This is a genomic window from Cupriavidus sp. 10L43_2, assembly GCF_056395265.1.
This window is the reverse complement of sequence record NZ_JBFTJE010000004.1, coordinates 1-111,970: the sequence shown is the minus strand read 5'-3', so window position 1 is coordinate 111,970 and position 111,970 is coordinate 1. Positions and strand designations below refer to the sequence as shown.

The window sequence follows — 111,970 nt, the reverse complement described above, 5'->3', positions numbered from 1 at the left end:
TTGCGCGGATGGGCGGAGCCGAGCTTGACGGGGCTGCGGCCCGTGCCGAAGTATTCGCTGGTTTGCAGTGCACCAATCGCCAGCGTGCAGCCGAACATCGGTACATCCAGATGCGCGCCGCGCCCGCGCGCCCTGGCCTGGAGCAGCGCGCTGGCGATCGTGAAGGCGCCGTACAGGCCCGAGGCGAAATCGGAGACCGGCACGCCGCATTTGACTGGGGCATCGGAATCGCCTGTGACGCTCATCACGCCTGCAGCCGCCTGGATCGTCAGGTCGAAGCCGCCCTCGGCGGCGCGCGGGCCTGACTGGCCGAAGGCGGAGATCGAGCAGTAGACGAGTTCGGGGCGCAGCGCACTCAGTCGCGCGTAGCCCAGCCCGAGCCGATCCATCACGCCCGGCCGGTTGTTCTCGATGATCACGTCGGCTTTGGCGCACAGGGCGAGCGCGACGTCGAGATCGGCGGGAAGCTTGAGGTCCAGGACCACGGAGCGCTTGTTTCGGTTCAGCGATGCGAAGTTCTCGCTGAAGCCGGCGCTAATCGGCGGCCAGGTGCGCAGCGTGTCGCCGCCGGGCGGCTCGATCTTGATCACATCGGCGCCCATATCGGCCAGCAACATGGCGCAAAATGGGCCGGCGGCCACGGAGCAGAACTCCAGCACGCGGATGCCGCGCAGCGGCAGGTCTTCGGTTAGGACGTCGGTCATGGATGGGTGTCGTGGGTCGTCATGGCTGGGGTGCATGACGTCAGGACCGAGTCTAGAACCGTTCCTCATTCCGGCACGGGTGTTCTACACTTTGGAACAGTTGCCCGGGCTCCACCGGGCGTCAGATGCTCGGTGCCATGAACAACACGCTGATTAAGGGTCTTCACCTACTCGACATCATGGCGCGCCACGGCAAGCCGATTGGTGTGAGCGAGCTCGCCCAGATGGCGAGCATGCCCAAGAGCGGCGCGCATCGGCTGCTGCAGGCGCTGGTGGACGAGCACTATGTGGTGCGGGTGCCGCCGTCGAGCTACACGGTGTCGATCAAGCTATGGGAGTTGGGGTCGGCGGCGCTGTGGAGTTTCGACCTGCGCCGTCACGCGGACGCGCTGATGGAAGCGCTGATGCAATCCACCGGGGAGTCGGTCCACCTGTCCGTGCTGGACGGCCGCGAGGTCGTCTACGTGCACAAGGTGGAATGTCCGAACCCGATTCGCGCCTACAGCCAGATTGGTGGCCGCTCGCAGGCGCATTGCGTGGCCACGGGGAAGGCCATGTTGGCGTTCAGAAATCCGCAGTGGCTGGCCGAGATCGCCGATGACCTCAGCGCCGCCACACCCCGCACGATCACGGAGCCCGAGGCCTTTCTGCATGAGATGCAGCAGGTCCGCCGCATGGGGTACGCCATCAATCGGGGCGAATGGCGCCCGGGCGTGAACGGACTGGCCGCGCCCATTTTCGATGGAACAGGCGCGGTCATCGCGGCGGTTGGTATTTCCGGGCCGGACACACGGCTGCGGCCCACGCGTTTGCGCGATTTGGCCGCAGCCGTGTGCGAGGCAGCCGAGCAACTATCGACAGGGCTCGGCGAATTCGGCCCGCATGCCTCGCTGCTGCGCGTGACCAACCACTGGGGTGGGCTGCGCTAGGGCCTGGACATACCTGCATCCTCAGGCGCCATCGTAGAACGCATTGCGGGGGCGATCAATGCGCGGGATTGCCGGCACGGCGGCCATCGTTGCCACCGGCTTCTGCACCGGCGTGGGCGAGGCAGTGGTCGTGCCGGATACGCGTGCCTCGGCGGCCTCGAGCTTGGCGGGATACGTGCTGCCGACGCGGAACGGGTCATAGCCGGCCTTCTCCACCTTCAGAAGATCTTGCCGGACTTCGGCGCGCGTCTCCGGCTGGATGGCCGGCGTGCCTTGCTGCGCAGCCACCTTGGCTTCCGCTGCCTGGATATCGACGGGATAGTTGGCGTCGTTGCCGAACGGGTTGTAGCCGGCCTTCTCTACACGGATGAGGTCGGCGCGCACTTCCGCGCGGGTCACAGGGCCCGGGGTGCTTTGTGCAAAGGCCAGTGCGGGCAACGCGACAAGGGCCAGGCTGGTGAGTCTTACGAGTGTTTTCATGATGTGCTCCTTGCGAACTAACGGGTGGATCCGGATGAATCCACGACGCATCTCAGCGTCTGGCGTCAGCATGCGCGCGTCCGGCCGGCGCGATTTTCGGGTTCGCATGGATTTCTTGCGGGATCACGATGCAGGAAACTGGTGGGCAGTTGCCGCGCAGCGCAATCCACTTCGGGCGTGCGGATGCCTCGGCAAGCGCGCCATAAAGCGCTTTCAAGGGGGAATCATGACGGATTGCGATCAGGTGTTTGCTGGCTCGATCCCGAAGTTCTACGACACGTTCATGGTCCCGTTGATCTTCGAAGCCTATGCCGTCGATCTGGCCGCGCTGGTGGCAGCCGCCTCGCCCGGCGCGGTGCTGGAGACGGCGGCCGGCAGTGGCGTGGTCACGCGGGCGCTTGCGCCCAGGCTGAGCGCTGGCGCGCGCTACGTGGTGACCGATCTCAACCAGCCCATGCTCGACTATGCCTCCAGCCGGCAGGGGCCCGACAGCCGTATCGAATGGAAGCAGGCGGACGCGCTCCATCTGCCGTTCGAGGCCGCGTCGTTCGACGTTGTGTGCTGCCAGTTTGGTGCGATGTTCTTTCCCGACCGGGTCGCCGGCTATGCCGAGGCACGTCGCATGTTGCGGCCGGGCGGTCGCTTCATCTTCAATGTCTGGGACCGCATCGAAGAGAACGTCTTTGCCAGCGACGTCACCGACGCCGTAGCCACGGTGTTCCCGCACGATCCACCGAGATTCCTCGCGCGCACGCCGCACGGCTATCACGATGTGGCGCTGATCCGCGACGAGTTGAACCGCGCAGGGTTCGCCCGCGTCCAGATCGAGACACGCGAGAAGACAAGTCGCGCGAACTCGGCACGCGACGTCGCCACCGCCTATTGCCTGGGCACGCCGCTACGGAACGAGATCGAGGCGCGCGACGCCAGCTTGCTGCAACACGCGACGGACCGGGCGACGGAGACGATTGCCAGCCGCCATGGCGACGGCCCGGTGGGCGGGAAAATCCAGGCGTATGTGATCGTGGCGGCAGGGTAGCTGTCGCCTGCCACATCACCAGCGAAGCAGGCGTGGCCCCAGCAGCGCGCCAATCGCGGTTGGCACCAGCATGCCAAGCACGTACCACACCGCCCAGAAGGCGACGCCCATCTCTGGGCAATGCAGGCAGTAGGCGAGCGTTGCCACCGCACCGGACAACAAACCGCCGACGGCGCCGGACAGGGCCAACCGTGTCGGGGCCAGGCCGCGCAACGCCCAGAATACGGCGATGAACACCGGCACCGACAGCAGCGTGATGTTGAGCGGGCAGACCCGCCACGTCTGCCCCAGGATGGCGGCCGCCCGTTCTCCGGCGGGTGTCTGTGCGACCGCAGTGATCGCGCCCAGCCAGACGGCGCCAAACGGCACGGCGATGCCCAGCCAGCGGAAACCCGTGGTCATTCCGGGCCGTGCCAGCCGGGCTGTCATCCACAGCGCACCCAGCAGCAGCGAGAGCGGCAGCGCTACCTTCGCCCAGAACAGCGGCGTGGCGGCGACGTCGGCCAGATCCGCGCGGACGTGCAGCATCGTGGCCACCAGCAAGGTCGCCAGCGCCGTGCCCACCGCCACGGCGATACCAAAACGGCGGCTGAGCGCGTGCCGGTCCACCGGCGCGGCGCCCGTGGCAAGCATGGAAATCAGGTCGTCCGTTTTCATTTCGTTCCTCGAATCTTCGCCGCGAGCGCCTTCAGCCCGCGATGCACGCCCACCTTTACCGCCGATTCGGACAGGCCGGTCATCCGCGCGGTTTCGCTGACAGACAGTCCCTCCAGCTTGACGTGCACGATCGGCAGGCGTTGCCGGTCGGGCAGCTGGTCGAGCAGGAGGTTCAGATCCCGCCTGGCCTGGGCCGATTCCAGGTCCGGCGTCGCAAGGATGTCCTCCGCGGCATCCAGCGGCATGCTCAGCGCGTCGTGCCGCGCATGGGCGCGAAAGTGGTCCGCAAGCTTGTAGCGGGCGATGGCGTGCACCCAGGCCGTCAGCGGCTGGTCCGGCAGGTAGGTGTGCCGGGCGTTATGCACCGCCAGCAGGACTTCCTGCGTCAGATCCTCGACATCGCCGGCCTGCTGCTGGAGCCGGTGGCGGAAATAGCCGCGCAATAGCGCGGCCAGCTCGGTCAGGAACCGCGCGTAGGCCGCCTGATCCCCTGCCAGCCCGTCCGCAAAAAGTTCGCGCAGGCGCGCCTCCCGCCGCTGCAGCGCTTCCTGTCCTGTAGTTCGCTCCATCGATCGCGTTGGTTACACCGGCCACGTTAGTTTGCGCGAATTCTACGCCGCGCCGGCGGCGATGTGGTGAGCAGCGCACCGTCATTGGGGAGGAAATTTTTTTGCGATGGCTGTAACCGGATGCGCCGCCGGGGCGAATTTCCTTTCAGACGCACACATGCCGTGTGGATCTACCGCCAGCCGTCCCGGCGTGGCGCGAAGTTTCTGATGCCGGGATGCTCCCGGTCCATGTCCAAACTATGAGGTGTGAAGATGAAGAAGATCGCAATCGCCGTGGTTTCCGCCGCCTTCCTGATGAGCGGCACGGCGGCATTCGCCCAGGCCAGCGGGTCGATGGCCAAGGATTCGATGTCGAAGGACAGCATGTCGAAGGACGGCATGCATAAGGACGGCATGCACAAGGACGCCATGTCGAAGGACAGCATGGGCAAGGATGCGATGTCGAAGGACAGCATGTCCAAGGATGGCATGCACAAGGACAAGATGAGCAAGTCGAAGTCGGGGGACAAGATGGGCAAGAATGGCGATGCCATGTCCGGCGGCATGAGCAAGTGATGCCGGGCAAGTGAGCGCGCCCCTGCGCCGCAGGCGGGATGACCGTCCCGCGCGGCGCATGGGTTCTGGAGGCCGAAATGGAAACCACACATGACGCGATGCCGCGCCGCGCTGCGCCACGTGCAATCCAGCCCGTCTGGGTGCGGATATCGCACTGGCTCAATGCCCTGGCAGCGGTGGTGATGATGCTGTCGGGCTGGCGCATCTACAACGCTTCACCAGTCTTCGCCAGCTTCAGCTTTCCGGCCGACATCACCCTCGGCGGCTGGCTGGGTGGCGCGCTGCAATGGCATTTTGCGGCCATGTGGCTGCTGTTCTTCAACGGCCTGTTCTATCTGGCGATGAATGTGATCACAGGCCGGCTCGCCAGGAAGTTCTTTCCACTGGCGCCGCGTGCCGTGCTCCACGATCTGGCCGCCGCGCTGCGCGGCCACCTCTCGCATGCGGATCTCAGTCAGTACAACGCCGTGCAGAAGCTCGCGTACCTGTTCGTGATGGCGGTGCTTGTCGTGCTGGTGCTGTCCGGCATCGCGATCTGGAAGCCCGTGCAGTTCCCGCTGCTGCGCGAGTTGATGGGCGGCTATGACTTCGCCCGCGTGGTGCATTTCTGTGCCATGGCGCTGCTTGCCGCCTTCATCGTCGTGCATCTGGTGATGGTGGCGCTGGTGCCGCGCAGCCTGCTGACGATGATTCGCGGGCGCTGACGTCACGAAACTGGAGTAGAGCCGTGAACCCCAAACCTCCCCGGCGCCTGGCCGTCGATCGCCAGTCGCTGATCATCGACGTACGTCGAGAACTCGACGCGCCCGCGCGGCGCCTGTTCGGCAAGCGCATCCTCACGCTCGGCGGCCTTGCCATGCTCACGGGATGCAGTCTGCGCGACGAGGCGTCGGTCGAAACCTTCCTGGGTCGCATCTCGCGCATGAACGACAAGGTGCAGGCATGGCTGTTCGATCCGAACCGGCTCGCCCCCACCTACACCGCCGCGCAGATCACGCGCCCGTTTCCCTTCAATGCGTTCTACGGCATCGACGAAGTGACCGTGGTGAACGGCGATGACTTCCGGCTCAAGGTTGGGGGGCTGGTGCAGGACAAGCGAAGCTGGACGCTGGATGCCCTCTACGCCTTGCCGCAGGCGGAGCAGATCACCCGGCATATCTGCGTGGAAGGCTGGAGCGCCATCGGGCGCTGGGGCGGCACGCCGTTCGCCGGCTTTCTCCAGCGGATCGGCGCCGATACCACGGCGAAGTACGTGGGATTCAGGTGCGCCGACGACTACTACGAAAGCATCGACATGGCCACCGCGCTACATCCGCAGACCTTGTTGACCTTTACGTACGATGGCGAGCGCCTCCCGCCCAAGTACGGCTTCCCCATGAAACTCCGGATGCCGACCAAGCTGGGCTACAAGAACCCCAAGCACATCATGGAGCTGTTCGTGACGAACACCTACCCGGGTGGCTACTGGGTGGATCAGGGCTACAACTGGTTCGGCGGATCCTGAACGCCGGCTGTCACGGTTCGCCAGCCTGCGTGGGCACCGTGAACTGGATGACGGCGCCGTGCGGCGCGTTCTCGCTGGCCCACAACCGGCCGCCGTGCGCCTCGATGATCGAACGGCAGATGGACAACCCCATGCCTAGCCCCGTGGACTTGGTGGTGTAGAAGGGCGCGAAGATGCTGTCGGGGTTCAGGGAGCCGAAGCCGGGGCCAGAATCCCGCACGGTAACGAGGACGCAGCCATCGGCCGTACAGCGCGTGGCGATCAGCACGTGCCGTTCGCCATCGACACCAAGCATGGCCTCGATCGCGTTGACGATCAGGTTGAGCAGCACCTGCTGCAGCGCCACGCGCTCGCCCTCGATGAGGGGCAAGTCATGTGCGAGCTGCGTCTCCACCCGGGCGCGGCTCTTCCGGGCTTCGCCGCCGGTGAGTTCCACCACCTCGCGGATGGCCGCGTTGATGTCGACCAGTTCCTTGCCGCGCGGCGCCTTCCTGATCAGTTGCCGAATCCGGCCGAGCACGTCCGCCGCGCGATTGGCATCCTTGACGATGCGTGTCAGCGCGAAGCCGACCTCGTCAAGATCGGGGCGCGGCAGGTTCAACCACCGCGTCGCGGCCTGGGCGTTGGTCACGGTCGCGGCAATCGGCTGATTCACTTCATGGGCGATGGAGGCCGCAAGCTGCCCCATGGTGGCCACGCGGTTGGCGTGCGCCAGTTCCGTCTGCACCTCGCCATAGCGGCGTTCGCCCTCGCGCACCCTGTCTTCCGCCTGCTTCTGCTCGGTCAGGTCGAGCACAAAGGCGACACCATCCCGCCCGCCCGGTTCGAAGGTCGCCAGGCCCACGATGACTGGTATCCGGCTGCCATCCTTGCGGAGGTATTCCGTCTCCAGCGGCGCGACGCGCCCCGTCTGGATCAACGCCGCTGCGGCGCGATCGGTGTCCTGTTGCCTGTCCGGCGGCGTCAGGTCCCGCCAGCCGATGTGGCCCGAGACAAGATCCGCGCGCGCGTATCCCACCATGCGAAGAAACGCGTCGTTGGCTTCGAGGATGCCCCCATCGGCGCGCCAGACGGCAATGCCGATGATATTGGCCTCCACCAGCCGCCGGATCTTGGCCTCGCGCTCCGCCACATCACGGTACAGGCGCGCATTCTCCAGCGAAATCGCGGCCTGGGAGGCCACCAGCCGCAGCACGGCGATGCGGGACGGGCTGAATACCCGCGCCGCCAGATTGTTCTCGAGGTAGAGCGCGCCGGTGAGCTTCGCCTGGGTCATCAGTGGCACGCACAGGATCGAGCGGGCGCGATGCTGATGGATGTACGGGTCGGCGGCATAGAGCGGCTCGGCGACGGCATCGTCCAGAAAGAGAGGCTCCCGCGTGCGCATCACATGGTTGAGCACGGATGCTGGCAACATCGCCGCGCTGACCGGCACGTTGTGCGGATGCAGGCGGGTCGCGTCGCTCGTGGCTTCCGCCGCCATCCGCTGCTCGCCGCCTTCCGACAGGATCAACAGCCCGCGCTCGGCGCCGGCCTGCTCCAGGGCCGTGCGCAGGATCATGTCGATCAGCTTTTCCAGGACGATCTCGCCCGAGGCGGCCTGCGTCACCTTGATCACGGTGGCGAGGTCCAGTTGCTCGACTGACGTGGCCATCGTATTCGTGGCGCCGGGCGTGGAAGCCTCCGACCGCAGGTACGGATGCTGCGCCTCGAGATGCCGGGCCTTCCCATCTGCCCCCCAGCGCAGGTAGCTGTAGCGGGCGTCCCGCAGATACGACCGGGCGATCTTCTGAAAGCCACGCGCCGCGTAGAAGCGGGAGGCGAGTTCGTTCGCCAGCGCTTCGATGTTGACGAAGCCGTCATCCCGTGCCGCGTGGATCGCCTGCTCGTAGCGCAGTTCCGCGTCGATCTCGCGGCCCTCGATGCGGGCGATCTCGGCGCCCACCAGGGCGGCGTGGCTGGCGAAGTTCTGGGGGCAGAGATCGGCCCAGACTTGCAGTTCCCGGTGATGGTCGGCCAGGATGTCCAGATGCGACTGCTGGTCGCCGGCCGGGAGCGCATCGCAGAGGCCCGCCCGGGCCAGCGCGCCATAGAAGTAGTACTCGGCTTCCTCGAGGAACGAGTACGAGGACCAGAGCAGCGCCTTGGCATGGGCGGCGGCATCCATGGCTGCCGCAAGGTCGCCGGCAAAATACCGCGCCTGCAGTTTCCGGATCCAGTACCAGCAGGCGAATACCGGCGACGCGAGCGAAAGGCCCGGTTCGACGAGGCTTTCGCTGAACTGTTCGCCATCCAGATAGCCGAACGTCGGGGTGATGCCGCGCAGCATGCGGATCAGCGCCAGCTGGTTCTCGCTGAAGCCGATGGCAATCCCGAACCGCACCTGCCGGGCATACGCCACGCCACGTTCCGCTTCGTCCTGTAGTGCGGGCAGCGGCTCCCCGGCGAACAGCAGGTTCGATACCAGGTTGTTGCGCGTGAACGCGCCGGACGGCACATCGCCGACCCGGTGTGCCGCATCGAAAGCACGCTGAAGCTGCTCGCCACACGTGCGCACCGGCTGCGACCAGCGTGCGACAAACACCGAGAACGACAGGTAGGTGCGCGGCTCGTAGCGCTTGAGGCCGCGCCGTTCGACCAGTTGGCAGCCGAGTTCCCCGAACTGGAATCCCGCCTGGTAGTCCCCGAAAATCCGCCCGGCGACCCGTGCGACATTGGTATAGGCCACGCAAGAGGCATCGGTGTTGCCGTGTTCGAGGCTGAGACTGATCGCCTTGCAGATCGTCAGCCAGGCCAGGTTCCCGTCCTTCCTCGCCGTGTGCAAGGCGGGCGAGGACAGCTTGGCCAGCGCCTGGATCGTGGCGAGGGCGACCGGGTCCTCCATCGGCGGGAGATCGATCAGGGTCTCGATCGGCCGGTCCCCGAGCAGGGACCAGATGCGGTCGTATTCGTGGCGTAGCACGCTCTCGTCCGGCTGGGGTGACCACTCGATGCCCACCAGGCGGAGAAGGGCGAGGCAATCCGAGACCGCGCGGTCGCCCTGGCCGAGAATCAGGTACAGATCCATCTGCCAGCAAGCGATGCCCAGACGCTCGACCACGTCCACGGCGCGCTCGGCCAGCGTCATGAAGCGCGCTTCGGCGGCGGCCAGTTGCCCGGTCAGGAATTCGCACTGGGCCCGGTTCGACTCCAGCGCAAACATCAAGTCATAGTGGTCTTGCCAGCCGTTTTCCGGCAACAGGCCGGCGCCGGCGCCGAGATACGTCAGCGCGGAGGCATAGGCGGTGGACGCCTTGGCGCGCTGGCCCGCCAGCAGGTTGAATTCGGCCAACTGCTCGCGCTCGGCCGCGTCCGTGATCAGCGCAGTGCCGCGATTGAGCTGGCCCACGATTTCGAAGATCGCCTCGTCGCGTTGCGCCGGCAGGGTCCGGGCGGCCAGCAGGCGGCCGATCCGCAAGTGCGCCTCGGCGCGCGAGGCCTCGGGGATCAGCGTGTAGGCGGCTTCGTGCACGCGGTCGTGCACGAACGCATAGGTGGTCTCTTGCCGGATGACCAGCTCCTGACGAATCGCCTCCCACAGCGTCGTGTGGACCAGCGCCTCGGGCATGCCCAGCACCGCTGCAAGCGTCGTGATCTCGGCGACGTTGCCGAGGCAGGAGAGCTGCTGCAACGCCTGCCGCGTCGGCAGCGGCAGCTTGGCCAGCTTGCCGACCAACAGATCGACGACGTTATCGGTGTAGCCCTTGGCGTGGATGCGCGCCGGATCCCAGCGCCATTGCCGCGTGGCATGGTCCGGGGTGAGCAGGTCTTCTTCGACCAGCGCGTGCAGGAACCGGATCACGAAGAACGGATTGCCGGCGGTCTTGTCGTGCACCAGTTGCGCCAGGGGCTCGATCCGTGCCGGCTCGCCATGCAGCGCCTCCGCGAGCAACTGCCGGATATGCGCGCTGGCGAGCGGCGCCAACTGGATGTCATCGACCCGCGCCCCCGCATTGCGGATGGCCTGCAGCTTGCCAGTAAGCGGATGGGCGGCGCCGACCTCGTTGTCGCGGTACGCACCCACCAGCAGCAGGTGGCGCATGTCCGCGTGGGTCAGCAGGTCTTCCATCAGGTCCAGCGTGGCTGCGTCCAGCCACTGCAGATCGTCAAGAAACAATGCGAGCGGATGTTCCGGGCGGGCGAATGCCCCGATGAAGGCGCGGAATACCAGCAGGAAGCGGCGTTGCGCCTGCTGCGGCTCAAGCTCGGGCACCGGAGGCGGCTCGCCGATGATGAGCTTCAACTCGGGAATCAGGTCCGTCATCAGCCCCGCGTTGGGCCCCAGCGCTTCCAGCAGGGCGCTGCGCCAACGCTCCAGCTCCGCGTCGGACTTGCCGAGCAGCATCCGCACCAGACCCTGGAAGGCCTGCACCAGCGTGGAATACGGGATGTCGCGCTTGTACTGGTCGAACTTGCCAGACGCGAACAACCCGCGCGGCGGCACCAGCACCCGGTGCAATTCGCTGACCACCGAGGACTTGCCGATGCCGGAATAACCCGACACCAGCACCAGTTCCGGCGTGCCGGTCTCGACCACCCGGGTGAAGGCGTCGACCAGGGTGCTGACTTCGCACTCGCGTCCGTAGAGCTTCTCGGGAATCAGCAGGCGGTCGTGCGTGCCGTGCGCGTCGAGCGGGAAGTCCTCGATGCGGCGCTGGCGCTCCCAGTCTTCCAGGCATTGGCGAAGGTCATGCTCAAGCCCGACAGCGGTCTCGTAGCGCTCCTCGGCCATCTTGGCGAGCAGCTTCATGACGATGCGTGAAATCGTCGCCGGCACGGTTTCCTGCCGCGCGCGCGGCGACACTGGCATCTTGGCAATGTGGCAGTGCACCCACTCCATCGGATCCGTGGCCGTGAACGGCAGCGCGCCGGTCAGCATCTGGTAGAGCGTGACGCCGAATGCGTAGAGGTCGCTGCGGGAATCGATCGACCGGTTCATCCGCCCGGTCTGCTCGGGCGCCATGTAGGCCAGCGTGCCGGCGATGGTTTCGGGCGGTTTGGGCGCCTGACGTTCGCGCGGCAGGCGCGAGGCCAGGCCGAAGCCGGTAAGCCGTGCTTGCCCGTCGGCGCAGTTCACGACGATGTGGGTCGGCTTGAGATCCTTGTGGAGTAGCCCGCGCTGGTGGAGCCCGCAGAGCGCGGTGGCGATGCTCACCGCGTGGCGCAGGAACGCCCCGATCTCCATCGGCGCGCCCAGCAGGCGGGAGAGCGGCTCGCCGCCCGGGTCCTCGAGCATCAGCGCAGTCCGGCCGGCCTCTCGCACCAGTTCCAGCGGCCGAATCGCCCAGGCGCTGTCCAGTTCGTCCTTCAGGCGGTATTCGTGGGCCAGGCGGTCCAGACTGGCCGGCAACGGCTGTTCCGCAGCGGGCCGCGCCAGCAGAAAATCGCCGGCGGCCTCGTCCGGGCGCCGTCCCCGGTAGAAGACACGCTCGCCGTCGTCCCACAAGATCTGCAGTCCGTTATGCATTACCCCGAAGCATCCTGTAGGCCTTCCCTGCGGACGCAGGTATCGAGTGAAGATACGCCGACGCCGCTACGGCGCCATTGGGGAATAGTATGAAAATGTGATGATATCGTAATATTTGGCGGATTCCTATAATCATCAGGCTCATCACGCCCAGCCCGGCCGAAGCGCCGGTCTGCGGCATTCTCGTTCTCTCCATGGAGCAACATGATGAAGATCCTGATGGTCCTGACCTCGCACGACCAGCTCGGCAATACCGGCCGCAAGACGGGTTTCTGGCTCGAAGAGCTGGCTGCGCCGTATTACGCCTTCAAGGATGCGGGCGCTGAAATCGTCCTGGCCTCGCCCAAGGGTGGCCAGCCGCCGCTGGACCCCAAGAGCAACGAGCCGGATTTCCAGACGGAACTCACGCATCGATTCGAAGCCGACGCGGCGGCCAAGGCGCAGCTTGCCGCCACCGTGCGGCTGGATTCGGTTTCGCAGGCGGACTTCGACACGGTGTTCTATCCAGGCGGCCATGGTCCGTTGTGGGATCTGGCGGAAGACAAGCACTCGATCGCGCTGATTCAGTCGTTCGTTGCCGCCGGCAAGCCCGTGGCACTGGTCTGCCATGCGCCGGGCGTGCTGCGGCACGTGGTCACGCCGGACGGCAAGCCGCTGGTGCAGGGCAGGAAAGTCACCGGCTTCACCAACACCGAAGAAGCCGCCGTGGAACTGACGAAGGTGGTGCCGTTCCTGGTGGAAGACGAGCTGAAGGCCAAGGGCGGCCTCTATTCCAAAGGGGATGACTGGGCGCCCTACGTGGTGGAGGATGGCCTGCTGATCACGGGCCAGAACCCGGCATCCTCGGCGTCAGCGGCGGCGGCCTTGTTGAAGCGGCTGGCGTGAGTTGACGCCTGCCGCCAGGGCGCGCCGATGACGTTATCGGGCGCTCAGCCGTCGATGCGGCGCGCCCACGCGAGTTCCACGAACACCGCGCACAGCGCTTCCATGCCCGCCTGGTCCGCTTCGTCGAAGCGGGCTTCGCGGGGGCTGTCGACGTCCCACACGCCAATCAGCGTGCCATCGGGCGCGACCAGCGGCATCACGATTTCCGAGCGCGAGGCCGCATCGCAGGCAATGTGGCCGGGGAAGGCGTGGACATCGCGTACCAGCTGCGTGGCGCGCGTCTGCGCGGCCGTGCCGCAGACCCCGCGCCCGATGGCGATGCGCACGCAGGCCGGCTTGCCCTGGAAGGGGCCCACCACCAGCTCGGCGCCATCGTAGAAATAGAAACCGGCCCAGTTCAGGTCGGCCAGCGAGTGGTAGACCAGTGCCGAGAAATTCGCGGCATTGGCGATCAGGTCGCGCTCATCGGCCAGGAGACCGCGCGCCATGTCCACCAGCGTGGCGTACTGGTCGGACTTGGGGGCGGCGGAGAGATCGTCGGAAAGCTGGAACATCGTGAGGAGGCCGGAGATATTGCGGAAGGGCCGATGATATACCGGCCGCCGGCCGCCTACATTCGACCGACTTCAGGCCCCCGGGGCCGGCGCCCCACGCAATGCCAGATTCAACTGGTCCACCATCTCGGCCCAGTCGGCGTCTTCCATGTACTCGTCGCGCAGCAGTGCCGCCTGCGCGGGCGTCCAGAAAGGCGCCTCCCAGATTTCGACGTCCTCGGCGAGCGGGGAATGCGTGGTGATGAAGGCGCGGATGTCGGCCTCTTCGGCGGGCAGGCCGAGTTGTGCGAACAGATCGGAGAAATGGTGGAAGGACAGGTCCATCGCGTGCTCCTGAAGGTTGGCCGGCAGTGTGATGGCCGATTCTCGCTCGCGGAGCGGGGGCCTGCAATCCTCCATCCGCCTACGCGCGCTTTGTGATGCGGCGGTCTCCCGGTGCTGTTCCGGTTAGCGTAAGGATTGGCCCGGTACCTTAATTGATGCCTGCCGCCCGGCGCCGTATTGTGGGATCACAACCAGATCAGCGGCGCGCCGGCGGAATTCTTCCGGTGACGACCCCCACCACCCGGAGACAACTCGTGACCGCCAGCCCCCGCCAACGTTTGCCTTAGCGGCGAATCCTCCCGGCAGTTCTGCCGATGCCATTCCCATGCCTTCCCTACCAAGCGGGGTGCGCCGATGCGTGCCTGCCGCGATGGAGCCGCTATGTCGCAACATTTGATTGCCATCTCAGTCCTGGGACTGATGTTCGTCGTCGCCACGGTCCTGCCGGTCAATATGGGGGCGCTCGCCTTCGTCGGCGCGTTCCTGGTCGGTACCTGGGTGGCCGCCATGCCGGCCAAGGCCATCCTGGCCGGCTTTCCGGCTGACCTGTTCCTGACGCTGGTCGGCATCACCTACCTGTTCGCCGTGGCGCAGAACAACGGCACCATCGACTGGCTGGTGCGGCTGGCAGTACGCGCCGTGGGCGGCCGGATCGCGGCAATTCCGTGGATCATGTTCCTGATCGCGGCGTTGCTGACCTCGGTCGGCGCGGTCAGCCCGGCAGCGGTAGCGATCATCGCGCCGATTGCGCTGGGCTTTGCCGCGCGCTACGGCATCAACCCGCTGCTGATGGGGCTGATGGTGATCCATGGTGCGCAGGGCGGTGGCTTCTCGCCGATCAGCATCTATGGCGGCATCACCAACAAGATCGTGCAGAAGGCCGGGCTGCCGCTGAGCGAGATGGCGACGGCTTTCGCCAGCCTCGGCGTCAATCTCGCCGTGGCGGCGGGGTTGTTCGTGGCGTTCGGCGGGCTGCGCCTGATGCGCCAATCGGCAACATCGGCTGCGGCAGCGCCGCAACCGGCCGGCGACGCGCTGGCCATGCCGCATCCCTTCGGCGCCTACACGGTGGCGGCACAGGGCGCACAGATCTATGGCGATGCCGAGGCCGAGGCGGGCATGGAGGAGCAGAAGACCATGACGCGCGACCGGGGATCGATGCTGGAGGGGGGCAACGATGCCGCCAGCAGCACGGAGACGCCGGCCGGCCTCTACCAGTACCTGACCGTGGCCGGCCTCGTGGCGCTGGCCGTGCTGACGCTCTATTTCAAGCTCGATATCGGCTTCGTCTCGCTGACCATCGCGCTGGCGCTCACGCTGATCGCCCCGGACCTGCAGAAGCGGGCGCTGGGCCAGGTGTCCTGGCCGGAGATCATGCTGATCGTCGGCGTGAGCACCTATGTGGGCGTGATGGACAAGATGGGCACGATCGATTTCGTCGGCCACAGCGTGGCGCACCTGACCTCCCCGCTGATGGCCGCGCTGCTGCTGTGCTTCGTGGGCGCCGTGGTGTCCGCGTTCGCATCGTCCACCGCCGTGCTGGGGTCGCTGATCCCGCTCGCGGTGCCGTTCCTGCAGCAGGGTTCCGACGTGAGCGCGATCGGCTTTATCGCCGCGATGGCCGTGTCATCGACCATCGTCGATGTTAGCCCGTTCTCGACCAACGGCGCGCTGGTGCTGGCCAATGCCCAGGGCGTGGATCGGCAGGCTTTCTTCCGCAAGCTGATGGTCTACGGCGCGCTGGTCACGATCATCGCGCCAGTGGTGCTGTGGTTTGCCTTCGTCGTGCTCTGAGGTTGTAGACAGGTCTGTCTTCTATAATGGTCGGCATCCGCACCTGACTTCCGCACCGCCATGGCCACTCCCTCCGCCCGCGACCGCATTCTCGATACCGCCGCGCGGCTGTTCTACCGCGACGGCTATCGCGCCACCGGCATCGACAAGATCATCGCCGAGTCCGGCGTGGCGAAAATGTCGCTATATCGTCACTTTGCATCGAAGAACGAGCTGATCTCGGCCTTCCTGGCCCGCCGGCATGACAACTGGATGGCGTGGTTCGAGGCCGCCGTGCGTCGCCGGCTCGCGGAACGGCCGAACCTCGATGTGCTGGCCGATGCCCTCGCCGAGTGGTTCCAGTCGGACGACTACCGGGGCTGCGCCTTCATCAACGTGGTGGCCGAGGCCGGCGGCGGCGCAGGGGATGACCCCCGGCTGGCCGGGCACGCGGTGGAACACAAGAAATCGCTCGCCGAATTTGTCGCGAACGTGGCCCGCGAACTGAAGCTGAGCGACCCCGACGCGGTGGCCGAGGAAGCCATGGTCTGCATCGAAGGGATGATCGTGCGCTACCAGATGGTGCCGGACGTGGCATCGATCGACGCCGGCCGCCGCCTGCTGGCCCGGCTGCACGCGGCCGGGTAGGCAGCTACCCCCGTCCCACGCCGGTCATTCCCCGCTCTGCCGCATCACCCAGTCCACCGCCCGCAGCAGGTACGGCGACGTATCGCCGGCACGGTAGCTCATGATCACGGGCGAGACGAAGCCGGCCGCATCCACGGGCACGTAGCGCACATCGTCCCGATGCAGCCGCTGCACCGAGGCCGGCACCAGCGTGATGCCGATGCCCGCCGCCACCAGCCCCAGCGCCGTCTGCAACTCGTTGGCTTCCTGCACGACACGGGGCTGGAGCCCCTGCGCGCGGAACAGCGACAGCACGTGGTCCGCATAGCTGGGGCGGGGCCGGGCAGGGTAGAGGATCAGCGGATGGCGGGCCAGGGCGTCCGCCGTCAGTGGGGCGGCCGGCACGGCTGCGCTGGCGGGCAGGGCGGCCACGAGGGCCTCCGCCCGGACCACGCGCTGCGCGATGGCCGGATCGTTGAGCGCGAGCCGGCCGAAGCCGAGGTCGATGCGGCCGGACTTGAGCGCCTCCAGTTGCTGCACCGTGATCATCTCGGTCAGGCCCACTTCGATCTGGCTGGCGTCGTCGCGCAGCACGCGGATCAGTTCGGGCAGCACCCCGTAGAGTACCGAGGGCACGAAGCCGATGCCGAACCAGCGCTTCTCATTGCGGCCGATGCGCCGCGTGCCTTCCAGCGTCTCTTCCAGCCGCTGGGTCAGCTGGAGCGACTGTTCGAGCAGGAAGCGGCCGGCCTCGGTCAGCTTCAGGCCCCGCCCGACGCGATCGAACAGCGCCACGCCCACTTCCTCCTCGAACTGGCGGATCTGGCGCGACAGCGGCGGCTGGGCCATATGCAGCAGGGATGCCGCCCGCGTCACATTGAGTTCCTGGGCAACGGTCTGGAAATAACGCAGGTGCCGGAGTTCCATGGCGCCTCCTTGGTCGGGTCGATGCATACCCACAGGGTATCGATCGAGACATCATCGGTCTTGGACGCCCTTAAAGTCAAGGCGTATGCTCGATTGCAACTGATACCAAGCATCGAGAAAGTATGACTACGACGATTACCGGCATCGAGGCCATCCTGGTCGATCTCCCGACCATCCGGGCCCACCAACTGGCCATGGCGACCATGCAGCAGCAGACGCTGGTGATCGTGCGGCTGCGTTGTAGCGACGGCGTGGAGGGCATCGGCGAGGCCACCACCATTGGCGGGCTGTCCTATGGCGATGAAAGCCCCGAAGGTATCAAGCTGACCATCGACACCTACCTTGGCCCGGCGCTGATCGGCCAGGACGCCACCAATGTCCACGGCGCGATGGCGCGGCTGAACAAGGTGGCGCGCGGCAACCGTTTCGCCAAGAGCGCGCTGGAAACCGCGCTGCTCGATGGGCAGGGCAAGCGCCTGAATGTGCCGCTGGCCACGCTGCTCGGCGGCGCCGTGCGCGACACGCTGCCGGTGCTCTGGACCCTGGCCAGTGGCGACACCGCCCGGGACATCGAGGAAGCCGAGCGCCTGCTGGCCGAGCGCCGCCACAACACCTTCAAGCTCAAGATCGGCCGCCGCGCGGTGCGTGACGACGTGGCGCACGTCTCCGCCATCAAGCGCGCGCTGGGCGACCGTGCCCGCGTGACCGTCGACGTGAACCAGGCGTGGAACGAGGCCGACGCGGCCACCGGCATCGCCATGCTGGAGGCGGCCGGCATCGACCTGATCGAGCAACCCACGCCGCGCGAGCACCGCACGGCGCTGGCGCGGCTGGCGGCGCGCTTCGTGGTGCCGATCATGGCCGACGAGGCCGTGACCGGCCCGGAAGACGCGATGGAGTTGGCCCGCCTGGGTGCCGCCGATGTGTTCGCGCTCAAGATCGCCAAGTCCGGCGGCATCTTCGGCATGCTGCGCACGGCGGCCGTGGGCGACGCGGCTGGCATCGCGCTCTATGGCGGCACGATGCTGGAAGGCAGCGTCGGCACCATCGCCGCTGCGCATGGCTTCTGCACGCTGCCGCAGCTCGCCTGGGGCACCGAGCTGTTCGGCCCGCTGCTGCTCAAGGACGACATCGTGGCCGAGCGCCCTACCTACCGCGACTTCGCGCTGCACCTGCCCACCGGCCCCGGCCTGGGGCTGGCGCTGGACGAAGACAAGCTCGCGCACTATCGTCGCCCGGCCGCCTGAGCGGCGACCGCCGCCCCGCATCATCGACATATAAAAGAAGGAATGGAGACTATGAAATCCCTGAACCGGTCATTGCTGTCGGCGCTCTTCGCCGCTGCCGCACTGGTGGCGGGCACCGCCCACGCCGCCTATCCCGACCATCCCATCCGCTGGATCGTGCCGTTCCCGGCCGGCGGCGCGATGGACAACATCGCCCGCACGCTGGGCGAGGACATGTCCAGGACGCTCGGCCAGGCCGTGGTGGTGGAGAACCGCCCCGGCGCGGGCGGCAACATCGGCGCGGAACTGGTGGCGCGTGCCCCGGCCGATGGCTACACGCTGCTGATCGTGGCCAATGGCATGGCGGTCAATCCGGCGCTGTACGGCAAGCTCGGCTACGACCCGGTCAAGGATTTCGCGCCGGTCTCGCTGCTGGCCGTGGTGCCAAACGTGCTGGTCGCCAACAAGGCGAAGACGCCGGCCAAGACCGTGGCGGAGGTGATCGCCAGCGCCAAGGCGCGGCCGGGCAAGTACACCTACGCGTCGGCCGGCAACGGTACGTCGATCCATCTGGCGGGGGAGTTGTTCACGTCGATGGCACAGGTGGATCTGCTCCACATCCCCTACAAGGGGTCGGGCCCGGCCATGACCGACCTGCTTGGCGGGCAGGTGGACTATATGTTCGACAGCATCACCTCGGCCAAGCCCCAGATCGATAGCGGCAAGCTGACGCCCATCGCCGTCACCACCGCCAAGCGTTCCTCGGCGCTGCCCAACGTGCCGACGCTGGCCGAGGCGGGGCTGCCGGGCTACGAGCTGTCGCCGTGGTTCGCCGCCTTCGTGCCGGCCAAGACGCCGCAGCCGGTCATCGACGCGCTGAACAAGGCCATGCTGGAGGCGCTGAAGAAGCCCGCCGTGCAGCAGCGGCTGGCGGGCATCGGCGCGGAGCCCATCGGCAGCACGCCGGCGGCGCTGCGTGACCATCTGGCGAAGGAAACCACCAAGTGGGGCGCCCTGATCAAGGAAAGGGGCATTCGCGCCGATTGAGGATTGCGGACGGGGGCGAGCCCCCGTCAGGGAACGATGGTGAGGAACAGGTAGGCGGCGAAGATCACAAGGTGCACCACGCCCTGCAGGATCGTGGTGCGGCCCGAGCCGAGCGTCAGCGACGCGACGATCACCGTCAGGAACAGCAGCACCATCTCCTTGGCGCCCAGCCCCAGTTCGAGCGGGCGGCCAAGGGCGATGAAGACCACCGCCACCGTGGGAATGGTCAGGCCGATACTGGCCAGCGCCGAGCCCAGCGCCAGGTTCATGCTGGTCTGGAGGCGGTCCAGCCGCGCGGCGCGCAGCGCGGCGAGCCCCTCGGGCAACAGCACCAGCGCCGCGATCACCACGCCCACCACGGCGGGCGGCAGGCCCGCGGCGGCCACTGCCGCTTCCACGGACGGCGACAGCATCTTCGCCAGCGCCACCACGGCCACGAGGCACACCACCAGCAGCACGCCACTCGCGGCGGCCACGCGCCCCGGCGGCGGCGGTGCGTGCTCGTTCTCGTCGCTGCTCTCCACCAGGAAGTAGTCGCGATGTCGCACCGTCTGCACGAACACGAAGCAGCCGTACAGCACGAGCGACATCAGCCCCGAGAACGCCAGTTGCGACGAGGTCAACATCGGCCCCGGCGTGGAGCTGGTGAAATTGGGCAGCACCATGGTCAGCACCAGCAGCGCTACGAGCACGGCCATGGCCGCCTTGGCGCCGGGCGCCTGGAATTCCTGCTCCCGGTGGTGCAGGCCACCCACGAACAGGCACACGCCGACGATGCCGTTGCAGATGATCATCACGGCGGCGAACACGGTATCCCGGGCCAGCCCGGCTTTCTCGGGCCCGGCCGACAGCATCACCGAGACGATCAGCGCCACCTCGATCACGGTCACCGCAATCGCCAGCACCAGCGTGCCGAACGGCTCGCCCACCTTGTGGGCCACCACTTCGGCGTGGTGCACCGCGGAAAATACCGCGCCCGCCAGCGCGGCGGCCATGATCGCAACAAGCCAGCCCTGGCCCGGCAGCATCAGCCCGACGCCGAACGCGGCCCAGGCGGCCAGCGGCGACCAGACGGTCCATGCGGGCAGTTTGTTCGAAGTAGCCATCCTTGTTCCTTTTTCTTCTGCTGCCGCACGACGGGCGACTGACGGGGCATTGTGCAGCAGAAGGCCGCCCGGCGATAGGTTTCAGGCGGGGCGGGGAAGTTCCGGAGGGCGGCGGATTCAGTCCGGCATGAGCGGCCGGGTGGGCGGCTCCGCACGCGCGAGGCGGTCGGCATCGGCATCGCGCAGGCCGGGATGATGGCGCGAGATCCAGCGCGCGGCGACGATGAGGGCGATGAGGAAAGCGAGAACGTACCCGACGAAAGAGACGGCGTTATGCATGGTCTGACCCCTATATAGGAACGGCTCTGGTGGCCGGTGCAGGTCAGTATGGGCAACAAGCGCAGCGCCCGACACCCTCTGTCGGAGGGGCGTTCCGGTCACCCAATTGGGGGCTGCGCCGCGCGTGGGCGCCTGAGTCAGAACAGCGAGCCGGACTCGGGCGCGGGCAGCGCAGGCTCGGCATCGGGGGCGGCATCGGGGGTGGCATCTGGGGCGGCCTTGCTTGCCGCCGGCGGCATCGGCGCGGGCGCCCCGGCCATGCGTTCGGACGGATAGAGCCGCAGGAAGGTCCGGGCGACCTCCGGGTCGCGGCAGCGCAGCCAGTCATCCCATTCAGTCTCCGGCACGATCACCACCGAGCGCTTCTCGGTGCCGGGCCGGTGCATGCGCGACAGCAGCGGGTGGGCATCGGCATTGACGGTGAGCATGGTGAAAGACAGCGTGTCGTCCGGCCACGCGCGCCAGAGGCCGGCGATGCCGAACCCCGGCGCGTCTGGCAGCCAGAGCTTCCAGCGCACGGGTTTGCCGGGCCGCTGCGGCGTGCCGGTCTCGGGGTAGGCGTATTCGTAGAACGCGCTGGCCGGTATCAGGGCCAGCTGGCCGGCCTTCCAGAACCGGGCGAAGGACTTGAGCGTGCCCACGGTCTCCGCGCGCGCATTCGCGGTGGGGAAGTAGCGGGTGCCGGGCGGGATCTTCCCCTTCGGCACCATGCTGAACGAGGCCAGCGCGCAGGTGCGCCTGGCATCGGAGCCGGTGACAATGGGCGCGAGGGTGTCTGGCCACGCCTCGTCCGCCCACAACCGGGCCGGCGGCTCGATGCCGAAGATGTCGCGCAGGACTTGCCGCTGGATGGGGGCGTAATTGACGCACATCGATCGCTCCAGGGAGGGGATAGGCGTGCGGACATCCTAGCAGCCGCCGCCGTGCTACGCACTCCGCTTCGGGAGCTTCCCCGCAATGCCCATGATGGCTGCCACGCCGTCGTCTCCCATCATGGCCCTGGCGGCCGCCTGCGCCTGTGCCCACGCGGGTGCGGCCGCTTTCAGCATCGATTTGCCGGCGCGGGTCACGGAGAGCGGCCGCGATCGGCCATCGGCGGCCTCCGCCGCGTCTTCCGCGATCCATCCTGCTGCGAGCAGCGGCTGCAGGTTGCGGGTCAGCGTGGAACGGTCATGATGATTGCGCCGCCCGAGATCGGCGCGGCTGATCGGGCCGAGTTCATGCACGAGCACCAGCAGCGTGAACTGCGTGGCGTTGATGCCGAACGGGCGCAACGCCTGATCGTAGGCAGCGGTCAGGACACGCGAGATCTGCCGGGCACGGGTCATCACGCAGTGCTGGAAAATCTCGGCGCCCGGGTTGCTGGCCACAGAACGCTTGTCGGTACGCATGTCTCACGGGAAGGGGGAGCGATGAAGTACCGCCAGCGTACCGCACTCAGTGCCGATGTGCTGGCGGCGCGGCCGCGGTGCCCGGCGACCGGGTATCGGGGACGGTCACGCTCACCACTTCCGTCGCCAGGATCTTGTGCGTGGGATCTGCCAGTTCCATCCGCACCTTGTGCGGCCCCGGCGGCAGCCCCACCACGATGATGGGATCCTCGCTCGTGTGCGCCCAGGTGGCCGGGCCATCGTCAACGGTCACATGCAGATGGCCGACGCGCGGCGAAACCTGGGTGGCAGCCTTGCCGAACACCGGGATCACGCGGAAGTTCTCGGTACGGAACTGGACGATCACCACGCCCCGCGCGAGCGGCTCCGGCAATGCCGGGTAAGCCACAACCCTGGGCGCCGGCTCCGCGTCGAGCGGCAGGACGGCCGGTGGACGGCTCGTGTCCGGAGAGGTTTGTGCGGCGGCCGTCATCTGCACTGTCGCGAGCGCGGCGGCGGCGAATACATAGGTAAGTGCTCTCATGTCTGACTCCTGAAGTTGGGAAACAACCCGAGGGCGCCGATGATGCCTTGACGGAATAGTAGGTGCGCGGCCATTTTGTACGCGCATGTATCTGCGCGGCGCCGCCATACACGGCGATACCGTTTGACCGTCTCGGGACCACAGACTGGATACATCGCCTCACTCTAATGCTGCATATGCAACAGATTGCGCGGCTTGGCCGGTGCAGGAGGAAACGAGATGAAAGCGAAATCAGCAATCCGTCGGTCGGCACGGTCGGTGGCCACTGCAGTCAGTGTCTCCGCGGCGCTTATGGCCGGCACAGGCGCCGCTATCGCAGCGGCCAGCGAGCCCGTTGCGGAAGTGAGTTATGTGGATGTCGATCCCGAACTGCGTTTGCGGCGGATGGTGGTCGGGCCGGCGGCACCGCGAGGCACGGTGCTGTTCCTGCACGGTTTTCCCGAAACCATGCTCGCCTGGAAAGAGATTGCCAGGACGCTTGGGGAGGAATACGAAGTCCACGCGTTCGACTGGCCGGGCTATGGCGATTCTTCACGTCCGCCTGCCGAGCGTTTCGCCTACGCGCCGCGTGACTACGCCACGGTACTGACGCGCTACATCGACACGGCAGGCATCGACAGCAGCCGCCTGGTGATCTACGCCACCGACATCGCAGCCTTGCCGGCGTTGCTGGCGGCCATCGACCGGCCCAGCATCGCCCGGACCATCATCGTCGGCGACTTCGCACCGTTCAACCGCCCGCAATACATGCAGGAACGCCTGCAGGCGCTCAAGGAGCCCGCATCGGCCGAAGCCGTGCGGAGCGCCTTCAATGCCTCGCGCGACGAGATTCTGCAGAACGCGTTCACGCGTGGATTGCCGGAGGGGGCGCGCTATGCGTTGGATGCGGATTATCGTGCCGATCTTGCACGTGGCTGGCAGAACGGGGCGCTGACGTCGGCCGACGCGTTCGCGCACTACTACGCGCACTTCACGCGGGATCAGAATGCGTTCGAGGCGCGGCTGCCGGGCCTGAAGGCCCCGGTACGCGTGGTGTGGGGCGAGCAGGACATCTATATCAACAAGGAAATGGGCGTCGAGTTCGCGCGCAGGACCGGAGCGCCATTGCGGCTGCTGCCCGCCACGGGCCATTACCCGCACCTGCAGCGTCCGCACGAGACGATCGAAGAGGTCCGCGCGGCGTTTCGTTGAGGGTCCCCAGCGTGGCCCGTGTCGCCACCACGGGCCGCCGCCTCTCCTACGTGGCGAACACGCCGTTGACGGCTCCTGTCGCCGTTACACCGCGCCCTCCGGCCCGCGCCGGAAGCTGATTGCCAGCCGGTTGAAGGCGTTCATGAGGCCGATCGCGATGGTCAGGTCGGCCAGTTCTTTTTCCTCGAAGACGGCGGCGGCAGCCTCGAAGGCGTCGTCGGGCACATGGGTGTCGGCGACACGGGTCACCGATTCGGCCCAGGCCAGTGCGGCCTTTTCGCGGTCGGAGAACAGGCTGCCGGCCTCGTGCCAGACCTGGACCAGCGCGAGCTTCTGCACGTCCACGCCCCTGCGCGTGAGATCCCGTGTGTGCATGTCCAGACAGTAGGCGCAGCCGTTGATCTGGCTGATGCGCAGGTAGGTCAGCTCCACGAGCGCGGGGTCGAGCCCGGACTGCGTGATGTAGCCGTAGACACTGCCAAGCGCCTTGACGCCGGCCGGGGAAGTTTTGGTGTAGTCGATACGCATGTTCCGTCCTGCTTGTTGGGTGTTCAGGTTGGAGCCGATCAGAACCAAACTGCCTCATGATCGACTTCATTTCATTACTACGACTGATATAGTCGGAGATGAAGATAGCCGATCCGCGGTCGTACCGCAAGCGGTGGATGGGTTGGCGTAAACCCCGCCCCCAAAATTTCTTGCGCGGCTTAACTGCGACTAATACAATCGTAGTTAAGCCGCATCGAGAAAGGCGGGCTGGAGATCGCCGCGGCGTCGCCGCTGGTCAAGGCAGCACAGGAGCAGTAGAGATGTCCCAACGCATTCTTGTCATTGGCGCCGGTTTTGCCGGCATGTGGAGCGCCCTCGCTTCGGCTCGTCTACTCGACGAGGCCGCGCGTACCGATGTGGAAATCGTGCTGATCGCGCCGGAGCCGGCGCTGCACGTGCGTCCGCGGCTCTACGAGCAGAACCCGCTGAAGATGAAGGCGCCGCTGCTGGAGATCTTCGCCGCTACCGGCGTGCGGTTCGTACAGGGCTTCGTCGAGCGCATCGACGTGGCGGCCCGTGAAGTGGAGGTGAGGGGCGTGGGCGCCGAACCATCGCGCCAGACGCTTGGCTATGACCGCCTGGTGCTGGCGGCCGGCAGTCGGCTGTTCCGGCCGGCGATCAATGGGCTCGAAGCGCATGCCTTCAACGTCGATCAGGTGGCCGATGCCGCCCGGCTGGAAGTGCATCTGCACGGTCTGGCCGGCCGCCCAGACAGCGTGGCGCGCAATACCGTGGTGATCGCCGGCGCTGGCTTCACCGGCATCGAGACGGCGGCCGAAATGCCGGCGCGGCTGCGCGAAGTGCTCGGTGCCGATGCCGCAGTGCGCGTCATCATGGTAGAGCGCAATGGCGAGATCGGTCCGGACCTGGGCCAGGGGCCGCGCCCGGTGATCACCGAGGCGCTGACCGAACTCGGCGTGACGTGGAAGCTGGGCTCCGGTGTCGCGTCGGTGGACGCGGAAGGCGTCACGCTGGAAAGCGGCGAGCGCATCGACGCCCAGACCGTGATCTGGACCGCAGGCGCCCGCGCGAGCGCGCTGACCGACCAGATTCCCGCGCAGCGCGACAACTTCGGCCGGTTGCACGTCGATCGAAACCTGAAGGTCGATGGCGTGGCGCACGTCTATGCCACAGGCGATGTGGCCCGTGCGGCGACCGATGACGAGGGCAACGTCACGATGATGTCGTGCCAGCACGCGATGAACCTCGGGCGGTCGGCGGGGCACAACGTGGCAGCCGACCTGCTGGGCCAGCCGCCGATCCCGTACAGCCAGCCGAAGTACGTGACCTGTCTGGACCTGGGTCCGTGGGGCGCGGTCTACACCGAGGGCTGGGACCGCCAGGTGAAGCTGTCCGGCGCCGAGGCCAAGGCGCTGAAGACCAGGATCAACACGGAATGGATCTATCCGCCGAGCGCGAACCGGGCCGAGGCACTGGCGTCGGCTGACCCGCGCCGCATCGTCGTGGCCTGATCGGGCTGGGGGAATGAAGAAGGGCGATCCGCCGGGATCGCCCTTTTTTTATCTTGCGCTGCGCCGGTTGGCCGCGCGGTCTGTCAGCCACTCCACTACCTGCCCGCCGTAGGCGGCGGGCACTTTCTCCACGGTGCGTTCGGCAATGTCGGCCAGCGTGTGATTTTTCAACTCGGCGCGCATCGCCTTCTCGGCAGACTGCATCACGGCGTGGATCGTGCACACGCCGCGCGTCGCCCATGCCGGCGGGCAGCCCTCGAATACGGCACTGCGCTCGCGGATCTCCCGGCACTCGAACAGCGGCTTGTCGCCGTCGATGGCGACGATGACGTCGTAGACCGAGATGCGCGAAGGCGGGCGGGCGAGCCGAAAGCCGCCCTTGATGCCTTCGGTGGCCACCACGAGTTCGGCCTTCGCGAGCTTGGTGAACAGCTTGGCCAGGAACTCGGTGGGGATGCCCTGCAGCTCGGCCAGGTCGCGCACGCTGGCCTCTTCCACGGCCATGTTGGAACGGGACAGATAGAGCAGGCAGTGCAGCCCGTACTCGACACCCGTGCTGATATGCGACATGTTTAACTAAGACTCAATAAATCGTAGTTGCAAGGCTACACCAGCGTGGGCGCGGCAGCAAGGCTCTCCAGAGACCTTGAAAAACTGAAGCGGTTGTTCGAATACTGTTGTACTAGCTGCAAATACCCACACTGCCCCGTCCGGCATCGCAAGCCTGCCACTTGCAAATGTCTGGACAATTTCGCCAGATGACAATCCTGCAATGTTCCTCGTGAACTTGCGCCGCTCGCGTTCAAGGAGAACGGGAAATGGACGACTCTTGTCAGCAGAATGGTGGCCGTGCCCGCACCGGCGGCGTGCAACCCGCCGCGTCGCAGGGCAGCGCTGGCCACGCGGTGAGCTTCAAGGTCAACGGCACGCTCCAGTCGCTTACGGTGGCGCCCAACGCCATACTGCTGGACGTCTTGCGCGATCAACTGCACCTCACTGGCACCAAAAAGGGGTGCGACCATGGCCAGTGCGGGGCGTGCACGCTGCACGTGAACGGTGTGGCGATCAATGCCTGCCTGTCGCTCGCGGTGATGCATGACGGCGACGAGATCACCACCATCGAAGGGCTCTCCCAGGGCGGCACGCTGCACCCGGTGCAGCAGGCTTTCTGGGATCACGACGCCTACCAGTGCGGCTACTGCACCGCCGGCCAGATGATGAGCGCCGTGGGCGTGCTCGGCGACAAGCGCATCCCGGCCGACGACGCGGCCGTGCGCGAGGCGATGAGCGGCAACATCTGCCGCTGCGGCGCCTACCGGAACATCGTCGCGGCCGTCCAGGACGCACGCGGCAAAATGAAGAGAGGCTAGCCATGCGTACCTTCGAGTATGCCCGCGCGGCGGACGTCGAGCAGGCCATCGTGCTGCACGCGCGCGCGCCTGAGACCGCCTATCTGGCCGGTGGCACCACCCTGCTGGACCTCATGAAGCTGGACGTGATGCACCCGCCGCGCGTGGTGGACATCCACAAACTCGGCCTCAACCAGGTCGAGGTGGCTGAGGACGGCCGGGTGCGGATCGGCGCGATGGTCAGCAACACCGAGCTGGCGCGCCATCCGCACATCATCAAGCATCACCCGGCGCTGTCGCAGGCGCTGCTGTCCGGCGCCAGCACGCAGCTGCGCAACAAGGCCACCACGGCCGGCAATGTGATGCAGCGGGTGCGTTGCGGGTACTTTCGCGATGGCGTGTCGCCCTGCAACAAGCGCGAGCCGGGCTCGGGCTGCCCCGCCATCGACGGGCTGAACCGCAACGTGCACGCGGTGCTGGGCGGCAGCAACCAGTGCATCGCCGCGCATCCGTCCGATATGTGCGTGGCGATGGTCGCCATCGGCGCCACCATCCACGTGCAGGGGCCCAAGGGCCGGCGTGACATCCCGTTCGCGGACTTCCACCTGCTGCCCGGTGAAACGCCGTGGAAGGAGCACGCGCTGGAGGCCGACGAGATGATCACGCACATCACGCTCGATGCGCCGCTGCCGAACAGCCGCTCGGCCTACCTGAAGCTGCGCGACCGGGGCTCCTACCAGTTCGCGCTGGCGTCGAGTGCGGTGGTGGTGGTGCTGGATGGTCGCACCGTGCGGGACGTGCGCATCGCGCTCGGTGGCGTCACCACCAAGCCGTGGCGGGCCGCCAATGCCGAGGCGGTGCTGCGCGGCAAGGCGGTGACGGACGCGCTGATCCGCGAGACCGCCGCCGCTGCCATGGCGGGCGCGCAGTCCTATGGCCAGAACGGCTTCAAGCTGCTGCTCGGCCAGCAGGCGGTGTCGCGCAACCTGACGCGGCTCGTTGCCTGACCGGCTGCCCCGATCCATCCCCGATCCAGCGGACCTTCACTCGACAACGGGAGTCCAGCGTGAACAAGAATGCCATCGGCGCGTGGCCGCGCCGTATCGACGGTCGACTCAAGGTCACCGGCGCCGCGCTCTACACGGCGGACCGCAACCTGCCCGGCATGCTGCATGCCTATGGCGTATTCAGCACGATTGCGAGCGGGCGCGTCACGGGCATCGACACCGCCGCCGCGCGGCGCGTGCCGGGCGTGGTCGACATCCTGCACCATGACAATTTCCTGCGGCTCTACCGCGCGCCGAAGGCGCCGATCTCGCCGGCCACGATCCTGACCGCCGGCATCACGGACGAGCACCGCCTGCCGTTCGAGGACGCGAAGGTGCACTACGCCGGCCAGTTCGTCGCGCTGGTCGTGGCGGACACCTACGAGCATGCGCGAGAGGCGGCCCAGCTTGTGAAGGTGACGTATGCCCCGGCCAAGGCACTCGCCAATCTGGAGCAGGGCATGGCGGCTGGCAAGCTGCAGGACGGCGGGCGCGGCCACTCGCGCGGCGAGCCGGCCAGGGACTTCGACGCCGCGCCGGTCCGTGTCGATGCCGTGTACCACACGCCGGTGGAGACCCACAATCCAATGGAGATGCACGCCACGGTGGCGTGGTGGGAGGGCGGCGACCTGCATCTCTACGAGGCCTCGCAAGGCGTGCTGGTTCATCGCAACACGTTGGCCCTGATCTTCGGACTCACGCCGGAGAGCGTGAGCGTGGACGCGCCGTTCATCGGCTCGGGCTTTGGCGCCAAGCTGTTCCTGTGGCCGCACTCCGTGGCCGCCTGCGCGGCGGCCAAGATGACCGGGCGCCCGGTGAAGCTGGTGGTGCCACGCGCGCAGATGTTCACGACCACGGGGCAGCGGCCGGAGACGAAACAGCACCTCCGGCTGTCGGCGGGCGCCGACGGCAAGATCACGTCGATCCGGCATGAGTCGATCAACACCACGTCCTTTATCGAGCAGTACGTGGAGAACTGCGGCGGCATGACGTCGAGCCTGTACACCTGCCCGAGCGTGCTGGTCACGCACCACACCATCGACGTGCACCGGGGCGCGCCCACCTCCATGCGCGCGCCCGGCGCCGCGCCGGGCCTGTTCGCGCTCGAATCCGCCATCGACGAACTGGCGCTGGCGTGCCAGAAGGACCCGGTGCAGTTCCGCCTCGATAACATCTCCACGCGCGACGAAAGCACCAACCTGCCGTGGTCCAGCAACCACCTGCGCGAGGCCATCGAGCAGGGCGCCCGCAAGTTTGGCTGGGCCAGGCGCGACCCGCGCATCGGTGCGATGCGTGTGGGCGACGAGATTGCCGGCTACGGCGTGGCCGTCTGCAACTGGGACGCCTGGCGCACCCCAGCCGAAGCGCGGGTGCAGTTGCGCAGCGACGGCACGGCCGCGGTGATCTGCTCGATCCAGGACATCGGCACCGGTACCTACACGATTGCGGCGCAGACGGTGAGCGAGCTGACCGGCCTGCCGTTCGAGAAGATCGAGGTGAAGCTGGGCGATTCCTCGTTCCCGGCGGCACCGGTCTCGGGCGGATCGTGGGCCACGGCCAGCGTCCTGCCGGCCATCGCAGAGGCCACGCGCAACGCCATCGACCAGTTGCGCACGTTTGCCACGCAGGAGGGCGCGCCGTTCGCCGGGGCGAAGCCCGAGTCGCTTCGCTTCGAGAATGGCTGCCTGACCGATGGAACGCGCACCGTGGACTACGCCACCGTGCTGACCGCGCAGCGCTTTGCTAGCGCCGATGGTCATGCGCGCACGGACGGCACGCCCACGGACAGGATGTCGTTCATGTCGTTCGGCGCGCATTTCGTGGAGGTGCGCTGGGACCCCGGCATCTCGCACCTGCGCGTGGCGCGCGTGGTCAGCGCCATCGACGTGGGCCGCGTCATCAACCCACTGACGGCGCGCAATCAGGTGGAAGGCGCCATCGTCATGGGCGTGGGCATGGCGCTGTTCGAGGCCACCGAGTACGACGAGCGCAACGGCATCCCGGGCAACAACAACTACGCCGAGTACGTGATGCCGGTGCATGCGGACCAGCCGGACATCGACGTCATCCTGCTCGACTACCCCGACCTGGCCTTCAACGAGTTCGGCGCGCGCGGCATCGGGGAGATCGGCATTACCGGCTTTGCGGCGGCGGTGGCCAACGCGGTCTACCACGCCACGGGCAAGCGCATCCGTGACCTGCCCATCACCATGGAGAAGCTGATGGACGCGCCCGGCCGGGTCGCCGCCTAGCCGATGGCCTATATATATAGCGGTGGATGGCCGAGCGCGGGAGGGGGTGATGGTCGACAATCCGGTTCCGGAGGATGACGCCGGGGTGCGCGAGCACCCGCGCTACGCGCAGATGTTCCCCGTGCTGACCGAGGAGGACATCCAGCGCGTGCGCCGCTTCGGGCGCCTGTCGCACTTCGCTGTTGGCGAATGCCTACCGCGCCGGCAGCCTGTGCCCGGGGATGTTCCTGATCCTGTCCGGCAAGGTGCGCATCGTCGGGCGCGATGGGCTGGGCCACGAGCGCGTCCTCCACACCTACACCCAGCGCGGCGAGTTCACCTCGGACGTGACGCAGCTCTCGAACAAGCCAGCCGTGGTGGAGCCGGTGCTGCTGGTGGGCGGCGGCAATTCCGCCGGGCAGGCGGCGGTGTTCCTGGCCGCGCATGCCGAGCACGTGCACCTGTTTATCCGGGGCACCAGCCTTGAGCACAGCATGTCGCGCTACCTGACCGAGCGGATTGCGGTGCTGCCCAACGTGACCGTGCATACCCGTGTGGACCTGCGCGCGCTTGAAGGCGGGGCACGTCTCGAACGGGTGTATTACCGGGGCGCGGGCGGCGTAGAGGGCTGCATGACCACGCATCACCTGTTCGTCTTCATCGGCGCGGCGCCGAATACAGCGTGGCTGGCCACCTGCGGCGTGCAGCGCGACGAGAAGGGATTCGTGTTGACCGGGGCCGAAGTGCCCGATGCCGCGCCGCACGTGCCGTCCCTGCAAACCAGCCTGGAAGGCGTGTTCGCCATCGGCGACGTGCGTTCGGGATCGATCAAGCGGGTGGCTTCCGCCGTGGGCGAGGGCGCTGCCGTGGTCGCGCAGATCCACGCCGTGCTGGCCGGCATGCGCGGCACCTGCCAGCCCGGCACGCGCTGATCCGTTTCCCCCCCTGCGGCGCCGGCATCACTCCGCCAACGCGCCCCCATCGGAATGCCTACAATAGCTGGACGGACAGGCCGCGCGGGCTGATGCGCGGCACTGTCGCTGCCACGCGTGCTCGCAGGCAGGGGCGCGCGCCACTCATCTCCACGAAACATGGAGAAACATCATGCAGAGTAGCGAAGCGGTGCTGACGCAGGCGCGAGCCGCGTTGGCGCATGTGCCGTATCAGGGCCACCATCTCCATCCCACCATTCACTTGCGGCTTTCCGACGGCGCGCTAATCCTCGAGGGCGAGGTAGCAGACATCGTCGACAAGACGCGCGCCGCCGCGCACCTGCGGCGCGTGGACGGCGTGACCATGGTCATTGACCACCTGCGCATTGCCGATGGCGCCGCGCCGGTGGGCGACGGCGAACTGCGCGATGCCGTGTGCCAACGGCTGCTTACCGCGATCGATTTCCGCAACTGCAAGATTTGCGCGAAGGTGAAGGGCCAGGACGAGGCGCGCCGCGAGGCCGTGGGCGAGCGCAGCGGCTGGATCGAGGTGGCCGCCGCCAATGGCGTGGTCACGCTGTCCGGCAATGTGATCAGCCTTTCCCACATGCGGCTGGCCGGCGTGCTGGCGTGGTGGTCGCGCGGCTGCCGCTGCGTGGTGAACGAACTCGTGGTGGCGCCGGCCGAGGCCGATAGCGATGAGGAAATCACCGAGGCGCTGCAACTGGTGCTGGAAACCGATCCCTTCGTCGATGCGGGCCGCATCGCGGTGCGCACCGCGAAACGCGTGGTGACGCTCGACGGCTACGCCACGAGCGAGGGCGCGCGCAAGCAGGTCGAGCGGGATGCCTGGTATGTGTACGGCGTGGAGGACGTCGTCAACCGGATTTCGCTGAGCAGCTGAGTGCTTTGGGGGCATGCCGGTGGCGGGAACGGCGCGTGGATTGGCGGGATTGACCCTCCCCGGCCGCGCGCGCAGGCGATAGGATCGGCTTTTGTCGCCAACCGTCCACACAGGAATCCTCATGCCCCGTTCCGTTCGTCACCGCCGCGCAGCGCTGCCCGCAGCGCTCTCCCTCGCGTTGTCATTGGCCTGGAGCGGCGCCGCGCTGGCCGCCGGGCCGGACGCGGCCCTGCTGCAGGCGGCACAGGCCGCGCAGCCGGGCGTGGTGCAGTCCCTCAAGGAGATGGTGTCGATCGAGTCCGGCAGCCATGACGTCGAAGGGCTGAACCGCATGGCCGCCTACACCGAGAAGCGCCTCAAGGCGCTGGGTGCCAGCGTGGAGCGCGTGCCGGCGGCGCAGGGCCACGGCCCGATCGTCAAGGGCACGCTGGAAGGCACGGGCAAAGGCCGCATCATGCTGATCGCCCATATGGACACCGTCTACGCGCGCAACACGCTGGCCTCGCAGCCGATTCGCGAGGACGGCAACAAGCTCTACGGGCCGGGCATCGCCGATGACAAGGGCGGCATCGCGGTCATCCTGCACGCGCTGGAGATCATGAAGGCGCAGGGCTGGAAGGACTTCGCGCGGGTGACCGTGCTGTTCAATGCGGACGAGGAAATCGGCTCGCTCGGCTCGGGCGCCGCCATTGCCGCGCTGGGGGCGCAGCACGATGTGGTGCTGTCCTGCGAGCCCAATCCGGCCAAGGCCGTGGCCAAGACCGAATCCCTGCTGCTCGGCGCCGCTGGCACGGCCTCCGCGACGATGGCTGTTCAGGGCCGCGCCTCGCACGCCGGCGCCGCGCCGGAGCTGGGCCGCAATGCCTTGATGGAACTGGCCTACCAACTGCAGCAGACGCGCGATGTGGCGAAGTCCGTGCCGGGCTCGCAACTGAACTGGACCAATGCCAAGGCTGGGGATGCCCGCAACCAGATTCCTGCTTCGGCCAGCGCCTTCGGCGATGTGCGGATCACGGCCAACGGTGCCGCCCAGAAGCTGCAGGCGGCGCTGCAGGAGAAGGTCAACGCCGGTCATCTGGTGCCCGATACGCAGACCACCATCACGATGGAAGAGGGCCGTCCGCCCTTCGTGGTCAATGCGCGTGGCCGGGAACTGGCGGCGCAGGCCCAGAAGATCTACGCGGAACTGGACGGCCGGCAGCTGGCCCTGTTTCCCGGCACGGGCGGCGCCACGGATGCCGGCTTCGCGGGCCAGTCGGGCAAGGCCGCCGTGGTGGAGAGCTTCGGCCTGTCCGGCTTTGGCTATCACGCGCGCGACGAGTACATCGAACTCGATTCCATCGTCCCGCGCCTCTACCTGATGACCCGCATGCTTCAGGAGAGCGGGCGCTGAGCGGATTGGGCGGATTGGGCAACCTGCTTGGCGATGGCGTCGGCAAGACGCGTGGCGTCGTTGTAGACGCTGTCGTGCTGCAGTTCGCTGACGCCGTGCGCCGCGCCGCCGGCGGCGGCTGACATGGCCACATGGCCGGCCACCGCGCCCACGCCGGCGGTCTCCGCCACGCCGGGCATGTGGCCGCTATCCGCGCTGGCGTGGAAGTCCTGCACCGCCACCGCCGGGCCATTGGCGGGCTGGTAGACCAGTTCGACCGACGCGCCCACATCGCTCTTGCCCGCGCCCAGGCCCACCACCATGCGGCGGCGCAGGTTGCCTTCGTCGATCTTGTCGAACTGGCCGGTAACGACCAACGCATTCGCGCCCGCCGGGACCGGGCCATCGAGGCGCACTGCGTTGAGCCCCTTGGCACGCAGCTGCTGCACGATTTCATCGCTCACCTGATCACGGGCCTCGCGCGCATCGTGCATGGCCTTGCCAGCCTGGCTGTCCGCGCCGGCCATCGACATGACCTTTTGCATCACGCGGCTGTCTACCTTGACCTGATCGGGGTTGGCGTTGAAGGTCTGCACGTAGATGATGTCCGCGTTGCCGGGGAGGGCGGCGGTGCCCTGCGTGATGGTAGTGGCGTTGGCGTAGCCGGCGGCCAGCAGCGCGGCGGCCGTCAGCGTGGCGAGGGTGAAGCGGCGGGCAATGAGGGAGAGTTGGGTGGTTTGCATGGCGAAATCCTGTATCGGTTGGGTTGGAGCGTGTCGGTGCATCGCTGGAACCCAGTATGGGAAAAACCGACCACAGATGCCATGCAGCAAGTATGTCGAGAAATGTCAGGCCGCTGGCCGCAGCGGCAGCGCCACTACGGCTTCGAGGCCGCCGCCGTCACGTGGGCGGAATTGCAGCGAGCCGCCGTGCAGCCGCGCGATGCGCTCCACAATCGCCAGCCCCAGCCCGGTGCCGCCCGAATGACCGCGCGCGTTGTCGCCGCGTGCGAACGGCGCCTTGAGCTGCTCCAACTGCTGCGCGCCGATGCCGTCGCCCCGGTCGCACACCGCCACATAGGCGGTCTCCGCATCGGCCCAGGTGCGCACGGCCAGTCCGGTGCGGCCGTAGACCACCGCGTTCTGCATCAGGTTCATCAGCAGCCGCATCAGGCTCACCGGGCGGTAGTCGAGCGGCGGCAGGTTGCCGATCGACAACTCGAAGCTGTGTCCCAGCCCCGCAAAATCGGACGACAACTGCTGCACCAGCGCGTTGAGGTCGCCCGGCTGGGGCGGCTCGCGCTCGCCGCTGCCGGCGTAGTCCATGAATTGCTGGAGGATGGTGTCGATCTGGTCGAGATAGCTTTCGGTGGAGGCAACGAAAGCGTCGTCCCTGCCGCGTGGCATGGCCATCGCCATGGCCAGGCGCAGCTTGGTCAGTGGCGTGCGGATGTCGTGCGAGATGCCTGCCAGCATCAGCGCGCGGGTGGCTTGCGCCTGGCGCAGGGCGTCGGTCATCTGGTTGAAAGCGGCGCTGACCTGCGCGATTTCCGTGGGGCCGTCCGTGGGGAGCGGCGCGGGCATCTCTCCAGCGCACACGTCGCCTGCGGCGCGGGCGAGGTCCTGCAGAGGCCGGTTCAGGTGGCGCTGGATCAGGTAGCCGGTCAGCGCGGCCAGCATCGCCAGCGCGGTCGAGAGCGCCAGCGCGGCCAGGATGCCGCCGGCGCGGGCATCGGCGGTCATCGGCAAGGAAATCCACGCCGGGGTGCTGGCCACGTGCACGCGGATCCACAGCCGTTCCTCGCCATCGGGGGCGTCGATCTGCCAGCGCACTGGCATGTCGGGCGGCAGGTCGCGGCGCAGGGCGTGCAGGAAGACATCGCGCTGGTAGGTGCGGAACAGTTGCAAGGGGCTGGCGGCGCCGTCCGGCGTGGGCTCCGGCACAGGGTCCGCCGCCTGGGCGTTGAGCCGCGTGGTGACCGCGTGCGCCTCGGCAGGCGGCAGCGCGGCCAGCACGCCATCGAGCGTCTTCACATAGTCCGCGAAAATAATGGCCGCGCGCTCGATACGCGGGCGCTGCACATAGTGGAGCAGTACCGAGAGGGAGCACGCCTGCGTGACGGCCACCAGCGCCACCAGCAGGGCGATATTGCGCGCCAGCAGCGACCGGGGCAGCCGCATCACGCCGCCACGCCGGCCACCAGCATGTAGCCCACACCCCACACCGTCTTGATGAAACGGGGCTTGGATGGGTCTTCCTCGATGATCTGGCGCAGGCGCAGCACCTGCACGTCGATGCTGCGGTCCAGCGCGTCATGGTCGCGCCCACGCGCGCGGGCCAGCAGGTTCTCCCGGCTTACGGGCCGGTTGGGCGAGGAGCCGAGCGCGTGCAGCAACAGCATCTGGGCCGAATGGACTTCCACGGGGCTGCCACGCAGCCGCAGCGTCTGCTGGCCGACATCGAACTCGAATTCGCCGAAGCGCAGCGTCTGCGCGGTGACGGTGGGATCGCCCGACGCGATCCGCTGCCGCCGCAGCAGCGCGCGGATCCGCGCGACCAGCTCGTCCGGCACGAACGGCTTGGCGAGGTAGTCGTCGGCGCCGGTCTCCAGCCCCAGCACGCGGTCCATGGGATCGCCCTTGGCGGTCAGCATCAGCACGGGCAGCGTGATGCCGTCCGCACGCAGCCGCCGGCAGATGGTCAGGCCATCCTCGGGCGCCATCATCAGGTCGAGTACGAGCAGGTCGTAGGGTTCGCGCTGGAGGTAGCGGTCGAGCTGCTTGCCATCGGCCACGGCGCGCACGCGGAAGCCCTGGCTGGTCAGGAAGCGCTGCAACATGTTGCGCAACTCGGCCTCGTCGTCCAGCACGAGGATGCGGTTGACTACCTCCATGGCATGTCTCCGTGACCATCCGTCATGCGGGAACGATACCCGAAGTCATGCGTAGTGTGCGGGCACCCAGACACGTCCGACCCAATGTCCCGGCACCCACACCGCCGGGTGGGGCGGCGGCGCCACATAGACGGCACGCGGCGCGACATATTCGCCCTGGGGCGTGACATAGACCGGCGGCAGCGGCGGGGCGACATAGACGGGGCGCGGCGCCGGGGCGACATAGACAACGTGCGGCGGCGGCATGACGACGACCGCCCCAGCGCCATACCAGCCGGCGAAGGCGGGCGTGGCGGCGGTGACGGTGGCAACGATGAGGGCGGCGGTAGCGGTAACGAAGCTGAGGCGTTTCATGATGAGTCCCTTCCTGGTGAGTTTCAGCCGACCGATGTGCGGCGGCAACGGGACGAAATATAGGAGGGGACGGGGCAGTCCGCGAGGCGCAAACCATGTCGCGGTGTTACACGGCGTGGCGCCGTTCCGGGCATGACATCCGGCGACATATTTCCCGCATGGCGCGGCTGGCGGGCGGCACCTACATTTGGCTCACCGCGACGCAACATCGTCCCGATCCCCAATCGACTACCCCATGAGGCACGCCATGCTGACCCCCACCGCCAACCCCGACCTATCCGTCCAGCGGATAGCCCTCTACGCCACGGCGTTCATCGTCGCCGTCTCGCTCGTCGAAGCCGTGGTGCTCTGGCGCAAGCGCCGGAATTCGAATGCCCCGTTCGACTGGCGGGAGGTCTGGCTGTCGCTGGCCGACCTGGCCGGCCGCAAGATATCGGTGCTGCTGCCGCTCTCGCTGGCCACGCCCGTGTTCGCCTTTGCCTGGGATCACCGCCTGTTCACGGTCACGCTCAACAGCGCGCTGATGGTGCTGCTGCTCTTCGTGGGGCAGGAGTTCTGCTACTACTGGTATCACCGCGCCTCGCACCGCGTGCGCTTCTTCTGGGCGACGCACGCGGTCCACCACTCGCCGAACCAGCTCACGCTGGCCTCGGCCTACCGGCTCGGCTGGACCGGCAAGCTTACCGGCACGGCCATCTTCTTCGCGCCGCTGGTCTGGCTGGGTGTGCGGCCGGAAGTGGTGCTGGCCACGCTGATGTTCAACCTGCTCTACCAGTTCTGGCTGCACAACACGTGGGTGCCGCGCCTGGGCTGGCTCGAATACGTGTTCAACACGCCGTCGGCGCATCGCGTGCACCATGCCTCGAATGTGGATTACCTCGATGCGAACTACGGCGGCGTGCTGATCGTGTTCGACCGCCTGTTCGGTACCTATGTGGCCGAGCGTGCCGAAGAGCCGTGCCGCTACGGGCTGGTCAAGCCGTCCCGCACGGTGAACCCGCTGATGAACCAGTTCGAACACTGGATTGGCCTGTTCCGCGACATGGCGGCAGCCCCCAGCCTCGGCGCGGCCCTCGGCTACCTGACGATGCCCCCGGGCTGGCAGCCCGACGGCAAGGGCGAGACCACCGAGAACCTGCGTGCGCAGTCTCAGGGTCAGGTCAGCGCCTAGGCTTCCACCATGCCCAGGAACTGCTGCAACTCCGGGGTCTTCGGACGGGCGAAGACCTCGTCCGGCGGCCCGATCTCGTGGACCTTGCCCTGGTGCATGAAGACCACGCGGTCGCACACTTCCCGGGCGAAGCGCATCTCGTGCGTGACCATCAGCAGCGTCATCCCATCGGCGGCCAGCCCGCGCATGACCTGGAGCACCTCGTTGACGAGTTCCGGGTCCAGCGCCGAGGTGATCTCGTCGCACAGCAGCGCAGCGGGCTGCATTGCCAGCGCCCGGGCAATCGCCACGCGCTGCTGCTGCCCGCCGGAGAGTTGATCGGGATGGGCGTCGAACTTGGCCGAGAGGCCCACGCGGGCCAGGTTCAGCTCCGCCAGCTCGCGCGCCCGGGCCTCCGGCACCCCCTTGACGATCATTGGCGACAACATCACGTTGCGCCCCGCGCTCAGGTGCGGAAACAGGTTGAACTGCTGGAAGATCATGCCCACCTTGAGCCGCAGCGCGCGCAGTTGCAGCTCGGTATCGGCCAGATGGGCGCCAGCCACGGTGATGGCGCCGGCGTCGATGGACTCCAGCCCGTTGATGCAGCGGAGCAGCGTGCTCTTGCCCGAGCCGCTCTTGCCGATGATGGCGATGACCTCGCCCGGCTCCACCGACAGCGACACCCCCTTCAGGACCTCGTTGCTGCCGAACGACTTGCGGACCTGGTCAATGGCGATGAGCGGCATGGAATTTCCTCTCCAGCAGTTTGCTGGCTTGCGAAAGGGGCCAGCACAGCGCGAAGTACATCAGCGCCACGGCGGCATAAACGGTGAATGGCTGGAAGCTCGCGTTGACGATCATCGTGCCGGCCTTGGACAGCTCGGTGAAACCGATGATCGACGCGAGCGCGGTGCCCTTGATGACCTGCACGCCAAAGCCGACGGTCGGCGCCACGGCAATGCGCATGGCCTGCGGCAGGATCACGTGGCGCATCTGCTGCACGTAGCTCATGGCCAGGCTGCCGGACGCCTCCCATTGGCCGCGCGGAATCGCCTCCACGCAGCCGCGCCAGATCTCGGCCAGGAAGGCGGCGGTCCAGAGCGTCAGCGCCACGCCGGCGGCGAGCCACGCGGGCACGTCCACGCCGAACAGCGCGAGGCCGAAGAAGGCGAGGAATAGCTGCATCAGCAGCGGCGTGCCCTGGAAGATCTCGATATAGGCCCAGGTGGCCCGGCGCAGGAAGGGCCGCTTGCTGGTGCGCATCAGCAGCACCAACAAGCCCACCACGCCGCCGCCGACAAAGGCCACCAGCGACAGCAGGACGGTCCAGCGCGCGGCCAGCAGCAGGTTGCGCACGATGTCCCACAGCGTGAAGTCGATCATCGCGCCCTCCGCGCAAACAGTTGCCGGCCCACGCCGCGCAGCAGCTGGCGCAGCAGCAGCGCCAGCAACAGGTAGATCACGGTGCTCACCAGATAGACCTCGAAGGCGCGGAAGTTGCGGCCCTGGATGAAGTTGGCGGCGTAGGTCAGGTCCTGGGCGGCAATCTGGGAGCAGACCGCCGAGCCGAGCATGACGATGACGATCTGGCTCGACAGCGCCGGCCAGATCTTCTGCAGCGCCGGGCGCAGCACCACATGGCGGAACACCTGCAGCGGCGACATCGCCAGGCTGGCGCCGGCCTCGAACTGGCCGCGTGGCGTGGCGGCCAGCCCGGCCCGGATGATCTCGGTGCCGTAGGCGCCCAGGTTGATCACCATCGCCAGCGAGGCGGCCACCATCTCGGGCAACTGCACGCCCAGGCTGGGCAGGCCGAAGAAGATGAAGAAGAGCTGGATCAGGAACGGCGTGTTCCGGATCATCTCCACATAGGCGCCGACGATGGCGCGCAGCCAAGCCGGCCCCTGCGTCCGGGCCCAGGCGCCGAAGATGGCCACCGCCACGCCCAGCACGCCGCCCGTGAGCGTGAGCTGGGCCGTGACGGCGATGCCCTTGAGCAGGACGTCGGTGTAGTCGAGCACCGACAGGAAATCGAACTGATAGGCCATGGACGGGACCGGTTGCAGCGGGAGGGGAAGCGGTTCAGATCAGAGCTGGGCCGGCAGCGGACGCAGCAGCCACTTGATCGACAGCGAGTTCAGCGCGCCGTCCTTCTTGGCTTCGGCCAGGATGGCGTTCACCTTGGCCTGGAGCGCGGGCTCGTCCTTGTTCATGCCGATAAAGCACGGCGAGTTCTTGATCAGGAACTTGGTCTCGGGCGCCTTGGGCGCATGCTTGGCGATCAGCGCGGCGGCGACCACGTTGCCGGTGGCAATCAGCTGCACCTGGCCGGACAGGAACGCGGAGATCGTCGCGTTGTTGTCCTCGTAGCGCTTGATGGTGGCGTTGGCCGGGGCGATCTTCGACAGCTCCAGGTCCTCCACCGCGCCGCGCGTGACGCCGACGGTCTTGCCGGCCAGGTCGGCGGCGCTCTTCACGGGCATGTCGGCCGGGCCGAACACGCCGTTGTAGAACGGGGCATAAGCTTCGGAGAAGTCCAGCACCTTCTCACGCTCGGGATTCTTGCCGAGGCTGGAGATGATCAGGTCCACCTTGCGGGTCTGGAGGTAGGGCACGCGGTTGGTGCTGGACACCGGCACCAGTTGCAGCTTCACGCCCATCCGCTTCGCCATCAGCGCGGCCACGTCGATGTCCAGGCCCTGCGGCGCCATGTCGGCGCCAATCGAGCCGAACGGCGGGAAGTCCTGCGGCACCGCCACGCGCAGCACGCCGGCCTTGGTGATGTCCGCGAGCGTGTCGGCCTGCGCCGGGCGGGGCAGGGCGGCCACGCAGACGCTGGCGAACACGCCCAGCAGCAGCGCGCGGCGCGCCTTGGAGAACAGCGGGGTCGATGGAGTCGGGGTCATCGGTCAGTCCTTTTGCAAAGCGGGTGGGTTGGAGCGGGAGGAAGCGGAGATCGGGGGCGCTGGCGCGCGGCCGGAAACCGGCGCCAGGGCATGGCGCAGGCCGGCCAGCGGGTCCGCCGGCACGGCGTCCAGGCTGGCGTGGACTTCGCCGAGGTGGTCGGTCATCAACCGGGCGGCGCGTTCGCCGTCGCCGGCGGCCAGCGCGTTGACGATTTCCTCGTGCTGCGCGCAGGAGCGGCCCGCGTCAGCGGCGGACTGCTGGCGGCTGGCGACGAGCGTGGTGCGCGCGGTCAGGTCGCGCAGGGTATCCACGAGCAGGCCGTGGCCCAGCGCGGCGCACAGGCAGACATGGAAGTCGCCGAGCAGGAAGCTGCGCTCGCCGGCGTCGTCGCCGTCCAGCGCCGCCTTTTCGCGGGCGATATGCACCTTCAGTGTGTGGATGGCCGGCGCGCTGGGCGGCTGGGCCGCGCTGATCTCGCGCAGCAGGCCGGTCTCGATGATGCGGCGGGCGGCAAACGCGGCGCGGATATCGTCGGCGCCGGGTTCGATCAGGTACCAGCCGCGCCGGGCGCTTACGGTCACCATGCCGCGCGCGGCCAGCCGCATCAGCGCCTCGCGCACCAGCGTGCGGCTGACGCCGAACAGCGCGGCCAGTTCCTGCTCGCCCAGGCGCGAGCCCGGCAGCAGCTTTTGCGCGAGCATGGCCTCGGTGATGCGCTGGGCAATGTCGGCGGAGGGTTTGTCTTGGAGTTCGCTCACGGGGACCACTATTGCAAGTGGTATGCCAGCCTTGTATGCAAGACTTGTGAGCAAAGTTGGGGCGCAAGGGGCCGGTCAGCCCCCATCGGCGCCGGCATCGGCCCCAACAGGGTGCATGACCGGCCGCGCGTGGTGCACGCAGCCGGTTGATCTTTGGGGGGAGCCCCGGGGCTTACGCCTTGAGCTTGCGTTCCGCCGGGGCCGGCAGGAACTGGCCGGTCCAGATATCCGCCACGGTCAGGCCGGGCTTCATCCCGAACGCGCCGACCGTCTCGTCGATGGTGGCCTGCAGCCGTGCCTGGGTGGCGGCGCCCCAACCGTCGCGCAGCGTATCGGGCGTGCGCATCGACCCGTCGACAATCAGCTTCAGCCGTTCGAATTCCAGCGTCTGGTCGGCCAGCGGCTCGCGCGCCTTGACGGCGGCGGCGCCGGCCTGCGGGTCGGCCATCGCCTCGATCCAGCCGCGCGTGGAGGCCTTGACGAAGGCCTTCATGGCGTCCGGGTGCTCGGCCATGCTCTTCGGGTTGGCCACCAACCCGTTGCCGTACGATTTCATGCCGTAGTCGGAGAAGCGGAACACGCTGAGCTTCTCCGGGCCCATGCCGCGCGCCTTGAGGTTGAGCAGGCCGGTGAAGTAGAAGTAGGCCACGGCGTCGAAGTCACCCTTGACGAAGCGGGTGTCGCCGATATCCGGCGTGGCGCTCTCCCATTTGATCGAGGACGGGTCGAAGCCCTGCGCCTTGGCGAACACCGGGAACAGCTTGCGCGAGGCGTTGAACGGCTGGCCGAGGATGGTTTTGGCCGCCAGATCGCCCGGCTTGCGGATCGGGCCGTCCTTGCGCACGATCACGGCGTTCGGGTTCAGGTCGTACTGGATGGCCACCGCCTTGAGCGCGGCGGCGGGGTTGGCGGCGTTGAATTCGAGCATAGCGGCCAGATCCGCCGAGGCGCAGTCGTAGGCGCCGCCCGCCACGAGGCTGATGGCCGAAGCCGAGCCGTTGCCGGTGTCGATCACCACGTCGAGCCCGGCGTCCTTGTAGTAGCCGCGCTGCTGGGCCAGCAGGAAGCCGGCGCCGGACGCCTCGACCTTCCAGCCGAGGTTGAACTTGAACTTCTGCAGGCTGCCGGCGGCGCGCACGAAGGCGGGGGCGGCGATCAGCGACGACACAGCGGTGGCGGCGGTGGCATGGAGAAAGGAACGGCGGCGCATGGAAAAGCTCTCCGGAAAATGGGTGTGGGAACACGCGGCGAGCAATTTCCGGGCGGCCCGACATGGCGAGGCGGGCCGCTGAACGCTTCTACTCTCCTGGCCACCGGTTCAGCAGGTTCCGTGCCACGGCCCAGGCGCCGGGCGGGCCGTGTGGCGCACCGCAATGTGTCATGCCATGCGCCATGGCGGCGCATTGGCGATGCATCGGCGCCCCGGCTGGGCGAACATCGGCGCGATGGCTTGCCGGCGGCGCCTTATCCGACTAAGGTTTCGGCCCATGACGAAGACGACTGACAAGACGCCACGGGTTGCCGTGGTGGGCGCCGGCATTGTGGGCTGCTGTATCGCGCTGGCGCTGCGCAAGCGCGGCGCCGACGTGACGCTGATCGACCGGGGCGCCCCCGCGCAGGGGTGCAGCTACGGCAATTCGGGCGCCATCAGCGTGAGTTCGGTGGCGCCGCTGGCCATGCCGGGCGTGCTGGCCTCGCTCCGCAAGATGCTGTTCGATCCGGAAAGTCCGCTCCATCTGCGGCTGGCCTACCTGCCCACGGCGGCGGCGTGGCTGACGCGCTTCGTCCTCTCGGCCGCGCCGGGGCGCGTGGCGGAGTCGGCGGCAGCGCTGGCCGCGCTCCACGCCAACGCCGGGGACCGCCACGAGGCGCTGGCGCGCGAAGTCGGCGTGCCCGAGCTGTTCATGCGGCGTGGCCATCTGCATCTTTATCCCGATGCTGCCGCGCTTGAGGCGGATGCGGCGGCGTGGCAGCTGCGCGAGCGCTTCGGCTTCCGCTTCGAACGGCTGGACCGCGCCGGCATCGAGGCGCTCGAGCCCGGCGTGGCGCCGCGCTACCAGGCGGGCGTCTTTCTGGCCGACCACGCCACCATCCGCAACCCGGCGCGCTACACGGAGGCGATTGCCGCGGCCTTCGTCGCGCGCGGCGGCCGGATCGTGCGCGACGAGATTCGCGGGATGCGCCGGCAGGACGGGGAATGGCTGCTGAGCGGTGCGGAAGGCCGCCACACGGCGGACCACGTGGTGGTGGCGGCGGGCGCCTGGTCGCGCCGGCTGCTGGACCCGCTGGGCGTGCGGCTACAGCTGGAGAGCCAGCGCGGCTATCACGTGCAGTTCACCAACCGGCACGGCGCGGTGTCGCGCACCGTGGTGCTGACCGATCGCAAGATCTTCGTCACGCCGATGGAGGGCGGGCTGCGCGTGGGCGGCACGGTGGAGATCGCCGGGCTGGCGGCGCGGCCCGATCCGAAGCGCGCGGCCATCCTCGAACGTATAGCGCGGGAGACATTCAAGGGGCTCGAAGACGCCCACGTCACCACCTGGATGGGCCACCGGCCCTGCATGCCGGACTCCGTGCCCGTGGTGGGACCGGCCGAGGGCCAGCCCGGCCTCTGGCTGGCGGTGGGCCACGGCCACCTGGGGCTGACCGACTCGGTCAACACGGCCGACCGGATCGCCGATGCGTTAATCCGTTAATCCGTTGGAGCATTAATACTTTGATACAGGGACGCCCTTGACCTCCGGCCGACCGGCATCCTAAAAATTAGACAGTTCCGTTCCTCTCGAAGGGTACCGTCGTGAAGATCTCGATACATCGTCGTGGTGTACGCGCTCTTTTCGTCGCGCACACACACCCGCTGGAAAACATCCCGCCCGCCATGCTCGCCTGGCTCGGTCCGCCCGAGCGGGTGGAGTCGTGCGATTTCGATCCCCACACGCCGCTGACCGGCCTTAGCGCCACCGAGGTCTGGAGTGCGCTGCAGCGTGACGGCTACTGCGCGGTGGACGAATGCCGCATCCTGGCCGAGGCGCGACACCGGCATCCGGTGTCGGCGCCCCGGCCGTGGGACTAGGGGCTCAGGCCCTCAGGCGGACAGGTCGGGCATCCGCCCGAGCAGCTTGTCGAGCGTGACCGGGTAGTCGCGCACGCGCACGCCGGTGGCGTTGAAGACCGCGTTGGCGATGGCGGCGCCCACGCCGCAGATGCCCAGCTCGCCCACGCCCTTGGCCTTCATCGGCGAGGACATCGGGTCGGTTTCGTCGAGGAACACCACCTCCTGCGGGCCGATGTCCGCATGCACGGGCACCTCGTAGCCGGCCAGGTCGTGGTTGATGAAGCAGCCCAGCCGCTTGTCCACCGCCAGCTCCTCCATCAGCGCCGCGCCCACGCCCATCGTCATCGCGCCGATCACCTGGCTGCGGGCCGACTTCGGGTTGAGGATGCGCCCTGCGGCGCAGACCGCCAGCATGCGGCGCACGCGGATCTCGCAGGTGTCCGCATCCACGCCGACTTCCACGAAATGGGCGCCGAAGGTGGATTGCTGGTAGCGGCGCGTGAGGTCGCCGAACTCGATGGTGTCTTCGGCCACGATGTCGCCGCGCGCGGCCACGGTGGCCAGCGGCACGGCGCGCCCGCCCGGGTTGTTGCCGCCGGCGCGGACCCGGCCGTTCTCGAACACCGCCGTGGCGGCATCAAGACCGGCCTGCGTGGCAATCGCCTCGCGCAGCTTCACGCACGCGGCGTAGACGCCGGCGGTGGAGCTGTTGCCGCCCCACTGGCCGCCCGAGCCGGACGAGACCGGGAAGGTCGAGTCGCCCAGCCGCACGATGACCTTGTCGATCGGCAGGCCCAGCATTTCGGCGGCGGTCTGGGCGATGATGGTGTAGCTGCCCGTGCCGATGTCGGTCATGTCGGTTTCCACGGTCACCATGCCGCGCTTGTCCAGCCGCACGCGCGCGCCGGACTTGGCCACCTGGTTGTTGCGGAACGCCGCCGCCACGCCCATGCCCACCAGCCACTGGCCGTCGCGCACCGCGCCGGGGCGCGTGGCGCGGCCCTTCCAGCCGAAGCGCTCGGCGCCGATGCGCAGGCAATCGACCAGACGCCGCTGCGAGAACGGGCGCTCGGGCTTCTCCGGGTCCACCTGGGTGTCATTGCGTACGCGGAATTCCACCGGATCGAGGCCGAGCTTGCCGGCCATCTCATCCATGGCGATCTCCAGCGCCATCATGCCGGGCGCCTCGCCGGGCGCGCGCATGGCGTTGCCTTCCGGCAGGTCCAGCGCGGACAGCCGCAGCGCGGTCATGCGATGGGCGCCGGCGTAGAGCAGGCGCGTCTGCTGCACCGCGTTCTCGGGCTTCACGCCGTCGATGTCGCCGGACCAGCTTTCATGGCCGATGGCGGTCAGCCGGCCGTCACGCCCGGCGCCGAGGCGGATGCGCTGGATCGTGGCCGGCCGGTGCGGCGTGTTGTTGAAGATCAGCGGGCGCGTCAGTGCCACCTTCACGGGCCGGTGTACCGCCCGCGCGCCGAGGGCGGCGAGCACGGCATCGGCGCGCACGAACAGCTTGCCGCCGAAGCCGCCGCCGATAAAGGGCGAGATCAGGCGCACGTTGTCCTTCGGCACGCCGAGCGTCTGGGCGAGGTCGCCCCGGCTCCAGTCGATCATCTGGTTGGAAGTCCACACCGTGAGCTGGTCGCCGGTCCAGCTCGCCATCGACGCATGGGGCTCCATCATCGCGTGGGCCTGGTCGGGGGTGGCGTAGGTGGCATCCAGCTGCACCGGGGCTGACGCGAAGGCGCCGGGGAAATCGCCCCGGGCCGATTCGGGCGTGCCGCTCTTGGGGCGCGTGGCCCCGTCGCGTGAGGCGGCGAGGTCGAAGCTGCCGCGCTCGCGTTCATAGCGCACGCGCACCAGCTGCGCGGCGGCGCGTGCCTGCTCGAAGGTCTCGGCCACGACCAGCGCGATGGCCTGGTGGTAGTGCTGTACCTCCGGGCCGCCCAGCAGCCGGGCGTTGTTGAAGCGGCCCTTGCCGAGCGTGCCGGCGTTGGCGGCGGTGACGATGGCCAGCACGCCCGGCGCGCGGTGCGCGGCGTCGGTGTCGATGCCGGCGATGCGGCCCTTGGCGATGCCGGCGCCCACCACGTAGCCATAGGCGGCGTTGCGGGCAACGTCGTGCCATTCATAGGCGTAGCGGGCGACGCCGGTGGTCTTGAGCGGGCCGTCGATGCGGTTGAGCGGCTGGCCGACCACCTTGAGCTGGTCGATCGGATTGGTGGTGGCGGGCGTGTCGAATTTCATCGGAGCGTCCTTGTTTCCGTTCGGTCAGCGCTTGGCCTGCAGCAGCACGGCGCCGAGCGTGCGCTCGGCCAGCGCCACCTTGAAGGTGTTCTCGGGCGTGGGCGTGGCGCCTTCCAGCAGGCGCTGGGTGACGGCGCGCGCGCCCCGCGGCAGGTCCGCCTCGGCGGCTTCCACGCGCCACGGCTTGTGCGCCACGCCGCCCAGCGCCACGCGGCCGGTGCCGTCGCGCTGGACGATGGCAGCCACCGAGACCAGCGCGAACGCGTACGAGGCCCGGTCACGCACCTTGCGGTAGGCGTGCACGCCGCCGAGCGGACGCGGCAACGTGACGGCCGTGATCAGCTCGCCGGGCAGCAGCGCGGTCTCGATATGCGGCGTGTTGCCAGGCAGGCGATGGAAATCGGCAATCGGGATGACGCGCGCGGCGCCATTCGGCTGGACGGTTTCCACGGAGGCGTCGAGCAGGCGCATGGCCACGGCCATATCGCTCGGATGGGTGGCGATGCACGCCTCGCTCACGCCGATCACCGCGTGCTGGCGCGTGACGCCGCCGATGGCCGAGCAGCCGCTGCCCGGCGTGCGCTTGTTGCACGGCAGGTTGGTGTCGTAGAAGTAGGGGCAGCGGGTGCGTTGCAGCAGGTTGCCGGCCGTGGTGGCCTTGTTGCGCAACTGGCCCGAGGCGCCGGCCAGCAGCGCGCGGGACAGTACGCCGTAGTCGCGCCGCACGCGGGTATCGGCGGCCAGGTCGGTATTGCGCACCAGCGCGCCCACGCGCAGGCCGCCCTCGGCGGTGGGCTCGATCTTGTCGAGCCGCAGGCCGTTCACGTCGATCAGGTGCGAGGGGGACTCGATGCCGAGCTTCATCAGGTCGAGCAGGTTGGTCCCGCCCGCGATAAAGCGGCTACCCGGCGTGCGCGCGGCGGCTGCGGCGGCCTCCGCCGGGGTCTTGGCGCGTTCGTAGCTGAAGGGATTCATGCCTGCCTCCCGGCCACTTCGGTCATGGCGTCGGCGATGTTGGCGTAGGCGCCGCAGCGGCAGATATTGCCGCTCATGCGCTCGCGGAACTCCACCACGGTCATCTGGGGCCGCGCGTTGAGGTCGGCGCTGACATGGCTGGGAATGCCCTGGCGGATCTCGTCGAGCACAGCCACGGCGGAGCAGATCTGCCCCGGCGTGCAATAGCCGCACTGGTAGCCGTCATGCTTGACGAAGGCGGCCTGCATCGGATGCAGGCTGTTGGGCGTGCCCAGGCCCTCGATGGTGGTGACCTTGCCCCCGTCGTGCATCACGGCCAGCGACAGGCAGGCGTTGATGCGCCGCCCATCGGCCATCACCGTGCAGGCGCCGCACTGGCCGTGGTCGCAACCCTTCTTGGTGCCGGTGAGGTGCAGGTGCTCGCGCAGGGCATCGAGCAGCGTGGTGCGGGTGTCCAGCTTGAGCGTGTGGCGGCGCCCATTGACGTCGAGCGTGACGCTGGCCACCACGGGCGGGCGGCTGGCGTTGGGGGAGGGCGAGGGGATGTTTACATTAGTGGGGCTGTCCTGCGCCTGGGCGGCTGGCACGGCCGCTGCGGTGGCCGATGCCGCGCCCGCCTTGAGCAGGTCACGCCGTGACATTCTGATGTCGCCGAAATCTTCCATGGGGGGCATCCTTGTTTTGTGGACTTTCGGGCAAGGCAAACCGGAATGATAGGAGGCGTGGCCCACAAAGGGTAGACGCAGGAATCTGCATACACTTGTTAGCTGTGCTCATGAATGCAGGCCATCGGCGCCCGTCACAGCTCCGGTGGCAGCAGGCAGACCATGCTGCCGCAGGCCGCCTCGATCCGTTGGCGGAGGTACCGGATCACGCCCGTGGCGCGTGCCGACAGGGGCCATTCGGCACGATGGATCCACCACAGCGTGTCCACCACCGGCGGACCGCATTCGGCCACCTTGACCGGGCGGGTGCGCTCCCACGCCTCGCGGGCGAAGCGTGGCACCACGGTGAAGCCGAGCCCCCGCGCCACCGGCTCGTGCAGCATGCCAATCTGGTTGCTAAAGCCGCGCCTAGGCAGGTGGAACGCCCCTGGGTTGCCGGGAAAGCGCCGACTCAGCAGCCGGTTGGCCATCGCCTGGCCTTCGGCATGGTCGATGAAGCCGATGCGCACGAGATCGTCCCAGCTATGGACTTCCTCGTCGGGCGGGATCACCAGTTCCAGCGGTTCCTCGATAAACGGCGTGGCCGTCAGGCGCGTGTCGTCCGGCTTGAGCGTGACGATGCCGAGTTCGTAGCGGTTGTGCAGCACCGCCTCCAGCACCTCGGTATCGGGCGCGAAGCGGTGCCGCACGGCCAGCCCGGGATGCTCCTGCTGGAGGTCCAGCAGCATCGGGTAGATAAATAGGCCGATGCTCCCTGGCGTGATCAGCGCCACCTCGCCCTGTGTGGCATCGGCGTCGGAGAGCCGCGAGGCCAGCCGCTCATGCGCCTGGTTCACCTCGGCGCAGTATTCGAGCAGCGCCGCGCCCGCCGGGGTCAGTTCCAGGGCGCGGGGGCGCCGGATCAGCAGTGATCCATACATCTCTTCGAGATGCCTTACGTGTTGACTGACGGCGGCCTGGGTCAGCCCGAGGCGGTCTGCCGTGCGCGTGAAGTTGCCCAGCTCGGCCAGGGTGGCGAAGGACTTCAGCCATTGCGGGTTCACCATCATCGATTCACCATAACAAACTCTTATTGCGATGATAATCGCCAGATAGTTTTCATTATAGCGTCGCCCGCCTACGATTGGCACCCTCGACAACACCCCCGGAGCCATCCGATGAGCGACGCCGCTTTGTTCACCCCCTTCACGCTGAAAGACGTCACGCTGCGCAACCGCATCGCCATTCCGCCGATGTGCCAGTACAGCGCCGTCGACGGTGTCACCAACGACTGGCATCTGGCGCATTACACCGGGCTGGCGCGTGGCGGTGCGGGCCTGGTGATCGTCGAGGCCACGGCCGTGTCGCCGGAAGGCCGCATCTCCCCGGGTTGCACCGGCCTGTGGAACGACGAGCAGATGGCCGGCATGGCGCGCATTGCCGCCGCGATCAAGGCCGGCGGTGCCGTGGCCGGCATCCAGATCGCCCACGCCGGCCGCAAGGCCAGCGCCAACCGGCCCTGGGAAGGCGACGACCATATCGCCGAAGACGATGCGCGCGGCTGGCCGACCATCGCCCCGTCTGCCGTGCCGTTCGGCGCCCACCTGCCCAAGGTGCCGAAGGCGATGACGCTCGACGACATCGCCCGCGTGCAGGCCGACTTCGTGGCCGCCGCCAAGCGCGCGCTGGAAGCTGGCTTCCAGTGGCTTGAGCTGCACTTCGCGCACGGCTACCTCGCCCAGAGCTTCTTCTCGCGCCACGCCAACCAGCGTACCGATGGCTATGGCGGCGACGTGGCCGGCCGTAGCCGCTTCCTGCTGGAAACGCTGGCCGCCGTGCGCGAAGTCTGGCCGAAGAACCTGCCGCTGACCGCGCGCTTTGGCGTGATCGAATATGACGGCGACGACGCCCGCACGCTCGACGAATCGATCCAGCTGACCCGTGCGATGCGCGAAGGCGGGCTCGACATGCTCAATGTCAGCGTCGGCTTCACCATCCCCGACGCGCAGATCCCGTGGGGCCCGGCCTTCCTGGCCCCGGTGGCCGAGCGCGTGCGCCGCGAGGCCGGCCTGCCGGTGGCGGCGTCGTGGGGCATCGACAATCCGGCCATTGCCAACCAGGCCGTTGCCGATGGCCAGATCGACCTCGTCATGGTGGGTCGCGCGCTGCTGTCCAACCCGCACTGGCCCTATCAGGCGGCCATGGCGCTGAACGTGGAACGCCCGTCGTGGGTGCTGCCGGCGCCGTATGCGCACTGGCTCGAGCGCTACCGGGTGCAGCAGTAAGGCGGATCCCGGCGGCGCGGCTTGAAGCGCCGCCGATCATCCCCATCTAGGCGCCTTTGCCGCCCTCAACCCGATCGACGCATGTACAAGAAAGGCTCCGTCCTAGAACTTCAGTTTTCCCCGCAACGCCTGAACGATGGCGCTGGTGATCCGTTCTGGATCGACTTCACGCTGGAGGAGACCCAGGCGCTGATGGCGCGGCTCCAGGGTCACATGGCCGATCTGGCGAGCGCCACGGCCGCGCCGCTGGTCTTCAGTCTCGATGACCCCGAAACCAGCCAGGACGCCCCCGCCAGCGCCGGGAAGCCAGCGGCCCCCGAAGCGGAATTCAAGCAATGGGTGTGCATCATCTGCGGCTGGGTCTACGACGAAGCGGCCGGCCTGCCCGAGGACGGCATCGCGCCCGGCACGCGCTGGGAAGACATTCCGGACGACTGGCGCTGCCCCGAGTGCGACGTGGGCAAGGAAGACTTCGCGATGGTGGAGTTCTGAGCGGTCCGAGCTGATTAGTACCTGAAATGAAAAACAGGGCGGGAGTGCATCCCCGCCCTGTTTTTTTTGGCTTTTCCCCTCAGGCGGTGGCGCCTACCACGGCACGCTGTACAGCAGTGTCGGCGCGGCCAGGATCGACACGGTTGCGGGCGTCAGCGGCGTCAGCGCACCGGTCACGCCGATAACGTACTGGCGGATTTCGAGGCTGCTGGCATTCGGCACATAAAGGAAGCGCCCGGTCGGGTCGATCGTCGGCGCGCCGGGAAGGGTGCCCGCGGCAACGGTGGGCTGGGGCATCGCCACCAGCGTGCCATCGGCGGCGATCGTGTACTGCGAGATCCTGCCGGATGCCGGGCTCGTGGCGTACAGGTAGCGGCCCGAAGGGTCGATGCTGAGGTGCTGTGGCTGCCCGTCGGTGGCAATGAGCACGGCCGGCAGGGGCGTCACATTGCCTGCACCGTCGACGCGATACTCCATGATTCGGTTATTGATGGGGTCCGCCACATACAGATAGCTGTTGGAAGGATGCATCGCCAGCGCTGACGGCGCCACAGCCAGGGCGAGATGGCTGCTGGAGGTCAGCGAGCCATCCGGGGCGATCGCAAAGACGTCGAACCCCGGTGTGGCGGACGAGCTGGCAATCAGGTACTGGCCATCGGGCGTAGCGACCATCCTATCGGGCCGGAAGGTCGTCCCAATCGGGGTCGTCGGGGTCGTCATGTTGCCGAGGACATCGAGAGTGGCGGTGCGGATGTTGAATACGTCACTTCCCACGAAGAGGAACCGTCCGAGGGGGTCGCGCAACAGGCTGGTGGGCGTGCCGCCGTAGGCCCAGTTCCCCGCGCTGCTGATCCACGTGCCGTCCGCGGCCACGTCGAACTTGTACGTCCATCCGCTCGTCGTCGAAAAGTACAGCGTTCTCAAGCTGTCGTCATAGGCCATGGCGATCGGATCCCCGCTGTAGCCATAGGCATTGCCGGAAATGACCAGCTGGCCGTCCGACATCACGCTGTAGACGTCCGTCCGCGTCGCGGAGGCGGCCGGCATGTAGAGGGTGCCAATCGGCTGCGAGGTGCAGATCACTGCGATATTCGTGACGTTGGCGGCGGCCACCGTGCCGGAGCTGTTCACCACGGTACAGGTCTGCCCGAGTGGCAGGGTGTTGATGGTGACATTGAAGGTGCCGCCCGTCGGAAGGGCGGTCGGCATGGTGAATCCGCCGTTCTCGGAAATCGTGAGGAAGTCCGTGCCGTTGTTGGCCAGGGTGACCTGGCTCGACAGACCCGCCACGGTGCCGCCCACACTGTATGTGGTCGTGGCGCAAACCACGTCCACCGAGGCAATGTCCGCGATGACCGCGCTGCCTTGGTGCCCATTCACGGTGCAGGTCTGGTCGGCCGGCTGGGCGGATACCGTTACGAGGTAGCTGCCGTTGTAGGGCACGGGTGTCGGAAAGCTGAACGTGCCATTCGCGCTCAGGGTCAGGGTATCCGCGCCATTGTTGTGCAGGACGACCGACTGCCCGCCAGCCAGTCCGCTGACCTTGCCACCGACGGTGAAGCGAGTGGTGGCACAGACCACGGCGATATTTGTGACCGCTGCGGTCACACCGGCCCCGGCGCCGCCTGCCACCGAGCAGACCTGTCCGGCCGGCTGCTGGGCGATGGTGACCGCGTAGCCGCCGTTGTGGGCCACGGGCGTGGCGAAGGTAAAGCTGCCGTCGGCGGTCAGCGTCAGCGCATCCTGCCCGTTGTTTTGAAGCACCAGTTGGCTGCCGGCGGCGAGGCCGGCGAGGGTGCCGCCAATGGCGTACGGGCCGGGGGTTGCCGGCACCGTGGGCGCCGTGGGCACTGCCGGTGCCTCGGTGGATTCGTCCGCCGCGCATCCGCCCAACAGCAGGGCGGTGAACAGCGCGAGGCATGGCAGAAAGGCGGCTTGTACGCGCAAAGGCCGCGCGGCGTGGCGCCAGCGCAGGAGATGGCTCATGATTGGACCCGTTTGTGATTATTGTTGATATGTCAAGCGGCAGAAACGTAGCAAGAAAACCGGCGTGAATCAATACGGCGCGATCCATCCCCGCTTCGTGTTGGACGCTGAAATGAAAAAACCCCTTGCACAGCGGTGCAAGGGGTTTGCGGACCGGTCTGGCAAGGCCTACGCCGCCAGTTGCTGCGGCGCCACGCCGAAGTGCGGATGCCGGGAGAACAGGTCGGCCGCCCAGTTCACGAAGACCCGCACTTTCGCCGACAGGTGGCGGTTCTGCGGGTACATCGCCGAAATCGGTAATTCCTCGGTCTGCCAGTCACCCATGACCTCGACCAGCCGGCCGCTCTGGACGTAGGGCTCCGCCATTGCCCGCGAAATCTGGGCGATGCCGTGGCCTTCCAGCGCGCAGCCGATGTAGACGTCGGCGTCGTTGGTGGAGATGGCCGAGGGCAGCAGGATCTCGCTGCTCTCGCCGCCGCGTGACAACGTCCACGGCATTTCGCGGCCGTGCCGGTTGGACAGATAGTTGATGGCCTTGTGCTGCGCCAGCTCGGTCAGGTCGGCGGGTGTGCCAAAACGCCGCAGGTAGATCGGCGAGGCAAAGAACGCCAGTTTGACCTGGCCCAGGCGCCGCGCCACCATCGCCTCATCCAGCGAGCCCACGCGCAGCACCAAGTCCACGCCTTCCTGGAGCAGATCGATCGGCTTGCCGTTGATGGTCAGCTCGAGCTTCAGTTCCGGGTAGGCGTTGTAGAAATCGTGCAGGTTGGGAATCAGCACCATCCGCGCGAGGCCGGCCGTGGTGTCCACGCACAAGGTGCCGCGTGGCGAGTTGTTATGGCGCGTGAGCGACTGCTCGGCTTCCTCCACGTCCGCCAGAATGCGCACGCAGCGTTCGTAATAGGCGGCGCCGTCCGTGGTCACGCTGATGCGCCGCGTGGTCCGGTGCAGCAGCTTGACGCCGAGATGGGTCTCCAGGTTCTGGATCAGGCGGGTGAGCGTGGCTTTTGGCAGGTCCAGGGACTCCGCCGCGCGCGCAAAGCTGCCGACATCCACCACCCGAGTGAATGCCTGCATAGAGACAAGACGATCCATGATGTTGCTTCCGAAAGGGGTGAGACCGGGGGCTACGTTCCGAAGGATGGTGTCTGGCGGGAGTGGGGTCGCGCATGTCAAGTGCGTGCCCTGGGTTTGCTGCCGGCGGTCCGCCAGTGGCGGCCGGAGCGGGGATGGGTGGAGGTCTGGGGGCTCGGTGGCGGGCGCGGTTCCCCAACCGTGCGTGCACCGAGGACCGGAGTGAATCACATTTCCGGTGTCCTTGCCAAGCGTGTGGTTTCACTTCTCGCAACACTCTGGCGATTATTCCACTCCAGAAACAGTGCGTTGGCAATCTCCAGCTTTATCCCAATCGGGTCAATCACCATAATTCGTTGCATCGCAACACAGTATCGACGGCCCGTGCAGGCGTCGTAACCACCATGTCAAAGACCGTGAATCCCATCACCCCCGCCGTGAAACCGGCTGCAGGCAAGGGAGAAGCGCGCGCTGAGCAATACATGGTGGCGAGCGGCGACCGCGAGATCAAGGTCTGCGTGGCCTATCCCGCCGGGTATGCACCGGCGGCGGGCAGCACCGAGTTGCTGCCGTGGCTGGTGTACCTGCACGCGGGCGGTTTTGTCGAAGGTGGCGTGGAAGCGGCACAGGCATTGGCGCGGGATCTGGCGAAGTCGGTCCCGGCCGTGGTGGTGACACCGGCGTATTCGCTGGCGCCCGACCATCCGTTTCCGGCCGCGCCGGAAGATGCGGTGAATACGGCGGTCTGGGTGCTCAAGCACGCCAAGAAGCTGAAGGTGGACAAGCTGCGCTTCGCGCTGGTCGGCGAGGAAGCCGGCGGCAATCTCGCGATTGCGCTGGCGCAGATGCTGCGTGACCGCGGCCTGCCGCAGCCCGCCGGGCAATGGCTGATCCGCCCCGTAACGGACCCGTGCCTCCAGCACGCGTCGATGTGCACGACCGGCCAGGTGCCGATGGAGATGCTGCGCCGCCTGGCCTGCAACTATCGTGATTACCTGCCCACGCCGGCCGCCAGCGTGCACCCGTATGCGGCACCGGCCATGGCATCGCGCCTGGTGGGGCTGCCGTCCACGCTGGTGCAGGTGGCCGAGAAAGATGCGTTGCGCGCCGAGGGCGAAGCCTTCGCGGCAAAACTCGTCAAGGCGGGCATTCCGGCCCGCACCCTGATCATGCCCGGCGCCTGTGGCGACGGGGTGGAAGAATCCCATGAGCAGTGCCAGGCATGGGTCAACGAAGGTGCGCGGTTCTTGCGCGAGTGTTTTGCGCAAACCGACGATACCTCATCACCGGCCGAACGCCGGCCCGGCGCTCAAGGAGCCTGAGCGACCGGAGCAAGTTAGCCAGCGCCCTTTGAGGCTGGCAGCGGTAGTGGCATAGCCCCGTCCATCCAGGCGGGGACGAACCCTTGTTTCCCATTTTTCCGGGCCTTCCAGCCCGGCGGGGGGCGTTCGGCCTTTTGCTTTTCCAGTTGAAGAAAACCCGACGAACACGGAGTGAAGAAAAATGAATCATCAGTCTCGACGCACGCTGATCGCCATTGCCATCGTGGCAATCCTGGGCGCCGGCGTGGCGACCTCGGTTCTGCGTCCCTGGCACGGCGGGGAAGCACAGGCCAACCCGGCACCGTCCGCCCCTGCGGTGGAAGTGGCGGCGGCTGTGGGGCAGACCATCACCGAATGGGATGAATTCTCGGGCCGCATCGAGGCCGTGGACCGCGTGGAGATTCGTCCGCGCGTCTCCGGCACCATCGACACGGTGCATTTCCGCGAAGGCTCCATCGTGAAGAAGGGCGATCCGCTGTTCACGATCGACCCGCGTCCCTATGCGGCCGAAGTGGCCCGTGCCGACGCCGCGCTGAACGCGGCCCAGGTGCGCGCCAGCCACGCGCAGAGCGAAAAGGTACGCGCCCAGCGCCTGCTGGATGACAACGCCATTTCGAAGCGCGAGTTCGACGAGCGCATCAACGCTGCCAGCGAGACCACCGCCGACGTGCGTGGCGCGCAGGCTGCGCTGGAAGTGGCGCGCCTGAACCTGAGCTACACGCGCATCGTTGCACCGGTTTCGGGCAAGGTGTCGCGTGCGGAAATCACGGTGGGCAACCTCGTGGCGGCGGGTGCGGCTTCGCCGCCGCTGACCACGGTGGTGTCGGTCTCGCCGGTGTACGCGAGCTTCGACGTGGACGAGCAGAGCTACCTGCGCTACACGGCGCCGGGCGCCGGCGGCGGCAAGAACGACCTGCCGGTGTTCGTCGGCCTGGCCAACGAGGACGACTACCCGCACAAGGGCAAGATCCACTCGGTGGACAACCGCCTCGATACGCGCAGCGGCACCATCCGCGTGCGCGCGGTGTTCGACAACGCCGACGGCCGCCTGCTGCCGGGCCTCTATGCCAAGGTCAAGCTCGGGGGCGGCACGCCGCACCCGGCGGTGCTGATCAATGACCGCGCCATCGGCACGGACCAGGGCAAGAAGTTCGTGCTGGTGGTGGACAAGGCCAACAAGCTGGTCTACCGCGAGGTGAACCTCGGGCCGTCGTTCGAAGGGCTGCGCGTGATCCGCAAGGGTCTGCAGCCGGGCGAGAACATCGTCGTGAATGGCCTGATGCGCGTGCGTCCGGGCGATACCGTGGCGCCGAAGCCGGTAGCCATGGCCTATCGCAGCGAACTCGAACCGCGTGGCACCACGCCGGACCGCAAGCAGGCTGCCGAGGACAAGGCGGGCCAGGCCGACAAGCCTGCCGAAGCCGCAGCGGCCAAGACCGTGAGCTGAGCACTACCCCGCAGTACGCACAGGTAGCTTAATTTTTTCTCCCTTGCAGCATATGGCGTCCGCTCCGGCGGACGGCCAGGGGGAGTGCTTTCGCCGAGACCAAGATGAATCTCTCGAAATTCTTTATCGATCGCCCGATCTTCGCGGGCGTGTTGTCGGTGCTGATCTTCCTGATCGGCGCCATCTCGATGTTCAAGTTACCGATCTCGGAGTATCCCGAGGTGGTGCCGCCGTCGGTGGTGGTGCGCGCGCAGTTCCCGGGCGCCAACCCGAAGGTGATCGCCGAAACGGTGGCCACGCCGCTGGAAGAGCAGATCAATGGCGTCGAGGACATGCTGTACATGAACTCGCAGGCCAACAGCGACGGCAACCTCACGCTGACGGTGACCTTCAAGCTGGGCACGGACCCGGACAAGGCCCAGCAGCTTGTGCAGAACCGCGTCTCGCAGGCCGAGCCGCGCCTGCCCGAGGACGTGCGCCGCCTGGGTATCACGACCGTCAAGAGCTCGCCCGACCTGACCATGGTGGTCCACCTGGTCTCGCCGAACGACCGCTACGACATGACGTACCTGCGCAACTACGCGCTGATCAACGTGAAGGACCGCCTTGCGCGGATCCAGGGCGTGGGTCAGGTGCAGATGTTCGGCGCGGGCGATTACTCGATGCGCGTGTGGCTGAACCCGGAGAAGATCGCCGAGCGCCATCTTGCCGCGTCAGACGTGGTCAAGGCCATCCGCGAGCAGAACGTGCAGGTGGCAGCCGGTGTGATCGGCCAGTCGCCGTCGCTGCCTGGCACTGACCTGCAACTGTCGGTGAACGCGCAGGGCCGTCTGCAGACCGTCGAGGAATTCGGCGACATCGTCGTCAAGACCTCGTCCGACGGCGTGGTGACCTACCTGAAGGACATCGCCCGCATCGAACTCGGTGCGTCGGAGTACGCGCTGCGCTCGCTGCTGGACAACAAGTCCGCCGTGGCGCTGCCGATCTTCCAGGCACCGGGCTCCAACGCCATCCAGATCTCGGATGACGTGCGCAAGACCATGGCCGAGCTCAAGGAGAACATGCCGGAAGGCGTGGACTACAGCATCGTCTATGACCCCACGCAGTTCGTGCGCCATAGTATCGAGGCCGTGGTTCACACCCTGTTCGAGGCCATCGCGCTGGTGGTGCTGGTGGTGATCCTGTTCCTGCAGACCTGGCGCGCGTCGATCATCCCGCTGCTGGCAGTGCCGGTGTCGATCGTCGGTACCTTCGGCCTGATGCATGCGTTCGGCTTCTCGATCAACGCGCTGTCGCTGTTCGGCCTCGTGCTCGCCATCGGTATCGTGGTGGACGATGCGATCGTGGTGGTGGAGAACGTCGAACGGAACATCGAGGAAGGACTCTCGCCGAAGGAGGCCACCTACAAGGCCATGCGCGAAGTGAGCGGCCCGATTATCGCCATCGCGCTGACGCTGATCGCCGTGTTCGTGCCGCTGGCCTTCATGACGGGCCTGACCGGCCAGTTCTACAAGCAGTTCGCGCTGACGATCTCGATCTCGACGATCATCTCGGCCTTCAACTCGCTGACGCTGTCGCCGGCGCTGTCGGCCTTGCTGCTGCGCGGCCATGATGCGCCGAAGGACTGGCTCACGCGTGGCATGGACAAGGTCTTCGGCGGCTTCTTCAAGCGCTTCAACCGGTTCTTCCACCGCAGCTCCGATAACTATGGCCGCGGCGTGACGGGTGTGATCCGTCGCAAGGGTGCGGTGTTCGGCGTCTATGCCGTGATGCTGGTGGCCACGTGGGGCGTGTTCCAGATGGTGCCGAAGGGCTTCGTGCCGGCGCAGGACAAGCAGTACCTGGTGAGCTTTGCCAAGCTGCCGGACGGCGCCACGCTGGACCGTACGGAAGACGTGATCCGCCGCATGTCGGATATCGCCCTCAAGCATCCGGGCGTGGAATCGGCCATTGCGTTCCCGGGCCTGTCGATCAACGGCTTCACCAACAGCCCGAGCGCCGGCATTGTGTTTGTCTCGCTCGATCCGTTCGATCAGCGCAAGAGCAAGGAGTTGTCCGGCGATGCCATCGCAGCGGATCTGAACAAGCAGTACGGTGCGATCCAGGACGCGTTCATCGCCGTGTTCCCGCCGCCGCCCGTGCAGGGCCTGGGCACCATCGGCGGTTTCAAGCTGATGATCGAGGATCGCGCCGCGCTGGGTTATGACGCGCTGTTCGATGCGACCAATGCGTTCATGGGCAAGGCACGCGCCACGCCGGAGCTGGCTGGCATCTTCAGCAACTACCAGGTGAACGTGCCGCAGCTCGACGTGCAGCTGGACCGTACCAAGGCCAAGCAGCTCGGCGTGCCGGTGACGGACGTGTTCGATACGCTGCAGACCTACCTTGGCTCGGCGTACGTGAACGACTTCAACAAGTTCGGCCGTACGTATCAGGTGAAGGTGCAGGCAGATGCGCAGTTCCGCGCCCATGCCGAGGACATCCTGCAACTGAAGACCCGCAACGTGAATGGCGACATGGTGCCGCTGTCCTCGCTGGTCCAGGTGAAGCAGGGCTTTGGCCCGGACAGCGTGGTGCGCTACAACGGCTTCACGGCCGCTGACATGAACGGCGGTCCGGCACCGGGCTTCTCGTCGGGTCAGGCGCAGGCTGCAGCCGAGCGCATCGCCGCCGAAACGCTGCCGAAGGGTATCAAGTTCGAATGGACCGAGCTGACCTATCAGGACATCCTGGCCGGCAACGCGGGTGTGTGGATCTTCCCGCTGTGCGTGCTGCTGGTGTTCCTGGTGCTGGCAGCCCAGTACGAGAGCCTGACGCTGCCGCTGGCCGTGATCCTGATCGTACCGATGAGCCTGCTGGCCGCCATGACCGGCGTGTGGCTGACGCGTGGTGACAACAATATCTTCACGCAGATCGGTTTCATCGTGCTGGTGGGGCTGTCCGCGAAGAACGCGATCCTGATCGTCGAATTCGCACGGGAACTGGAGCACCACGGCCGTACGGTGGTGCAGGCCGCGATCGAAGCGAGCCGCCTGCGTCTGCGCCCGATTCTGATGACGTCGTTCGCGTTCATCATGGGTGTGGTGCCGCTGGTGGTCTCGACCGGCGCCGGCTCGGAAATGCGTCATGCGATGGGCGTGGCGGTGTTCGCGGGCATGCTCGGCGTGACGTTCTTCGGCCTGTTCCTGACGCCGGTGTTCTACGTGGCGCTGCGCCTGTGGGCCACCCGTGGCCAGCGTAAGGCCGTGGCGAATGACGCCTCGGCTTCTCACGCGGTGGCATCGGCGGAATAAGCCAATCAGAGACATGAAAGCAAAAAGGGAACACATCATGATTGCGCAATTGACACGCACGCTGCCCCGCCTGGCCACACTGGCCGCCGCGCTGGTGCTGGCGGGCTGCTCGCTGGCGCCGACCTACAAGGTGCCCGAGACCGCCTCCGTGCCCGCGTTCAAGGAAGCGGAAGCGGCGCAGGCCGAAGGCGCGCAGTGGAAGACCGCTACGCCGGCCGAGGGCCAGCATCGCGGTGACTGGTGGAAGGTATTCGGCGATGCCGACCTGGACCGCCTGATCACGGCCGCCAACGGCAGCAACCAGGACCTCGCTGCCGCAGCCGCCCGGCTGAAGCAGGCGCGGGCCTTCATGGGCGCGACCGAGGCCGACCTCTATCCGCAACTGAGCGTCGGGCTCGATCCGACGCGTACGCAGGCGTCAGCCGCCTCGCAGGGCCTGCCTGACGGCACCCGTGTGTCGCCGCAGACCGTGTACAAGGCCCGTGCCTTCGCCAGCTACGAGCTGGACCTGTTCGGCCGCGTGGCCAGCAGTGTGAACGCCGCCCGGGCAGACACCCAGGCTGCCGAGGATCTGTATCGCTCGGTGCAACTCGCGCTGCAGGCTGACACCGCGCAGGCCTACTTCGCGCTGCGCACGCTGGATAGCGAACGCGAACTGCTGAACGCGACGATCAAGCTGCGCGAGGATGCGCTGTCGCTGCTGAAGAAGCGCTACGACGCCGGCGAGACTACCGACCTCGATCCGGCCCGTGCCGAAGCCGAACTGGGCACCGCGCGCGCGGACCTGGCCGGTATCGAGCGTCGCCGCGCCAATCAGGAGCATGCGCTGGCCGTGCTGACCGGCGTGCCGCCGGCGCAGTTCACGCTGGCTGCGCGGCCGTTCGACACGGCACCTGTGGCGGTGCCGGCCGGCCTGCCGTCGGAGCTGCTGGAGCGCCGTCCCGATATCGCCGCCGCCGAGCGGCAGATGGCGGCCGCCAACGCGCGGATCGGCGTGGCGAAGGCCGCGTTCTTCCCGCGTATCTCGCTGACCGCGCTGTTCGGCTTCGAATCGGCCGATCTGTCGAACCTGTTCAAGTGGTCGTCGCGTACGTGGATGCTGGGGCCGCTGATTGGCACGACCGTCGCGCAGACCGTGTTCGACGGTGGCCGCAACAGTTCGAATCTGGCCGGCGCCCGCGCCGCGCACGAGGAAACCGTGGCGTCGTACCGGCAGACCGTGCTGGTGGCCTTCCGCGAAGTGGAAGACAGCCTGGCCGACGTGCGCTGGCTGAGCCAGCAGGGTACGGCGCTGGACGGCGCGCTGGCCGGCGCCCGCCGCGCGCAGCGCATCTCGCGCAGCCGCTACGATGCCGGTGCGGTCGATTACCTGACCGTGATCGACGCGGACCGCACGGTGCTTCAGTCGCAGCGTGAGGCTAATCAGGTCGCGGGCCTGCGCGCAGCGGCGACGGTGTCGCTGGTGCGCAGCCTCGGCGGCGGCTGGGGTCCGCTGCCGGAGTCGGTGGCGGCCAACGGCACCGCGCAACCGGCGGCGCAACAAACCGCCCAGTAGCCTAGGCAGTAAGCGGCGTAACAAGTCGTAAGCCCCGGCAGGGGCACGCTGGCGCGAGGTATCCAGAGCACTACACTGGATGCATCGCGCCAGTTTCTTTTTGTAGCGGCGCCATGAAAGAGGAGGGCGCCATGCCATCGAGACTGCTTGTTGCCATGATGGCGGCCACCCAGTTGTCGCTGGGCATGCTGTGGCCCCAGTGGGCAGGCGCCCAGCCCTCGACCACGGGATCGATCGCGGTAGGCGGCTCGGCGCATGTGAAGGGGCCAGTCACGGTGCAGGGCACCCTGAGCGTGGACGGCAGCGTCTACGCAGAGGGTCCGATCACCGCCGCGTGGTTCTCCTCCCCGGGGCGCGGCTATCCGCCGCCGCCGGCGCGCGGCCTGCTCAAGGTGTTCCATGGGCCGTTGACGGTACATGGCACGATGGTGGTGCACGGCGACCTGCATGTCGATGGGCCGCTCACGGTCACCGGCCCGCTCGAGGCCGGCGGTGGCATCGACGCCGGCGGCCCGATGGTGGAGCGGCAGGCGCGCTAGGCCAGCCGGGCGGTCCGTCCCGCCGCGAATGCTGCACAATGGCGGCTTCGTCGACTCCCGCAACTCGCCATGGCAAAAGGGGCAGCAGCCAGCCCGCAACTGGGCCTCAAGAGCATTGCAATGTTCGAAGCCGCCAAGGGCGCGCTCGTCATCCTGGCCGGCATCGGCCTCGTGGCGCTGCTGCACCGCGACGCGCAGGCACTGGCGGAAGCCATCGTCAGCCGCTTCCATATCAACCCGGCGAGCCGGTATCCCACCATCTTCCTGTCGCTGCTTGCCCATCCCACGGATGGGCGGCTCTGGGCCATTGGCGGCTCGGCCGCGATGTACGCGCTGATGCGGTTCACCGAAGCCTATGGCCTCTGGCGTGGGCGCGCATGGGGCAACTGGCTCGGCGTGTGGTCCGGCGGCATCTATATTCCGGTGGAGGTTTACGAGGCGATCCGCCATCCCACATGGCTCCATGTGGGGCTGGCCGTGGCGAACGCGCTCGTGGTGGCCTACCTCGTGATGGGGCTGGCGCGGCACCGCGTGACGTGACGAGCGCGCGCCAAAATCTGCTAAGGTAGACAGCAAGCCGCTTCGCGGCGCATTGCTGACTGATCGGAAGACTCTGATCCCACCCGAACACGAGACCATCATGATTCACGAAATCGCCCAGATCACCATCAAGCCCGGCATGGAGTCGCAGTTCGAAGGCGCTGTGGCGCAGGCCAAGCCGCTGTTCCTGCGTGCGCGCGGCTGCCACGGCATGAACCTGCGACGCTCGATCGAGCAGCCGTCGCAATACGCGCTCGTGGTGGCCTGGGAAACCGTGGAAGACCACATGGTCCACTTCCGCGAGTCCGACGACTTCCAGACCTGGCGCAAGCTCGTGGGCGACTGCTTTGCCGCGCCGCCCCAGGTGCATCACGTCACCACCGTGCTCTGACCCGGAGGTTGCGCATGGCGACACCCCAGGAGCGCCCACGGCATTTCTCGATGCTACGCGACCTGCAGCTGGCCGATTTTTTTACACTGGCCAACGCGGCGTGCGGAATGGGATCGGTATTTTTTGCCATGTACTACGTGGCCGAGCCGATGCTGACCTATTTCTACATCGCCGCGGCGCTGGCGCCGGCAGCCTTCATCTTCGATGTGCTCGACGGCCGTATCGCGCGCTGGCGCCACGCCCATTCGGCGCTGGGCCGCGAACTCGATTCGCTGTCTGACATCATCTCGTTCGGGGTGGGCCCGGCCACGCTGGCCTTCGCCGCCGGCATGCGCGGCGGCTGGGACCTCGCCGCGCTGATCTACTTCGTCTGCTGCGGCGTCAGCCGGCTGGCACGCTTCAACGTGACCGCCGAAACGCTGGCCGAGGGCACCGGCAAGGTCAAGTACTTCGAAGGCACCCCGATCCCGACCAGCGTGGTCCTGACGGGCATCCTGGCCTGGTGCGCCGCCGCTGGCCGCATCGGCGATGCCCTGCCCGCCGGCGCCTGGCTGATCGGCCCCGGCACCTTCCACCCGATGGCGCTGCTGTTCGTCCTGAGCGGCTCGTTCATGATCAGCAAGACGCTGCGGATTCCGAAGTTTTAGGGCGTTTTCGTCCTGCCGCCGGATGGGCTATACTTAGCTAAGAAGATTAGCTAGGATAAAAAATGCCAACCATCAACATGCATGAGGCCAAGAGTCAGTTGTCCAGGCTGGTGGATGCGGTCGAGTCCGGCCTGGAGACCGAAGTCATCATTGCCCGCAATGGGAAGCCGGCCGCGAGGCTGGTGCCGATATCGGCTTCGGTGGATGTGTCCAGGCGCATCGGCGGCGGCAGGGCGTTGTTCGGGGCGGTGATGGACGACACGACGCTGGCCAAGTTCAACGAAGTGGACGAGGACGTTGCCGCGCTGTTCTATGGGGAGCGTGAATGAGGCTGCTGCTGGATACGCACATCGCCTTGTGGGCGGCCTTCGATGCCCCCCAATTGCCGCCAGCCGCCGCCGAGTTGATCGCCAATCCCATCAACGACATCTTTGTGTCCACGGCCAGCCTGTGGGAGATTGGGATCAAGTCGTCCATCGGCAAGCTCGAACTCACGGCTACGCAAGCCTCGACTGTGTTCGACATGTGTGGATACCGCTCCCTGGACCTGACCAAGCTGCATGCGCGCACGCTTGACGGACTCGCGCTGAATCCGAACCACAAGGATCCGTTCGACCGCATGCTGGTGGCACAGTCCCTGTCAGAAGGCATGACGCTGCTGACGGCGGATGCCAAGATGTCCGGCTACCATCCGGTGCTGGTCCGCATTGTGTGATCATCGCGATAAAAACAACCAGGAGATTCGGCGATGCAAGACAAGACGGTGCAAGGTATGTCCCGGGCCCGGCTGGAGCGGGTCGAGCAGTTCCTCGATACCAACTACGTATCCAGCGGCAAGCTGCCCGGCGCGCTGGTCCAGGTGTGGCGGCGCGGCGAAGTCGTGCTGAATTCCGTGCTGGGCGTGGCCGACCGCGAGCGGCAGACGCCGCTGGCCGAGGATTCGATCTTCCGCATCTACTCGATGACGAAGCCGATCACCTCGGTGGCGATCATGATGCTGGTGGAGGAGTGCAAGATCGCCCTCGATGATCCTGTCAGCAAGTACATCCCGTCCTGGGAGAACCTCGGCGTTTATGCGGGCGGCTATATGGATAGCTTCCAGACCCGGCCGGCCAAGCGCCAGATGCTGGTGGTGGACCTGCTGCGCCATACGTCCGGCCTGACCTACGGCTTCCAGCAGAACAGCAATGTCGATGCCGCCTACCGCAAGCTGAAGATTGCCGACCGGACCACCGAGGGCACGACGCTGGACGACATGGTCGAGCAGTTGTCGAAGCTGCCGCTGGAGTTCTCGCCCGGCGAGGCGTGGAACTACTCGGTTTCCACCGACGTGCTGGGCTATCTGGTCGGCAAGGTCAGTGGCATGCCGTTCGAGAGCTTCGTCAAGCAGCGCATCCTCGATCCACTGGGCATGGTGGACACCGCGTTCCACGTGCCGGAAGACAAGGTCTCGCGCTTCAGCGCCTGCTATGCCGTGGGCGTGCTTGGCTCCAAAGTGGTGTCCCAGGACCGTCCGACACTGCAGGACGACCCGCGCACCAGCCCGTACCTGAAGCCGCCCACGCTGGTTTCCGGCGGCGGCGGGCTCGTTTCCACGGCCGCCGACTACCTGCGCTTTTCGCGCATGCTGCTGCAAGGCGGTGAACTCGATGGGGTGCGCCTGCTCGGCCCCAAGACGCTGGCGCTGATGACCGCCAACCATCTGCCGGGCGGGCAGGACATCCCGCGCCTGTCGCGCTCGATGTTCAGCGAGGCCACCTACGATGGGGTGGGCTTCGGTCTCGGCTTCGCCACCACGGTCACGCCGGCGAGCACGCTGATGCCGGGCAGTGCGGGCGACTTCTTCTGGGGCGGCGCCGCCAGTACCTTCTTCTGGGTCGATCCCCAGGAAGACCTGATCGGCGTGTTCCTGACGCAACTGCTGCCGTCGTCCGCGTTCCCCGTGCGGCGCCAGTTGCGGACGCTGGTCTATAGCGCGATCACCGAGCCCGGCCCCGCAGCACGTGGCAGGGGCTAAGCCGCCCCCGCGCGCAACTCGGCCCGCACCGAGTGCGCGCGCCGGTGCGCCCCGGGCGGCAGGCCGGTGTGCTTGCGCACCACGGAGCGGAACGCTGACATATCCTGATAGCCGCACTGCTCGGCAATCGCCGTCAGGCTCAGCGTGGTCACCTCCAGCAGATGGCAGGCGCGTTCCGCGCGCAGCTTGTGCAGGAACTGCAGCGGCGACATCCCCACCGATTTCATGAAATGCCGCAGCAGCGTGCGCTCGCTGGTGGCGGCCACCGCTGCCAGCCGCGCCAGGTCGTAGGGATCGGCCAGATGCTGTTGCAGGTGCCGGCGGGCGCGTAGCACCACGCTTTCTCGGGGCGCGTCGCCAGCGCGGAGCCATATCTTCAGCGCCGCGCCGCGCTCGGGCTGGTCCAGCAGGGTATTGCCGACGGTGCGGGCCAGCGCGTCGCCGGCCATGCGCCCCACGGCCCGCTGCATCAGCACGTGGATCTGCTCCATCGCGCGCGCGCTGAGCAGGTTGCCGCTCTCCACGATGGCCTGATCGGCCGGCAGCCGCCGCGCCGGCTCCCCGGCGCGCATCCAGTTCCCGATCAGCCACGGCACGGCCAGCCGCCACGGCTTGGGCAGTGTCAGGCCGACCAGCAGCGCCACCGCCGTGAATGGCGCCACCAGCAGCGCGCCGTTGGTCGCCGCCGCCGCGATGGCCGCGCGCTCGGCATCGATCTTTGATAGCAGCAGTTCCAGCCCGGCGATATGGTCGAACAGCGGCGGGCCGATCACGACCATGCTGTCGCTGTCGGCCTGCGCGAGGGCGTCCAGCCCGACCACCTCGGCCCGCATGACCTCGGCGGCGGCGCGCCAGCGATCGGGCTCGGCTGCTGCGATCCGCCACTGGAAGGGCGTGGCGTGGCCGCGCCGCCGTGGCTGCATGGAGGCGAGCGTGTTCGCGATCATCAGCGTATCGGCCGCCACGGCCAGCGTGGAGACCGCCACGGCGGGATAGCAGATCAGATAGACGATGGTCATCGGAGCGGGGGCGGCGCCGCATGGCGGCATTGCCACCAATTCTGGCGAGATTCCCCCTACCTGTCATGCCCCGATTTACCCGACCATTGGCCACGCGGCACCCAGAACAATCACAAGAGACGGAGAGAGACAGATGAAGCATCGCATTGCGCGAGGCGCGATCGCGCTCGCCACGCTGGCCCTGGCAGCCACCGCGCTGACCGGCTGCGCCACCAGCGGGGGATATGGCAGCGAGCAGGGCCTGAGCGCGGAAATCCGGCGCACGTCGTACGGCATTCCGCACATCCGTGCCAACGACTACGCCGGCGTGGCGTTCGGCATGGCCTACGCCTATGCGCAGGAAAACGTCTGCCTGATGGCCGACCAGCTTGTTACGGTCAGCGGCGAGCGCTCGGCCGTGTTCGGCCCGGACCAGACCACCGAGGTCTCGTTCAAGCGCATGCGCAACACTGACGCAGACGCGTTCTTCCGCGCGATTCTGGACGACGACGCCCTGCAGGCCGGCATGGCCACGCAGTCGCCCGAGGCGCGCGAACTGCTGCGCGGCTACATCGCCGGCTACAACCGCTATCTGCGCGATACCCCGCCGGCGCAGCGCCCCGCCGCCTGCCGCAATGCCGCGTGGGTGCGGCCCATCACCGCGCTGGACATGGCGCGGCTGGCCGAGGAAAAGAGCATTCAGGCCAGCGCCGGCGCCCTCGCGGCCGGCATCCTGGCCGCTGCGCCGCCTGCCGCCGGCAAGGCTGCTGCGGCGCTGTCGGACAAGATCGATGTCGCGTCGATCGACGTCGACGCCGTCAACCGTGACCTCCAGCTGCTCGATCCGCCCATCGGCAGCAACGGCTGGGCCTTCGGCAAGGCCGCCACGGTCAACGGGCGCGGCCTGCTGCTCGGCAATCCGCACTTCCCGTGGACCACCACCAACCGCTTTTTCGAAGCCCACCTGACCGTCCCGGGCAAGCTGGACGTGATGGGCGCGTCCATCGCCTCGTTCCCCATCATCAGCATCGGCTTCAACAAGGACGTGGCGTGGACCCACACGGTGTCCACCGCGCGCCGTTTCACGCTGTTCGAACTGAAGCTGGCCGAGGGCGACCCGACGACCTACCTGATCGACGGCAAGCCGCACAAGATGACCACGAAGACGGTGCGCTACGACGTGCGCCAGCCTGACGGCACGCTGGCGGCGCGTACGCACACGATCTACCTGACCGAGTACGGCCCCGTGGTGGCGATGCCGGCTGCCGGCCTGCCGTGGACCGCCCAGCGCGCCTACACGCTGCGCGACGCCAACCGCAATAACATGCGCGCCATCGACACCTGGCTGGATATCGCCCGCGCCGGCAATGTGGGCGATGTGCGCCAGGCCATCGGCAACCTCGGCATCCCTTGGGTCAACACGATCGCCACGGACCGCCATGGCCGTGCGCTGTTCGCCGATGTCTCGGTCACGCCGAACGTCTCGACGGCGATGCTCGGCCAGTGTGCGCCGGCCGGCGAGGGCGCCGCGCTGGCGAAGAAGCTGCTCGTGGGCACCGGCATGGTGTTGCTGGACGGCTCACGCGCCGCGTGCAACTGGACCGTGGACGCCGCCTCGCCGGTGCCGGGCCTTGTGCCGCCATCGGCCATGCCGGTGCTGGAGCGCGACGACTTCGTGGCCAATAGCAACGACAGCTCCTGGCTGACCAACCCGGCGCAGAAGCTGGAGGGCTTCTCGCCGGTGCTCGGCCCGCAGGGCGTGCCACAGCGGCTGCGCACACGCGTGGGCCTGATGGAGATCGGCAAGCGGCTGTCGGGCGTGGATGGCCTGCCCGGCAATCGTTTCGATGTGCCGAGCCTGCAAGCCGTGCTGTTCCGTGACCGCAACCTGGCGGCCGAAATCGTACTGGACGACCTGTTGCGCGCCTGTGCCGGCAAGGCGGCGCAGGCCGATGCGGATCTGCGCGATGGGTGCGCGGCGCTGGGCCAGTGGGACCGCCGCAGCAACGTGGAGAGCCGCGCGGCGCCGCTGTTCCGCGAGTTCTGGATGCGCGCGCACACCATCCCCAACGTCTACGCCGTGGCGTTCAATGCGGCGGACCCGGTCAACACGCCGCGCGGCCTGCGCATGCAGGACGGCACGGTGGGCCCGGCGGTGTTCAAGGCGCTCAAGGACGCGGTCGGGGCCATGCGCACGGCTGGATTTGCGCTCGATGCGCCACTTGGGGACGTCCAGGCGGCGATTTCCCCGGCGGGCCGCATCGCGCTCCACGGCGGCGAGGAGTACGAGGGCGTGCTGAACAAGCTGACCAGCCAGCCGGTGTCGGCGCAGGGCCTGCACGTCTATTTCGGCACCAGCTATGTCCAGACGGTGGGGTTCGATGACCAAGGGCCGGTGGCGCAGGCGCTGCTCGTCTACGGCCAGTCGGTCGATCCCAACTCGCCGCACGCCTGGGACCAGATGCGGCAGTTCTCGGCCAAACGCTGGATTTCGCTGCCGTTCACGGAACAGGCGATTGCGGCGGACCCGCAACTCACCGTGGTGAAACTGAGTCAATAAGAGGGCTCTGCGTCACCCCGATTCCCAAAGACACCGCCCGGTTCCCCGCCGGGCGGTTTGTTTTTTGTGGCGACGCAGCATCCGACCTTGCGTTTTGTATCGATCGCTCTATAATCCGTTTCATATCGATCGATACAAAACGGAATCGTCATGGCAAGACCCCGGCAATTCGACGCAGCGGCTGCGCTGGCCGCCGCCCAGAACACCTTCCTGGACAAGGGCTACCAGGCCACGTCCACGCGCGAGCTGACGCAGGCCATGGGCCTGACCCAGCCCAGCCTCTACAACGCGTTTGGCGACAAGCGCTCGCTGTTCCTGCTGGCGCTGGACGACTACCTGAACAAGTCGCTGCGTGCCCGCATCGCGCGCGCGGAAGCGAACCATCCGCCGGCGGAGGCCATTTCGGCGTTCTTCGCCGAGAGCGTGGAGCGCGCACTGGCGGACCCGCAGCATCGCGGCTGCATGCTGATCAATGCTTCCCTGGATGCCTCGTCCGACGACCCCGCGCTGCGCGAGGTGGTAGCCGAGGAACTGGACGATCTCCGCGCGTTCTTCGAACGTTCCGTGCGCGCCGCGCAGACCGCCGGCACGCTGGATGCCGACTTCGTCCCCGAGGACGTGGCCGCCAACCTGCTGGCCGTGCAGGTGGGCCTGCGCGTGCTGTCGCGCGTGATGCCCGAGCGCCCGCTGCTCGAGGCGATGGTGCGGCAGGCGCTGTCCATGCTGGGTCTGCCGTCCACGTCCCCGCCATCGTGTTGATGCCGATCCGCTGATCCGCTGAGGGCCCCCGGCCCGCCTCGCATTCCCCCTGATCCATTCGCCAACGTGCTGCCGGCGCAGCGCGGGGGCGGCGTTCGTCCCCAAGGAGTTCCGTCATGTCTCAAGATGCCGCTACGGCACCAACACCCACCGCGATCCGGCCCTCCGCGGACGGGGCGCTCGATGCCCGGGCCCTCTATGCCGCGCTGGCCGGCCTCTGCGCGAGCCTCGTCGCCATCGGCCTCGCACGCTTTGCCTACACGCCGCTGATTCCCCCGCTGATCCACGCGCACTGGTTCACGGCCGCCGATACGGTCACGCTCAGCGCCGCCAATTTCGCGGGCTACTTCGCCGGCGCGCTGTTTGGCCGGCCGATCGCCGCGCGGCTGTCCAACCGCCATGCGCTGCGCTGGCTGATGGTGGCGGCCACGGCGGCGTTCTTTGCCTGCGCGTTCCCGCTCTCGGTGAGTTGGTTCTTCTTCTGGCGCTTCCTGTCCGGGCTGTCCGGCGGCGCCATCATGGTGCTCGTGGCGACGGCCATCCTGCCCCATATCGCCCCGGCGCGGCGCGGTTTCGTCAGCGGCATGATCTTTCTCGGCCTGGGGCTGGGCATCGCGGCATCCGGCACACTGGTGCCGGCGCTGCTGACGCTGGGCCTGCGCGAGACGTGGCTCGGCCTTGGCGCGCTGTCGCTGGTGCTGACGGCGCTGAGCTGGTTCGGCTGGCCGACCACCGATGCGCCGGCCGGCACGCCGGCCTCGCCCGCCGGGCACCCCGAAATTGGTGCAGCGCTCCGCGCCGAGCGGCCCACGCTGCGGCTGCTGAGCCTGCAATACGCGGCCAATGCGCTGGGGCTGGTGCCGGCGATGGTGTTGCTGGTGGACTACGTGGCGCGCGGGCTGGGGCAGGGCGCCAACGTGGGCGCCGGCTACTGGGTGCTCTACGGCGTGGCAGCCATCGCCGGGCCGCTGGTCTCCGGCTTCATGGGTGACCGCATGGGCTTCCGCAATGCCTACCGGCTGGCGCTGGCGCTCCAGGCCCTGGCTGTGGCGGCGCTGGCGCTGTGGGACGGCCCCGTGGCGATCGTGGCGGCCACCATCGTGCTCGGCGCGTTCACGCCCGGCGTGGTGCCGTTGATGCTCGGCCGCGTGCACGACGCGCTGCCGCACGACCCCAGCGCGCAGCGCGCCGCCTGGAGCCGCGTGACCAGCGCCTTCGCGCTGTTCCAGGTGCTGGCCGGCTACGGCTACTCCTACCTGTTCGCGCACACGCACGAGAACTACGCGCTGATCTTTGCCTGCGGCGCGGTGGCCTTCGTGATTGCGCTGGGGGCGGATCTGGCGCTGCGGGGACGGGTGCGATAAGGGTCGGCGGCGCTGTAGGGGCGTTGCGAGCAAGGTTTTCCGCGCGCCACTACAATCGCCAAACATCGTGACACCCGCCTACGCCTGAAGGCCTCCGAAGGAACCTGTTCATGTCCCAACTTTTCACGCCCTACAAGATCGGCAATCTCGAACTTGCCAACCGCATCGCGATTGCGCCGATGTGCCAGTACTCGGCCGACGAGGGCTCGGCCACCGACTGGCACATGATTCACCTGGGCCACATGGCGCTGTCCGGCGCCGGGCTGCTGATCGTCGAGGCCACGGCGGTGTCGCCCGAGGGCCGCATCTCGCCGGACGACCTCGGCCTGTACGGCGATGCCAACGAGGCCGCGCTGGGCCGCGTGCTGGACGCGGTGCGCAAGTACTCGCCCATCGCCGTGAGCGTGCAGCTCGCGCATGCGGGCCGCAAGGCGTCGAGCCAGGCACCTTGGGAGGGCGGCGCGCAGATCCGCCCGGACCAGCCGCGCGGCTGGCAGACCCTGGCGCCCTCGGCAGTGCCGCATGGCGCGGACGAAGTGCCGCCCGTGGCGCTGGACAAGGCCGGCATGCGCAAGATTCGTGACGACTTCGTCGCGGCGGCCAAGCGCGCTGCGCGGCTTGGCATCGACGGTATCGAGGTGCACGGCGCGCACGGCTACCTGCTGCACCAGTTCCTGTCTCCGCTGGCCAACCATCGCACCGACGAGTACGGCGGCAGCCTGGAGAACCGCATGCGCTTCCCGCTGGAAGTGTTCGATGCCGTGCGCGAGGCGTTTCCGGCCGAGCGGCCCGTGTGGATGCGCGTCTCCGCCACGGACTGGGTGCCGAACGGCTGGGACATCGACGGCACGCTGGCGCTGTCCCACGCGCTCAAGGCGCGCGGGTGCGCGGCGGTGCATGTGAGCACGGGCGGCGTGTCCCCGCAGCAGGCCATCAAGCTCGGACCGGGCTACCAGGTGCCGTACGCGCAGCGCGTGAAGGCCGAGGTGGGCCTGCCGACACTGGCCGTGGGCCTGATCACGGAACCCGAGCAGGCCGAATCCATCGTCGCCAACCACGAGGCCGATGTCATCTCGATTGCGCGCGCCATGCTCTACGACCCGCGCTGGCCGTGGCATGCCGCCGCCAAGCTCGGCGCCAGCGTGGACGCCCCGAAGCAGTACTGGCGCTCCCAGCCGCGCGGGCTCGAGAAGCTGTTCCGCGACGCGCATTTCGGCCAGCGCTGAGTCCCTGACTTCCCCTTGTCCGGCCTTTCCCGGCGCGCCTGATCCATCTGATGCATCCGGCGCGCATCGCCAATCCATTCTCCGATCCTGCCTTGCCGCCTAACCTGCGCTGACGCTGGCGCACGGGGCGCCGCGCTGACGAACATGCGGAGGCAGGGATCATGGCAGTGCTTTACGACATCAAGGTGGAGAGCGGGGCGTCGCAGTGGTATGGCGTGATCTCGGTCACGAATATCCGCTACGCCGATGGCAGCGCGGTCCGGGTCAACGACTTCCTCGGCATGGGGTTCCATTCCCCGGCATCGGTGCAGCCCACCGACTTCAATCCGCAGTTCTGGATGTGGACGCCGACCACGGCGGAGACCACGAATGACCAGATCGACAGCCAGACCTGGGACGTCACCGCCAAGCTCATTTTCGAACTGGGGCACACGTTTGCCGCCCAGGACAAGATCAATATCGGCATCAATGGCGACCTGACCGGCCCCGACGCGGCCGACTACCTGTCGTCGTTCGCGCTGGCTGCGGATACGCTGCCGGATACCAACGGCATCGTCAGCGTGCAGGTCAACTCGGCGCCCGATGAGCGGCTGTACTCGTCCGCCCAGACCCTGTACTTCACGCAGGGCACCCAAGTCCATGTGGAGACAGTGGCGCCGGGCACGACCACGCCGCTGGCGCTGCCGGCCGGCACGTATTCGATTACCGCCAGCCCGCTGTCGAACCATGCCGGCACGGTCGTGTCCACTGCCCATGTGCAGCCGTCGACCGTCACGGTCACGCCCGGCAGCAATGCAGTCATCATGGTCGTCTACGACCCGGCGAAGTACACCGCGGCGCTCGATGTGTCGATTGGCGATATTCCCGTGCTGGCGGACGAACTGCTCGACGTCACGGTGGTGTCCCGCAACAGCCAGGACCCGCTCGCCGCGTTCTCGAGCCCGCCCGGGCATCTCACGCAACTGCACGGGCTGCCGCTGGTCGGCGTGGTCGACATCAGCGTGGCGAGCATCGCGGTGAACAACGTTCGCCACACGTTCCCGTCCCAGCACCGTTCGCTCGATACCAAGCTCCAGTTCGTTGCGTTCACGGCCGCCGACATGCATTCCACGGCGGTCAGCACCGCCGGCTTCGTGACGCTGCCGGTCGTCATCACCTCGGACGTGACCGTCAATGCGCCGCTGGACGTGCGCCTGGTGGCGCCGAACATGAGCTATCACCAGACCTTCCACCTCGTGGCGGGCACGCATAGCTACAACCTCGCCGTGCCGGTGCAGCCGCAGACGTACGCCGTGGAGGTGTCGGACTTCATCTACGACGGCGTGGTGTACAACACGCAGACCGCGGACTACCTCGTCGTGCTGTCCACGGGCAAGGCGCAGCTGCATATCGACGTCTCGCAGGGCGCGAACCTCAAGGTGCGCGGCTTCCCGGATTTCCTGAGCTTCGGCGGCTGCGCCGACCTGACGCCGGGCAATGCGGTGGACTTCGTCGCGGCGCGCGCGTCATCGGTGTTCAAGTACGCGGGCTTCGATGGGGCCGGCGATCCCGGCCAATACCTGACCGACGACGCCCAGACCACGCGCACCATCCTGCTCGCGCGCGATGTGGAGCAGCAGATTGGCGGCGGCCACAAGGTGCTGCCGGTGATGGTGTCCTATACCTGCAACCTGTCGCTCGGCGACACGCCCACGCAGCTCGCCAACACGCAGGGGCTGGCTCACAGCTTCGGCAACCTCATCCTGTCGCTGAACCTGGCGAAGGCCCACACCGATGTCGACCATCCGGTGCCGTGCGGCTTCGTGGTCAACCCGGACTTCCTCGGCGCCTGCCAGCAGGGCGGATTCGCGCCGGACTACGCCATGCCGGTGCGCGAGCCGCTGCGGCAGGCCCTGGCCCACTGGAAGGTGGTCGCCACGATTCCGCAGAACATCGAAGAGAACATCCGGGGCTATGTGGCGGCCGTGAACTGGCTGATCCGCACCGTGGCGCCGGCGGTCACCTTCGGCTGGCAGGTCAACCTGTGGGGGGTGGGGGCGTCCGAGTGGATCTACGCATCCGACGACTCACCGGTCCGCAACGGTCGGGTCACCGCCGCGTATGTGCGGGCGCTGAAGGTCCACGAGGGGCCGTACGCGCCGGACTTCCTCGCCGTGGACCGCTACGAGGCCGACGACTTCACCATCCGCGCCTACGCCAACGGCTATTGCTACTGGGTGCACGAGTGGAAGCGCTTCTTCGACTTCTGCGCCGAACTGAGCCGCGATCTCAAGGTGCCGATCATGCCGTGGCAGGTGCCGGCCAGCCATGCGCCGCTGGTCACGGACCCGGTCAACGACAACTTCGACACGCAGAACTGGGGCACGGGCGGCACGTACATCCTCGGCGATCCGGCCATCGGCAGCGATTACCACAACATCAATCCGAAGATCATCGCCCTGCAGTTCCCGGATGCCTTCCACTGGGCGATGGGCACGAGCGCCGAGGACATGTTCGAGCGCTCGATACCGTTCGACGTCAGCGCCCCGGCCTATGGCGACTTCCCGTATCGCGGCATCTTCACGCTGCTGCTGGGCGGCGGCGCCACCACGGGCATCATCTCGACGGTGGGCGATGACACCTCCTTCGTGCGTGACAAGCTCAACGCGTACATGGACCATCCGATCCCGTTCGGCAACGACGCCGCGTCGCTGGGCACGCCCCGTCCGCAGCGCCGGCTGCGGCGGCGCGGATTGGTGCGATGCGGCAAATAAGGCACGCGCCATAGGCGATGAGCCAGGCGCGGCAGGAGCAGGGATTTCCATGATTGTCACGACCCGGTGAAGTGACGACCATGGGCCTCAATAGATTGCGTTGGGCAGTACCGCGGGCGCCCCGATTCGAGCCAGCCCGCCATCACAGAAGTAGTCGAAGAACGAACTCTGGGAGACATCCATGCAAGTCTATGACGGCCTTGTTTTTGCCTGCGCCATGATGCTGATCTGCGCGTACACGTATCTGGGCGTGCAGTCGCAGAGCCTGGCGCTCAAGTACGGCTCCCCGGCCATCGTCGGCGTGCTGACGATCGCCTACGCGCTGCTGCCGATGCGGATGGTCGGCTGACCGAACCTCCGCATCCCATCCTCCTCCGTTCTGGCTGACGCTAGCGTAGCGACAGCCAGATCGCCTTTGGTTCCGTGAAGTTCTCGATGGCGGCATCGCCGTGCTCGCGCCCCAGGCCCGAGTCGCCCGACCCGCCCCACGGCAGCCTCACGTCCGTATAGCCATAGGTGTTGATCCACACGGTGCCCGCGCGCAGCTCGCCGGCCACCTTGTGCACGCGCGCGATGTCCGCGCTCCACACCCCGGCCGCGAGGCTGAAGGCGGTGCCGTTGGCGATGCGCACCGCGTCCGCCTCATCGTCGAACGGGATCACGCTGGCCACCGGGCCGAAGATTTCCTCCTGCGAGATGCGCATCTCGTGCTCGACGTTGGCGAACACGGTGGGCGCCACGTAGAAGCCGCGCTCGCCGATGCGCGCGCCGCCGGTGACCGCGCTCGCGCCTTCCTTCTTGCCGATCTCCACGTAGTCCAGCACGGTCTTCATCTGCGCCGCCGAGACCACCGGGCCCATGGTCGTGCCGGGCTCGGCCGGGTCGCCCACGCGGATCGCGCGGGCGCGCGCGGCCATCCGCTCGACCACTTCGTCGTAGACCTGCCGCTGCGCCAGGATGCGCGAGCCCGCCGAGCAGACCTGGCCCGCGTTGAAGAAGATGCCGGAGGCCGCCGCGCGCGTGGCGGCGTCCAGGTCGGCATCGGCAAAAATCACATTGGCGGACTTGCCGCCCAGCTCCAGCGTCACGCGCTTGAAGTTGGCCGCCGCGCCCTGCATGATGCCGCGCCCCACGCCCGGCGAGCCCGTGAAGGTCACCTTGTCGACGCCCGGGTGCGCCACCAGCGCGTTGCCGACCACGCTGCCCTTGCCCGTGACGATATTGAACACGCCCGGCGGCACGCCAGCCTCCAGCGCCAGCTCGGCCACGCGCAGCGCGGAGAGCGGGGTGATTTCGGCCGGCTTCACCACCAGCGTGCAGCCGCATGCCAGCGCCGGGGCAATCTTCCACATGCCGATCATCAGCGGGAAATTCCACGGCACGATGGCGGCCACCACGCCCACCGGCTCGCGCACGGTGTAGGTCAGCGCGTCGTTGCGGGCGGGAATCACCTGGCCGTTGATCTTGTCGCACCAGCCGGCGTAGTAGCGCACGGTGTCGATGGCGGCCGGCACGTCCTGGCGCCGCACGCCGGCCAGCGGCTTGCCGCAGTCCTGGCTTTCCAGCTGCACCAGTTCCTCGGCGTGGGCTTCCAGCAGGTCGGCGAAGCGGTAGAGAATGCGCCCGCGCTCGGCGGCGCGCATGCGGTTCCAGACCTTCAGCGCGGCGCGCGCGGCCTGCACGGCGCGGTCCACGTCGGCGGCATTGCCCTGCGCCACGCGGGCGATGGGCGTTTCGTTGGCCGGATTGATGTCAGTGGAGTATTCGCTACTTCCGGGCGGCGCGCGCTGGCCGTCGATCAGCAGATCATGGGTCGGCAGGTCGCCGGATGGGGACAAAGGCATGGAAGGCTCCTCGCTGCTGGGTCATTGTTGGGGATGACGTGCGCATTGGCCGGACGAGCTGCGGTGCCGGGCCCGCTTCTGCCTTGCAGTGTGGTGGGCGTGCTGATCTAAGTCCAATTAATAGGACTGATTCATTCATGCTTTTAATGCATGAATGGGGGTGGGGCTTATTGTTCCGCCCGCGAGCATTCACCCTGGTCGATTTCCACCCAGTGGGACTCGCGCAGCAGGGTGCTGATGGCCGCGTGGAGTTCGCCCGGCACCACGGGTTTGTGGAGCAGGGCGGTGCCGCCGGCATGGGCATGCCGCAGGCGGTCAGCGGCGGTGTCGCCGGTGATGATGATGGCCGGCAGCGCACGGCCCACGCGCTCGCGGATGGCCGCCATGGCTTCCTGCCCGGTGCGATGGCCGCGCAGGCGGTAATCGGCCAGGATCAGGTCCGGGGTGAAGGCGTCCAGCGTGGCCAGCGCCTCTTCCTCGCTCTCGGCGGTGCGGCACTGGCAGTGCCAGACCGCCAGCAGCCCGGCCATGGCCTCGCGGATGGCCGGGTCGTCGTCGATCACCAGCACGCGCAGCCCGTCCAACCGCATCGCGGCGCGCGGATGGGCGACTTCCTCGGGCGCGGTCCAGGCCAGCGGCAGCCGTAGCCGGAACACCGAGCCACGCTCGGGCGCGGAGGCCAGCGTCACGCGCGTCTGCATCGTGCGCGCTAGTCCTTCAACGATGGCCAGCCCGAGGCCCAGCCCCTTGCGCTGGTCGCGCTCAGGATTCCCGAGCTGGTGGAACTCGCGGAAGATGTCCTGGTGCTGCGCGGCCGGAATGCCGATGCCGGTGTCCCAGACCTCCACCGACACATGGAAGCGGCGCGTGCGGCAGGCCACCAGCACGCCGCCCGTGCGCGTGTAGCGGATGGCGTTCGCAATCAGGTTGCGCAGGATCAGTTCCACCAGCGTCGGGTCGCCGAACAGCGTGGCGGTGGTGTCGCGCGTGCGGTAGACCAGCCCGCGCGCGTTGGCTTGCGGCGCGAACTCGTTCTCGAGCTTGTACAGCAGCGGCTGCAGACGGAACGGCCGCGGCCGGGGCGTGATCACGCCCGCTTCGAGCTTCGAGAAATCGAGCAGCGTGTTCAGCATCTCGCGGGCCGCGCCGGAGGAAGCCTCGATATGGGCCAGCAGCTGGCGCTGGTGGTCATCGAGCCGCGTGCGGCCCAGCGAGACCACGAACAGCCCCAGCGCGTGCAAAGGCTGGCGCAGGTCGTGGCTGGCGGAGGCCAGGAACACCGACTTCGCCCGGTTGGCTTCCTCGGCCCCGCGCTGGGCGTGGCCGGCGCGCGCGGTCTGGTCGCGCAACTGCGAAATGAGTTCGACGTTTTCGAAGCGCAGGGCGATGGCATGCCGCGCCACGCGCGCGTAGTTGCGCGCGAAAATCATCAGCACGACCAGATAGAGCGGCGTGCCGAGGAACATCGGCAGGTAGGCGATATCGCCCGTGGCCAGGAAGACCATCCAGACCGGCACGATCGACGGGATGAAGAAGCCCACCGCCACCGGCAGGCAGGCCGAGAACACCGCGAGCGCCGCTGCACTCATGCCGGCGATCAGCGACAGCACGCAGATCACCACGGCCGGGGAGCGGATATCGAGATAGAGCCAGGCCACCAGCCCCCACAGGCTGCCGATCAGCACCAGCATCACGGTCATGAGCCGCGCGTAGCGGCCCGAGCCGGATTCGGTGAGCCGGTTCGGTACCGCCAGCCGGCCGAAATAGGCCGCCGCGCAGGCGATGGCCATTGCCGCCGCCCAGGGCAGCGCGCCCGGGTGCCCGCCGGTGATGGTCAGCCCGCTGGCCAATATCAGCGCGGCCAGCGCGCAGCCGAGCATGGCGATGCCAAAACTCTGGTCGATCAACTCCATCTGCGCCGTCAGCAGGCGCGGCTCGTCGTAGCGCGGGAGCAGGCCGAATGGAGTCGATGTCATGCGGATGGCGGCGGGCAGTCAGCGTTGCGCCTGCACCAGCCCGCGGCGCTGGGCCTCGAGGATGGCTTCCACGCGGCTGACCACGCCAAGGTGGCCGAGAATGGCCGCCACGTGCACGCGCACGGTGTTCTCGGACAGCCCCAGGTGATAGGCGATGACCTTGTTCGACCGCCCCAGGTTGAGCTGCCCCAGCACCTCCAACTGGCGCGGCGTGAGCTGGCTCGGCGCATAGTGCGCCGCCTGCGGGGCGCCATTCAGCCCATTCAGGCCATCAAGGCAGCCGCCGTTGCCATCCGTGGCGAAATGCGTGCCGCCGCTCAGGCAGCAGGCAATCGCTTCCTCGATCTCGCGCGCATCGGCGGACTTCGGGAGGAATCCGGCAATGTCCTTGCGCGCCTCGGCTGATATGGCGTCCAGCCCGGAGGTGCCCGAGACGATCAGGAATTTCGCCGTCTGAAAGTGACGCTTAAGTACCTTTACGCCCTCGATCCCGTTCAGGCCCGGCATCTGGATGTCGAGCAGGACGATGTCCACCGGCTTCTCGCCATGCTGCGCCACGGCCTCCATCACCGAACCGGCCTCGATGATCGTATCCACGCTCGGACTGTCCGCCAGCAACAGCTTGAGCCCCGTGCGAAACAGGGTGTGGTCATCGATCAGCAGGAGGCGGGCACGGGGCATGGAACGGCGGGGGGCGGGGGAGGAGACGATTGGACTCGATTCCGGCCAGCTTGTCCATGCGGGGCGTTGCGCAGACGCCCGGCTAGTCCGGAAAGATTATTGGCACTCGCGTGCCGGGGTGCGAGGATCGCCACGTGGACGAATTCCGCGACTTGTCCATACCACTTTGGATACCCACTCCCTCCCGGCAGTGGGTATTTTTTTGGGCTTTTGCTTGTCGACGGTGTGCGGGGCCGGGCTTACGCCGGCAGCAGTCCCGCCGTACGCCTGTGTTACCGATTCCGGCACACAAGCAGGCGTCTCGACATTCCTCATCAATGGCCAAACCGTGGACGCTACCTATCTGCAGGGAGCAACCGTGCCCCTGAACCTGACCGGCCTTCCGGGATTGTCGATTCGGTTCGGTTCAAGCCACGACGGCATGCCGATCAACGTTCAATTGGTATCCAGTTGGCAGGCCGAGTCGACGATTCTTCATCTCGCCGGCCTGCTGGAAAGGGCGAGCCAATTCCACGGTCTTCGCCCATCCCTCTGAACGAACGAGACGCCGCTCGGATGCCGACGTCCCACGTGGCGCACTGAGCGTGTGGCAGGCTCAGCCTGTGGCATCCTCGAGCGCCGCCTGGTATTGGCCCAGGCAGGCCATGCCGTTCAGGCGGGAGCGTTGCAAAAGGGCCCGTTGTGCGAGCGCCGCGTTGCCTGCCTCGCCTCTCCACGCCAGCAGCGCCGGTTCCTGCAAGGCGCGCCCGTACGAAAACGACAGCCGCCAGGGCAGCGGGGCGAGTCGGTTCATCGCATCGAGATTGGCGGTGGCTTCAGAGGGTGTCTGGCCGCCGGACAGGAAGAAAACGCCCGGCACCGCCGCCGGCACCGTGCGCCTGAGTATCTGCACGGTATGCATGGCCACGTCGGCCGCTGCAGCAAGCCCGCACGCCTTGCCGGGCAGCACCATGCTCGGCTTCAGCAGCATGTGCTCGAGCACCACCCTGTGCCGGTGCAAGGCGTGGAAGACTTCGTGCAGCACGGCCTCGGACACCTCGGCGCAACGCGCCATGGTGTGCGCGCCGTCCATCAGCACCTCGGGCTCGACGATCGGCACCACGCCCGCTTCCTGGCAGGTCGCGGCATAGCGCGCCAGCGCTTCCGCGTTCGCTGTGATGGCGAGCCGGCCCGGGAGTGTGTCCGAGATGTTGTACACCGCGCGCCACTTAGCGAAGCGCGCGCCCTGCTGGCGATAGCCCGCGAGCCGCTTCGCCAGCCCATCGAGGCCCTCGGTGATCTCGTCCCCGGGTGCGTGGGCGAGCGCCAGCTTGCCCTTGTCCACCTTGACGCCCGGCACGATGCCCTGGCGCGCCGCCATCTCCGGTAACGGTGTGCCATCGTCGGCGCGCTGGCCCAGCGTTTCCTCGTACAGGATCACGCCACTGATGAATTCGCCGAGCCCCGGCGTGGACAAGAGCAGGCTGCGCCACGCGCGGCGCGTCTCCTCGCTTGATGGGACACCGATGTGCTCGAACCGCTTGGCAATCGTTGGCCCGCTCTCGTCGGCGGCCAGAAGGCCTTTGCCGGCCTGAACCAGCGCATCCATGGTGCTTTGCAATTCGCTTTTTGTATCCATGATGTGCTCCGGGACGCGTGGCATGAGCCCCCACGGCATGGGGTTGTGCTCTTCAGGCGCCTATAAATGTAGGAGACGGCCACGTGTTTGTGAACGATTCACGGAATCCATCTGGCCGGTGGTTGCCGTCAACGGTCAGTCGCCAGAAGCGCCATGTCCTTCCTCACACTGGTCTTCCATGGACGAGCCCGGTTCGCCATGACGGGTGTTCACATTCTTTTGGCGACGTTCGGGTTGGCTGCCTGCGTGTCGACTGGCGTCGATGTGAAGCAGGAACAGTTGTCGTACTTCATGATCGGCTTCTCCACGCTCGACGACGTTACCGGGCAGCTCGGAAATCCGACCTGGCGGGCATCCCTAAGTAGCGGCTCGACGGTCCTGATCTATTCGTTTGCCAGCTCCAGGCCACATCCCGAGAGCTTTCTGCCGTTCATTGGCCCGCTGTTCTCAGGCGGCGAGATTCGGTCGGTGATGGTCCTTTTCGAATTCGACCAAAACGGCGTCCTCCGGAGTCACGGGAGGACGACATCCAGTAGCGTTTCAGGATGGAGCGTATTGCCGCCCGGCACCCTGCCGTGACGTGGTGCGCTCATGGCGATATTCAACGCCGTGTTCCCATCAATTCAGGGTGCCAACACGCCGGAAGGCGACCAGCATGGCAAGGTCATAGCCGATTTTCAACACACCACAAGCCAGCAATGGCGCTCCAGCCCACCCCATTGCCATGAGCCCACCGGCCAGCACTGGGCCGATCGCGGCAGCCAGGCTGCGCGGCACCGCCGTCAGGCTTGCTGCCGCCGTCCGCTCGGCGGGGGTGACCACCGCCATCACGAATGCCGTCCGTGTTGGTACATCCATTTGAGACAGCGCGCTGCGCGCCAGCAGCAACAGTAACGTCAAGCTCAACGACGGTGCGAACGCGGCGGCAATCAGGAACGCGCTGGAAGGGATATGCGTGAACACCATGGTGTTCAGTAGCCCGATCCTTCGGGCCAGTGGCACAGCGGCGAGCTGGGAAGCCGTGGTAAGCAGCCCGGCCCAGAAGAAGAACTGGCCCGCCGCACCCGGGGACATCCCGAAACGCTGCATCAGCCAAAGCGACAGCAAGGCATTGACGACCAGGCCGCCCGCAAACGCATCGACACTGAACAGCATCGCGAGCCGGATGACGATCTGGCGCGATGGCCCCAACGGCGCGGCCGTCGACATCGACTGCGGATGGGGTTCGGGCAACCTCGCGTAGAGCACCCAGAGCGCCATGCCCGCCAAGGCGTAGACGAGGAACATCAGGCGCATGCCGTCCAGGAAGGACAGGCCGGTATGCCTGCCAAGCCAACCAGGTATCGCTGCGGCCAACGCTCCGAACGCCGCGGAGAGGGAACCCGCAAGTCCGTAGCGCGCGAACAATGCCGTGCGCGCGTCAGGTGTCGCGGCCTCGGCCAGCCGCGCCTGCTCCAGCGGCAGGAACACGCTGACATCCCCCGAGCTCGGGTTCAGCGTGCCGATAAAGGCAACGATCAAGAGCGGCCAGAGCGATGACAGACCCGCAAAGGCCGCCCCGGTGCCGGCCATCAGGGCGGCCGCCAGTATCAGCAGACGGCGCTGCGGAAAGCGGTTCCCGACGAGTCCGACCAGAATGGTCGTCATCGCGGAGCCAATCAGCGTGACGCTGCTGATCAGTCCCACGGCGAGTGGGTCGAAGCCCAGGGCCAGCAGGTACGCGGGCAGCAGTACAGCCACGAATCCATCGCAGAAACCGCGCAACGCCCGCCCGGCGAGCAGCGGCATCACGCCTGCGTCGGTGCCGGGTGGAAAGGCAAGGTCGGAAAGCAATGCGCGAATCATTTGCTGTGCCGCAACACGTCAGTGATGGAGCAACGGATAGGCCACCAGGCCAATCAAGGCCGCAGCCGCGACGATCATGGGTTCGGACAGCTTCTTGAACCTGATCAGCAAGGCGACGGTAAGGAGCGCCAGGAGCGCGGTCGGGATATCGACAATCGAGCGCTTGGCCAGGACGATCACCGCCCCGGTGATGGCGCCGATGGCCGCCGCGGTGACGCCGTCGACGAACGCCAGGATGGCCGGCAGCTTCCCGTACTTCTTGAAGTAAGGCGCCGGCAGGACGGTGAACAGGTAGCAAGGCAGGAACGTCGCCGCGGCCGCCACGCAGGCACCAGGCAGGCCCGCAACAAGGTAGCCAATGAAGCCGACGGTGATGACAACCGGGCCGGGCGTAATCATGGCGACCGCCACGGCGTCGACAAATTGCTTGTCGTTCAGCCAGTGATGTTCGGTCACCACGCCGCCATAGAGGAAGGGCACGATGGCAAGCCCGGAGCCGAAGACGAATGCACCGGCCTTGGCAAAGAACACACCGATCTGCGAGAGCAGCGGCCAATCCACGGTACTCAGCATGCCGCTTGCGGCCGGTAATGGGGCTGCCGCGATCGCATTCAGCCTGCCTTGCCGCAGCCACTTTGGCGGTGCGCGCCAGAACCAGACCAGCACCCCGGCCGCGAGGAACAGCCACGCGACCTCCGATTCGGTGATGACCGTGACCGCCACGAGCACCAGATAGATGAACCACAGCAGCTTGTCTTTGCCTACGCTCTTCCTGGTCAGCTTGTAGGCGCTGATCGCGATGATGCCGATCACCGCCGCGCCCACGCCGTAGAACACCGACTGCATCCAGGTGAGACCGCCGAAGCGTACATAGGCCCAGCCGAGCGCCAGCACCATCAGGAATGAAGGCAGCACGAAGGCGACGCCGACGAGTGTGGCCCCGAGGATGCGGTAGTGCACGTATCCGAGGTAGATCGCGAGTTGGGCGGCAAGCGGGCCCGGCGCCAGTTGCGCGAGGGCAAGGCCTTCCTTGTAGTCGGCATCGGTAATCCACTGCCGCGCATCGACCAGATCCCGGTGCATATAGCCCGCAAGCGCCACCGGTCCCCCGAAGCCCAAGGTGCCAAGCCGCAGGAAGTACATCACCAGTTGCCGCAGCGTGTAACCGGGGCGTTCGTGCGCAGAAGGGCCGGAAGGGGCGGAAGCAGGCGGCTGGGGTGAGTTCATCTTGGCTTGCGTGGAGAGCGGTCCGGCAGTCTGGCAGCAGGCAACGACCTAGCGTTTGCGCGCGCTGGAAAAGTGCGCATAGAGCGAGTCGAGGACATTCCCTACCTCCTCCAGTAGCGCATCGTCATCGGGCAGGCGCTCGCGTGCGCCTGCCAGTACCGCTTCAAAACCACTGGCCTCCGCAACGGGTGTCCCGCCGATGTCCAGTACGTGAACCATCTGGCCCACGCGCGCCAGTCCCTTGTTCTCGTCGAGCCCGAAGCTGGCGAGCAGCACCTCGAAGGAGACCCGGTCGCCGACATGGGTGAATGTCGCACCATCGAAGTCGAACCCCAGCGCCTCCTTTGGGCATTGGCGAACGTCCTCCAGCCAGAGGAAGTTGGCGTGGGGATCGATAAAGCGCCGGATCAGCCAGGCACAGGCAACGCGGTCCACCCAGAGGTGCCGGCGCGTTGCCCAGCGTCGGCCTTGGTATTGGCTTGGGTCGCGTCTCGGAATGCTGCCCGCCATGCCCTGTGGTTCGCCCGGCGACAGCATGATGTCGATGGCCGCATTGAAATCGCGCCACTGTGCTTCGGCGCGGGCCGAGGCCTCATTCGGGAAGAAGTCGATCTTGCGGATCGCTTCGAATCCACGGCCGTACCGGCGAGCCATGCGTAGGAGGCTTGCTTCGTCCGTTTCCGCCAACGTCGCACGGGCGCGGGAGAGTTCGGCCATCCAGTCGGCGTATTCGGGAGTCCGATCGAACAACGCGCGGTACTCGGCATCTTGCTGTGTGTCGCTGGCCTGCACGGAAAGCGTCCAGACCTTGCCATCCTCGCTGGTCGCGTCTGTGGCCAGGGCTTGCAACGGGTCTCGCAAGCCTGCGACGTCGGGCACGACATAGACGCCATCGCGTAATGCCGCCGCGCCCAACGCCTTGATGCCGCGCCAGAATCGCATGCGAGCGGTGGCGGCCGAGGTGGGCAGGCTGACAACCAGCACCACCCAGGGGGAAGCGAATTGAAGAGCAGTCATGCGCCCAGCTTAATGGGTCGTAGGCCCTGCTTCAATGCTGTAGAGATCTCTACAGCCCAATGGTCGCCGCTTATGAAGTCAAGGCGCTGCCAATGGCCCCGCCGCCACATCCCAAGTCCGATCCCCCAAAAACCATCGCGCCGCATGCGGGCCGTGCAAGGTGTGGCGATTACCCGACACGCGGACCCAGTTGCCTTCGGGCAGGCCGAGGACGGGGGTGTCGGGTGAGAGGGTGGTGAACTCGGCCAGGCGCTGGTCGCGGGTTTCGCCACGGAAGCCGGGGATCACGAGGTTGTAGTAGTGCGGGTTGAGCTGGAACGGGATCAGGCCGAGGGCGTCGAGGCCGCCCGGGTCTACCACGGGCATGTCGTTGGTTGTGCGGATGCTGGGCGTGGCGAGGTTGGAGCCGGCACTCCAGCCGATATAGCGCGCGGCGCCGGCGCGCACGCGGGCGGCCATCGGGGCCAGCAGCGCCTGCTGGCGCAGTACCTGGAGCAGCCGGAAGGTATTGCCGCCGCCCACCACGATCAGCGTGGCCGCGTTGACTGCCGCCAGCGGGTCCGCCTCGGCGTGCAGGCCGCGCACGGTGATGCCGATGGGCGCCAGCGCCTCGCGGACCTGTTCGGTGTAGGCGTCCCAGTCACGCGTGACCCCGGCGTAGGGGACGAACAGCGCGTCGGTACGGCCATCGGCCAGTTCCGTGATGGCTGCGTGCGCGTGCACGAGGTAGCCGTCGTCGGAGGTGGAATTGCTCAGCAGCAGGAGATCCATGTCGAAGCAGGTCGTCGTGTTCCGTTATGCGGAACCGCGATCCGGAAGTTGGGTAAGCCGACGATGGTACCCAAGGTGGCGGGCGCATGACAACCGCGCCCCGCTCATCTCCTGTTCATCTCCCTATATCTATTAGTGTGTCTTGCGGTTTCCGGGCCGGATCAGTCGATCAGCCGCCCGCTGGCGTCGAAGAACGGGTGCGCCGGGCCGTAGTCCCCGCTGGCGGCGAGGTGGGTCACCAGCCCGTGGGCCGGGTGCCACCAGTGCAGCAGGTAGCCGGGCGGCTCCATGCGGAAGCGGGAGGCGGCCTGCGGATCGAGGTCCAGCGCCACCTGGTGGGCCGGCCCCGGCGCGGTGATGGCGATGGTGCCGCCAAAGCGCCGCGTGATCTGGCGGTGCAGGTGGCCGCAGACCACGCGCTCCACCTGCGGGTGCCGGGCGATCAGGGCCTCCAGCGCGGCGGCGTTGTCGAGCCCCTGCTGGTCCATATGGCCGATGCCGGTGACAAAGGGCGGGTGGTGCAGCATCAGCAGCGTCGGCTGGGCCGGCGGGGCGGCCAGCGTGGCATCGAGCCAGGCCAGTCCTTCGGGTGTCACCCGGCCGCCGGGCTGGCCGGGGACGGTGCAGTCGAAGCCGACCAGCCGCAGCGGGCCCGCCGCCATCGCATAGTGGATGGGCGCCTCGCCGTCGCCGTGGTCGAACAGGTAGGCGTGGTCGGGGAACACCTTTCGCAGCGTGGTGCGGTGGTCGTGGTTGCCGGGCAGCAGCCGCACCGGCATCGGCAGCCGTTGCAGGATGTCGCGCAGGAAGCGGTATTCGTCTTCGCTGCCGAAGTCGACCAGATCGCCGGTAATGATGACCGTATCGGGGATTTGCGGGGCCGCCAGCAGGGTGTCGATGGCCTGATGGAGCGCGCCGGCCGTATCGACCCGCCGGTAGGACAGCTTGCCGCCGGCCTTGATATGGAGGTCGCTCAGTTGCGCGACGAGATAGGGGGAAGGAGCGGTCATGCAGCGTCGGGAAGGGTGATCAGGTGGGCGGTGTCGATGCGCAGGCCGACGCGCGCGCCAGCCGGCCAGCCGTCGCGGCGCGCGGTATCGACAATCAACGGCGTGGCGGCGCCCACGTCCACCAGCAGCCGGGTGTGGTTGCCGAGGAACAGCGCGGTGACCACGGTGCCTTCCACATGGGCGCGATCGGCGCTATCAGCGTGCACCAGCGCCACGTCCTCGGGCCGGAACATCAGCCGCGCGGCTGGCGTCGCGGGGGCGTCGCTGGGCGGCCCCATCGGCACGCTGCCGCCTGGCACGCGCCACAGGCCGGCTTCGGCCTGCGCTGGCAGGTGGTTCATGGTGCCGATGAAGTCCGCCACGAAGGCGTTGGCCGGCGCGCGGTAGATCTCCTGCGGCGTGCCGGACTGGGCGATGCGGCCGCGGTCCATGACGATGATGCGGTCGCCCAGCGCCATCGCCTCGGCCTGGTCGTGGGTGACGTAGACCGCGGTGATATGGAGGCTGCGCAGCAGCTGGTTGATGTCCGCGCGCAGGGCGTCGCGCAGCTTGGCGTCCAGCGCGGTCAGCGGTTCATCGAGCAGCAGCACGCGCGGCTGCACGGCGATGGCGCGCGCCAGGGCCACGCGCTGGCGCTGGCCGCCGGAGAGCTGGTCCACGCGACGGTCGGCGAACGGCTCCAGGTGCATCATCGATAACATATCGCCGACGCGCCGGCGCTGCGTGGCACCATCCACGCGCCGCACGCGCAGGCCATAGCCGATGTTCTCGGCCACCGTCATGTTGGGGAACAGCGCGTAGTTCTGGAACACCATGCCCACGCCGCGCTGCTCGATCGGCTGGTCGGTCACGCGGGTCTCGCCAAACCAGACCTCGCCACCCGCGTCCGGCTGCTCCAGCCCGGCGATGATGCGCAGCGTGGTGGTCTTGCCGCAGCCGGACGGCCCCAACAGCACCACGGTCTCGGCGGCCCCGATGTCGAGGTCGAGTGGTTGCAGGGCCAGCGTGCCATCCGCGAAGGTCTTGGCGCACTGGCGCAGGCGAATCGGGGTGGGCTCATGCATGGCGGGTCTCGACGGAGGCGGTTACGGGCGTGGCGGCGGGGAGTGGGGCGGTGGCCGGCTCGGCAGGTTCTGATACATGGCGCCGCGCGCGGGCGCCCATGGCGCTGAACGCCTGCATTGCCACCAGCAGCGGAATGATCATGACAAAGAAGACGATGGTGTAGGCGGAGCCGATCTCCAGCCGCATCGACGCGTAGCTGTCCGCCAGCCCCACCGGCAGGGTTTGCGTGGTCGGGGTGTGCAGCATCCAGGTCAGGTTGAACTCGCCCACGGACAGCGTGACCACCATCAGCGCCCCGGCCAGGATGCCCTGCCGGCAGTTCGGCAGCACCACGGTGAAGAAGCGCTGCAGCCGCGTGGCGCCCAGGCTGGCGGCGGCGTCTTCCAGTGTGCGGATGTCGATGGCGGACAGGATGGCCAGCACTGCCCGCACCATGAACGGCAGCGTGAACAGCACGTGGCCGATCAGGATGAACACCCAGCTCGTGCGCAGCGCCTGCCAGCCGCCATAGAGCAGGATCAGCCCCAGCGCGGTGGCCAGCCCCGGCACGGCCACGGGCAGCATCAGCAGTTCCTCGATCAGCCGCGTCACGCGGTTGCGGCGCAGCGCCATGTAGTAGGCGGCAGGCACGCCAATCACCAGCGTGCAGGCGAGGCAGGCGAGCGCAATGCCGAGCGAGAGGAAGATGGTGTTGCGATAGAGCGCCCAGACCTCCAGCAGCCAGCGCGTGGTGAGCCCGCTGGAGAGGCCCACGAAGATGTTGTTGGTCAGCCCGGCCAGCACGGACAGCACCACCGGCACGGTCATGAACAGGCAGACGGCCAGCGTGAGCGCCAGTTGCAGCCAGTAGCCGGCGCGGCGGCGCGGTGCGGTCATCGGCGGTTTCTTCATGGCTTTTTTCGCGGTACTCATGCGGTGGCGGCGACGGCGTCGCCCGAGATCCAGCGCGCCACAGCCAGCAGGGCCCAGGTGACCGCGCCGAGCAGCAGCGAGAGTGCAGCGGCCATGCCGAAGTTGGCGTAGTTGGTGAACTCGTTGTAGATGGTCAGCGGCAAGACGTCGAGCTGCGTGGCGAGCGTGAAGGCCGTGCCGAAGGCGCCCATGCTGGTGGCGAAGCAGATCGCCCCGCTGGACAGCATGGCCGGCATCAGCGCGGGCAGCATGACGTCCCGCACCACGCGCCACGGGCTGGCGCCGAGCGACCGTGCGGCTTCCTCGAGCGAGGGGTCGAGCTTCTCCACGGCGGCCATCACGGTCAGGATCACGCGCGGAATCGAGAAATACAGGTAGCCGACGAACAGCCCGGCCAGTCCGTAGGCGAAGGTCCAGCGCTCGCCGGCCAGCGCGTCGCCCACCATCGCCAGCAGGCCGTTGCGCCCGCCGAGCATGATGACCATGAAGCCGATCACCACGCCGGGAAAGGCCAGCGGAAAGGTGAGGATGGCCACCAGCACGGGTTTGCCGGGTACGGGGTGGCGCTGGAGGAAGGTGCCGGCGATGCCGGCAATCACCAGCGTGGCCAGCGTGACGGCGGCGGAGAGCGCCACCGTCACCAGCAGGCTATGCAGGTAGCACGCGCTGGTCAGCACGGTCCAGTAGACGCCCGCGCCCTGCTTGCCGGTGACGCTGACCTCGATCAGGCGCGCCATCGGCAGGCAGAAGAACGCCAGGAAGACCACCAGCGCGGGCAGGGCGAACAGGAACAGCGGGAGAGATCGCTTGGTCATGGCAGTGACGGGGGCGGTTTGGTCCAAGATTGGTGTTCTCCCCTCTCCCTTTGGGAGAGGGGCGGGGGAGAGGGCAGGCGGTTCGACATGCGGTATCGCACCGAGATGCTCCAGCCCTCTCCCCCGGCCCCTCTCCCGCGAGCGGGAGAGGGGAGAACACACGCGGCAAGCTGCAAATGCTTACCGTACTTCCTTCATGTACTGCTCGCTGAACGCCTTCTGCGCGGCGGCCATCTTGCCGAAATCGACCGGCTTGGCGCGGGCGTAGTCGGCGGCCGGCAGGAAGCGCGCTTCCACGTCCTTCGGCATCGGCACGTTACGCACCGGGCGCAGGTAGGCGTTGGCCCACAGCGCCTGGCCGGCGTCCGACAGCACGAAGTCCAGCACCTTGCGGCCCTCGGCCGGGTGGGGCGCGTTGTTGACCAGGCTCATCACGTACGGCACCACCAGCGAGCCTTCCTTCGGAATCACGAAGGCCACGTTGGCGCGGTCCTTGTAGCGGGCGCGGTAGGCGTTGAAGTCGTAGTCGAGCAGGATCGGGATTTCGCCGGACAGCACGCGGGCGTAGGCGGTCTGCTTCGGCACGATCGGCTGGTTCTTCTGCAGATCCTTGAAGAACTTGTAGGCCGGCGCGAAGTTGTCCAGCGAGCCGCCGAGGGCCTGGTTCACGGCCACGGCACCCACATAGCCGACGAAGGCGCTGGACGGGTCCAGGTAGCCGATCAGCCCCTTGTACTCCGGCTTGAGCAGGTCGGCCCACGACTGCGGCACGGGCTTGCCGCGCAGCGCATCGACGTTGACCATGAAGCCCAGCGTGCCCGAGTGGATGGCGAACCAGTTGCCCTGCGGGTCTTTCAGGCCCTCGGGGATGTCGGCCCAGTGGGCCGGCTTGTACGGCTGGGTCACGCCGTCGGCCTTGGCCTGGATGCCGAAGGTCACGCCGAGGTAGGTCACGTCCGCCACCGGGCTGGCGCGCTCTGCCACCAGCTGCGCGAGCGCCTGGCCCGAGTTCTTGTTGTCGAGCGGCACCGTCACGCCGGTCTTTTCCTTGATGGCGCGGATCTGCGCGGCCCAGTCGGCCCATTCGGGCGGGCAGTTGTAGCAGATGGCGGTCTGCGCGGCCGCGCCCTGGCTGAAGGCGACGCCGAAGGCGGTGGCCGCCACGGCAGTGGCCAGCCAGCGCAGCGGGCGGCGCCAGGAAAATTGCGTTGTCATGTCAGGCTCCCGGGTTTGAGATCGATTGGATAAGGACAGCAGGGCGGCAGGCGAAAACGGTCAGTCAGGCGATCGGTCAGATGCAGGCGGCGCGGCCACGGTGCCGGCCACGCGCAGCGCGTGGGGCAGCAGGGTCACGCTCGGGGCGGAGGCGGACAGCGCCTCCGGACGCGTGCCGGCGTGCAGGCGCTTGAGCAGCAGGCGCACGGCGGTGGCGCCGATGTCGGTATTGGGCTGCACCACGGTGGCCAGCGGCGGCTCCACCAGTGCGCCGAGCGCGATGCCGTCGTAGCCGAGCACGGAGACGTCGCGCGGCACGCGCAGGCCCAGGCGCTTGAGATCCGAAATCACGCCGATCGCCAGCAGGTCGTTGGTGCAGAAGAACGCGGTGGGCGCGGTGGCGCCGCCCATCAGCGTGCCAATCCGCTCGCTATGGCTGGCGGTATGGGAGGGCAGGTTCACGGGCGGCAGCGGCGGCAGGCCATGGGCGCGCATCGCATCCTCATAGCCGGCAAACCGTTGGCGGGCGCGGTCGGACGCCATGAACGCGCCCGACACCACCGCGATACGCCGATGGCCCGCAGCGATCAGCGCGTTCACGCCCTCGCAGGCGCTGGTGCGGTTGTCCACGGAGACCGAGTGCCGCTGGCCGGCCGGGCTGGCCTGGTTGTAGGCCAGCACGTAGGGCACGCCTTCACTGTCAAGCTGGTCGAGCACGGCGCTCTGCGCGGCGTCCGAGACGGTCAGCACCATGCCGTCCACGCGGTGGCGCAGCAAATATTCCACACGTTCGCGCTCGCGGGCGGAGTCGTAGCCGCTGGTCACCAGCATCAGCGAATAGCCGGTGGCCAGCGAGACTTCCTCGATCCCGGCCCAGCATTCGGCGAACACCGCGTTCTCCAGCGTGGGCAGCATCACGCCCAGGATGCGCGTCTGCTGCGAGCGCAGTTTGGCGCCGAGCAGGTTGGGCCGGAAGGCCAGCCGGCGCGCGGCCTCGTGCACGCGCTGGGCGGTGGTCTCCCGCACCAGCTGCGGATGGCTGAACACGCGCGAGGCCGTGGCCAACGAGACTTCGGCGGCCAGCGCCACGTCCGCCAGCGTCACGCCATTGCCGCGTTCGCCTTCGGTATCGGCAGACAGCAAAACGGAACGGCGGGCGTTGGGCATGGGCAGGTTCGGCGGATGGTCGGCGAGCAATGAAAACGTTTTCATTGAAGCGCCAAAAAATCAGGCGTCAAGGTATTCCGTCGCTGCAGTGCCGCATTTGCGGCAGGCCCGGCGGGCTTGCGCCTGATGATTCGGGGTCGATTCGGGTTGATTCGGGGTGGATTCTCCGGCCGTTTCATGACGCCGCCATGACAGCACCCATGCGCCTTTCGTCACAAAATTGCCACACAAGATCGGGAATATGCCGGACCGGGCGCATGGACCGCCGCCTTGTCGCGGGTACGGCACCGGTGTGACGCAAAGTGCACGCTGCATGGCATCCCCCCTGCAAGTGGGGGATCAAGTTGCGTCTTGGGCGCGCCGTTAGCCAACAGTGGGAGTGGCTTTTGCCCACAGCACGATCCACAGCCAGTTTGAGTGCAAGCCCTTGTCGCGACCTCTGACGCCTACTATTGCCGATTGCCTCGAACACCAACGCCTGCGGCCTGTCTTCCAGCCGATCGGGTCGCTCGCCAATGGCGAGATCATTGGCTACGAGGCCCTGATCCGCGGTCCCGCCGGGACGCCGCTGGAGAGCCCTGTTGCGCTGTTCGCTGAAGCGGCGCGTCTGGGTTGTCTGGTGCGGCTCGAGCGGCTGGCGTCACGCATCTGTATTGCCGCGTTCATGCGCGCCGGGCTCCCCGGCAAGCTCTTCATCAACTACAGCGCGGATTCGATTCGCGAGGTGGACAGCCATCGCGACGAAGTGCGCGCCTTCCTGAAAACCCACGGCATTACTTCGGACCGCATCGTCATCGAACTGACCGAGCAGGCCCCGCTGGGCTCGCTGGATAGCCTGTCGCGGGCGGTGGAGTCCATCCGTGGGCGCGGCGCCCAGTTCGCGTTGGACGACTACGGCACCGGCCACGCCAGCCTGGGGCAGTGGATCGCCCTGAAACCTGATTACGTGAAGATCGCCCGCGTGGTGGTGGATGGCGTGGCGACGTCGCCGTTCCAGCTGGAAGCGCTGCGCGCCATACGCCGGCTGGCCGATAGCAGCGGCACGGCGCTGGTGGCAGAGGGTATCGAGCAGGAAGCGGATCTGCGCATCTGCCGCGACCTTGGCATCGACTACGCGCAGGGCTACCTGCTGGCACGGCCCACGGCCGAGCCGCCGCTGACGATTTCGGAAGACGCCTTGCGCGTGATCCGTTCCGGCCCGGTGGAGGTGTTGCCGGGCGACAAGGTGTCCGAGCCGGGCACCGACCCAGCCATGCGCCTGCGGTCCGGCGAGTAAACCCGGCCGTCCTTAGCGGACGGGCGCCGGCGCCATCGACGGGCCCGCAGGGAGCGGGGAGGGTGCGCTGGGTCCGATCGGCGCGCCTGGCGCAGAAGCCATCACCGGTTCCGGCTCCGATGCCGGGATGACCTCGACGACTTCATTGGCATCGAGCGCCATGCCGGGCTCGGCGGCTTCCCCGTGCTCGGTATTTGCCCCGCCTGCCTGACTGTTCCCAGCCATCGCCGCAGAGGCACCAGTTCCCCCCGAACCTCCCGAACCTCCGGATGGCATGGCCTCCGCCTCCGTGGCCGGCAGTACCGGCCGGCGCGGCGACGGGCGCGGGGTGGCCGGCGCCTGATCAGACTTGTTCGAAGCGAACAGCCGCTGGAACCAGCCACGCACCTGCCCCGTGATCGACGTGTACCAGGTCTTCTCGTCCGCCTCCGCAAACCGCGCGCGGCCGTCGATGACCCGCAAGCGTAGCGCGCGCTGGTAGAAATCGCCGACGATGGGCAGCGCGCTATGGGCGCCCTGGCCCCAGTAGTCGCTACGCAGCGTCACGCGGCTGTCGTTGAAGCCCACCCAGGCGCCCGCCACCAATTGCGGGTGCATCAGGATGAACCAGCCGTCGGCGTTGTCCTGCGTGGTGCCGGTCTTGCCGGCCACGTCGGCGCGGATGCCGTAGCGGCTGCGGATGGCGGTGCCGGTGCCGCGGTCGATCACATCGCGCATCACATCGACCAGCGTCTCGGTGGCCGTGGCCGACAGCGCACGCTCGGGTGACGGCTCGCGGAACTGCGCCAGCACATTGCCTTCGCGGTCCTCGATGCGCGTGACCATGGTCGGCGCGATGTACAGGCCGCCGTTGGCGATGGTGCCGTAGGCCGACACCATCTCCTTGAGCGTGACCGGGCTGGTGCCCAGCGCCAGCGACGGTACGGCATCGAGCTTGCTCTCGCGCACACCCATGGCCCGCGCCAGCCGCGCCACGCGGTCTGGCCCCACGGCCTGCACGAGCTGCGCGGTGATGGTGTTCTTCGAATAGACCAGCCCGTCGCGCAGGCTCAGGGCGCGGCCCGTGGCGGGGGACTCGTCGGTCGGGCGCCAGATCTCGCCGCCGGCCAGTTGCATTTCCACCGGGTTGTCGAACAGCGTTTCCTCGGGGGCGTGGCCGTGCGCGAAGGCTTCGCCATAGACGAAGGGCTTGAACGTGGAGCCCGGCTGGCGGCGCGCCTGGGCCACGTGGTCAAAGGCATCGACCGTGAAGTCCCGGCTGCCGACCCAGGCGCGGATGGCGCCCGTGGACGGGTCCAGCGCCATGAAGCCGGCCTGTACGCGCGTTTTCTGCTGGCGCAGCGCCTGCATGAACGCGCGGTCGGCGAAGAGACGCTTGAGCGCGTCCTCCTCGCTCTGGCCGCTGGCGACGGCGTTGCGGAACTCGGGCGTCTCCCGCACGAAGGCCTGCACCAGCGCCCGGCTTTCCGCCCAGCCCGCGCGCGGCGCCCAGGCCGCGTTGGCAATCGACTGAAGCTGGTTGCCCTGGCGCGTGACCGCCTGGTTGGCCATGGCCTGGAGGCGCGAATCGATGGTCGTACGGACGACCAGCCCATCGGTATAGAGGTTGTAGTCGTTGCGATCGGCCCAGCCGATCAGCCATTTGCGTAGCTGCTGGGCGAAGTGGGCGGCCGGGCCGGGGGCCTCGGTCTGGCGCTCGAAGTCGATCCGCAATGGCCGTTTCCTGAGCGTCTCGAAGCGGCCGGCGTCGAGCTTGCCGCGCTTGACCATCTGCGCCAGCACGATGTTGCGCCGCTCCAGCGCGCGCTCGGGGTTCAGCACCGGGTTGTAGTAGCTGTTGCCCTTGAGCATGCCGATCAGCGTGGCGGCTTCCAGCACGTCGAGCTTGTCGGCGGATTTGTCGAAATAGGTGCGCGCGGCCATCTCGATGCCGAACGCGTTGTACAGGAAGGGCACCGTATTGAGATACGTCTCAAGGATCTCGTCCTTGGAGTACAGCGCCTCGATCTTGAACGCGGTGATCGCTTCCTTGAGCTTGCGCGTCATCGTCGGCGCACGGCCGATGTCTTCGGGATAGCGGTTGCGGGCCAGCTGCTGCGTGATGGTGGAGCCGCCCTGGCGGTCGCCCGAGAAGGTGTGGAACGCGGCGGAGGCGGTGCGGCGCCAGTCCAGCCCGTGGTGCTGGTAGAAGCGGTGGTCCTCGGTGGCGATCAGCGCATCGATGACATTGGGGGAGATGTCCTTGAGCCCGACCCAGTCGCGGTTGGCCCAGCGGTAGACGGCCAGTTCCTTGCCATCGGCGGAGAGTACCTGCGCTGGCTGTTCGGACTTGGCCTTGCGGATGTCGCTGATGCCCGGCGTGAACGGAATCAGGACCAGCAGATAAAGCAGGAACAGCGCCGGGATGGCCGCGAGGCCCAGCAGGACTTCGCGCCGGGTGGGACGGCGCAGCCGCTGGATTGCCGGTTGCAGGACGGGCAGCCACCGCGATTGCAGGTGGGTGCGCAGTCGAGCCAGCGGGGCGGCAAGCCTTGGCTTGACAGGTCTTCTGATGGGGTCCAGGGGCATGACGCAGGCATGTTGCGTCCGCATCACATCCGGTCCGCTCACACGCCAATCTCGAAAGGTGTGAATCCTACCAAAACCCGGGTCGGGAAAACCCGGATTTTGCATGTTTTGCGTGCGCGTATCCCCCGGTAGTAGGGTGTTGCAGTAATGCCTACGACACATTCATTTCATATTGGGTTGTAACAATCCGCCTCGCCCCCCAAAGACCCGCACGGGCATCTGGTCCAGCAAGGCGCCGCCGCGCGCGCGCCGCGACCGGAACGGGGAAGCATCTCAATGTCTTAACAAAACGAGAAACCACAGTGAAGAAAGCTCTATTTGCCCTGGCGGCAGCCGCTACCTGCGCAACGTCCGGCGCAGCCCTCGCCCAGTCCGCATCCAACGTCACGCTGTATGGCATCGTCGACGCCGGCGTAGAAGTGGCGACCCACGTGCCGGGCGGCAATGGTCAGACGGCCGTGCGCATGAACTCGGGCAACCTGTCCGGCTCGCGCTGGGGCCTGCGTGGCGTGGAAGACCTCGGTGGCGGCCTGAAGGGCATCTTCACCCTGGAATCGGGCTTCGATATCGACACCGGCGTGTCCGGCCAGGGCAACCGCCTGTTCGGTCGCCAGGCTTTCGTCGGCCTGCAAGGCAGCTTCGGCGCCGTGACCCTGGGTCGCCAGCAGAACTCGCTGTACGACCTGTTCGGTGCCTATGACCCGATGGGCGTGGGCCCGCGCTACTCGCTGAACAGCGTCGATTCGGGCTTCAACGGCCGCGCCGACAACGCCCTGAAGTACACCGGCAAGTTCGGCGGCCTGACCGCCACGGCCTTCTACAGCACGGGCCGTGACGCCGTGGCTGGCTCGCCGGGCGAACTGCCGGGCGACTACAAGGCTGGCCGCAACGTGGGCGCAGGCGTGGCCTACACCGCCGGCGGCTTCTCGATCGGCACGGCGTATGACCAGTACCAGGGCGCCACGTCGGCTACGTCCGACCGCGCTGCCAAGCGCCTGGCCGTGGGCTCGTCGTACGACTTCGGCGTGGCCAAGGTGTTTGCCGGCTACCGCTGGATGCGCGATGACGGCATCGCTACCGCAGCCACGGCAGCGACCCGCAGCAACGTCTACTGGCTCGGCGGCCTGTACCGCGTGACGCCGGCCCTGTCGCTGACCGGCGCCGCGTACTACACCGATGCCAACGACAGCGGCAACGATCCGTGGATGTTTGTCCTGTCGGCCGACTACTCGTTCTCGAAGCGTACGGACGCTTACCTGAACGTTGGCTACGTGCGCAACAAGGGCACGTCCAACCTGGGCCTGAGCGGTGTTGGCACGGCTGTGGCCGGCCAGAACCAGACCGGCGCAGTCGTCGGCGTGCGTCATCGCTTCTAAGCACCACGCTTGAGCGAGAGCCGGCAGGCGAGGCCTTTCCCCTCGTCCTGCCGGAAAGCACAACGCCCCTTACCCGGCTTGGCGGGAAGGGGCGTTCTGCTTTTTGTGTTCGGTATTGGGGGCGGCGCGGAAATGGATCAGATGGGACGGGCGTGGCTCGCGTCCTCGGCGCGCAGGCGCTCCAGCGCCTTGGTCAACATCGCACCCTCTTCGGCTTCAGCGGTGTGGCACAGCGTGTTGATGGCCTGATGCAACTGCGTCTTGTCGTGCGGCGACAGCATGTCGGCGGCTTCCATGGCCTCCAGCTCCTTGCCAACGCGCTTGGCAAGCTTACGCACGAATTCCGGGTCGAGCTGCCCCTGGCTGGCACCATGGGCAAGGTGATAGACGAGGGCAGCTAGGCCCTCTGGTGTCGTTTCCGTCACGGCAATGGGATGGCGTTTCATGGCAACTCCGAGTTAAGGGCCGTTTCATTCTAACGATGGATCAGGTCGCATAGTTTTCGAAATTTGTGTCAGCAGAGGCTGGATGTGCGTGATGCTGCCCGCTGGCGACTTATTACGGAAATATTGCGTGCGCAGAATGTCATCTTGTCGCGTCCGCTGTATATATCGCACTGAATAATGCGACCGGAGGGGTTGCCACGGGCCCGACAAAACACCGCCTGACCGATATCCACGGCAAGCCATAGAGCTACCGGGATGGGTCGGGTGGATTGCCAAGCAAGCGGGGAATCGGAGCCGTCCTAAGGACGGCTCTATTTGTTTGTGCGCCGGCACATTTCCATTGCAGTCCCACGACGATTCGGAAGCCGCGGCGGGAAACTCCCCGCACGCCGCGCGAATTCAGAGAACTGCTATAGACCGCCTCAATCGCGTCACGTGATGCTGTGTGCTCTTACCATGAATGGAAGAGGACATGATGCGAAACGACAAGCGGCACATGCTGGATGGGGCGAGCCGCACCGGCACTGGTGGCTGGCTGATCGCCACCAGCGATTCTACAAACATGGGCAAACGTCTTGGTCTGGAAGGGGATCACGCCACGTGCCCCGCCTGCAAGGTCGGCGGTCCCGTCTACAACGATTGCGATCCGCGCTGGACCGACATGGGGAAATCCGTGCTGGTGGAAGGCGCGCGCGTGTATTGCCAATGCAAGGAAAAGCCGCGGGTGTTTGCATCGCAGTTCACGATGTCCACGGAGGTCACGAGCGGCGGGCGCGCCGGTGAGCATGTGGGGGGAACATCGGAAAAACCGCAAGCCCACAACAAGCTGGCGAGTGAGCCTAGCGGTGAAGCCCGCCCCGATGCTTCGAGTCGCGCCGCCTACGCGGCCGACCCGACGATGATCTGCCCCAATATGACCAATGCCGAATTCCATGCCACGGTATTGCGGGTTCGTGACATCGCCGTTGCGCATATGGACCAGCGGTTGATTGAGTTGCAACGCTGGAACGAGGCGGATCAGGAACGGGTTCGCATGTGGTTTGTGGACGCTACCCCGGATATTCGAAAGCGCCTGCGCGAGGGGATTCAGCGAATTCGGCAACTCTCCCTCGGGTTGACAGAACGGAATTTCTGCCGCTTCAGCGAAGAAGTCATGCGTAAAGTAGGTTGTATCCCGGCGGCGAGAGAAGGGGACGAGCCGGCGTGGGCAAGCGTATGCAAGGCCGACAAGACGTTTACGATTTTTATCGGTGTCACATATTGCTACTTACCGATCGAAGCCATCCGCCATAGAGGTGTGGTGGAGCCTGACGACAGCATGGTCACGGTCTTTGTTCATGAAGTTTCTCATTTTCCCGCCGCGATGGATAGCGCGGATACCTATTCGAGTATCAAGATTTCCCGCCTACTATCAAAGTATCGAAATAAATTTCTATTTAATAATTCCGACAGCATTGCTGCATATATATCGAATGTCTCCGATTAACGGCATCGTAATCATGGTAAATATGAAAAAACTAATGGCAGCTTTCATCTTCGCTCTAACAAGCTTGAATGTCGCTGCCTGCATCGTCTATGAGAGGCAATATCGCGTTCACTTCGAACCGGGATCCGCAACGGTAACCGCGAAGGAGATCAAGCGATTCGCCGAATGGCGAATCGCAACCCGGAAGTATTTCTTCTCAGGTTTCGACGTGTACCTGACGGCTTGGGAAAGCGAGGATGGATCTCGTGAACTGGCAACGGCCAGGGTCGAACAGGTTCGCAATCTGCTGCTGAAATTCGGCCTCAGTGCCAATAATGTGAAGGACACGGAATTCCGGCCCATTTATGCGGCGTCCGTGCATTACGGTCCGGACCTGGTGCGGATCGATGTGGATGCGCGTTGTCCGAACTATTGCTGCCGCGACGAGAAATGCTGCCCTGCGTGGCGGGCTGCGGAGGAGGCTGCCAGGTAGACCCCGGTTCGCCCCCAGTTCGCCGCAATATCACCTGGATATTGCGGCGAACGGCATTGATAGCGGGGATCCTCGCCGCCAAAAACAGAGCCGCCTCAAAGACGGCTCTGTTAATCCTTCGTTCTCCCAAACCTACGGCAAACAAGGCGCCGCCATCGCCGCCCCCTGCCGCAGGGCCTTGTTGGTGTCTGAGTCGTCCGCCCCCAGCGTGTTGTCGGTGAACTTGCAGCCGTAGTTGGCGTTGGCCACTACCGATGGCGTCAGCACGTCGTCGCCGGCGGGTGGGGTGCCGGTTTGCTCCCAGGCCACCATGTCGTCGAACGCGCGCACCTGCTCGGCCACGGTGAAATCGCAGTGGCTGATGCCCCGGATCGCGCGCTGGACCAGCCATTTCGCCGTGCCGTTGGCGTCCGCGCGGCGCTTGTAGATCTGCTCCATGCTGAAGGGCACGTACATGTCGCCCAGCGTGTGCAGCGTCAGCACCGGCACGCTGATCTGCGCGGCCGTTTTCGGAATCCAGCGCAGGCCGTCGCGGCGCAGGCGGTTGGCGTCGGCCACCGGCTTCACGCGGAAGATCGAGGTGTTGATCGCCTGCTCCTCGGGCGTCAGCGCCGCGTCGTCATCCATCTGGAAGGTCAGGCCGGTGGTGTCCACCACGTTCTGCGTCAGCACGCCGTTGACCGTGCCATCCTGGCCGAAGGTGCTCCAGACCGCGTCCTGCAGGCTCTTGGAGGCGGGGCTGCCGCTGAAGCCGATGGCGAACATCGGCCGCTCGCCGCCGGTCAGGTTCTTGACGATCTGGCGGAGTTTCTCGCCCTGGCCCGTGTTGGTGACCGGGTAGGTGGTGAACAGCGCCGCCTGCACCGAGGTCACGATCTGCGCCCAGTTGCTCACGGGCCAGGACGTGGCCGGCACGTTGGCCAGCAGTTGGGCGGCGGTCTGGTAGCCGCCGAAGTAGTTGAACAGCTCGGTGTCGCCCACCACGCCGCACATCGGCACCGCGCCGTGGTACGTGACCTTGTGGTTGGCCGTGGCGATCGTCTCGGCTTCCACGGCTGCCGCGCTGACATGGCCGCCCATCGAATGGCCGATGATGTACACGCGCGTCGGCGCGGCCAGCGTGCGGCCGTTCTGTTTGGCGATGTTGACGAAGGCCAGCGCGAGCGCGTTCGTGTCTTCCACACCGGCCCGCACGTCATAGTAATTCGTTGAATAACTGGACGCGGCCCAGGCATAGCCGGCTTCCAGCAGGTGACGGCGGATGCTTGGCGGATTGACGTCGAGCGCGTTGCCGGTGCCGGCGTAGCCATGCGCATACATCACGAGCTTGCCGTTCCAGGCCGCAGGTACCTCGACCATGTAGCCGGCCTTGCCGAGCACGCCGGACCAGCGGTCGGCGGCGGGTGCGCCCGCCATCGGCGTGAATTTCTGCGTCACGGCGGCGGTGTCGATGGTGAACGTGCGGGTGTCCTGCGGCCGCGCGTCCTCGGGCTGCACGGTGGGCGGCGGGGTTTCGGCGACAGGCGGAGCGGGTGGTGGATCGTCACTACCGCCGCATCCCGACAAGAGGAGGCCGGCCACGACGAACAGGGCTGCCTGCGAAACAGCTCGATGCATGATGTCTCCTTGGAATTCGTTTTTATTCGATAAGTGAAGCCGCGTCACTGTAGCGCTGGCGCACGCGGCATCCAACATCTCAAACGGGTGTAAGAATTGGTGCAGCGCATCGATTGATGCAATGCATCAGGGTCATTGAACATCACAATTGGCGCCGTGGCAGGCGGGCCAAATAAGATGGCGCGGCGCCCCCTCACTTGCCTGTTTTCAGGCATTTCCGAGGACCCACAAAATGGCTCGATTCAGACGATTCGCACTCAGACCCGTCGCTTACGGCCTTGCTGCCCTGTTTTCCCTCTCCGCCGGTGCCCAGACCATGACGCGCGACAACGGCGCGCCCATCGGCGACAACCAGAACTCCCAGACCGCCGGCCCGAACGGTCCCACGCTGCTGCAGGACGTCCACCTGATCGAGAAGCTCCAGCGCTTCCATCGGGAGCGGATTCCCGAGCGCGTGGTGCACGCACGCGGCACTGCAGCACAGGGAGAATTTGTGTCCGAAGGCGATTTTTCGGACCTGACTACCGCCAAGGTGTTCGCCGGGGCTGGCAAGCGCACGCCGGTCACGGTGCGGTTCTCGACGGTGATCCACGGCAAGGGATCGCCCGAGACCGTGCGCGATCCGCGCGGCTTCGCCACCAAGTTCTACACGGACGAGGGCAACTGGGACCTGGTGGGCAACCACACGCCCATCTTCTTTATCCGTGACGCGATCAAGTTCCCGGACATGGTTCACTCGCTGAAGCCGTCGCCCGTGACCAACCTGCAGGACCCGAACCGTTTCTTCGACTTCTTCAGCAGCGTGCCGGAGAGCACCCATATGCTGACGCAGCTCTATTCGGACCTCGGCATCCCGGCGTCGTACCGGATGATGCAGGGCAACAGCGTGCACGCGTACAAGCTGATCAACGCCAAGGGCGAGGTGCACTACGCCAAGTTCCAGTGGCGTCCGCGCCAGGGCGAGAAATATCTCACCCGGGCAGAGGCCGCGAAGATCCAGGGCGCCGACTTCAACAACCTCACCAGCGATCTGTTCGGCGCCATCCAGCGGGGCGATTTCCCGAAATGGGACTTCTACGTGCAGCTGATGAAGCCCGAGGATCTCGGCAAATATCGATTCGATCCACTCGATTCGACCAAGGTCTGGCCCGACGTGCCGTTCCGCAAGCTCGGCACCATGACGCTGAATACCGTGCCGGAGAATTTCTTCGAGACCTCGGAGATGTCGGCCTTCGCGCCGTCGAACCTTGTGCCGGGCATTGAGCCGTCCGAAGACCGCATGCTGCAGGGCCGGCTGTTCTCGTACTACGACGCGCAGACGTACCGGCTCGGCGCCAACAAGCAGAAGCTGCCGGTCAACCGTCCGCGCGTCGCGGTCCGCAACTACAACAGCGACGGGCATGGCGATATCGGCGGCACGACGGGCGATATCAACTACCAGCCGTCGCGGATGGCCGGGGCGTATTCCGACAATCCGCACTATCGCTTTGCACGCACGCCGCTGGCGGGCATGACCCAGCAGGCGCCGATCGCTCGCACGGACAACTTCACGCAAGCCGGCGACTACTATCGCAAGTTGTCCAAATCGGGGCAGGAGAACCTGATCGGCAACCTGGCGGCCGACCTCGGCGTGGTGAAGCATGCGGAAGTGAAGCAGATCATGCTGAGCCACTTCTACAAGGCCGATGCCGACTATGGCCAGCGGCTGACCAAGGCGGTCAGCGGCGATCTTGCCGATGTGCAACGACGCGCCGCGCTGCTGAAGGACTGATGGCGTGACGCCACGCCGTTAGGAGAACGGCGGGCGGCGGCCCCGCTAGCTGTCTCAGGGCGCCTCCGGGGCCGCCGCCGCAATCTCGCGCACCTGCCGCATTACCCCTTCGGCAAACAGCACCGGCCCGCGCACCGGCACGCCGGCCGTGCGCAGGGCGTGCGCGGTCCACGTATTGCAGGTGTAGAAGCCCGCGTAGGTGGCCGTGGCCGCGAAATACAGGCCGCCTTCGTAGGGACCATCCCCGAGGCCGATGGGCTTGTCCGACGCGTCCGTCTGCACCGCATCGCCAAGAAACTCGCGCAATTGCGAGATGCCGGCTTCGTCGAGCGCGAGCCGCACCACGTTACCGGCGCCGTAGGCCGCCGCTGGGGTATCCCGCAGGATCGTCAGCAGGATGGCGCCTTCTCCGGGGAACAGCGCCGAGATCAGCGTCATCGGGCCGCGCTCGCGGCTCAGCAGGTATTGACGATCCCCAAATCCAAAACACAGAAAACGCGAGCCGGCGTAGCCCACGGTCAGCCGCAGCAGACGCGCATCGGCGTCCTCGGTGCGGATGCAGAGTTCGGTGTGCCAGTCGCCTTCCACGACGTCGATGGTGGTGACCGGCGTGACCGGGGCGGCAGCAGGCGTGGCGTTGCAGCCTGCCAGCGTGGCGGCCATTGCGCTGCCGACGAGCCACCGGCACGCGCGCATCACGATGGCGCCACTGTCCGTTCGATCATGCCGATCATCGCCGCGCGGAATGCGTCGGCGTCCGCGCCGGATGCGATGGCCAGCGCGGTGCGGTCGAAGGCGGCCGAGAGCAGGGCGGCCAGCGCATCGATCGGCGTGCCGCCGGGCAGCCCGTGGCCGACCGCCATCGCCAGACCCTCGCGCAGCGTGCGGCCCGCGTGGGCGGCATCGAGCGCGAACATCGCTTCGGTGCCGAGCACGGCCGGTCCGTCGATCAGCAACAGCCGGGTGCGGCCCGGCACCGTCATGGCGGCCAGATAGGCCTCGCTGCCGGCGATCAAGGCCGCGCGCACCGGCAGCGCGTCCGGCGCGGCCAGCTCGATCTCCCCGGCCACGGCGCGCGCCTCCTCCTCCAGGATGGCGCGGAACAGGTCCTGCTTGTCCGCGAAATGGTGATAGAGCGCGCCGCGCGTGATGTCTGCCGCCGCCACAATCTCGGGCGTGGAAGTGGCCGCATAGCCCTTTTCGACAAACAGCTTGCGCGCGGCGGATAGCAGGGCAGCGCGCGTCGCTTCTGTCCGTTCCTGGTTCGAACGGGTCTTTTTACTTTGCATACATACAGCCTGTATGTTATAAATTACGGAAAGATACAGGCTGTATGTTATGCGATCCGCGCCCGGCCGGCGCGCCACAACGGAGATTTGCGATGAAAACAACGAGTTACTACCCGGTGATCATGACCACGAACGTGGCGGAGACGGTGGCGTTCTACACGCAGCACGTGGATTTCCGCCCGCTGTTCGAGAGCGACTGGTACGTGCACCTGCAGTCCAACGCCGACGCGCGCACGAACCTCGCCATTCTCGATTGCACGCATGAGACGATTCCCACCCCGGCGCGCGGCCAGCGGGCGGCGGGGCTGCTGCTCAACTTCGAAGTGGAGGATGTGGACGCGGTGCACGCCCGCATGCAGGCGGCGGGGTTGCCGATCCTGCTGTCGTTGCGCGACGAAGCGTTCGGCCAGCGCCATTTCATTACCGTGGACCCCAGCGGCGTGATGCTGGACATCATCCAGCCCATTCCGCCGAGCCCCGAGTTCGCGGCGATGTACGACGCCAGCGCATTGCCGGGCTAATACCTCGACACTTCAGCCCCCGAGCGCCCAGCCTGCCGCCGCGCAGGCCAGCACCACGGCCCACGGCGGCAGCCGCCACGCGGCCAAGGCCACCAGTGCCAGCAGCGCGAGCGCGAAGTCCGCCGGGACGTGGATCGCGCTGGTCCAGACCGGCGAGTACAGCGCCGCCACCAGCAGGCCGACCACGGCGGCGTTCACCCCGGCCAGCGCCGCCTGCGTGCCGGCGTTGCGGCGCAGCCGCTCCCAGAACGGCAGCGCGCCAAAGACCAGCAGGAACGATGGCGCGAAGATCGCCACGAGGCAGAGCATGGCGCCCGCCCATCCTGAGGGGGCCGTTTGCATCGCGCCGCCGAGGAAGGCGGCGAACGTGAACAGCGGGCCCGGCACGGCCTGCGCGGCGCCATAGCCGGCCAGGAAGGTGTCGTTGTCGACCCAGCCCGTAGGCACCACGGCCGCCTGGAGCAGCGGCAGCACCACGTGGCCGCCGCCGAACACCAGCGCGCCGGCCCGGTAGAAGGCATCGAACATTGCCAACGGCTGGCTCGGAAACAGCCGATGGGCCAGCGGCAGCGCCACCAGCAATACGACGAACGCCAGCAGGAAGGCCGCGCCGGCACGCTGGCCGATGGGCACCGGCAGCGCCGCGTGCGGCTGCGCCTGCGCGGGCCGGAACCAGCGCGCGCCGGCCAGCCCCGCCGCCAGCATCACGGCCACCTGGCACCACGGCGACGGCACGACGATGACCGCCGTCGCCGCCAGCGCCATCACGCTCAGGCGCGGCGCGTCCGGGCAGAGCGAACGCGCCATGCCCCATACGGCCTGCGCCACCACGGCCACCGCCGCCACCTTCAGGCCGTGCAGCAGGCCTTCCGGCACATGGTTGCCGGTGGCCGACAGCCCCATCGCCAGCACGATCAGCGCGATGGCCGATGGCATGGTGAAGCCCAGCCATGCCGCCAGCGCGCCCCGGTAGCCGGCCCGGGACAGCCCGATCACCATGCCGACCTGGCTGCTGGCCGGCCCGGGCAGGAACTGGCAGAGCGCGACGATATCGGAATAGGCTTGCTCGCTGAACCAGCGCCGCCGCGTGACGAAGGCCTCCCGGAAATAGCCGAGATGCGCCACCGGGCCGCCGAACGACGTCAGCCCCAGCCGCAGGAAGATCAGGAAGACCGCCCAGGCGTTGCCGCGGGCGTCTGTGTGTTCGAGGTCTGGCACGGCACTCATGGCGATTGGGGGGGCGGCGTCTGGCCCTCGGCGGGGCGGATGGTGGCGAGCAGCCCGGTGCGGCCGCTGCTGGTGAGGTTATCGAAAGTTAATGACAGGCCGTGCAGCGTGGCCACGCGCCGGGCGATGGAGATGCCCAGCCCGTTGCCCTGTTCACGCTGCCCGACGCCCCGGAAGAAGCGGTCGCCCAGGCGCGGCAGCAGGCCGGGCGCCACGCCGGGGCCGTGGTCGGACACCGTGATCGCGTCTGGGGCGAAGGCCAGCGTCACCAGCGTGCCGGCGGGGCTGTAGCGGATGGCGTTGTCCATCAGGTTGCGGAGCATGATGCCGAGCAGTGCCGGATCGCCACACACCGGCAGGGGCGGGTGGATGGCCGCCGGCCACGTGACCTCCATGTCCACCTGGCGACGCTCGGACAGCGTCAGGCAATCGGACAGCACCTGCTGGACGATCTCGCGCCAGTCCACCGCCGCGCGCACCGGCTGCGTGTCCTCGTCCTCGAGCCGGCTCATGGTCAGCAGTTGGGACACCAGATGGCTCAGCCGGTCGATGCCGGCCTCCACGTTCGCAGCGGCCTGCGCGCGTTCCTCGGGATCGTTCGACTGGCGCGCCACGTCCCACTGCGCCTTGAGCGCGGCCAGCGGGGTGCGCATCTCGTGTGCGGCATCGGCGGTGAGCTGGCGTTCGTGCTCGATCAGCGCCGAGACGCGGTGGAGCAGGGTGTTCATCGCGCCGACCAACGGCGCCAGTTCCGGCGGCACATCGGCCAATTCCAACGGCGCGGGGTCGCCGGGGGCGCGCGCGGCGATGGCAGTGGAGAGCGCGCGCAGCGGCCGCAGCGTGGCGCGCACGGCCCACACCACCAGCGCCATCAGCAGCGGCACGCCCAGCACCCACGGCAGCACCTGGGCCTGGAGGTAGGACACCACCAGTTCCTCGCGCTCGGCCTGGATCTGTCCGACGCAGACGCGCCAGCCTTCCACCGGATCGTCGAGGTAGTAGAGCCGCCACGGCACACCGTCGATGGAGACGTTGGTGAAGCCCTTCACACGCGGCGCGCGGGGCAGGCGGTCGCCGTCCGGATCGATATGCAGCGGCTCGCCGCCGGGCCGCCACGCGGCGATGGCGAGGTCGCCCAGGCCCGCGTCACCCATGTCGCCCAGATCGGCATCGCCGGGCAGGGGACCGTTCTGGGGCGGCGGCTGCGGCACCGCGCCCACATTGATCAGCGGCAGCACGGCCTGCATCTGCTGGGCCATGCGCACCATGGCGGTGTCGTACAGCTCGTTGATCTCCTCCTGTGTGCTGAGGTAGATCAGCACGCTGGTGAGGCTCCAGGCGAGGGCCACCCCCACCAGCACGGCCAGGATCAGGCGCCGCTGCAGGGTCATGCGTCGTCTCCGGGGCTGGCGATGGCTTCCGGCGTGCCGAGCGTGTAGCCGGCGCCGCGCAGGGTGCGGACGATGCCGGGGTGGATCTTCCGGCGCAAATGATGGATGTGGACCTCGAGCGTGTTGCTCTCCGAACCCTGTTCCCAGGCGTAGAGCTTTTCGCGCAGGAATTCGCGCGTCAGCACGCGGCTCGGGTGCGCCAGGAGCACCTCGAGCAGCATGGCCTCGCGGGCAGTCAGGTCCACGGGCTGGCCCTGCCACGTAGCTTGTCGGGCAGCCGGCTGGTAGGCCAGCGCGCCGTGGTGCCAGACCGGCTCGGGCATGCCCGCGCTGCGTCGCGTGACGGCGCGCAGCCGGGCGGCGAGTTCGTCGAGATCGACGGGCTTGATCAGGTAGTCGTCGGCGCCGGCATCGAGGCCGCCGATGCGGCTGGACACCGCATCCCGCGCGGTCAGCATCAGCACCGGCGTCTGGCAGCCCTGCTGGCGCCAGCGGGCGAGCAGGGCCACGCCGTCGTCGTCGGGCAGGCCGAGGTCGAGCACCACGGCGTCGTATTGCATGTTGGCGATGGCGCGCTCCGCCTCCGCGCCGGTGGTGAACCAGTCCACGGCATGCCCCTTGAGCTTCAGCCCGCGTTGCAGGCCGTCGCCGAGCATGGGGTCGTCTTCAACGATAAGGATTCTCATCTTGGGTGCGAAAAAGGACGCATACGGCACGGGGAACGGCGTGAAGCGTAGCACCGCGCGGGCGGCGTCGCACGCTTAATGTGGGATTAAGGTTGCTCTCCTAACCTGCGCGCTCGTCTCACCCAGTCCCCCCGCGCGCATGCCGCAATCGCAGTCTCATCCGCAGTCCCCCTCCCTGTCCACTCAGCAGCCCGCCGTCACCCCGGCCCGTCCGCTGGAGGGCTGGCGCCTGGGCGCCTGGTCGCCAGCCATGGCCTGGGCCGCTGCGTTCATCGCCGTGGCGCTGCTGGTCTGGTTCGGCACGCTCGGCATGCGGCACCTGCTGGGGCCGGACGAGGGCCGCTACGGCGAAATCTCGCGCGAGATGCTCGCCACCGGCGACTGGGTCACCATCCGCTACGACGCGCTGAAGTACTTCGAGAAGCCGCCGTTCCACATGTGGGTCACGGCGCTGACGTACGCGCTGTGGGGCGTGGGCGAATGGCAGGCGCGGCTTTGCGTGGCGCTGGCCGGGCTGGCTGGCATCGTCATGTCGATGCTGGCGACGTGGCGCTGGTTCGGCATCCGCGCGGCGGCGTTCACGGGACTGGCCCTGCTGGCGGCGCCGATGTGGAGCGTGGCCGCGCATTTCAACACCCTCGACATGACGCTGGCCGGCGTAATGGCCTGCGTGCTCGCCTGCATGATGCTGGCGCAGCATCCCGCCGCTTCGGCCAGCGCGCGGCGCGGCTGGATGCTCGCCTGCTGGGCGGCGATGGGCGCCGCCGTGCTGACCAAGGGGCTGGTGGGCGTAGCGCTGCCGGGGCTGGTCCTCGTTATCTATATAGGCATCACGCGCGACTGGCGCTTGTGGCGTTGGCTGCACGTATTCACCGGCATGCTGGTGCTGCTGGCCGTGGCCGTGCCGTGGTTCTGGCTCGTATCGGTGCGGAACCCGGAATTCCTGCATTTCTTCTTTATCCACGAACACTGGCAGCGCTATACCTCGGGCGTCCACTCGCGGCCGGGGCCGATCTGGTACTTCCTGCCACTGGTGGTGGGCGGCTTCCTGCCGTGGGTGGGACTGTTCCCGCGCCTGTGGCGTGCCATCGGTACGCCGCCGGTCGATGAGCCGGATGATGCGGCGGAGCGCTTCCGCCCGGCGCTGCTGGCCGGCATCTGGGCCATCGCCATTTTCGTGTTCTTCAGCCTGTCGCGTTCGAAGCTGCCGGGCTACATCGTGCCCGTGATCCCGGCGATGGGCATCCTGGCCGGCGTGGCGCTGGACCGCCTCGACGTGCGCGCCTGGCGGCGCCAGCTCGGCGGCATGGCCATCGTGGCCGCGTGCGGCCTGCTGGCCAGCCCGGTGGTGGCCACGCTCAACGCCAACCATACGCCGAACGCCTTCTATCGCGCCTATGCGATCTGGGCAGCGGCGGCGTTCGTGGTGATGCTGCTGGGCATTGCCGCCGCGCGCTGGCTGCTGCGGCGCGGCGTGCTGCCCAGCGTGGCCGTGTATGCGCTCGGCATGTACCTGGGCTTCACGGTGGCGCTGGTCGGCCATGAAACCGTGGGCGGCCCGGCGTCCGGCGCGGACATCGCCCCGCTGGTCCAGCAGGAGCTCACCCCGGGCATGCCGTTCTATGGCGTGAAGATGCTCGATCACACCCTGCCGTTCTACGTCCAGCACCCGCTGACCATGGTGGCGGAGGCGGACGAACTGTCCTTCGGCACCGAGGTGGAGCCGGAGCGCTGGCTGCCCGATATGGCCGCGTTCGCCAAGGTCTGGCGCAACGGCCAGCCCGCCATGGCCGTGATGTCGCCGGAGAACTATCTGGCGCTGTCGCCCACGCTGCCGCTGTACGTGGTGGCGCGCGACTGGCGCCGGGTGGTGGTGACCAACGTGCCCACCCCGAGCCCGACGTCGCGCTGACCGGCTTTCCTGCTTACCTTTCTGTTCCTGTCTGAAACCATGCATCCCAAGCGAGTCCTGATTCTTGGCGTCAACGGCTTTATCGGCCATCACCTCACGCGCCGCATCCTCGAGACCACCAACTGGGAGGTCTACGGCATGGACATGGCCTCCGACCGCCTCGGCGATCTCGTGAACCATCCGCGCCTGCACTTCTCCGAAGGTGACATCACCATCAACAAGGAGTGGATCGAGTACAACATCCGCAAGTGCGACGTGGTGCTGCCGCTGGTGGCCATCGCCACCCCGGCCACCTACGTGCGTCACCCGCTGCGCGTGTTCGAGCTCGATTTCGAAGCCAACCTGCCGATGGTCCGCGCGGCCGTGAAGTACAAGAAGCACCTGGTGTTCCCGTCGACCTCCGAGGTCTACGGCATGTGCGCCGACGATGAGTTCGACCCGGAAGCGTCCCCGCTGGTCTACGGCCCGATCAACAAGCCGCGCTGGATCTACGCCTGCTCCAAGCAGCTGATGGACCGCGTGATCCACGCCTATGGCATGGAGGAAGGGCTGAACTACACGCTGTTCCGCCCGTTCAACTGGATCGGCGCCGGGCTGGATTCGATCTTCGAGTCGAAGGAAGGCTCCTCGCGCGTGGTGACGCAGTTCCTGGGCCATATCGTCCGGGGCGAGCCGATCAAGCTGGTCGATGGCGGCGCCCAGAAGCGCGCGTTCGCCGATATTTCGGACGGCATCTCGGCCCTGATGCAGATCATCGAGAACAAGAACGGCGTGGCCAGCGGCAAGATCTTCAACATCGGCAACCCGGCCAACATCCACTCGGTGCGCGAACTGGCCGAGATGATGCTCAAGATGGCTGCCGACTACCCCGAGTACGCCGAAGA

General features: G+C 67.3%; 103 protein-coding genes and 1 pseudogene (1 of these 104 cut by a window edge). 50 read left to right on the top strand and 54 right to left on the bottom strand.

The features are described 5' to 3' along the window. Window positions 1–704, bottom strand: the 5' portion of a protein-coding gene (locus AC1DEL_RS07270; protein ID WP_477125649.1) for a CaiB/BaiF CoA transferase family protein. It extends 469 nt beyond the left edge of the window; 704 of the gene's 1,173 nt are visible here — the first part of the coding sequence; the start codon lies at window positions 702–704; its stop codon lies beyond the left edge, outside the window. Window positions 705–841: 137 nt separating this feature from the next. Between AC1DEL_RS07270 and AC1DEL_RS07265 the strand changes: the two genes are divergently transcribed. Beyond that, the gene (locus AC1DEL_RS07265) at window positions 842–1,633 is read left to right on the top strand and encodes an IclR family transcriptional regulator (protein WP_477125648.1); all 792 of its coding nucleotides are present in this window, start codon (window positions 842–844) and stop codon (window positions 1,631–1,633) included. A 174-nt stretch (window positions 1,634–1,807) separates the two neighbouring features. On the opposite strand, the pseudogene AC1DEL_RS07260 reads toward AC1DEL_RS07265, so the two are convergent. After that, a pseudogene (locus AC1DEL_RS07260) lies at window positions 1,808–2,113 on the bottom strand (DUF4148 domain-containing protein); the annotation flags it as partial. A 226-nt stretch (window positions 2,114–2,339) separates the two neighbouring features. On the opposite strand from AC1DEL_RS07260, the gene AC1DEL_RS07255 reads away from it, so the two are divergent. Then, the gene (locus AC1DEL_RS07255; protein ID WP_477125722.1) at window positions 2,340–3,152 is read left to right on the top strand and encodes a class I SAM-dependent methyltransferase; all 813 of its coding nucleotides are present in this window, start codon (window positions 2,340–2,342) and stop codon (window positions 3,150–3,152) included. Window positions 3,153–3,167: 15 nt separating this feature from the next. Here the strand turns inward: AC1DEL_RS07255 and AC1DEL_RS07250 are convergent, their stop codons facing one another. Both AC1DEL_RS07250 and AC1DEL_RS07245 read right to left on the bottom strand, forming a co-directional pair. Then, the gene (locus AC1DEL_RS07250) at window positions 3,168–3,809 is read right to left on the bottom strand and encodes a DUF1109 domain-containing protein (RefSeq protein ID WP_477125647.1); all 642 of its coding nucleotides are present in this window, start codon (window positions 3,807–3,809) and stop codon (window positions 3,168–3,170) included. Further along, entirely contained in the window at window positions 3,806–4,378 is a 573-nt protein-coding gene (locus tag AC1DEL_RS07245) for a sigma-70 family RNA polymerase sigma factor (RefSeq protein WP_092294913.1), read from the bottom strand. The genes AC1DEL_RS07250 and AC1DEL_RS07245 overlap by 4 nt, the downstream gene beginning before the upstream one ends. A 252-nt stretch (window positions 4,379–4,630) precedes the next feature. Between AC1DEL_RS07245 and AC1DEL_RS07240 the strand changes: the two genes are divergently transcribed. The 3 genes from AC1DEL_RS07240 to AC1DEL_RS07230 all read left to right on the top strand — a co-directional run bounded on the left by AC1DEL_RS07240 (window position 4,631) and on the right by AC1DEL_RS07230 (window position 6,437). Then, window positions 4,631–4,933, top strand: a complete 303-nt coding sequence (locus AC1DEL_RS07240) for a pentapeptide MXKDX repeat protein (RefSeq protein WP_477125646.1) — start codon at window positions 4,631–4,633, stop codon at window positions 4,931–4,933. A 77-nt stretch (window positions 4,934–5,010) separates the two neighbouring features. Continuing rightward, window positions 5,011–5,637 carry a cytochrome b/b6 domain-containing protein gene (locus AC1DEL_RS07235; protein ID WP_454757918.1) on the top strand — a complete coding sequence of 209 codons (627 nt, stop codon included), beginning with the start codon at window positions 5,011–5,013 and terminating at the stop codon, window positions 5,635–5,637. A gap of 23 nt (window positions 5,638–5,660) precedes the next feature. After that, on the top strand, window positions 5,661–6,437 hold the full coding sequence (locus AC1DEL_RS07230) for a molybdopterin-dependent oxidoreductase (protein WP_441592734.1): 777 nt from the start codon (window positions 5,661–5,663) through the stop codon (window positions 6,435–6,437). A 10-nt stretch (window positions 6,438–6,447) separates the two neighbouring features. Here AC1DEL_RS07230 and AC1DEL_RS07225 read toward each other — a convergent pair whose 3' ends face one another. After that, window positions 6,448–11,943 carry a trifunctional serine/threonine-protein kinase/ATP-binding protein/sensor histidine kinase gene (locus AC1DEL_RS07225; protein WP_477125645.1) on the bottom strand — a complete coding sequence of 1,832 codons (5,496 nt, stop codon included), beginning with the start codon at window positions 11,941–11,943 and terminating at the stop codon, window positions 6,448–6,450. 207 nt (window positions 11,944–12,150) lie between these two features. On the opposite strand from AC1DEL_RS07225, the gene AC1DEL_RS07220 reads away from it, so the two are divergent. Further along, complete coding sequence (locus tag AC1DEL_RS07220) at window positions 12,151–12,828, top strand: type 1 glutamine amidotransferase domain-containing protein (protein ID WP_441592847.1); 678 nt, start codon at window positions 12,151–12,153, stop codon at window positions 12,826–12,828. 44 nt (window positions 12,829–12,872) lie between these two features. Here AC1DEL_RS07220 and AC1DEL_RS07215 read toward each other — a convergent pair whose 3' ends face one another. Continuing rightward, window positions 12,873–13,382, bottom strand: coding sequence for a GAF domain-containing protein (locus AC1DEL_RS07215; RefSeq protein WP_477125644.1), 510 nt, complete (start codon window positions 13,380–13,382; stop codon window positions 12,873–12,875). Between the two features lie 72 nt (window positions 13,383–13,454). Further along, window positions 13,455–13,706: a DUF2789 domain-containing protein gene (locus tag AC1DEL_RS07210; RefSeq protein ID WP_092294923.1), complete on the bottom strand. Its 252-nt coding sequence runs from the start codon at window positions 13,704–13,706 to the stop codon at window positions 13,455–13,457. A 381-nt stretch (window positions 13,707–14,087) separates the two neighbouring features. Here AC1DEL_RS07210 and AC1DEL_RS07205 point away from each other — a divergent pair, with 381 nt between their 5' ends. Then, a complete protein-coding gene (locus AC1DEL_RS07205; RefSeq protein WP_092294925.1) occupies window positions 14,088–15,500 on the top strand; it encodes an SLC13 family permease in 1,413 nt (470 codons plus the stop codon). 60 nt (window positions 15,501–15,560) lie between these two features. Then, window positions 15,561–16,127, top strand: coding sequence for a TetR/AcrR family transcriptional regulator (locus tag AC1DEL_RS07200; protein WP_477125643.1), 567 nt, complete (start codon window positions 15,561–15,563; stop codon window positions 16,125–16,127). A gap of 24 nt (window positions 16,128–16,151) precedes the next feature. On the opposite strand, the gene AC1DEL_RS07195 is transcribed toward AC1DEL_RS07200, so the two are convergent. Continuing rightward, entirely contained in the window at window positions 16,152–17,033 is an 882-nt protein-coding gene (locus tag AC1DEL_RS07195; protein WP_092294929.1) for a LysR family transcriptional regulator, read from the bottom strand. A 122-nt stretch (window positions 17,034–17,155) separates the two neighbouring features. Here AC1DEL_RS07195 and AC1DEL_RS07190 point away from each other — a divergent pair, with 122 nt between their 5' ends. Continuing rightward, entirely contained in the window at window positions 17,156–18,280 is a 1,125-nt protein-coding gene (locus AC1DEL_RS07190) for a muconate/chloromuconate family cycloisomerase (protein ID WP_441592730.1), read from the top strand. Between the two features lie 51 nt (window positions 18,281–18,331). Further along, window positions 18,332–19,306, top strand: coding sequence for a tripartite tricarboxylate transporter substrate binding protein (locus AC1DEL_RS07185; RefSeq protein ID WP_092294933.1), 975 nt, complete (start codon window positions 18,332–18,334; stop codon window positions 19,304–19,306). Between the two features lie 26 nt (window positions 19,307–19,332). Here the strand turns inward: AC1DEL_RS07185 and AC1DEL_RS07180 are convergent, their stop codons facing one another. The 5 genes from AC1DEL_RS07180 to AC1DEL_RS07160 form a co-directional block, all read right to left on the bottom strand. After that, window positions 19,333–20,412: a calcium:cation antiporter gene (locus AC1DEL_RS07180; RefSeq protein WP_441592728.1), complete on the bottom strand. Its 1,080-nt coding sequence runs from the start codon at window positions 20,410–20,412 to the stop codon at window positions 19,333–19,335. Window positions 20,413–20,529: 117 nt separating this feature from the next. Next, on the bottom strand, window positions 20,530–20,691 hold the full coding sequence (locus AC1DEL_RS07175; protein WP_477107146.1) for a hypothetical protein: 162 nt from the start codon (window positions 20,689–20,691) through the stop codon (window positions 20,530–20,532). 137 nt (window positions 20,692–20,828) lie between these two features. Next, window positions 20,829–21,563, bottom strand: coding sequence for an SOS response-associated peptidase family protein (locus AC1DEL_RS07170; RefSeq protein ID WP_477125642.1), 735 nt, complete (start codon window positions 21,561–21,563; stop codon window positions 20,829–20,831). A 54-nt stretch (window positions 21,564–21,617) separates the two neighbouring features. After that, on the bottom strand, window positions 21,618–22,082 hold the full coding sequence (locus AC1DEL_RS07165; protein ID WP_477105245.1) for a MarR family winged helix-turn-helix transcriptional regulator: 465 nt from the start codon (window positions 22,080–22,082) through the stop codon (window positions 21,618–21,620). A 46-nt stretch (window positions 22,083–22,128) separates the two neighbouring features. Further along, window positions 22,129–22,605, bottom strand: a complete 477-nt coding sequence (locus tag AC1DEL_RS07160) for a DUF6130 family protein (RefSeq protein WP_477125641.1) — start codon at window positions 22,603–22,605, stop codon at window positions 22,129–22,131. Between the two features lie 219 nt (window positions 22,606–22,824). Between AC1DEL_RS07160 and AC1DEL_RS07155 the strand changes: the two genes are divergently transcribed. After that, entirely contained in the window at window positions 22,825–23,796 is a 972-nt protein-coding gene (locus tag AC1DEL_RS07155; RefSeq protein ID WP_255370824.1) for an alpha/beta fold hydrolase, read from the top strand. An 84-nt stretch (window positions 23,797–23,880) separates the two neighbouring features. On the opposite strand, the gene AC1DEL_RS07150 is transcribed toward AC1DEL_RS07155, so the two are convergent. Continuing rightward, complete coding sequence (locus tag AC1DEL_RS07150; RefSeq protein ID WP_092294945.1) at window positions 23,881–24,324, bottom strand: carboxymuconolactone decarboxylase family protein; 444 nt, start codon at window positions 24,322–24,324, stop codon at window positions 23,881–23,883. Window positions 24,325–24,605: 281 nt separating this feature from the next. Between AC1DEL_RS07150 and AC1DEL_RS07145 the strand changes: the two genes are divergently transcribed. After that, window positions 24,606–25,817, top strand: coding sequence for an NAD(P)/FAD-dependent oxidoreductase (locus tag AC1DEL_RS07145; protein WP_092294947.1), 1,212 nt, complete (start codon window positions 24,606–24,608; stop codon window positions 25,815–25,817). A 48-nt stretch (window positions 25,818–25,865) separates the two neighbouring features. Here AC1DEL_RS07145 and AC1DEL_RS07140 read toward each other — a convergent pair whose 3' ends face one another. Beyond that, window positions 25,866–26,387, bottom strand: coding sequence for an RrF2 family transcriptional regulator (locus AC1DEL_RS07140; protein WP_092294949.1), 522 nt, complete (start codon window positions 26,385–26,387; stop codon window positions 25,866–25,868). 248 nt (window positions 26,388–26,635) lie between these two features. Here AC1DEL_RS07140 and AC1DEL_RS07135 point away from each other — a divergent pair, with 248 nt between their 5' ends. The 6 genes from AC1DEL_RS07135 to AC1DEL_RS07110 all read left to right on the top strand — a co-directional run bounded on the left by AC1DEL_RS07135 (window position 26,636) and on the right by AC1DEL_RS07110 (window position 33,672). Continuing rightward, complete coding sequence (locus AC1DEL_RS07135) at window positions 26,636–27,187, top strand: (2Fe-2S)-binding protein (RefSeq protein WP_477125640.1); 552 nt, start codon at window positions 26,636–26,638, stop codon at window positions 27,185–27,187. A gap of 2 nt (window positions 27,188–27,189) precedes the next feature. Then, the gene (locus AC1DEL_RS07130) at window positions 27,190–28,173 is read left to right on the top strand and encodes an FAD binding domain-containing protein (RefSeq protein WP_477125639.1); all 984 of its coding nucleotides are present in this window, start codon (window positions 27,190–27,192) and stop codon (window positions 28,171–28,173) included. 59 nt (window positions 28,174–28,232) lie between these two features. After that, complete coding sequence (locus AC1DEL_RS07125) at window positions 28,233–30,464, top strand: xanthine dehydrogenase family protein molybdopterin-binding subunit (protein WP_477125638.1); 2,232 nt, start codon at window positions 28,233–28,235, stop codon at window positions 30,462–30,464. Between the two features lie 221 nt (window positions 30,465–30,685). Continuing rightward, window positions 30,686–31,375, top strand: coding sequence for an NAD(P)/FAD-dependent oxidoreductase (locus AC1DEL_RS07120; protein WP_477125721.1), 690 nt, complete (start codon window positions 30,686–30,688; stop codon window positions 31,373–31,375). Between the two features lie 172 nt (window positions 31,376–31,547). Beyond that, window positions 31,548–32,279 (top strand): BON domain-containing protein, encoded by a 732-nt coding sequence (locus AC1DEL_RS07115; protein ID WP_092294959.1) that lies wholly within the window; start codon window positions 31,548–31,550, stop codon window positions 32,277–32,279. A 121-nt stretch (window positions 32,280–32,400) separates the two neighbouring features. Further along, entirely contained in the window at window positions 32,401–33,672 is a 1,272-nt protein-coding gene (locus AC1DEL_RS07110) for a M20/M25/M40 family metallo-hydrolase (RefSeq protein WP_441592719.1), read from the top strand. On the opposite strand, the gene AC1DEL_RS07105 is transcribed toward AC1DEL_RS07110, so the two are convergent. From AC1DEL_RS07105 to AC1DEL_RS07090, 4 genes are all read right to left on the bottom strand, one after another. Further along, window positions 33,654–34,394 carry a DUF4410 domain-containing protein gene (locus AC1DEL_RS07105; RefSeq protein WP_477125637.1) on the bottom strand — a complete coding sequence of 247 codons (741 nt, stop codon included), beginning with the start codon at window positions 34,392–34,394 and terminating at the stop codon, window positions 33,654–33,656. The two genes, AC1DEL_RS07110 and AC1DEL_RS07105, sit on opposite strands and share 19 nt — an antisense overlap. Window positions 34,395–34,499: 105 nt before the next feature. Beyond that, complete coding sequence (locus AC1DEL_RS07100) at window positions 34,500–35,831, bottom strand: ATP-binding protein (RefSeq protein ID WP_477125636.1); 1,332 nt, start codon at window positions 35,829–35,831, stop codon at window positions 34,500–34,502. Beyond that, a complete protein-coding gene (locus AC1DEL_RS07095; RefSeq protein ID WP_477125635.1) occupies window positions 35,831–36,544 on the bottom strand; it encodes a response regulator in 714 nt (237 codons plus the stop codon). The genes AC1DEL_RS07100 and AC1DEL_RS07095 overlap by 1 nt, the downstream gene beginning before the upstream one ends. 45 nt (window positions 36,545–36,589) lie before the next feature. Further along, the gene (locus AC1DEL_RS07090; protein WP_092294969.1) at window positions 36,590–36,898 is read right to left on the bottom strand and encodes a hypothetical protein; all 309 of its coding nucleotides are present in this window, start codon (window positions 36,896–36,898) and stop codon (window positions 36,590–36,592) included. A gap of 247 nt (window positions 36,899–37,145) precedes the next feature. On the opposite strand from AC1DEL_RS07090, the gene AC1DEL_RS07085 reads away from it, so the two are divergent. Next, window positions 37,146–38,069: a sterol desaturase family protein gene (locus AC1DEL_RS07085; RefSeq protein WP_477125634.1), complete on the top strand. Its 924-nt coding sequence runs from the start codon at window positions 37,146–37,148 to the stop codon at window positions 38,067–38,069. On the opposite strand, the gene AC1DEL_RS07080 is transcribed toward AC1DEL_RS07085, so the two are convergent. From AC1DEL_RS07080 to AC1DEL_RS07055, 6 genes are all read right to left on the bottom strand, one after another. Then, complete coding sequence (locus tag AC1DEL_RS07080; protein WP_092294973.1) at window positions 38,066–38,797, bottom strand: amino acid ABC transporter ATP-binding protein; 732 nt, start codon at window positions 38,795–38,797, stop codon at window positions 38,066–38,068. The two genes, AC1DEL_RS07085 and AC1DEL_RS07080, sit on opposite strands and share 4 nt — an antisense overlap. Further along, complete coding sequence (locus AC1DEL_RS07075) at window positions 38,778–39,434, bottom strand: amino acid ABC transporter permease (protein WP_092294975.1); 657 nt, start codon at window positions 39,432–39,434, stop codon at window positions 38,778–38,780. The genes AC1DEL_RS07080 and AC1DEL_RS07075 overlap by 20 nt, the downstream gene beginning before the upstream one ends. After that, on the bottom strand, window positions 39,431–40,099 hold the full coding sequence (locus AC1DEL_RS07070) for an amino acid ABC transporter permease (protein WP_092294977.1): 669 nt from the start codon (window positions 40,097–40,099) through the stop codon (window positions 39,431–39,433). Before AC1DEL_RS07070 ends, AC1DEL_RS07075 begins: the two co-directional genes overlap by 4 nt. 39 nt (window positions 40,100–40,138) lie before the next feature. Then, window positions 40,139–40,957, bottom strand: a complete 819-nt coding sequence (locus AC1DEL_RS07065) for a transporter substrate-binding domain-containing protein (RefSeq protein WP_092294979.1) — start codon at window positions 40,955–40,957, stop codon at window positions 40,139–40,141. Window positions 40,958–40,960: 3 nt separating this feature from the next. Then, entirely contained in the window at window positions 40,961–41,716 is a 756-nt protein-coding gene (locus tag AC1DEL_RS07060; RefSeq protein WP_441592714.1) for a GntR family transcriptional regulator, read from the bottom strand. A 172-nt stretch (window positions 41,717–41,888) separates the two neighbouring features. Then, window positions 41,889–42,926, bottom strand: a complete 1,038-nt coding sequence (locus tag AC1DEL_RS07055) for an ABC transporter substrate-binding protein (RefSeq protein WP_092294983.1) — start codon at window positions 42,924–42,926, stop codon at window positions 41,889–41,891. Between the two features lie 277 nt (window positions 42,927–43,203). On the opposite strand from AC1DEL_RS07055, the gene AC1DEL_RS07050 reads away from it, so the two are divergent. Together AC1DEL_RS07050 and AC1DEL_RS07045 are read left to right on the top strand one after the other, a co-directional pair. Then, entirely contained in the window at window positions 43,204–44,412 is a 1,209-nt protein-coding gene (locus tag AC1DEL_RS07050) for an NAD(P)/FAD-dependent oxidoreductase (RefSeq protein WP_477125633.1), read from the top strand. 101 nt (window positions 44,413–44,513) lie between these two features. Beyond that, window positions 44,514–44,789 carry a YcgL domain-containing protein gene (locus AC1DEL_RS07045; RefSeq protein ID WP_143093896.1) on the top strand — a complete coding sequence of 92 codons (276 nt, stop codon included), beginning with the start codon at window positions 44,514–44,516 and terminating at the stop codon, window positions 44,787–44,789. A gap of 12 nt (window positions 44,790–44,801) precedes the next feature. On the opposite strand, the gene paoC is transcribed toward AC1DEL_RS07045, so the two are convergent. From paoC to AC1DEL_RS07025, 4 genes are all read right to left on the bottom strand, one after another. Continuing rightward, complete coding sequence (gene paoC / locus AC1DEL_RS07040; RefSeq protein WP_477125632.1) at window positions 44,802–47,018, bottom strand: aldehyde oxidoreductase molybdenum-binding subunit PaoC; 2,217 nt, start codon at window positions 47,016–47,018, stop codon at window positions 44,802–44,804. A 24-nt stretch (window positions 47,019–47,042) separates the two neighbouring features. Beyond that, the gene (locus tag AC1DEL_RS07035; RefSeq protein WP_477125631.1) at window positions 47,043–47,993 is read right to left on the bottom strand and encodes an FAD binding domain-containing protein; all 951 of its coding nucleotides are present in this window, start codon (window positions 47,991–47,993) and stop codon (window positions 47,043–47,045) included. Beyond that, a complete protein-coding gene (gene paoA, locus AC1DEL_RS07030) occupies window positions 47,990–48,658 on the bottom strand; it encodes an aldehyde dehydrogenase iron-sulfur subunit PaoA (RefSeq protein ID WP_477125630.1) in 669 nt (222 codons plus the stop codon). Before paoA ends, AC1DEL_RS07035 begins: the two co-directional genes overlap by 4 nt. Before the next feature lie 134 nt (window positions 48,659–48,792). Further along, window positions 48,793–49,707 carry a LysR family transcriptional regulator gene (locus AC1DEL_RS07025; RefSeq protein ID WP_369823431.1) on the bottom strand — a complete coding sequence of 305 codons (915 nt, stop codon included), beginning with the start codon at window positions 49,705–49,707 and terminating at the stop codon, window positions 48,793–48,795. A 108-nt stretch (window positions 49,708–49,815) separates the two neighbouring features. Here AC1DEL_RS07025 and AC1DEL_RS07020 point away from each other — a divergent pair, with 108 nt between their 5' ends. Together AC1DEL_RS07020 and AC1DEL_RS07015 are read left to right on the top strand one after the other, a co-directional pair. Further along, entirely contained in the window at window positions 49,816–50,922 is a 1,107-nt protein-coding gene (locus AC1DEL_RS07020; protein WP_441592712.1) for an NADH:flavin oxidoreductase/NADH oxidase, read from the top strand. A gap of 81 nt (window positions 50,923–51,003) precedes the next feature. Then, window positions 51,004–51,414, top strand: a complete 411-nt coding sequence (locus AC1DEL_RS07015; protein ID WP_092294995.1) for a rubredoxin — start codon at window positions 51,004–51,006, stop codon at window positions 51,412–51,414. A gap of 93 nt (window positions 51,415–51,507) precedes the next feature. Here the strand turns inward: AC1DEL_RS07015 and AC1DEL_RS07010 are convergent, their stop codons facing one another. Together AC1DEL_RS07010 and AC1DEL_RS07005 are read right to left on the bottom strand one after the other, a co-directional pair. Next, a complete protein-coding gene (locus AC1DEL_RS07010; RefSeq protein WP_477125629.1) occupies window positions 51,508–53,400 on the bottom strand; it encodes a lactonase family protein in 1,893 nt (630 codons plus the stop codon). Window positions 53,401–53,568: 168 nt separating this feature from the next. Continuing rightward, window positions 53,569–54,495, bottom strand: coding sequence for a LysR family transcriptional regulator (locus AC1DEL_RS07005; protein WP_441645349.1), 927 nt, complete (start codon window positions 54,493–54,495; stop codon window positions 53,569–53,571). Window positions 54,496–54,878: 383 nt separating this feature from the next. Here AC1DEL_RS07005 and AC1DEL_RS07000 point away from each other — a divergent pair, with 383 nt between their 5' ends. The 11 genes from AC1DEL_RS07000 (at window position 54,879) to AC1DEL_RS06950 (ending at window position 66,225) form a co-directional block, all read left to right on the top strand. Further along, entirely contained in the window at window positions 54,879–55,796 is a 918-nt protein-coding gene (locus AC1DEL_RS07000) for an alpha/beta hydrolase (protein ID WP_092295001.1), read from the top strand. A 181-nt stretch (window positions 55,797–55,977) separates the two neighbouring features. Beyond that, window positions 55,978–57,243 carry an efflux RND transporter periplasmic adaptor subunit gene (locus AC1DEL_RS06995; RefSeq protein WP_092295002.1) on the top strand — a complete coding sequence of 422 codons (1,266 nt, stop codon included), beginning with the start codon at window positions 55,978–55,980 and terminating at the stop codon, window positions 57,241–57,243. Window positions 57,244–57,347: 104 nt separating this feature from the next. Continuing rightward, window positions 57,348–60,536, top strand: coding sequence for an efflux RND transporter permease subunit (locus AC1DEL_RS06990; RefSeq protein ID WP_441592708.1), 3,189 nt, complete (start codon window positions 57,348–57,350; stop codon window positions 60,534–60,536). Window positions 60,537–60,573: 37 nt separating this feature from the next. Next, window positions 60,574–62,091: an efflux transporter outer membrane subunit gene (locus AC1DEL_RS06985; protein ID WP_092295006.1), complete on the top strand. Its 1,518-nt coding sequence runs from the start codon at window positions 60,574–60,576 to the stop codon at window positions 62,089–62,091. Window positions 62,092–62,222: 131 nt separating this feature from the next. Then, on the top strand, window positions 62,223–62,630 hold the full coding sequence (locus AC1DEL_RS06980) for a hypothetical protein (protein WP_441592707.1): 408 nt from the start codon (window positions 62,223–62,225) through the stop codon (window positions 62,628–62,630). A 69-nt stretch (window positions 62,631–62,699) separates the two neighbouring features. Next, a complete protein-coding gene (locus tag AC1DEL_RS06975) occupies window positions 62,700–63,170 on the top strand; it encodes a DUF2127 domain-containing protein (protein ID WP_092295008.1) in 471 nt (156 codons plus the stop codon). A 100-nt stretch (window positions 63,171–63,270) separates the two neighbouring features. Further along, window positions 63,271–63,561 carry an antibiotic biosynthesis monooxygenase family protein gene (locus AC1DEL_RS06970; RefSeq protein WP_092295010.1) on the top strand — a complete coding sequence of 97 codons (291 nt, stop codon included), beginning with the start codon at window positions 63,271–63,273 and terminating at the stop codon, window positions 63,559–63,561. A gap of 14 nt (window positions 63,562–63,575) precedes the next feature. Next, entirely contained in the window at window positions 63,576–64,208 is a 633-nt protein-coding gene (gene pssA, locus AC1DEL_RS06965; protein WP_092295012.1) for a CDP-diacylglycerol--serine O-phosphatidyltransferase, read from the top strand. A gap of 62 nt (window positions 64,209–64,270) precedes the next feature. Beyond that, entirely contained in the window at window positions 64,271–64,537 is a 267-nt protein-coding gene (locus AC1DEL_RS06960) for a type II toxin-antitoxin system Phd/YefM family antitoxin (protein ID WP_441592706.1), read from the top strand. Beyond that, complete coding sequence (locus AC1DEL_RS06955) at window positions 64,534–64,923, top strand: type II toxin-antitoxin system VapC family toxin (protein WP_477125628.1); 390 nt, start codon at window positions 64,534–64,536, stop codon at window positions 64,921–64,923. Before AC1DEL_RS06960 ends, AC1DEL_RS06955 begins: the two co-directional genes overlap by 4 nt. A 33-nt stretch (window positions 64,924–64,956) precedes the next feature. After that, complete coding sequence (locus tag AC1DEL_RS06950) at window positions 64,957–66,225, top strand: serine hydrolase domain-containing protein (protein WP_092295018.1); 1,269 nt, start codon at window positions 64,957–64,959, stop codon at window positions 66,223–66,225. On the opposite strand, the gene AC1DEL_RS06945 is transcribed toward AC1DEL_RS06950, so the two are convergent. After that, window positions 66,222–67,244 (bottom strand): helix-turn-helix domain-containing protein, encoded by a 1,023-nt coding sequence (locus AC1DEL_RS06945; protein WP_477125627.1) that lies wholly within the window; start codon window positions 67,242–67,244, stop codon window positions 66,222–66,224. The two genes, AC1DEL_RS06950 and AC1DEL_RS06945, sit on opposite strands and share 4 nt — an antisense overlap. A gap of 133 nt (window positions 67,245–67,377) precedes the next feature. On the opposite strand from AC1DEL_RS06945, the gene AC1DEL_RS06940 reads away from it, so the two are divergent. The 6 genes from AC1DEL_RS06940 (at window position 67,378) to AC1DEL_RS06915 (ending at window position 76,234) form a co-directional block, all read left to right on the top strand. Then, on the top strand, window positions 67,378–69,783 hold the full coding sequence (locus tag AC1DEL_RS06940; protein ID WP_092295022.1) for an acylase: 2,406 nt from the start codon (window positions 67,378–67,380) through the stop codon (window positions 69,781–69,783). A 150-nt stretch (window positions 69,784–69,933) separates the two neighbouring features. Beyond that, complete coding sequence (locus AC1DEL_RS06935; protein ID WP_092295024.1) at window positions 69,934–70,542, top strand: TetR/AcrR family transcriptional regulator; 609 nt, start codon at window positions 69,934–69,936, stop codon at window positions 70,540–70,542. A 116-nt stretch (window positions 70,543–70,658) separates the two neighbouring features. Beyond that, window positions 70,659–71,906 carry a YbfB/YjiJ family MFS transporter gene (locus tag AC1DEL_RS06930; protein ID WP_441592703.1) on the top strand — a complete coding sequence of 416 codons (1,248 nt, stop codon included), beginning with the start codon at window positions 70,659–70,661 and terminating at the stop codon, window positions 71,904–71,906. A gap of 110 nt (window positions 71,907–72,016) precedes the next feature. After that, a complete protein-coding gene (locus AC1DEL_RS06925; protein WP_441592702.1) occupies window positions 72,017–73,132 on the top strand; it encodes an NADH:flavin oxidoreductase/NADH oxidase in 1,116 nt (371 codons plus the stop codon). 161 nt (window positions 73,133–73,293) lie between these two features. Beyond that, window positions 73,294–75,885, top strand: a complete 2,592-nt coding sequence (locus AC1DEL_RS06920; protein ID WP_477110089.1) for a hypothetical protein — start codon at window positions 73,294–73,296, stop codon at window positions 75,883–75,885. A gap of 181 nt (window positions 75,886–76,066) precedes the next feature. Continuing rightward, window positions 76,067–76,234: a hypothetical protein gene (locus tag AC1DEL_RS06915; protein ID WP_177219923.1), complete on the top strand. Its 168-nt coding sequence runs from the start codon at window positions 76,067–76,069 to the stop codon at window positions 76,232–76,234. Window positions 76,235–76,274: 40 nt separating this feature from the next. On the opposite strand, the gene AC1DEL_RS06910 is transcribed toward AC1DEL_RS06915, so the two are convergent. The 3 genes from AC1DEL_RS06910 to AC1DEL_RS06900 form a co-directional block, all read right to left on the bottom strand. Continuing rightward, entirely contained in the window at window positions 76,275–77,729 is a 1,455-nt protein-coding gene (locus tag AC1DEL_RS06910) for an aldehyde dehydrogenase family protein (protein WP_477125626.1), read from the bottom strand. A 167-nt stretch (window positions 77,730–77,896) separates the two neighbouring features. Next, window positions 77,897–79,705, bottom strand: a complete 1,809-nt coding sequence (locus AC1DEL_RS06905; protein ID WP_477125625.1) for an ATP-binding response regulator — start codon at window positions 79,703–79,705, stop codon at window positions 77,897–77,899. 18 nt (window positions 79,706–79,723) lie between these two features. Next, window positions 79,724–80,386: a response regulator transcription factor gene (locus AC1DEL_RS06900; RefSeq protein ID WP_092295038.1), complete on the bottom strand. Its 663-nt coding sequence runs from the start codon at window positions 80,384–80,386 to the stop codon at window positions 79,724–79,726. 358 nt (window positions 80,387–80,744) lie between these two features. Between AC1DEL_RS06900 and AC1DEL_RS06895 the strand changes: the two genes are divergently transcribed. Continuing rightward, the gene (locus tag AC1DEL_RS06895; RefSeq protein ID WP_477125624.1) at window positions 80,745–80,921 is read left to right on the top strand and encodes a hypothetical protein; all 177 of its coding nucleotides are present in this window, start codon (window positions 80,745–80,747) and stop codon (window positions 80,919–80,921) included. A 60-nt stretch (window positions 80,922–80,981) separates the two neighbouring features. Here the strand turns inward: AC1DEL_RS06895 and AC1DEL_RS06890 are convergent, their stop codons facing one another. Then, window positions 80,982–82,004, bottom strand: coding sequence for a class I fructose-bisphosphate aldolase (locus tag AC1DEL_RS06890; protein WP_477125623.1), 1,023 nt, complete (start codon window positions 82,002–82,004; stop codon window positions 80,982–80,984). Between the two features lie 198 nt (window positions 82,005–82,202). Between AC1DEL_RS06890 and AC1DEL_RS06885 the strand changes: the two genes are divergently transcribed. Further along, on the top strand, window positions 82,203–82,583 hold the full coding sequence (locus AC1DEL_RS06885) for a hypothetical protein (protein WP_092295119.1): 381 nt from the start codon (window positions 82,203–82,205) through the stop codon (window positions 82,581–82,583). A 39-nt stretch (window positions 82,584–82,622) separates the two neighbouring features. On the opposite strand, the gene AC1DEL_RS06880 is transcribed toward AC1DEL_RS06885, so the two are convergent. From AC1DEL_RS06880 to AC1DEL_RS06835, 10 genes are all read right to left on the bottom strand, one after another. Then, window positions 82,623–83,849, bottom strand: a complete 1,227-nt coding sequence (locus AC1DEL_RS06880; protein WP_477125622.1) for an MFS transporter — start codon at window positions 83,847–83,849, stop codon at window positions 82,623–82,625. Window positions 83,850–83,867: 18 nt separating this feature from the next. Beyond that, window positions 83,868–85,076: a chromate transporter gene (locus tag AC1DEL_RS06875; RefSeq protein ID WP_092295044.1), complete on the bottom strand. Its 1,209-nt coding sequence runs from the start codon at window positions 85,074–85,076 to the stop codon at window positions 83,868–83,870. A gap of 48 nt (window positions 85,077–85,124) precedes the next feature. After that, entirely contained in the window at window positions 85,125–86,093 is a 969-nt protein-coding gene (locus tag AC1DEL_RS06870) for a chromate resistance protein ChrB domain-containing protein (protein WP_477125621.1), read from the bottom strand. 78 nt (window positions 86,094–86,171) lie between these two features. After that, complete coding sequence (gene pepE, locus AC1DEL_RS06865; protein ID WP_441592696.1) at window positions 86,172–86,864, bottom strand: dipeptidase PepE; 693 nt, start codon at window positions 86,862–86,864, stop codon at window positions 86,172–86,174. A gap of 161 nt (window positions 86,865–87,025) precedes the next feature. After that, window positions 87,026–87,874 (bottom strand): phosphodiesterase, encoded by an 849-nt coding sequence (locus AC1DEL_RS06860; protein WP_477125620.1) that lies wholly within the window; start codon window positions 87,872–87,874, stop codon window positions 87,026–87,028. Next, window positions 87,871–88,938, bottom strand: coding sequence for an ABC transporter ATP-binding protein (locus AC1DEL_RS06855; RefSeq protein ID WP_092295051.1), 1,068 nt, complete (start codon window positions 88,936–88,938; stop codon window positions 87,871–87,873). Before AC1DEL_RS06855 ends, AC1DEL_RS06860 begins: the two co-directional genes overlap by 4 nt. Then, window positions 88,931–89,815: an ABC transporter permease gene (locus tag AC1DEL_RS06850; RefSeq protein WP_477107307.1), complete on the bottom strand. Its 885-nt coding sequence runs from the start codon at window positions 89,813–89,815 to the stop codon at window positions 88,931–88,933. Before AC1DEL_RS06850 ends, AC1DEL_RS06855 begins: the two co-directional genes overlap by 8 nt. A 32-nt stretch (window positions 89,816–89,847) precedes the next feature. Further along, a complete protein-coding gene (locus AC1DEL_RS06845; protein WP_477125619.1) occupies window positions 89,848–90,666 on the bottom strand; it encodes an ABC transporter permease in 819 nt (272 codons plus the stop codon). Between the two features lie 180 nt (window positions 90,667–90,846). Next, a complete protein-coding gene (locus tag AC1DEL_RS06840; RefSeq protein ID WP_092295053.1) occupies window positions 90,847–91,881 on the bottom strand; it encodes an ABC transporter substrate-binding protein in 1,035 nt (344 codons plus the stop codon). A gap of 60 nt (window positions 91,882–91,941) precedes the next feature. Next, window positions 91,942–93,048: a substrate-binding domain-containing protein gene (locus AC1DEL_RS06835; protein ID WP_477125720.1), complete on the bottom strand. Its 1,107-nt coding sequence runs from the start codon at window positions 93,046–93,048 to the stop codon at window positions 91,942–91,944. Between the two features lie 427 nt (window positions 93,049–93,475). Here AC1DEL_RS06835 and AC1DEL_RS06830 point away from each other — a divergent pair, with 427 nt between their 5' ends. Further along, window positions 93,476–94,324: an EAL domain-containing protein gene (locus AC1DEL_RS06830; protein ID WP_255370827.1), complete on the top strand. Its 849-nt coding sequence runs from the start codon at window positions 93,476–93,478 to the stop codon at window positions 94,322–94,324. Window positions 94,325–94,336: 12 nt separating this feature from the next. Here the strand turns inward: AC1DEL_RS06830 and AC1DEL_RS06825 are convergent, their stop codons facing one another. Beyond that, the gene (locus AC1DEL_RS06825) at window positions 94,337–96,892 is read right to left on the bottom strand and encodes a penicillin-binding protein 1A (protein ID WP_477125618.1); all 2,556 of its coding nucleotides are present in this window, start codon (window positions 96,890–96,892) and stop codon (window positions 94,337–94,339) included. A gap of 302 nt (window positions 96,893–97,194) precedes the next feature. On the opposite strand from AC1DEL_RS06825, the gene AC1DEL_RS06820 reads away from it, so the two are divergent. Continuing rightward, window positions 97,195–98,268, top strand: coding sequence for a porin (locus tag AC1DEL_RS06820; RefSeq protein WP_092295055.1), 1,074 nt, complete (start codon window positions 97,195–97,197; stop codon window positions 98,266–98,268). A gap of 137 nt (window positions 98,269–98,405) precedes the next feature. On the opposite strand, the gene AC1DEL_RS06815 is transcribed toward AC1DEL_RS06820, so the two are convergent. Further along, the gene (locus AC1DEL_RS06815) at window positions 98,406–98,714 is read right to left on the bottom strand and encodes a hypothetical protein (RefSeq protein ID WP_092295057.1); all 309 of its coding nucleotides are present in this window, start codon (window positions 98,712–98,714) and stop codon (window positions 98,406–98,408) included. A 472-nt stretch (window positions 98,715–99,186) separates the two neighbouring features. Here AC1DEL_RS06815 and AC1DEL_RS06810 point away from each other — a divergent pair, with 472 nt between their 5' ends. Both AC1DEL_RS06810 and AC1DEL_RS06805 read left to right on the top strand, forming a co-directional pair. Then, window positions 99,187–100,200 (top strand): M35 family metalloendopeptidase, encoded by a 1,014-nt coding sequence (locus tag AC1DEL_RS06810; RefSeq protein WP_092295059.1) that lies wholly within the window; start codon window positions 99,187–99,189, stop codon window positions 100,198–100,200. Window positions 100,201–100,234: 34 nt separating this feature from the next. Beyond that, entirely contained in the window at window positions 100,235–100,672 is a 438-nt protein-coding gene (locus AC1DEL_RS06805) for an OmpA family protein (RefSeq protein ID WP_092295061.1), read from the top strand. Between the two features lie 132 nt (window positions 100,673–100,804). Here AC1DEL_RS06805 and AC1DEL_RS06800 read toward each other — a convergent pair whose 3' ends face one another. Next, entirely contained in the window at window positions 100,805–102,289 is a 1,485-nt protein-coding gene (locus tag AC1DEL_RS06800; protein ID WP_477113016.1) for an alpha/beta hydrolase, read from the bottom strand. A 232-nt stretch (window positions 102,290–102,521) separates the two neighbouring features. Here AC1DEL_RS06800 and AC1DEL_RS06795 point away from each other — a divergent pair, with 232 nt between their 5' ends. Beyond that, window positions 102,522–104,060 (top strand): catalase, encoded by a 1,539-nt coding sequence (locus AC1DEL_RS06795; RefSeq protein WP_477125616.1) that lies wholly within the window; start codon window positions 102,522–102,524, stop codon window positions 104,058–104,060. A gap of 54 nt (window positions 104,061–104,114) precedes the next feature. On the opposite strand, the gene AC1DEL_RS06790 is transcribed toward AC1DEL_RS06795, so the two are convergent. Then, on the bottom strand, window positions 104,115–104,723 hold the full coding sequence (locus AC1DEL_RS06790) for a DUF2459 domain-containing protein (RefSeq protein ID WP_477110082.1): 609 nt from the start codon (window positions 104,721–104,723) through the stop codon (window positions 104,115–104,117). Window positions 104,724–104,755: 32 nt separating this feature from the next. Then, on the bottom strand, window positions 104,756–105,349 hold the full coding sequence (locus tag AC1DEL_RS06785) for a TetR/AcrR family transcriptional regulator (RefSeq protein WP_477105224.1): 594 nt from the start codon (window positions 105,347–105,349) through the stop codon (window positions 104,756–104,758). A gap of 92 nt (window positions 105,350–105,441) precedes the next feature. Here AC1DEL_RS06785 and AC1DEL_RS06780 point away from each other — a divergent pair, with 92 nt between their 5' ends. Beyond that, window positions 105,442–105,870: a VOC family protein gene (locus tag AC1DEL_RS06780; protein ID WP_092295069.1), complete on the top strand. Its 429-nt coding sequence runs from the start codon at window positions 105,442–105,444 to the stop codon at window positions 105,868–105,870. A gap of 12 nt (window positions 105,871–105,882) precedes the next feature. On the opposite strand, the gene chrA is transcribed toward AC1DEL_RS06780, so the two are convergent. The 3 genes from chrA to AC1DEL_RS06765 are packed head-to-tail and all read right to left on the bottom strand — an operon-like array spanning window position 105,883 to window position 109,174. Further along, complete coding sequence (chrA, locus tag AC1DEL_RS06775; RefSeq protein ID WP_477125615.1) at window positions 105,883–107,097, bottom strand: chromate efflux transporter; 1,215 nt, start codon at window positions 107,095–107,097, stop codon at window positions 105,883–105,885. Further along, on the bottom strand, window positions 107,094–108,488 hold the full coding sequence (locus AC1DEL_RS06770; protein WP_477125614.1) for an ATP-binding protein: 1,395 nt from the start codon (window positions 108,486–108,488) through the stop codon (window positions 107,094–107,096). The genes chrA and AC1DEL_RS06770 overlap by 4 nt, the downstream gene beginning before the upstream one ends. Beyond that, window positions 108,485–109,174 carry a response regulator gene (locus AC1DEL_RS06765; RefSeq protein ID WP_477107097.1) on the bottom strand — a complete coding sequence of 230 codons (690 nt, stop codon included), beginning with the start codon at window positions 109,172–109,174 and terminating at the stop codon, window positions 108,485–108,487. The genes AC1DEL_RS06770 and AC1DEL_RS06765 overlap by 4 nt, the downstream gene beginning before the upstream one ends. 139 nt (window positions 109,175–109,313) lie before the next feature. Between AC1DEL_RS06765 and AC1DEL_RS06760 the strand changes: the two genes are divergently transcribed. Together AC1DEL_RS06760 and AC1DEL_RS06755 are read left to right on the top strand one after the other, a co-directional pair. Further along, window positions 109,314–111,086 (top strand): glycosyltransferase family 39 protein, encoded by a 1,773-nt coding sequence (locus tag AC1DEL_RS06760; RefSeq protein ID WP_477125613.1) that lies wholly within the window; start codon window positions 109,314–109,316, stop codon window positions 111,084–111,086. A 39-nt stretch (window positions 111,087–111,125) separates the two neighbouring features. Continuing rightward, window positions 111,126–111,970: bifunctional UDP-4-keto-pentose/UDP-xylose synthase (locus AC1DEL_RS06755; RefSeq protein WP_477140648.1), on the top strand; the 845-nt coding region annotated here is incomplete at its 3' end.

Coding starts and splice junctions, on each gene's coding strand:
- AC1DEL_RS06890 (WP_477125623.1), bottom strand. CDS start 82,004: ATGGATACAAAAAGCGAATTGCAAAGCACCATGGATGCGCTGGTTCAG.
- AC1DEL_RS07255 (WP_477125722.1), top strand. CDS start 2,340: ATGACGGATTGCGATCAGGTGTTTGCTGGCTCGATCCCGAAGTTCTAC.
- AC1DEL_RS07210 (WP_092294923.1), bottom strand. CDS start 13,706: ATGGACCTGTCCTTCCACCATTTCTCCGATCTGTTCGCACAACTCGGC.
- AC1DEL_RS06785 (WP_477105224.1), bottom strand. CDS start 105,349: ATGCAAAGTAAAAAGACCCGTTCGAACCAGGAACGGACAGAAGCGACG.
- AC1DEL_RS07000 (WP_092295001.1), top strand. CDS start 54,879: ATGTCAAAGACCGTGAATCCCATCACCCCCGCCGTGAAACCGGCTGCA.
- AC1DEL_RS07005 (WP_441645349.1), bottom strand. CDS start 54,495: ATGGATCGTCTTGTCTCTATGCAGGCATTCACTCGGGTGGTGGATGTC.
- AC1DEL_RS06970 (WP_092295010.1), top strand. CDS start 63,271: ATGATTCACGAAATCGCCCAGATCACCATCAAGCCCGGCATGGAGTCG.
- AC1DEL_RS07015 (WP_092294995.1), top strand. CDS start 51,004: ATGTACAAGAAAGGCTCCGTCCTAGAACTTCAGTTTTCCCCGCAACGC.
- AC1DEL_RS07165 (WP_477105245.1), bottom strand. CDS start 22,082: ATGCGTACCGACAAGCGTTCTGTGGCCAGCAACCCGGGCGCCGAGATT.
- AC1DEL_RS07160 (WP_477125641.1), bottom strand. CDS start 22,605: ATGAGAGCACTTACCTATGTATTCGCCGCCGCCGCGCTCGCGACAGTG.
- chrA (WP_477125615.1), bottom strand. CDS start 107,097: ATGAGTGCCGTGCCAGACCTCGAACACACAGACGCCCGCGGCAACGCC.
- AC1DEL_RS07145 (WP_092294947.1), top strand. CDS start 24,606: ATGTCCCAACGCATTCTTGTCATTGGCGCCGGTTTTGCCGGCATGTGG.
- AC1DEL_RS07205 (WP_092294925.1), top strand. CDS start 14,088: ATGTCGCAACATTTGATTGCCATCTCAGTCCTGGGACTGATGTTCGTC.
- AC1DEL_RS07180 (WP_441592728.1), bottom strand. CDS start 20,412: ATGGCTACTTCGAACAAACTGCCCGCATGGACCGTCTGGTCGCCGCTG.
- paoA (WP_477125630.1), bottom strand. CDS start 48,658: ATGGAAGATTTCGGCGACATCAGAATGTCACGGCGTGACCTGCTCAAG.
- AC1DEL_RS07170 (WP_477125642.1), bottom strand. CDS start 21,563: ATGTGCGTCAATTACGCCCCCATCCAGCGGCAAGTCCTGCGCGACATC.
- AC1DEL_RS07055 (WP_092294983.1), bottom strand. CDS start 42,926: ATGCGCCGCCGTTCCTTTCTCCATGCCACCGCCGCCACCGCTGTGTCG.
- AC1DEL_RS07225 (WP_477125645.1), bottom strand. CDS start 11,943: ATGCATAACGGACTGCAGATCTTGTGGGACGACGGCGAGCGTGTCTTC.
- AC1DEL_RS06995 (WP_092295002.1), top strand. CDS start 55,978: ATGAATCATCAGTCTCGACGCACGCTGATCGCCATTGCCATCGTGGCA.
- AC1DEL_RS07235 (WP_454757918.1), top strand. CDS start 5,011: ATGGAAACCACACATGACGCGATGCCGCGCCGCGCTGCGCCACGTGCA.
- AC1DEL_RS06805 (WP_092295061.1), top strand. CDS start 100,235: ATGGCAGCTTTCATCTTCGCTCTAACAAGCTTGAATGTCGCTGCCTGC.
- pepE (WP_441592696.1), bottom strand. CDS start 86,864: ATGGATCTCCTGCTGCTGAGCAATTCCACCTCCGACGACGGCTACCTC.
- AC1DEL_RS06915 (WP_177219923.1), top strand. CDS start 76,067: ATGCAAGTCTATGACGGCCTTGTTTTTGCCTGCGCCATGATGCTGATC.
- AC1DEL_RS07190 (WP_441592730.1), top strand. CDS start 17,156: ATGACTACGACGATTACCGGCATCGAGGCCATCCTGGTCGATCTCCCG.
- AC1DEL_RS07070 (WP_092294977.1), bottom strand. CDS start 40,099: ATGGCCTATCAGTTCGATTTCCTGTCGGTGCTCGACTACACCGACGTC.
- AC1DEL_RS06765 (WP_477107097.1), bottom strand. CDS start 109,174: ATGAGAATCCTTATCGTTGAAGACGACCCCATGCTCGGCGACGGCCTG.
- AC1DEL_RS07085 (WP_477125634.1), top strand. CDS start 37,146: ATGCTGACCCCCACCGCCAACCCCGACCTATCCGTCCAGCGGATAGCC.
- AC1DEL_RS07140 (WP_092294949.1), bottom strand. CDS start 26,387: ATGTCGCATATCAGCACGGGTGTCGAGTACGGGCTGCACTGCCTGCTC.
- AC1DEL_RS07020 (WP_441592712.1), top strand. CDS start 49,816: ATGAGCGACGCCGCTTTGTTCACCCCCTTCACGCTGAAAGACGTCACG.
- AC1DEL_RS06780 (WP_092295069.1), top strand. CDS start 105,442: ATGAAAACAACGAGTTACTACCCGGTGATCATGACCACGAACGTGGCG.
- AC1DEL_RS06825 (WP_477125618.1), bottom strand. CDS start 96,892: ATGCCCCTGGACCCCATCAGAAGACCTGTCAAGCCAAGGCTTGCCGCC.
- AC1DEL_RS07120 (WP_477125721.1), top strand. CDS start 30,686: ATGTTCCTGATCCTGTCCGGCAAGGTGCGCATCGTCGGGCGCGATGGG.
- AC1DEL_RS06960 (WP_441592706.1), top strand. CDS start 64,271: ATGCCAACCATCAACATGCATGAGGCCAAGAGTCAGTTGTCCAGGCTG.
- AC1DEL_RS06815 (WP_092295057.1), bottom strand. CDS start 98,714: ATGAAACGCCATCCCATTGCCGTGACGGAAACGACACCAGAGGGCCTA.
- AC1DEL_RS07220 (WP_441592847.1), top strand. CDS start 12,151: ATGAAGATCCTGATGGTCCTGACCTCGCACGACCAGCTCGGCAATACC.
- AC1DEL_RS07175 (WP_477107146.1), bottom strand. CDS start 20,691: ATGCATAACGCCGTCTCTTTCGTCGGGTACGTTCTCGCTTTCCTCATC.
- AC1DEL_RS07185 (WP_092294933.1), top strand. CDS start 18,332: ATGAAATCCCTGAACCGGTCATTGCTGTCGGCGCTCTTCGCCGCTGCC.
- AC1DEL_RS07150 (WP_092294945.1), bottom strand. CDS start 24,324: ATGCGTATCGACTACACCAAAACTTCCCCGGCCGGCGTCAAGGCGCTT.
- AC1DEL_RS06955 (WP_477125628.1), top strand. CDS start 64,534: ATGAGGCTGCTGCTGGATACGCACATCGCCTTGTGGGCGGCCTTCGAT.
- AC1DEL_RS07245 (WP_092294913.1), bottom strand. CDS start 4,378: ATGGAGCGAACTACAGGACAGGAAGCGCTGCAGCGGCGGGAGGCGCGC.
- AC1DEL_RS07155 (WP_255370824.1), top strand. CDS start 22,825: ATGAAAGCGAAATCAGCAATCCGTCGGTCGGCACGGTCGGTGGCCACT.
- AC1DEL_RS06925 (WP_441592702.1), top strand. CDS start 72,017: ATGTCCCAACTTTTCACGCCCTACAAGATCGGCAATCTCGAACTTGCC.
- AC1DEL_RS06935 (WP_092295024.1), top strand. CDS start 69,934: ATGGCAAGACCCCGGCAATTCGACGCAGCGGCTGCGCTGGCCGCCGCC.
- AC1DEL_RS06910 (WP_477125626.1), bottom strand. CDS start 77,729: ATGCCTTTGTCCCCATCCGGCGACCTGCCGACCCATGATCTGCTGATC.
- AC1DEL_RS07135 (WP_477125640.1), top strand. CDS start 26,636: ATGGACGACTCTTGTCAGCAGAATGGTGGCCGTGCCCGCACCGGCGGC.
- AC1DEL_RS07250 (WP_477125647.1), bottom strand. CDS start 3,809: ATGAAAACGGACGACCTGATTTCCATGCTTGCCACGGGCGCCGCGCCG.
- AC1DEL_RS06860 (WP_477125620.1), bottom strand. CDS start 87,874: ATGACCGCTCCTTCCCCCTATCTCGTCGCGCAACTGAGCGACCTCCAT.
- AC1DEL_RS06880 (WP_477125622.1), bottom strand. CDS start 83,849: ATGATTCGCGCATTGCTTTCCGACCTTGCCTTTCCACCCGGCACCGAC.
- AC1DEL_RS06980 (WP_441592707.1), top strand. CDS start 62,223: ATGCCATCGAGACTGCTTGTTGCCATGATGGCGGCCACCCAGTTGTCG.
- AC1DEL_RS06940 (WP_092295022.1), top strand. CDS start 67,378: ATGAAGCATCGCATTGCGCGAGGCGCGATCGCGCTCGCCACGCTGGCC.
- AC1DEL_RS06800 (WP_477113016.1), bottom strand. CDS start 102,289: ATGCATCGAGCTGTTTCGCAGGCAGCCCTGTTCGTCGTGGCCGGCCTC.
- AC1DEL_RS06920 (WP_477110089.1), top strand. CDS start 73,294: ATGGCAGTGCTTTACGACATCAAGGTGGAGAGCGGGGCGTCGCAGTGG.
- AC1DEL_RS06905 (WP_477125625.1), bottom strand. CDS start 79,705: ATGACATCGACTCCATTCGGCCTGCTCCCGCGCTACGACGAGCCGCGC.
- AC1DEL_RS07100 (WP_477125636.1), bottom strand. CDS start 35,831: ATGCGGCTGCCCCGGTCGCTGCTGGCGCGCAATATCGCCCTGCTGGTG.
- AC1DEL_RS07215 (WP_477125644.1), bottom strand. CDS start 13,382: ATGTTCCAGCTTTCCGACGATCTCTCCGCCGCCCCCAAGTCCGACCAG.
- AC1DEL_RS07090 (WP_092294969.1), bottom strand. CDS start 36,898: ATGAAACGCCTCAGCTTCGTTACCGCTACCGCCGCCCTCATCGTTGCC.
- AC1DEL_RS06770 (WP_477125614.1), bottom strand. CDS start 108,488: ATGACCCTGCAGCGGCGCCTGATCCTGGCCGTGCTGGTGGGGGTGGCC.
- AC1DEL_RS06875 (WP_092295044.1), bottom strand. CDS start 85,076: ATGAACTCACCCCAGCCGCCTGCTTCCGCCCCTTCCGGCCCTTCTGCG.
- AC1DEL_RS07110 (WP_441592719.1), top strand. CDS start 32,401: ATGCCCCGTTCCGTTCGTCACCGCCGCGCAGCGCTGCCCGCAGCGCTC.
- AC1DEL_RS06790 (WP_477110082.1), bottom strand. CDS start 104,723: ATGGCCGCCACGCTGGCAGGCTGCAACGCCACGCCTGCTGCCGCCCCG.
- AC1DEL_RS06810 (WP_092295059.1), top strand. CDS start 99,187: ATGATGCGAAACGACAAGCGGCACATGCTGGATGGGGCGAGCCGCACC.
- AC1DEL_RS06930 (WP_441592703.1), top strand. CDS start 70,659: ATGTCTCAAGATGCCGCTACGGCACCAACACCCACCGCGATCCGGCCC.
- AC1DEL_RS06990 (WP_441592708.1), top strand. CDS start 57,348: ATGAATCTCTCGAAATTCTTTATCGATCGCCCGATCTTCGCGGGCGTG.
- AC1DEL_RS06760 (WP_477125613.1), top strand. CDS start 109,314: ATGCCGCAATCGCAGTCTCATCCGCAGTCCCCCTCCCTGTCCACTCAG.
- AC1DEL_RS06835 (WP_477125720.1), bottom strand. CDS start 93,048: ATGCCCAACGCCCGCCGTTCCGTTTTGCTGTCTGCCGATACCGAAGGC.
- AC1DEL_RS07025 (WP_369823431.1), bottom strand. CDS start 49,707: ATGATGGTGAACCCGCAATGGCTGAAGTCCTTCGCCACCCTGGCCGAG.
- AC1DEL_RS07080 (WP_092294973.1), bottom strand. CDS start 38,797: ATGCCGCTCATCGCCATTGACCAGGTCCGCAAGTCGTTCGGCAGCAAC.
- AC1DEL_RS07095 (WP_477125635.1), bottom strand. CDS start 36,544: ATGGAGGTAGTCAACCGCATCCTCGTGCTGGACGACGAGGCCGAGTTG.
- AC1DEL_RS07265 (WP_477125648.1), top strand. CDS start 842: ATGAACAACACGCTGATTAAGGGTCTTCACCTACTCGACATCATGGCG.
- paoC (WP_477125632.1), bottom strand. CDS start 47,018: ATGAAATTCGACACGCCCGCCACCACCAATCCGATCGACCAGCTCAAG.
- pssA (WP_092295012.1), top strand. CDS start 63,576: ATGGCGACACCCCAGGAGCGCCCACGGCATTTCTCGATGCTACGCGAC.
- AC1DEL_RS07035 (WP_477125631.1), bottom strand. CDS start 47,993: ATGAATCCCTTCAGCTACGAACGCGCCAAGACCCCGGCGGAGGCCGCC.
- AC1DEL_RS06855 (WP_092295051.1), bottom strand. CDS start 88,938: ATGCATGAGCCCACCCCGATTCGCCTGCGCCAGTGCGCCAAGACCTTC.
- AC1DEL_RS06795 (WP_477125616.1), top strand. CDS start 102,522: ATGGCTCGATTCAGACGATTCGCACTCAGACCCGTCGCTTACGGCCTT.
- AC1DEL_RS06845 (WP_477125619.1), bottom strand. CDS start 90,666: ATGACCAAGCGATCTCTCCCGCTGTTCCTGTTCGCCCTGCCCGCGCTG.
- AC1DEL_RS07105 (WP_477125637.1), bottom strand. CDS start 34,394: ATGCAAACCACCCAACTCTCCCTCATTGCCCGCCGCTTCACCCTCGCC.
- AC1DEL_RS07130 (WP_477125639.1), top strand. CDS start 27,190: ATGCGTACCTTCGAGTATGCCCGCGCGGCGGACGTCGAGCAGGCCATC.
- AC1DEL_RS07010 (WP_477125629.1), bottom strand. CDS start 53,400: ATGAGCCATCTCCTGCGCTGGCGCCACGCCGCGCGGCCTTTGCGCGTA.
- AC1DEL_RS07050 (WP_477125633.1), top strand. CDS start 43,204: ATGACGAAGACGACTGACAAGACGCCACGGGTTGCCGTGGTGGGCGCC.
- AC1DEL_RS07195 (WP_092294929.1), bottom strand. CDS start 17,033: ATGGAACTCCGGCACCTGCGTTATTTCCAGACCGTTGCCCAGGAACTC.
- AC1DEL_RS06850 (WP_477107307.1), bottom strand. CDS start 89,815: ATGACCGCACCGCGCCGCCGCGCCGGCTACTGGCTGCAACTGGCGCTC.
- AC1DEL_RS06945 (WP_477125627.1), bottom strand. CDS start 67,244: ATGACCATCGTCTATCTGATCTGCTATCCCGCCGTGGCGGTCTCCACG.
- AC1DEL_RS06870 (WP_477125621.1), bottom strand. CDS start 86,093: ATGACTGCTCTTCAATTCGCTTCCCCCTGGGTGGTGCTGGTTGTCAGC.
- AC1DEL_RS06985 (WP_092295006.1), top strand. CDS start 60,574: ATGATTGCGCAATTGACACGCACGCTGCCCCGCCTGGCCACACTGGCC.
- AC1DEL_RS06840 (WP_092295053.1), bottom strand. CDS start 91,881: ATGACAACGCAATTTTCCTGGCGCCGCCCGCTGCGCTGGCTGGCCACT.
- AC1DEL_RS06885 (WP_092295119.1), top strand. CDS start 82,203: ATGACGGGTGTTCACATTCTTTTGGCGACGTTCGGGTTGGCTGCCTGC.
- AC1DEL_RS06950 (WP_092295018.1), top strand. CDS start 64,957: ATGCAAGACAAGACGGTGCAAGGTATGTCCCGGGCCCGGCTGGAGCGG.
- AC1DEL_RS07115 (WP_092294959.1), top strand. CDS start 31,548: ATGCAGAGTAGCGAAGCGGTGCTGACGCAGGCGCGAGCCGCGTTGGCG.
- AC1DEL_RS06975 (WP_092295008.1), top strand. CDS start 62,700: ATGGCAAAAGGGGCAGCAGCCAGCCCGCAACTGGGCCTCAAGAGCATT.
- AC1DEL_RS07075 (WP_092294975.1), bottom strand. CDS start 39,434: ATGATCGACTTCACGCTGTGGGACATCGTGCGCAACCTGCTGCTGGCC.
- AC1DEL_RS07240 (WP_477125646.1), top strand. CDS start 4,631: ATGAAGAAGATCGCAATCGCCGTGGTTTCCGCCGCCTTCCTGATGAGC.
- AC1DEL_RS07200 (WP_477125643.1), top strand. CDS start 15,561: ATGGCCACTCCCTCCGCCCGCGACCGCATTCTCGATACCGCCGCGCGG.
- AC1DEL_RS06900 (WP_092295038.1), bottom strand. CDS start 80,386: ATGCCCCGTGCCCGCCTCCTGCTGATCGATGACCACACCCTGTTTCGC.
- AC1DEL_RS07065 (WP_092294979.1), bottom strand. CDS start 40,957: ATGACCCCGACTCCATCGACCCCGCTGTTCTCCAAGGCGCGCCGCGCG.